Origin of the sequence: Paenibacillus sp. lzh-N1, from assembly GCF_002872435.1 — a bacterium.
GTDB lineage: Bacteria > Bacillota > Bacilli > Paenibacillales > Paenibacillaceae > Paenibacillus > Paenibacillus polymyxa_C.
The window spans coordinates 955,344-1,070,686 of sequence record NZ_CP025696.1; the positions used below are offsets into that span (position 1 = coordinate 955,344).

At 45.5% G+C, this 115,343-nt stretch carries 95 protein-coding genes, 3 rRNA genes and 4 pseudogenes (1 of these 102 only partly in view); 34 read left to right on the plus strand and 68 right to left on the minus strand.

Features of this window, described 5'->3' with window-relative positions:
* Nucleotides 1–258: 258 nt before the first annotated feature.
* Nucleotides 259–1,305, minus strand: coding sequence for a hypothetical protein (locus C0638_RS04330; RefSeq protein ID WP_013369336.1), 1,047 nt, complete (start codon nt 1,303–1,305; stop codon nt 259–261).
* Nucleotides 1,306–1,522: 217 nt separating this feature from the next.
* Between C0638_RS04330 and C0638_RS04335 the strand changes: the two genes are divergently transcribed.
* Nucleotides 1,523–1,921 (plus strand): hypothetical protein, encoded by a 399-nt coding sequence (locus C0638_RS04335; protein WP_058711685.1) that lies wholly within the window; start codon nt 1,523–1,525, stop codon nt 1,919–1,921.
* A 113-nt stretch (nt 1,922–2,034) separates the two neighbouring features.
* Here C0638_RS04335 and C0638_RS04340 read toward each other — a convergent pair whose 3' ends face one another.
* The 6 genes from C0638_RS04340 to C0638_RS04365 all read right to left on the minus strand — a co-directional run bounded on the left by C0638_RS04340 (nt 2,035) and on the right by C0638_RS04365 (nt 10,178).
* Nucleotides 2,035–2,862, minus strand: coding sequence for a carbohydrate ABC transporter permease (locus tag C0638_RS04340; RefSeq protein WP_017425736.1), 828 nt, complete (start codon nt 2,860–2,862; stop codon nt 2,035–2,037).
* A complete protein-coding gene (locus tag C0638_RS04345; RefSeq protein WP_058711686.1) occupies nt 2,859–3,743 on the minus strand; it encodes a carbohydrate ABC transporter permease in 885 nt (294 codons plus the stop codon). The genes C0638_RS04340 and C0638_RS04345 overlap by 4 nt, the downstream gene beginning before the upstream one ends.
* Before the next feature lie 38 nt (nt 3,744–3,781).
* Nucleotides 3,782–5,062, minus strand: coding sequence for an ABC transporter substrate-binding protein (locus C0638_RS04350; protein WP_025678010.1), 1,281 nt, complete (start codon nt 5,060–5,062; stop codon nt 3,782–3,784).
* Nucleotides 5,063–5,171: 109 nt separating this feature from the next.
* Nucleotides 5,172–6,239, minus strand: coding sequence for a response regulator transcription factor (locus C0638_RS04355; RefSeq protein WP_058711687.1), 1,068 nt, complete (start codon nt 6,237–6,239; stop codon nt 5,172–5,174).
* Nucleotides 6,236–8,035 carry a sensor histidine kinase gene (locus tag C0638_RS04360; protein WP_058711688.1) on the minus strand — a complete coding sequence of 600 codons (1,800 nt, stop codon included), beginning with the start codon at nt 8,033–8,035 and terminating at the stop codon, nt 6,236–6,238. Before C0638_RS04360 ends, C0638_RS04355 begins: the two co-directional genes overlap by 4 nt.
* A 136-nt stretch (nt 8,036–8,171) precedes the next feature.
* Nucleotides 8,172–10,178, minus strand: coding sequence for a beta-galactosidase (locus C0638_RS04365; protein WP_058711689.1), 2,007 nt, complete (start codon nt 10,176–10,178; stop codon nt 8,172–8,174).
* Nucleotides 10,179–10,372: 194 nt separating this feature from the next.
* On the opposite strand from C0638_RS04365, the gene C0638_RS04370 reads away from it, so the two are divergent.
* Nucleotides 10,373–11,287, plus strand: a complete 915-nt coding sequence (locus C0638_RS04370; protein WP_058711690.1) for an AraC family transcriptional regulator — start codon at nt 10,373–10,375, stop codon at nt 11,285–11,287.
* 155 nt (nt 11,288–11,442) lie between these two features.
* Here C0638_RS04370 and C0638_RS04375 read toward each other — a convergent pair whose 3' ends face one another.
* Entirely contained in the window at nt 11,443–12,531 is a 1,089-nt protein-coding gene (locus C0638_RS04375; RefSeq protein WP_058711691.1) for a site-2 protease family protein, read from the minus strand.
* A 334-nt stretch (nt 12,532–12,865) separates the two neighbouring features.
* On the opposite strand from C0638_RS04375, the gene C0638_RS04380 reads away from it, so the two are divergent.
* Together C0638_RS04380 and C0638_RS04385 are read left to right on the plus strand one after the other, a co-directional pair.
* Complete coding sequence (locus tag C0638_RS04380; RefSeq protein WP_058711692.1) at nt 12,866–13,816, plus strand: macrolide 2'-phosphotransferase; 951 nt, start codon at nt 12,866–12,868, stop codon at nt 13,814–13,816.
* A gap of 169 nt (nt 13,817–13,985) precedes the next feature.
* On the plus strand, nt 13,986–17,345 hold the full coding sequence (locus C0638_RS04385) for a DEAD/DEAH box helicase (protein WP_058711693.1): 3,360 nt from the start codon (nt 13,986–13,988) through the stop codon (nt 17,343–17,345).
* Between the two features lie 130 nt (nt 17,346–17,475).
* On the opposite strand, the gene C0638_RS04390 is transcribed toward C0638_RS04385, so the two are convergent.
* From C0638_RS04390 to C0638_RS04400, 3 genes are all read right to left on the minus strand, one after another.
* On the minus strand, nt 17,476–18,420 hold the full coding sequence (locus C0638_RS04390) for a ring-cleaving dioxygenase (protein ID WP_058711694.1): 945 nt from the start codon (nt 18,418–18,420) through the stop codon (nt 17,476–17,478).
* Between the two features lie 38 nt (nt 18,421–18,458).
* Nucleotides 18,459–19,085, minus strand: coding sequence for a nitroreductase family protein (locus C0638_RS04395; protein ID WP_058711695.1), 627 nt, complete (start codon nt 19,083–19,085; stop codon nt 18,459–18,461).
* A 120-nt stretch (nt 19,086–19,205) separates the two neighbouring features.
* A complete protein-coding gene (locus C0638_RS04400) occupies nt 19,206–19,577 on the minus strand; it encodes an MmcQ/YjbR family DNA-binding protein (RefSeq protein ID WP_058711696.1) in 372 nt (123 codons plus the stop codon).
* A gap of 404 nt (nt 19,578–19,981) precedes the next feature.
* Here C0638_RS04400 and C0638_RS04405 point away from each other — a divergent pair, with 404 nt between their 5' ends.
* Complete coding sequence (locus C0638_RS04405; RefSeq protein ID WP_058711707.1) at nt 19,982–20,899, plus strand: ketopantoate reductase family protein; 918 nt, start codon at nt 19,982–19,984, stop codon at nt 20,897–20,899.
* A gap of 66 nt (nt 20,900–20,965) precedes the next feature.
* Here C0638_RS04405 and C0638_RS04410 read toward each other — a convergent pair whose 3' ends face one another.
* From C0638_RS04410 to C0638_RS04440, 7 genes are all read right to left on the minus strand, one after another.
* Nucleotides 20,966–21,526: an NADPH-dependent FMN reductase gene (locus C0638_RS04410; RefSeq protein WP_058711697.1), complete on the minus strand. Its 561-nt coding sequence runs from the start codon at nt 21,524–21,526 to the stop codon at nt 20,966–20,968.
* Nucleotides 21,527–21,671: 145 nt separating this feature from the next.
* Nucleotides 21,672–22,679, minus strand: a complete 1,008-nt coding sequence (locus tag C0638_RS04415) for an AI-2E family transporter (protein ID WP_013369319.1) — start codon at nt 22,677–22,679, stop codon at nt 21,672–21,674.
* A gap of 55 nt (nt 22,680–22,734) precedes the next feature.
* Nucleotides 22,735–23,151 carry a phosphate-starvation-inducible protein PsiE gene (gene psiE / locus C0638_RS04420; protein WP_082689658.1) on the minus strand — a complete coding sequence of 139 codons (417 nt, stop codon included), beginning with the start codon at nt 23,149–23,151 and terminating at the stop codon, nt 22,735–22,737.
* A gap of 88 nt (nt 23,152–23,239) precedes the next feature.
* On the minus strand, nt 23,240–23,734 hold the full coding sequence (locus tag C0638_RS04425) for a DedA family protein (RefSeq protein ID WP_058711698.1): 495 nt from the start codon (nt 23,732–23,734) through the stop codon (nt 23,240–23,242).
* Nucleotides 23,735–23,756: 22 nt separating this feature from the next.
* Complete coding sequence (gene pssA / locus C0638_RS04430; RefSeq protein ID WP_025677988.1) at nt 23,757–24,266, minus strand: CDP-diacylglycerol--serine O-phosphatidyltransferase; 510 nt, start codon at nt 24,264–24,266, stop codon at nt 23,757–23,759.
* 23 nt (nt 24,267–24,289) lie between these two features.
* Nucleotides 24,290–26,059, minus strand: a complete 1,770-nt coding sequence (locus C0638_RS04435; RefSeq protein ID WP_090737000.1) for a sensor histidine kinase — start codon at nt 26,057–26,059, stop codon at nt 24,290–24,292.
* Nucleotides 26,056–26,736 carry a response regulator transcription factor gene (locus tag C0638_RS04440; protein WP_040102177.1) on the minus strand — a complete coding sequence of 227 codons (681 nt, stop codon included), beginning with the start codon at nt 26,734–26,736 and terminating at the stop codon, nt 26,056–26,058. The genes C0638_RS04435 and C0638_RS04440 overlap by 4 nt, the downstream gene beginning before the upstream one ends.
* A 213-nt stretch (nt 26,737–26,949) precedes the next feature.
* On the opposite strand from C0638_RS04440, the gene C0638_RS04445 reads away from it, so the two are divergent.
* The 3 genes from C0638_RS04445 to C0638_RS04455 all read left to right on the plus strand — a co-directional run bounded on the left by C0638_RS04445 (nt 26,950) and on the right by C0638_RS04455 (nt 29,569).
* Nucleotides 26,950–28,293, plus strand: a complete 1,344-nt coding sequence (locus C0638_RS04445) for a glycoside hydrolase family 30 protein (RefSeq protein ID WP_102163354.1) — start codon at nt 26,950–26,952, stop codon at nt 28,291–28,293.
* Nucleotides 28,294–28,455: 162 nt separating this feature from the next.
* A complete protein-coding gene (locus C0638_RS04450; RefSeq protein WP_025677980.1) occupies nt 28,456–28,851 on the plus strand; it encodes a winged helix-turn-helix transcriptional regulator in 396 nt (131 codons plus the stop codon).
* A gap of 271 nt (nt 28,852–29,122) precedes the next feature.
* Complete coding sequence (locus C0638_RS04455) at nt 29,123–29,569, plus strand: hypothetical protein (protein ID WP_102163355.1); 447 nt, start codon at nt 29,123–29,125, stop codon at nt 29,567–29,569.
* A 107-nt stretch (nt 29,570–29,676) separates the two neighbouring features.
* On the opposite strand, the gene C0638_RS04460 is transcribed toward C0638_RS04455, so the two are convergent.
* Complete coding sequence (locus C0638_RS04460; protein WP_016819418.1) at nt 29,677–30,168, minus strand: phenolic acid decarboxylase; 492 nt, start codon at nt 30,166–30,168, stop codon at nt 29,677–29,679.
* Between the two features lie 160 nt (nt 30,169–30,328).
* Here C0638_RS04460 and C0638_RS04465 point away from each other — a divergent pair, with 160 nt between their 5' ends.
* Nucleotides 30,329–30,877 carry a PadR family transcriptional regulator gene (locus C0638_RS04465; protein WP_013369310.1) on the plus strand — a complete coding sequence of 183 codons (549 nt, stop codon included), beginning with the start codon at nt 30,329–30,331 and terminating at the stop codon, nt 30,875–30,877.
* Between the two features lie 74 nt (nt 30,878–30,951).
* On the opposite strand, the gene C0638_RS04470 is transcribed toward C0638_RS04465, so the two are convergent.
* From C0638_RS04470 to C0638_RS04480, 3 genes are read right to left on the minus strand one after another with little or no spacing between them, the layout of a single operon-like run.
* Nucleotides 30,952–32,157, minus strand: a complete 1,206-nt coding sequence (locus tag C0638_RS04470; protein WP_102163356.1) for a Ger(x)C family spore germination protein — start codon at nt 32,155–32,157, stop codon at nt 30,952–30,954.
* Nucleotides 32,154–33,248, minus strand: a complete 1,095-nt coding sequence (locus C0638_RS04475) for a GerAB/ArcD/ProY family transporter (RefSeq protein ID WP_102163357.1) — start codon at nt 33,246–33,248, stop codon at nt 32,154–32,156. The genes C0638_RS04470 and C0638_RS04475 overlap by 4 nt, the downstream gene beginning before the upstream one ends.
* Nucleotides 33,249–33,270: 22 nt before the next feature.
* A complete protein-coding gene (locus C0638_RS04480; RefSeq protein WP_102163358.1) occupies nt 33,271–34,971 on the minus strand; it encodes a spore germination protein in 1,701 nt (566 codons plus the stop codon).
* A gap of 245 nt (nt 34,972–35,216) precedes the next feature.
* Here C0638_RS04480 and C0638_RS04485 point away from each other — a divergent pair, with 245 nt between their 5' ends.
* The 3 genes from C0638_RS04485 (at nt 35,217) to C0638_RS04495 (ending at nt 41,357) form a co-directional block, all read left to right on the plus strand.
* Nucleotides 35,217–35,558, plus strand: a complete 342-nt coding sequence (locus C0638_RS04485; protein WP_013369306.1) for a phage tail protein — start codon at nt 35,217–35,219, stop codon at nt 35,556–35,558.
* A gap of 48 nt (nt 35,559–35,606) precedes the next feature.
* Complete coding sequence (locus tag C0638_RS04490; protein ID WP_102163359.1) at nt 35,607–39,497, plus strand: immunoglobulin-like domain-containing protein; 3,891 nt, start codon at nt 35,607–35,609, stop codon at nt 39,495–39,497.
* A 213-nt stretch (nt 39,498–39,710) separates the two neighbouring features.
* Complete coding sequence (locus C0638_RS04495; protein WP_102163360.1) at nt 39,711–41,357, plus strand: exosporium glycoprotein BclB-related protein; 1,647 nt, start codon at nt 39,711–39,713, stop codon at nt 41,355–41,357.
* A 67-nt stretch (nt 41,358–41,424) separates the two neighbouring features.
* Here the strand turns inward: C0638_RS04495 and nirD are convergent, their stop codons facing one another.
* Nucleotides 41,425–41,754, minus strand: a complete 330-nt coding sequence (gene nirD / locus C0638_RS04500; RefSeq protein ID WP_102163361.1) for a nitrite reductase small subunit NirD — start codon at nt 41,752–41,754, stop codon at nt 41,425–41,427.
* A gap of 42 nt (nt 41,755–41,796) precedes the next feature.
* Nucleotides 41,797–44,226, minus strand: a complete 2,430-nt coding sequence (gene nirB, locus C0638_RS04505) for a nitrite reductase large subunit NirB (protein ID WP_040102185.1) — start codon at nt 44,224–44,226, stop codon at nt 41,797–41,799.
* Between the two features lie 317 nt (nt 44,227–44,543).
* On the opposite strand from nirB, the gene C0638_RS04510 reads away from it, so the two are divergent.
* The 3 genes from C0638_RS04510 to C0638_RS04520 are packed head-to-tail and all read left to right on the plus strand — an operon-like array spanning nt 44,544 to nt 48,553.
* Nucleotides 44,544–46,232, plus strand: coding sequence for a spore germination protein (locus tag C0638_RS04510; RefSeq protein WP_102163362.1), 1,689 nt, complete (start codon nt 44,544–44,546; stop codon nt 46,230–46,232).
* A gap of 25 nt (nt 46,233–46,257) precedes the next feature.
* Nucleotides 46,258–47,361 (plus strand): GerAB/ArcD/ProY family transporter, encoded by a 1,104-nt coding sequence (locus tag C0638_RS04515; protein WP_102163363.1) that lies wholly within the window; start codon nt 46,258–46,260, stop codon nt 47,359–47,361.
* The gene (locus C0638_RS04520) at nt 47,354–48,553 is read left to right on the plus strand and encodes a Ger(x)C family spore germination protein (protein WP_102163364.1); all 1,200 of its coding nucleotides are present in this window, start codon (nt 47,354–47,356) and stop codon (nt 48,551–48,553) included. The genes C0638_RS04515 and C0638_RS04520 overlap by 8 nt, the downstream gene beginning before the upstream one ends.
* A gap of 122 nt (nt 48,554–48,675) precedes the next feature.
* Here C0638_RS04520 and treR read toward each other — a convergent pair whose 3' ends face one another.
* The 4 genes from treR to C0638_RS04540 form a co-directional block, all read right to left on the minus strand.
* Entirely contained in the window at nt 48,676–49,425 is a 750-nt protein-coding gene (gene treR / locus C0638_RS04525) for a trehalose operon repressor (RefSeq protein ID WP_102163365.1), read from the minus strand.
* A 75-nt stretch (nt 49,426–49,500) separates the two neighbouring features.
* Nucleotides 49,501–51,465, minus strand: a complete 1,965-nt coding sequence (treP, locus tag C0638_RS04530; RefSeq protein ID WP_102163366.1) for a PTS system trehalose-specific EIIBC component — start codon at nt 51,463–51,465, stop codon at nt 49,501–49,503.
* A 106-nt stretch (nt 51,466–51,571) separates the two neighbouring features.
* Complete coding sequence (treC, locus tag C0638_RS04535) at nt 51,572–53,299, minus strand: alpha,alpha-phosphotrehalase (RefSeq protein ID WP_102163367.1); 1,728 nt, start codon at nt 53,297–53,299, stop codon at nt 51,572–51,574.
* A 277-nt stretch (nt 53,300–53,576) separates the two neighbouring features.
* Nucleotides 53,577–54,158 (minus strand): LysE family transporter, encoded by a 582-nt coding sequence (locus tag C0638_RS04540; protein WP_013369294.1) that lies wholly within the window; start codon nt 54,156–54,158, stop codon nt 53,577–53,579.
* 112 nt (nt 54,159–54,270) lie between these two features.
* Between C0638_RS04540 and C0638_RS04545 the strand changes: the two genes are divergently transcribed.
* Nucleotides 54,271–54,825, plus strand: a complete 555-nt coding sequence (locus C0638_RS04545; protein ID WP_058712299.1) for a helix-turn-helix domain-containing protein — start codon at nt 54,271–54,273, stop codon at nt 54,823–54,825.
* 121 nt (nt 54,826–54,946) lie between these two features.
* Here C0638_RS04545 and C0638_RS04550 read toward each other — a convergent pair whose 3' ends face one another.
* The 11 genes and pseudogenes from C0638_RS04550 to C0638_RS04600 form a co-directional block, all read right to left on the minus strand.
* Entirely contained in the window at nt 54,947–55,516 is a 570-nt protein-coding gene (locus C0638_RS04550; protein WP_058831282.1) for a sugar O-acetyltransferase, read from the minus strand.
* A 13-nt stretch (nt 55,517–55,529) separates the two neighbouring features.
* Nucleotides 55,530–56,566: pseudogene (locus tag C0638_RS04555) on the minus strand (MFS transporter).
* A 468-nt stretch (nt 56,567–57,034) separates the two neighbouring features.
* The gene (locus C0638_RS04560; protein ID WP_324912060.1) at nt 57,035–57,400 is read right to left on the minus strand and encodes a hypothetical protein; all 366 of its coding nucleotides are present in this window, start codon (nt 57,398–57,400) and stop codon (nt 57,035–57,037) included.
* Nucleotides 57,401–57,532: 132 nt separating this feature from the next.
* Nucleotides 57,533–57,649 (minus strand): 5S ribosomal RNA (gene rrf, locus C0638_RS04565).
* Nucleotides 57,650–57,727: 78 nt separating this feature from the next.
* Nucleotides 57,728–60,657: ribosomal RNA gene (locus tag C0638_RS04570) — 23S ribosomal RNA — on the minus strand.
* A 218-nt stretch (nt 60,658–60,875) separates the two neighbouring features.
* Nucleotides 60,876–62,429 (minus strand): 16S ribosomal RNA (locus C0638_RS04575).
* The 16S, 23S and 5S rRNA genes sit together here, the layout of an rRNA operon.
* Before the next feature lie 559 nt (nt 62,430–62,988).
* Nucleotides 62,989–64,272, minus strand: coding sequence for an MFS transporter (locus C0638_RS04580; protein ID WP_040102193.1), 1,284 nt, complete (start codon nt 64,270–64,272; stop codon nt 62,989–62,991).
* A gap of 77 nt (nt 64,273–64,349) precedes the next feature.
* Nucleotides 64,350–65,015 carry an ArsR/SmtB family transcription factor gene (locus tag C0638_RS04585; protein WP_058712394.1) on the minus strand — a complete coding sequence of 222 codons (666 nt, stop codon included), beginning with the start codon at nt 65,013–65,015 and terminating at the stop codon, nt 64,350–64,352.
* A 150-nt stretch (nt 65,016–65,165) separates the two neighbouring features.
* Entirely contained in the window at nt 65,166–67,508 is a 2,343-nt protein-coding gene (locus C0638_RS04590) for a glycoside hydrolase family 2 TIM barrel-domain containing protein (protein WP_058712393.1), read from the minus strand.
* Nucleotides 67,509–67,586: 78 nt separating this feature from the next.
* Entirely contained in the window at nt 67,587–68,381 is a 795-nt protein-coding gene (locus tag C0638_RS04595; protein WP_058712392.1) for a Nif3-like dinuclear metal center hexameric protein, read from the minus strand.
* 127 nt (nt 68,382–68,508) lie between these two features.
* Nucleotides 68,509–69,072 carry a 5' nucleotidase, NT5C type gene (locus C0638_RS04600; RefSeq protein WP_014599451.1) on the minus strand — a complete coding sequence of 188 codons (564 nt, stop codon included), beginning with the start codon at nt 69,070–69,072 and terminating at the stop codon, nt 68,509–68,511.
* Nucleotides 69,073–69,571: 499 nt separating this feature from the next.
* Between C0638_RS04600 and C0638_RS04605 the strand changes: the two genes are divergently transcribed.
* Complete coding sequence (locus C0638_RS04605; protein WP_058712025.1) at nt 69,572–70,555, plus strand: glycoside hydrolase family 5 protein; 984 nt, start codon at nt 69,572–69,574, stop codon at nt 70,553–70,555.
* Nucleotides 70,556–70,666: 111 nt separating this feature from the next.
* On the opposite strand, the pseudogene C0638_RS04610 reads toward C0638_RS04605, so the two are convergent.
* Nucleotides 70,667–73,024: pseudogene (locus C0638_RS04610) on the minus strand (beta-galactosidase).
* Nucleotides 73,025–73,103: 79 nt separating this feature from the next.
* Nucleotides 73,104–74,390: a cellulase-like family protein gene (locus C0638_RS04615; RefSeq protein ID WP_058712026.1), complete on the minus strand. Its 1,287-nt coding sequence runs from the start codon at nt 74,388–74,390 to the stop codon at nt 73,104–73,106.
* Nucleotides 74,391–74,640: 250 nt separating this feature from the next.
* On the opposite strand from C0638_RS04615, the gene C0638_RS04620 reads away from it, so the two are divergent.
* The gene (locus C0638_RS04620; protein WP_058712027.1) at nt 74,641–75,522 is read left to right on the plus strand and encodes an AraC family transcriptional regulator; all 882 of its coding nucleotides are present in this window, start codon (nt 74,641–74,643) and stop codon (nt 75,520–75,522) included.
* Between the two features lie 84 nt (nt 75,523–75,606).
* On the plus strand, nt 75,607–76,581 hold the full coding sequence (locus C0638_RS04625) for a bile acid:sodium symporter family protein (RefSeq protein ID WP_058712028.1): 975 nt from the start codon (nt 75,607–75,609) through the stop codon (nt 76,579–76,581).
* Between the two features lie 288 nt (nt 76,582–76,869).
* Here C0638_RS04625 and C0638_RS04630 read toward each other — a convergent pair.
* The 7 genes and pseudogenes from C0638_RS04630 to C0638_RS04660 all read right to left on the minus strand — a co-directional run.
* Nucleotides 76,870–77,478 (minus strand): annotated as a pseudogene (locus tag C0638_RS04630) (ABC transporter substrate-binding protein); the annotation flags it as partial.
* Nucleotides 77,479–78,171: 693 nt separating this feature from the next.
* On the minus strand, nt 78,172–78,681 hold the full coding sequence (locus C0638_RS04635; RefSeq protein WP_040102204.1) for a hypothetical protein: 510 nt from the start codon (nt 78,679–78,681) through the stop codon (nt 78,172–78,174).
* An 8-nt stretch (nt 78,682–78,689) separates the two neighbouring features.
* Entirely contained in the window at nt 78,690–79,034 is a 345-nt protein-coding gene (locus tag C0638_RS04640) for a hypothetical protein (RefSeq protein ID WP_102163368.1), read from the minus strand.
* 679 nt (nt 79,035–79,713) lie between these two features.
* Nucleotides 79,714–80,139, minus strand: a complete 426-nt coding sequence (locus tag C0638_RS04645; protein WP_013369260.1) for a MaoC family dehydratase — start codon at nt 80,137–80,139, stop codon at nt 79,714–79,716.
* A gap of 74 nt (nt 80,140–80,213) precedes the next feature.
* Nucleotides 80,214–80,561: an MmcQ/YjbR family DNA-binding protein gene (locus C0638_RS04650; RefSeq protein WP_013369259.1), complete on the minus strand. Its 348-nt coding sequence runs from the start codon at nt 80,559–80,561 to the stop codon at nt 80,214–80,216.
* A 47-nt stretch (nt 80,562–80,608) separates the two neighbouring features.
* On the minus strand, nt 80,609–81,937 hold the full coding sequence (locus tag C0638_RS04655; protein WP_058712600.1) for a replication-associated recombination protein A: 1,329 nt from the start codon (nt 81,935–81,937) through the stop codon (nt 80,609–80,611).
* Nucleotides 81,938–82,060: 123 nt separating this feature from the next.
* Nucleotides 82,061–82,954, minus strand: a complete 894-nt coding sequence (locus C0638_RS04660; RefSeq protein WP_058712426.1) for a helix-turn-helix domain-containing protein — start codon at nt 82,952–82,954, stop codon at nt 82,061–82,063.
* Nucleotides 82,955–83,092: 138 nt separating this feature from the next.
* Here C0638_RS04660 and C0638_RS04665 point away from each other — a divergent pair, with 138 nt between their 5' ends.
* The 3 genes and pseudogenes from C0638_RS04665 to C0638_RS25560 all read left to right on the plus strand — a co-directional run.
* Nucleotides 83,093–83,533: a YybH family protein gene (locus tag C0638_RS04665; protein WP_058712425.1), complete on the plus strand. Its 441-nt coding sequence runs from the start codon at nt 83,093–83,095 to the stop codon at nt 83,531–83,533.
* A 120-nt stretch (nt 83,534–83,653) separates the two neighbouring features.
* Nucleotides 83,654–84,505: an SPL family radical SAM protein gene (locus C0638_RS04670; RefSeq protein WP_102163369.1), complete on the plus strand. Its 852-nt coding sequence runs from the start codon at nt 83,654–83,656 to the stop codon at nt 84,503–84,505.
* Nucleotides 84,506–84,656: 151 nt separating this feature from the next.
* Nucleotides 84,657–84,794, plus strand: a pseudogene (locus C0638_RS25560) (Tn3 family transposase); the annotation flags it as partial.
* A gap of 211 nt (nt 84,795–85,005) precedes the next feature.
* Here the strand turns inward: C0638_RS25560 and C0638_RS04680 are convergent.
* Genes C0638_RS04680 through C0638_RS04700 form a run of 5 tightly spaced genes read right to left on the minus strand, consistent with a single transcriptional unit; the run spans nt 85,006 to nt 89,350 of the window.
* Nucleotides 85,006–86,325, minus strand: a complete 1,320-nt coding sequence (locus tag C0638_RS04680; protein WP_058710944.1) for an ABC transporter permease — start codon at nt 86,323–86,325, stop codon at nt 85,006–85,008.
* Entirely contained in the window at nt 86,318–87,220 is a 903-nt protein-coding gene (locus C0638_RS04685) for an ABC transporter ATP-binding protein (protein WP_013369246.1), read from the minus strand. The genes C0638_RS04680 and C0638_RS04685 overlap by 8 nt, the downstream gene beginning before the upstream one ends.
* Nucleotides 87,217–88,182 (minus strand): ABC transporter ATP-binding protein, encoded by a 966-nt coding sequence (locus C0638_RS04690; RefSeq protein ID WP_013369245.1) that lies wholly within the window; start codon nt 88,180–88,182, stop codon nt 87,217–87,219. Before C0638_RS04690 ends, C0638_RS04685 begins: the two co-directional genes overlap by 4 nt.
* Before the next feature lie 5 nt (nt 88,183–88,187).
* Complete coding sequence (locus C0638_RS04695) at nt 88,188–88,589, minus strand: GntR family transcriptional regulator (protein WP_058710945.1); 402 nt, start codon at nt 88,587–88,589, stop codon at nt 88,188–88,190.
* A gap of 41 nt (nt 88,590–88,630) precedes the next feature.
* Nucleotides 88,631–89,350, minus strand: a complete 720-nt coding sequence (locus C0638_RS04700; RefSeq protein ID WP_025675800.1) for a hypothetical protein — start codon at nt 89,348–89,350, stop codon at nt 88,631–88,633.
* A gap of 237 nt (nt 89,351–89,587) precedes the next feature.
* Between C0638_RS04700 and C0638_RS04705 the strand changes: the two genes are divergently transcribed.
* Both C0638_RS04705 and C0638_RS04710 read left to right on the plus strand, forming a co-directional pair.
* The gene (locus tag C0638_RS04705; RefSeq protein WP_058710946.1) at nt 89,588–89,815 is read left to right on the plus strand and encodes a DUF1858 domain-containing protein; all 228 of its coding nucleotides are present in this window, start codon (nt 89,588–89,590) and stop codon (nt 89,813–89,815) included.
* Nucleotides 89,816–89,829: 14 nt separating this feature from the next.
* On the plus strand, nt 89,830–91,089 hold the full coding sequence (locus tag C0638_RS04710) for a DUF438 domain-containing protein (RefSeq protein ID WP_058710947.1): 1,260 nt from the start codon (nt 89,830–89,832) through the stop codon (nt 91,087–91,089).
* Here the strand turns inward: C0638_RS04710 and C0638_RS04715 are convergent.
* The 3 genes from C0638_RS04715 to C0638_RS04725 all read right to left on the minus strand — a co-directional run bounded on the left by C0638_RS04715 (nt 91,078) and on the right by C0638_RS04725 (nt 92,846).
* Nucleotides 91,078–91,590 carry a GNAT family N-acetyltransferase gene (locus C0638_RS04715; RefSeq protein ID WP_058710948.1) on the minus strand — a complete coding sequence of 171 codons (513 nt, stop codon included), beginning with the start codon at nt 91,588–91,590 and terminating at the stop codon, nt 91,078–91,080. The genes C0638_RS04710 and C0638_RS04715 overlap by 12 nt on opposite strands.
* A 183-nt stretch (nt 91,591–91,773) precedes the next feature.
* On the minus strand, nt 91,774–92,556 hold the full coding sequence (map, locus tag C0638_RS04720) for a type I methionyl aminopeptidase (RefSeq protein ID WP_082689630.1): 783 nt from the start codon (nt 92,554–92,556) through the stop codon (nt 91,774–91,776).
* A 101-nt stretch (nt 92,557–92,657) separates the two neighbouring features.
* Entirely contained in the window at nt 92,658–92,846 is a 189-nt protein-coding gene (locus C0638_RS04725; RefSeq protein WP_007428354.1) for a hypothetical protein, read from the minus strand.
* 363 nt (nt 92,847–93,209) lie between these two features.
* Between C0638_RS04725 and C0638_RS04730 the strand changes: the two genes are divergently transcribed.
* From C0638_RS04730 to C0638_RS04750, 5 genes are all read left to right on the plus strand, one after another.
* Nucleotides 93,210–94,247, plus strand: coding sequence for a serine hydrolase domain-containing protein (locus C0638_RS04730; protein WP_058710949.1), 1,038 nt, complete (start codon nt 93,210–93,212; stop codon nt 94,245–94,247).
* Nucleotides 94,248–94,290: 43 nt separating this feature from the next.
* Complete coding sequence (locus C0638_RS04735) at nt 94,291–95,442, plus strand: MGDG synthase family glycosyltransferase (protein ID WP_058710950.1); 1,152 nt, start codon at nt 94,291–94,293, stop codon at nt 95,440–95,442.
* Nucleotides 95,443–95,472: 30 nt separating this feature from the next.
* A complete protein-coding gene (locus C0638_RS04740) occupies nt 95,473–95,754 on the plus strand; it encodes a hypothetical protein (RefSeq protein ID WP_019686045.1) in 282 nt (93 codons plus the stop codon).
* Between the two features lie 458 nt (nt 95,755–96,212).
* On the plus strand, nt 96,213–96,896 hold the full coding sequence (locus tag C0638_RS04745) for an MOSC domain-containing protein (protein WP_102163848.1): 684 nt from the start codon (nt 96,213–96,215) through the stop codon (nt 96,894–96,896).
* A gap of 144 nt (nt 96,897–97,040) precedes the next feature.
* Nucleotides 97,041–97,379 carry a DUF4870 domain-containing protein gene (locus tag C0638_RS04750; RefSeq protein WP_040102217.1) on the plus strand — a complete coding sequence of 113 codons (339 nt, stop codon included), beginning with the start codon at nt 97,041–97,043 and terminating at the stop codon, nt 97,377–97,379.
* Nucleotides 97,380–97,463: 84 nt separating this feature from the next.
* On the opposite strand, the gene C0638_RS04755 is transcribed toward C0638_RS04750, so the two are convergent.
* On the minus strand, nt 97,464–98,393 hold the full coding sequence (locus C0638_RS04755) for a sigma-70 family RNA polymerase sigma factor (protein ID WP_058710951.1): 930 nt from the start codon (nt 98,391–98,393) through the stop codon (nt 97,464–97,466).
* A gap of 18 nt (nt 98,394–98,411) precedes the next feature.
* On the minus strand, nt 98,412–98,855 hold the full coding sequence (locus tag C0638_RS04760; RefSeq protein WP_014599438.1) for a carboxymuconolactone decarboxylase family protein: 444 nt from the start codon (nt 98,853–98,855) through the stop codon (nt 98,412–98,414).
* A 151-nt stretch (nt 98,856–99,006) separates the two neighbouring features.
* Here C0638_RS04760 and mscL point away from each other — a divergent pair, with 151 nt between their 5' ends.
* The gene (mscL, locus tag C0638_RS04765) at nt 99,007–99,501 is read left to right on the plus strand and encodes a large conductance mechanosensitive channel protein MscL (protein WP_013369231.1); all 495 of its coding nucleotides are present in this window, start codon (nt 99,007–99,009) and stop codon (nt 99,499–99,501) included.
* Nucleotides 99,502–99,585: 84 nt separating this feature from the next.
* On the opposite strand, the gene C0638_RS04770 is transcribed toward mscL, so the two are convergent.
* Entirely contained in the window at nt 99,586–100,287 is a 702-nt protein-coding gene (locus C0638_RS04770) for a histidine phosphatase family protein (protein ID WP_058710952.1), read from the minus strand.
* A 72-nt stretch (nt 100,288–100,359) separates the two neighbouring features.
* Nucleotides 100,360–100,653 carry a hypothetical protein gene (locus C0638_RS04775; protein WP_013308601.1) on the minus strand — a complete coding sequence of 98 codons (294 nt, stop codon included), beginning with the start codon at nt 100,651–100,653 and terminating at the stop codon, nt 100,360–100,362.
* 172 nt (nt 100,654–100,825) lie between these two features.
* Between C0638_RS04775 and C0638_RS04780 the strand changes: the two genes are divergently transcribed.
* Nucleotides 100,826–101,458 (plus strand): NUDIX hydrolase, encoded by a 633-nt coding sequence (locus C0638_RS04780; protein WP_058710953.1) that lies wholly within the window; start codon nt 100,826–100,828, stop codon nt 101,456–101,458.
* A gap of 8 nt (nt 101,459–101,466) precedes the next feature.
* Here C0638_RS04780 and C0638_RS04785 read toward each other — a convergent pair whose 3' ends face one another.
* Both C0638_RS04785 and C0638_RS04790 read right to left on the minus strand, forming a co-directional pair.
* A complete protein-coding gene (locus C0638_RS04785) occupies nt 101,467–102,255 on the minus strand; it encodes a TrmB family transcriptional regulator (protein ID WP_058711015.1) in 789 nt (262 codons plus the stop codon).
* Between the two features lie 65 nt (nt 102,256–102,320).
* The gene (locus C0638_RS04790) at nt 102,321–103,166 is read right to left on the minus strand and encodes a zinc ribbon domain-containing protein (protein WP_058710954.1); all 846 of its coding nucleotides are present in this window, start codon (nt 103,164–103,166) and stop codon (nt 102,321–102,323) included.
* A 312-nt stretch (nt 103,167–103,478) separates the two neighbouring features.
* Between C0638_RS04790 and C0638_RS04795 the strand changes: the two genes are divergently transcribed.
* Together C0638_RS04795 and C0638_RS04800 are read left to right on the plus strand one after the other, a co-directional pair.
* The gene (locus tag C0638_RS04795; protein ID WP_058710955.1) at nt 103,479–105,911 is read left to right on the plus strand and encodes a UvrD-helicase domain-containing protein; all 2,433 of its coding nucleotides are present in this window, start codon (nt 103,479–103,481) and stop codon (nt 105,909–105,911) included.
* Between the two features lie 289 nt (nt 105,912–106,200).
* Nucleotides 106,201–106,962, plus strand: coding sequence for an SDR family oxidoreductase (locus tag C0638_RS04800; RefSeq protein WP_025675667.1), 762 nt, complete (start codon nt 106,201–106,203; stop codon nt 106,960–106,962).
* Nucleotides 106,963–107,075: 113 nt separating this feature from the next.
* Here C0638_RS04800 and C0638_RS04805 read toward each other — a convergent pair whose 3' ends face one another.
* From C0638_RS04805 to C0638_RS04815, 3 genes are all read right to left on the minus strand, one after another.
* Nucleotides 107,076–108,410 carry an SMI1/KNR4 family protein gene (locus tag C0638_RS04805; RefSeq protein WP_058710956.1) on the minus strand — a complete coding sequence of 445 codons (1,335 nt, stop codon included), beginning with the start codon at nt 108,408–108,410 and terminating at the stop codon, nt 107,076–107,078.
* A gap of 129 nt (nt 108,411–108,539) precedes the next feature.
* Nucleotides 108,540–108,806, minus strand: a complete 267-nt coding sequence (locus C0638_RS04810; protein ID WP_058710957.1) for a hypothetical protein — start codon at nt 108,804–108,806, stop codon at nt 108,540–108,542.
* Between the two features lie 25 nt (nt 108,807–108,831).
* The gene (locus C0638_RS04815; protein WP_058710958.1) at nt 108,832–109,623 is read right to left on the minus strand and encodes a GNAT family N-acetyltransferase; all 792 of its coding nucleotides are present in this window, start codon (nt 109,621–109,623) and stop codon (nt 108,832–108,834) included.
* A gap of 442 nt (nt 109,624–110,065) precedes the next feature.
* Here C0638_RS04815 and C0638_RS04820 point away from each other — a divergent pair, with 442 nt between their 5' ends.
* Nucleotides 110,066–112,036 carry a glycosyl hydrolase gene (locus C0638_RS04820; protein WP_058710959.1) on the plus strand — a complete coding sequence of 657 codons (1,971 nt, stop codon included), beginning with the start codon at nt 110,066–110,068 and terminating at the stop codon, nt 112,034–112,036.
* A gap of 210 nt (nt 112,037–112,246) precedes the next feature.
* Here C0638_RS04820 and C0638_RS04825 read toward each other — a convergent pair whose 3' ends face one another.
* The 3 genes in view from C0638_RS04825 to C0638_RS04835 are tightly spaced (at most 38 nt apart) and all read right to left on the minus strand, a layout consistent with a single transcriptional unit that may run on beyond the window.
* The gene (locus C0638_RS04825; protein ID WP_058710960.1) at nt 112,247–113,926 is read right to left on the minus strand and encodes an ABC transporter substrate-binding protein; all 1,680 of its coding nucleotides are present in this window, start codon (nt 113,924–113,926) and stop codon (nt 112,247–112,249) included.
* A gap of 38 nt (nt 113,927–113,964) precedes the next feature.
* Nucleotides 113,965–114,903, minus strand: coding sequence for a carbohydrate ABC transporter permease (locus tag C0638_RS04830; RefSeq protein ID WP_040102228.1), 939 nt, complete (start codon nt 114,901–114,903; stop codon nt 113,965–113,967).
* 14 nt (nt 114,904–114,917) lie between these two features.
* Nucleotides 114,918–115,343: the 3' portion of an ABC transporter permease gene (locus C0638_RS04835; RefSeq protein WP_058710961.1), read on the minus strand. Its footprint extends 531 nt past the window's final position; 426 of the gene's 957 nt are visible here — the last part of the coding sequence; its start codon lies off the right edge, out of view; its stop codon occupies nt 114,918–114,920.

The following is a 115,343-nucleotide window of genomic DNA, read 5'->3' on the forward strand; positions in this document are numbered from 1 at the left end:
CATTAACGTTTTAGATTGTGAATAATTGGTATTATGAATGATTTGTACCGTGAAACATTTGCGTCGTAAATGATTGGTAACGTGAATTACTTTTGCTGATGCTTCCCATCGCCTCCGCCCCGGATTTCTTATATTAATTCTGTAATCAGGGGAGAAATCCGGGGAGATGATGCTTCCGAAGCGAGCCTTCCTATGGAACCTCTTAAAGCGACCACTTTACCGAAACAATCAGCGGCAGCTTTTCCATCAGCAGAGGAATTAGCTCCGTCTAATGCGTGTCGTTCTTGGTCTTAAGCGAACAAGTTCCTCACTGGTGAGTTGTCTAGTATAGGAGCGAGGGGAAGATCCTGTATCTACTCTGAGCACCCTGCCTGCCCCGCTGGGGCGGGCTACTCGTGTGTTGAACACCTGCATGAACCACTGTACCGGAAAGGCTATGGATAAGCGACCATCTGCCGTGCCTGCATAGTTGACCGCGGCTGCATAATTATCGGACTGTCTGAGCCATACAGAGCCGGAATCCCCGGGTAGTGATACAGGAGTTGTACCTCTAATAACCGTCTGATCTTCGAAGGTCAGTAAGCCCAACTCTCCCCCATAATTGATTTGCAGGTCCGTATAGACGGACTCTACCGTGCCATTAACCCGCCCGGTTGTACGCCCTACCTTCTTCAATTTTTCTCCTACGCGATAAGCGGTAACATGACCCGGAATGGCTCCCACTGTAGCATAACGCGGATTGAGCAGGTTATTGCGGGTCGGAAGCGAAAGCGCTGCATCAATCAGGTTCGTTCCGGTGGGATTTAAGCGCACGTAACGATACAGTCGTCCTATACGATTCTGGGCAACCGTCCCCCCATCGGCTCCGCCTGGTTGAATTGTAGCTTCCCGATTGTCTGTATTGGAAGGATTGAGGACATGGTTATTGCTAAAAAGATAACGTGTAGCCGGCTCTCCAGTTGGGGAAACGATGAGTCCGGTTGTACCGGAACCTTCAATCGTCCCGACACTGTAGCCGGCGATGACCGGGCGGATGCGCACTCTGTAGTCCGTGGCATTAGCTCTGATCTTTCCAGTCTTTACAATTCGGATAGGAACGTTCGATTTCTTTCCTAAGGCAGTGGCCGACAAGAGTCCAGTAGAAGCCGACGCTAGACGATCCGTGTACACAATGACAGCGGCTCCCCTTTTGGGATGAGCAGGGTCCCTGTATCCTACGCCAATGCCGTGGACACCAGACATTTTCAAGACACGCTTGGCCATCCGCTTTTTTACTTGAAGCGCGGCCGAGAAGGTAGCCAACATAATCATCTCCTTTTACATTCAGATGAAATATTGTATGGCTAAGGCCGCTCCGCGTTCCATTTGATCTTACGATCACTGTTGCTTCACTTGATCCAAATGGACCCCTGCGCTATCGAACTCCGTATTGAAATGTATATGAAGGTATTACAAAATATGGTATAATCACTCCCGAAATTGACATTCGCTCATTCGATTCTGATGTTCAAGGAGGTACTTCATGTTCTTAACGATATTGACCTACAGCATACAAGCAATTGTAATTTTACTGATTATCTTTACATTGGTGAGAAAAAACAGAAAAAAAATAGGCCGTGGATCACTTTCACTGCTGTTATCTCTTCTTGGTATGGCTGTTTCTTTTGAATTTGGCGATTACATATTGGGAGACCAGTTGCTTTGCTTTTTAGGATTGCCCGCCTGGTCTAACAGTGTTGATAATACTAGGTTTCACTACACCATTTATCTATCCAGTATTTTTTTTATTCCCAGTTTAATCATTGGCTATAAAAATCCTGAAGACTTTGGAGCTCTTATCGGAAGACGAGTTTCTAGTATTTATCTATTTTTGATCATCATTTCGCTTTTATTTTTTATAATAAGCTGTTTGTCGAAGTGAAAGTTGGATCTGCGTCGTTCCAAAACAAGAGCCTTCCTTAATTATAGGAAGGCTTTGATATTTATGTCATGGGGATGATGGGAAGTACCATCCGCCTGCCCACCGTCTCCACCTTATCCCTTAACCGCTCCCTCCGCGATGCCTTCCATAATGAATTTCTGAAAGAAGGCATAGATCAGGATAACCGGGATAGAGGTCAGCACGAGCGCGGCCAGAATAAGCGACCAATCCTTGTTGTACTCTCCAAACAGCATATTGGTCGAGAGAATCAGGGTGTAATGGTTCACATCCGTCAACATCAGAAGTGGAAGCAAAAAGTCATTCCAAATCCACAGGAAATCCAAAATAGCAATCGTGACGGTGATCGGCAGCAGCAAAGGAAATATAATGCGAAAGAACGTTTGGAACTCATTGCACCCATCCATTTGCGCAGATTCTTCCAGCTCACGCGGGATGGATTTGACGAATCCGTGATACAAAAAGATTGCCATGTTCACACCCAAGCCGATATAGATCAAAGCCAAGCCGTACGTACTGCCTTGAACAGACAAATCCTTTGCCATTCGTGTAAGCGGTATCATTATAGAGTGGAACGGCACCAGCATGGAGGCAACAAACAGGAAAAAAATTGCACTGCTCAGTTTTCCACTTGTACGAGACAGCTTGTAGCCTGCCAGTGCCGAACAGACCACGATTCCGCCAATGCCGATAAAAGAAATAATCGTGGAATTCAGAGCGCTGTTCAGCAAATGGGTCTGATGAAAAGCCTGACTGTAATTTTCAAAGTGAAGCTTCGTCGGCAACGCCGTAAAGGATGCAAACATCTCGCCCTGTGTTTTAAACGAATTAATGACTGCCATGTAGATCGGGAAGAAGGACACGACTGCGCCCACGCACAGCATCAGCGTGATCAGCAAGGAATTGGCTTTTTTCAGCCTCATGCCTCCACCTCCCTCTTCTTCATGACACGCAGTTGGATCAGAGTAAAGATTAGCACAATGGCGAACAAAATAACGGATTTAGCGCTCGCATAACCATAGCGGAAGTTGTTGGAGAACGCTTCCTCATAAATGTTCATCGTAATCACCTGTGTACTGCGTCCCGGTCCCCCTCCAGTCAGTCCATACACGACCTCATACACCTTGAAAGCACCGTTAAGTGTCAGGAAGAAACAGATCGTAATCGCGTGGGTAATCATCGGCAGCGTCACACTTCTCAATGTCTGAAATGCGTTTGCCCCGTCAATAATAGCAGCCTCCTTCAAACTTTGTGGTACACCCTGAAGCGCAGCCAGATAGATGATCATCATATATCCCACACCATTCCAGAGCGAGACAATAATGATGGAAAAGAACGATACTTTCGGATCGCCCAGCCATGATTGACCTAAAAAGGCGATGGCCGTCTTTTCAGCGATTTGCGGTAGTACGGAGGAAAAAACGAATGTCCACATAAATGCGCTAATAATGGTACTGATCATATTAGGCATAAAAAATATCGTCCGAAAAAATCCTTTGCTGCGTGTGCGTGACTCAATCAACACTGCCAGTACTAGCGCAAGTACATTTTGCAGCATGATCATGACCAATACGTATTTAAGTGTAAACCAAAGAGAATTGAGAAAATCGGGGTCTTCCTTCAAGGATTCCACGAAATTCCCCAAGCCGATAAAGTTGTAATTGGGATTCAATCCATTCCAGTCTGTAAAGCTGTAGTACATACCGCTGATCGTTGGAATAAGCAGAAAGATGGCGTAAAAGATTAGTGCCGGAGCAGTAAACGCCAGCAGCATGACGTATTTTTTGTAGATTTTAAAAGGCATGGAGTCTCTCCCTCCCGATGTCATTCTGTAGGTTAACGCTACTTGTTCACTTTGTTATACGATTTCCATGCCTTATCCAGCGCCTTAATGACGTCATCCTGCGAGAGCTGGCCAGCATAATAGGATTGTAGCGATTTGCCTGCCTCATCCTTGACCGCCTGCGGAATTGATGGATCTTGGTACGACTTGCCTGCTTTCACATATTCGGTAGCATCATTAACCCAAGGATAGCTCTTAAACGTATGCACTTTGGAGATGGGGTTAAATTTCAATGCTTCATAGAACGCGCTGGAATCCTTGTCGTCCAACACATAGTTAACAAAATCGAGCGCAACCTCCTTATTCTTGCTGGTAGAGGATACAGCCAGCGAAGTCGAAGTGGACAGATTGATCAGGGTCGCATTAGGATCGTCATTAATCGGCAGAGGTGCTACTCCAAATTCCATCTTCGGATCAGATTTTAAAATCGTTTCCGCAAACCATGGTCCCTGAATCCACATTGCCGCTTTACCCGAAGCAAATGCCGCCGATCCATCATCCCCGCCAATTTCCAGCGCCTTGTCTGTGCCATTGCTGTTCACCAGATCAATAATATCGAACATGCTCTTCATTTCGGAAAAAGAACCTTTGTCCTGATTCATCCGTTCGATAAAATCTTTATTCTGTGTGTTCATCATCGCACCTGCTGTGAGCGGCACAAACAGCTGTGGAATCCAGGATTCCTTGTAAGACAACAGGAACGGTTTCACATTGTTCGCTTTCAGCTTCTCGACGACAGCCTTCATTTCGGTCAACGTTCCTGGCGGCTTCAAATCCAAATCCTTAAATATCTTTTTGTTGTACAAATAGCCCCAGGAGATCGTTTCCAAAGGAACCGCTACGACTTTGCCGTCTTTCGTCGTCACCGAAGGCTTTACACTATCCATCAATTTACTGACGAATGGCTGACCAGACAAATCCTCCAAGTATCCCGCTTTGTAAAACGGTGGAATTTCATTCACCGCATGCAGTGCGAATACGTCCGGTGCATCGTTGGAAGCGAGTCTTGTCTTCAGAATTTGTGCGGCATTGTCAGCAGGCGGCATCTCTAGCTGAACGGTGACGTCGATATTTTTATCTTTCTTCTCTTTGGCTACAAACGCATTAATGTATTTATCGTAGTGCTCCTTTAAGCGGGGCTGAGCAATAAACATTTTGAGATTTACAGTTTTTCCGTCTCCACTGGAACCGCTGCTGTCACTGCCTGAAGAATTCGCTCCACATCCGGCCAACAACGTGCCAACCAGCATTGTACTCAATACACCTTTCCACATTTTCATGCAAAATGACCTCCCCTAAGTTGAAAATCTCATTTTGTATACGCTTTCATTATAGGATGGGAGGTCACTTCTGCCATTGGACACCCTTAACTTATTGGATTGGATTTTTTTAAACTTCCTTTCTCATTTCACCGGGGGCCATGCCAAAATGCTTTTTAAATACCCGATAAAAATAAGACACATCTTCATACCCAGCCATTTCTGCAACGGCTTTAATTGAAATCTGTTTATTGGACAGCCATTCCCGCGCCTTTTCCATTCTCCGTTCTACAATGTAGTCCGTTACATTCTGACCATACTCCTGCTTGAATACCTTGCTCATATATTCCTTGCTCACAAAAAAGTTTTTCGCCAACTGCTCCAGTGTAATCGGCCCAGCAAAGTGACTGTCGATATACCGCCGTACCTCCTCCAAATTCAGCTTATTTTTGTATTTCCGTTGCCGAATCAGCTGATCCAGTTCCTGAACATAGCATGACGATACGAATTCCAGCGCATGTTCTACAGAGGATAGGGCAGCCTGCGAAAGCGGAAATCGTTCCTTTGCCGTAGAAGTATCCAGCCCGTTATCCGCTGACAGCTCTTTCAGCAGGGAAAGCAACTCCTGTACCAGCCTGCCCAGCATAGGTTGACTTGGTGCTCCATAACTCTCCAGCTCCTGCACAACCTGCCTGCATGTTAAGTTCACCCCGTCACGATTCAGCTCATTAAAATAAAGACGCAGCAGTTGCTTATACCGGGTTAACTTGTGGAAAAACTCATAATCCAGTTCTGTTACTTCTGGCTGCTGTTCGGCCGCCTTGACCTCCAGATCGTTTTTGCATTTGAGCAGCACCGCATTCAGCTCGACAGGATTGACAGGCTTGAGCAAATAATCAACAGCCTTGTAACGGATCGCATGTTTGGCATACGCGAAATCATCATAACCGCTCACGACAATGATTTTCACATCAGGACATTGGTTATTTAGCGCTTGCAGCAGCTCTACTCCGTTCGCACCCGGCATGTGCATGTCCGTAATCACAATGTGGGGAGCTAACTCCCCGACCAGCCTGAATGCCTCGTCTCCATCCTCAGCCTCACCCACTACTACCATTCCAAGCTTTTCCCATGTGCCAAATGTCTTCAAAATATCGCGGTTCCACGGCTCATCGTCAACGATTAATACCCTGATCATATTTTGCCCTCCTCTGCTGAGATAAATGGAATACGAATAGTGACACATGTACCGACTCCCTGCTCACTATCTATAGTCACTCCATAATGCACTCCAAAATTCATTTGTATGCGTGAAGCCACATTGCTTAATCCGATATGACTGCCCTGCGCCCAAATTGGTTCCTCCGATGCGTTTTCCAGCTTAGCCCGAACTTTCTCCAGCTTGTCCGGGGGCATACCGTTACCATTATCGCTGACCGTAATGCACACTTCTTCCTTCATAATTTCCACGCGGATTGCCATTCGCCACGCCCCTGCCTTGCGATCAAGACCATGCTGAAACGCATTTTCCAACAATGGTTGAAGCGATAGCTTGGGCAAACAAATATCCATCGCCTGCTCTTCTGTCTCCACCTGAAATACTAATCTTTGCGGAAAACGGCGCTGCTGGATACGCATATAATGTCCCACATGATCGAGTTCTGCACGCAGAGAGGCCATATCCTGAGGCTCACGTACCACGTAACGGAACATCTCACTCAGCGAACGAATGACTTCATAGGTATCCTCCGGCTTTTGCGAAAACACCATACTTCCGATCATTTGCAGCGTATTTTGCAGAAAATGAGGATGAATCTGCGCCTGGAGCGCTTTCAATTCAGCCGTCTTTTTTTGCAAATTGATACTGTATTCTGTCTGGATATGCTCGCGTATTCGGCCTGCCATCCCATGTAGACTTCTTTCCAGTAACCCAATTTCATCCGGTCGTGTACTTGGCTCTCCAACTGGCCCCTTGATCATATCAAGCTCCTGCACCGAACGCGCCAAATGGACAATCGGGCGTGCAGTCCGCCATGCGATGAAAACGGCAATGCAGATGGAAACCAGGATTGAAATCACGCCTACGGCAATACCATACAGCATGGTTGAAAAGGCACTGTGGTTAATGGAGGAAGTCGGTACGATTTTGACCAGTTTCAGTCCAACTACATCCAGATCATTGTAGAACACATAATGTTCGGCAGTTTGAAGCATCCCGTGGCCCGGCTTAACATCACGAAGAGCGGTCAGTACTCCTGGAGGAGGAGGCGACTGACGAGCCTGCGTTGGATACATGACCCTGCCATCCCCATCTGTAATCAATACCTGGTGCTGATCCCCACGTCCCAACAGACCCAGCGTCTGATCAAATTGTGACCATAGCACCTCCAATGAAATAGCCCCCGTCTGCTTCTGGTCTTCAAAACGCCGAATACTGCGTGTCAGTGTAAAGCGATCAGGATCTGCAGGGCTTGATCGAATCGAATAATCCTTGTTCGCTTGCCACATCTCGGCGTACTGCGAGGGAATACCGCCCACTGTCGTAATTTCATTTTGCATACTATTAAAGGTAAATAGGGTTTGCGATTGCTTCAGATACAGCTGAATACCAATGACATGACTCCCGGCTGAATAATATACATTCGCCAGCGTATTCAACATTTTTCGCTGAGCATTAAATTGGCTTGAAAGATTGTCAGGCTCGCGTTCATTCAAATAATCGCTTAGATCAGGGCTGATCTGAATGCTGTAAATCAGATGATTCAGACGATCTAACTGGTCGCTGATATAAATGCCCGTCCATTTCATATTGGACATGTTCGTCTCGACCACTTCGGTTTCCATAGATGCTCTGCTTTTCTCCACAGCCAGCACCGTGACAGCAATGACAGGCACAACAGACAGAACTATCATCGTCAAAATCAGTTTGAGCTGAATGCTGCTTCGATACGGGGCCGTCAGCGCCCGGAACCAGCGGACTGCTCGGGTTGGCATAGCGATGCACTCCTCTATTCAGCCATATGCGAAAACGCCCCGCAATTCGCAGGGGCGCTTCAATGTGCCGGATCGTTACGGCGGGATACCTATTCTGATATTATTCGTACGTCGATTTCAACTCATTATTCATCATTTACGCTTCTTCGATAATTATAACACTCCAAGGCTTCAATTGGAGCAATTGTCCATGGGTAACCGCCTGCTCTCCGATCAGCTCCTTGCCGTCTCCGTGCGGATACACCACCGAGCCTGCTTGTTCTGAATAGTTAAAATAGTACCGAATCGTTCGTCCCAAATCATTCGTACCGGACTTAACAATGATCGGATAAGAAGCTTCCTGATCCAGTCCCCATACGCCTGCCTTTTTGGCTACAGAGCTGAACAATTCGCGGATGACCGCCGAACTGACGATACAGCCGATGTAGGTCGCCGTTCCCTGACCATAGCGATTTTGCGTAATCGCAGCATATTTGCCCCAATGCGGGTGATCGTAATAGGCTAATACTTCGGCAGTCGTCGGCGTTATCAGCTCCATCCACGTATCTACCTGATTGTCCTCTTCTGCCACTTTAAAAGGATTATCCTTGAGTGTCACATTTTTCGGCTCCACAAACAAGCTGTAATGAATACCACACGCTTCGCTAATCACGCCCGGCTGCTGCGATGTTCTCACCTGCACATGTTCGTCGGTAAATCCGCTGCGGGACGTGTATACCACATGACCACCTTGTTCGACATATCGGTTCAGCTTTTCCAGCAGTGCATCTGGCGCAGAATACAGACTCGGAACGATCAAGAGATCATAGTCATCAAACGATTCTGTACCCGGATGGACGATATCTGTCCCAATATTCAGCTTATACAGCTCGTCATACAGACGGCGTACGATGTCATTGTAATTCAGTGGGCTGTTCATATTAAACTTGAACCAGTTAATGGATGTCAACGCTTCGTTGCTAACCAGGATAGCTGTTTTATTTTTCTTTTTCAGATTGACCAGATGCGTGGACAGTCTTGCAAAGTCCTTCCCTATCGTCTGTGCTTCCTCATACACAGGATTCGGTTCAAAATCATGGCTAAGCAGACCCTTCCAGTAGGTTTCGAAGGAATTATGAATGGAATGCCAGTGCCAGTAAGCTACCATATTGGCCCCGGAAGCCAGATGACTGAACGCTTGCAGACGCAATTGTCCCGGATAAGGAACCCAGTGTGTAAACGCCTGCGCCTCCGTTTCCAACACTAAGTAATTATTATGTTTTGTCGAACGTGCCACATCACCACCGAAAGAGATTTCAATTCCAGTCAAATCATCTTGTGATGGATGGTAAATATCGACACCCGTCACATCAAACGCTTCAGATGCAGCAAAGTGATCCACGTCCGGCTGGATTCCAAAGGAATGACCTCTCCACTCAAAATCAAAATTTTGCGTAACAAATTGGTCTTCCCGCTTATATTCATTGACAATCGCGACCTGCCAGGCCAGGAAGTCCGTCACCAGCTTGCGCTGGAACTGGGAAAAGGCCGCTCCCAAACTTCCATTAATCGTTCCGACCACCGAAGGGAAGTCCTCCCAGCTATTGATGCGATTGCTCCAGTAATCCAAGCCAAATTTGCGGTTCAGCTCCTCCAGTGATTCAAACCGCTCCCGCAAATACTTCACAAACTGTAATTGCACATTGGGACCGCTCGTATTGTAATGCTTCGTCTCGTTATCTGTCTGAAAACCAATAACTGCCGGATGCTGACTTACCCGTCCAATCAGCTTGCGTATGATTCGCTCAGCATGGAACAGATACACTGGGTTCGTAATGTCCATAATCTGACGAGCCCCGTATTTGCCCGGTCCCTGAGGTGTTGTCGCTAAGACATCGGGATGCTCCTTCACCAGCCATGTGGGTACGGCATAGGTCGGCGTGCCCACAATGACCTCAATACCCGCCTTATGCATGGCGTCCAGCACCCGATCCACGGAGGTGAAATCAAACACTCCGTTCTGCGGTTCATGTGTACTCCAAGTAGATTCGGCTATCCGCACTACGTTGATTCCCGCATCCTTCATCATTTGGATATCTTGATCCAAACGGTCATAAGGCATATATTCATCATAATAAGCAACACCGTACAATAGCTTTTTCATCGAGTCGTCCTCCAATAAGTTTAATGCTTCCTGATTACAATATGGTGCCGCTTTCAAAAATACTATATATAAACGATTTTTTATGTAAAAGCATGTATTACAGCACTTGTAAGCGCTCTTTTATTATAGATGAATGTTAGGTACAATGAGATTGTCTAAGCGGTGTAAAATTTGCCCTAATCGAAGGTGATCTGATGATATTAAATCCGGATGTTGATCCAGCTCTATTCCATGATTGCCAATGGCTACCCATTATTGACTGGAATGTGAAATTTTTTGGCGCTCATATTCATCGGGTCAAAGCGGATTGGTGCATGCCCGAGGAATCTCATATCGGTTTTGAAATTGCTCTCATTTTAGAAGGCCGTCAGGAAACGATAATGGAGAATAACGTATACTCGGTGGGAAAGGGCGATATTTTAATGATTCCACCAGGATTCAAGCATGTAACTCAGTGTGTATCCCCGGATGGAATGTATTATTTTAGCACCCATTTTAATGTTGATGATCCGCTGTTCCGTCAAGAAATGATTAAGAACAATCAGCTCTTTTTCCCGGCAGGCACTGAAACCAATACCAAGCTGCAAAAGGTGGTCCATAGCTGGATTAGCATGGTGCGAGAGAACGGAGAATATACGACAGCGGACCGCTTTCGCATGCAGATTGCTTTGTTCGAGCTATTCGGGATATTCTCGCAAATGATTTCTACGGGATTGGAGCCGAGAATTGCACCTTCATCCGTTCAATATGCCAAGGCCATTATGGAAGCAATTCAATCGAGGTTCAAGCCTTATCGGGAGGATGAATCTGGCGAGCAGACATTCCGGCTTGAAGATGTGGCGGCTTCCCTTGGGATCAGTCCAGGCTATGCGCAGGAAGTGTTCCGCAAGGTCTACGGCTATTCACCACGTCACTATCTATCGGAGACCAAGCTGCATGAGGCTAAGGTGCTGATCCAGCAACCCAATCTACCGCTAAACAAGGTAGCTTCCCTACTGGGTTACTCCAGTCTGGCTCATTTCAGCAGACAGTTCAAGCGCTGGACAGGTACTAGCCCGCTAAAATACCGCCAGACGTTAAAACCGATTACGGATGAGCAAAGGAGCTAGACATAAGGAAGGATAACAATGGCTCCACTGCGTTAATCATATGAAAAAGAGCACGACACCGTATATTGCGGCTGTCGCGCTCTTTTTACTTTATTTTCTAATGAGTTTCATTGCCTTAATAATCTATATTGATGGTGAAGTTCCTATCCTGCGAATCATAGCCTGATATCTCCTATGTGCTGATGTACTACATACATCATCCCCATCAGGAATAAGGCCAATCCCAAGTACCCGATTCCGAATTTCCAGCGTGATGCAGCGGGTACTTCGTAATATTTATCATTTTCAAACGGAATGTAGTCAATCCCACACAGCAATCTGAGCTGATACGCATCCGGGGTCGGTATATGTTCTACACCGTTCAGCCATACATGCTGGACAAGACACTGCTGGGGCAGCAGAAGCGTATGCTCCACATCCAGACTTTCCATATATACCGTTACATATTGCTGCCCCTCCAGATCCGAGTAGGTATTAAAGGATAGTCTGCGCGTATGCTCCGGCCCAGGCAGCGGATATCCTTGCTCATACAAATGCTGTACGTCAACCAGCGGCTTCTGTAATAACGATTGAACCTTGACGTCTTTTTTATTGCGTTTGACATATTTTTTGTATAGATCATAGGCAAATAATGCCCAAATAAAGAAAAATAAAATGGATTTCAAATACACAATCACTACAATCCCACCCAGTAGGCCCACCAGCCATAACCAGCGTGTCACTGCTGTAGAAATCCGTCCTCCATCGAGCGGATGAATCGGCAGCAAATTGATCAGGTTCAGGAAAAAACCGATATATGCTAGTGCATACAAAAGTGGACTGTCTGTTGCATACGCTCCTGCGTATACTACCATAGCCCCAACCGTCCCCAATAACGGGCCGCCCATGGCTACGTAAGCCTCTGTCTGGGCATCCAAAGGATGTCGTTTCATGGTGATTAACGCACCGAGAAAAGGAATAAATAACGGTGTCGACACCGGAAGCCCCTTGCGTTTGGCAGCCAATACATGCCCCAGCTCATGCACAAATAACAGCAACACGAACCCAACCGCAAATCCCCACGGGTATATGATCGCATACGTGCCAATCGTAAATGCCATAGAGATCAGCGCACCGCCAAATTTACTGAATTTTAAAAGGGCAAGTAACGATTTGCCTTTCAACAGGAGCAATGCTGCTGCACTACCAAGATACCATTTGGATGAGCCGGATTTGGAATCGGTTTTATTGTCTTCTTTTTGCAAAAGTATCCGTCTCCTTTCTCTAATACTTCCATTGTATCTTGCAATGTGCAGGTTGTAAAAACTTCTCTAACCCACAGATAAGCGAACTTGGGAAGCTATGTACATTATTCCGTATATTGTAGACATCTGCCAATGTCGAATGGTATATTGGTGCTGGGTTAGATACCCTATTTTGTAAAAGGAGGTTTGCTCATTCATGTGTACTCACTACATGCGTCTCAGATAAAAGGATAGACTTCTCCATGAAGCTCAACCTGTTTTTCACATGAAGGGTTGACGCTTGTTTAAGTTGTCTTTTTTTAAGACTAAATCTGAACAATGAGGTGTGTTTCATATGACTGAAAACCGTCCCTTGACTAACTCAAAAGATGTTAGCGATATATTGGCCCTTGCCCAAAGCAACGGGCTTCACATACGACATGAAGGATTGGAGCTCAACGAGTCCGGGCTGGATTTCCGGGCCCTATTCGCCAAAGACGTTCAGGGTACCCCTTGGGTTCTACGTACACCGCGACGAATAGATGTGATCCAATCAGCCGCTTACGAGCACAAAGTGCTTCGGTTGATTCGTGATATGCTTCCTGTAGCGGTACCGGATTGGCAAGTATATAGTCCAGAGTTCATCGCCTATCCTCAGCTGGAGGGCACTCCTGCCGCTACTATTGATATGGAAACAAAAAGCTATGTATGGTTCATCAACCCTGACGCTCTGACAGATAGATTCGTTGCTTCGCTCGCTAAAGCCTTAGCCGCGTTGCACCAGACGGATCACCGACGGGCAACCGATTTCGGTATCCGTGTAAAGCATCACGACGAAGTTCGGCACTTAATGGCTCAGCGAATGGAAGAAACACGGCGCGTCTTTGGTGTATCCGGGGAGCTGTGGCAACGATGGCAGGCCTGGCTGGCAGATGATAGCTACTGGCCGGAATATTCCGTTCTTGTCCACGGCGATCTGCACCCAGGCCATATTCTAGTCTCATCGAATACAGAGGTTACTGGAATGCTGGACTGGACCGAGGCCGAAGTAGCTGATCCAGCGATTGATTTTACGAGTTACTATACTTTGTTCGGAGAAGTAGAGCTTGCTCGTCTATTGAAGTTTTACAAGGCAGCAGGCGGACGTGTATGGCCGCGTATGAGCGAACACATCATTGAACTGACCGCGGCTTACCCTGTGCTTATCGCCGAATTCGCCCTCAAATCCGGACTAGATGAATATATGGAGATGGCACGTAACGCGCTGGGTGTCCATAAGCAAGAAGAAGGACTGCCCGACATATAATATAGCTGTAGCCACCTGGCAGACTTTGGTTCAATGACGGACCAAGGCCTGCTTTTTTTCTGTCCTCTCTCCTTGTTCGTAAAATTACATTCCGTACTCAAGTGTCTTTCCCCCTGTCTGTTCTGTTATCATGTAGAAAACGGAATAACTCAGGAAAGGATTACGAACCATGAGTTTTGAACTTACCCGGCGAGCGATCAGACAACTATGCAGTCAATCTGCTTACGACGACGGGGATGCCTATTACCGGGCCAAAAAGGTGGCCTTTACACAGATAGATCATAATGAAGGTGTGTATGAAGCTACAGTCAAAGGAAGCGGCTTTTATGCTGTTGCTGCGATGATCCGGCCCAACGGCAGTATCCGCGCGGAATGCACCTGTAGCTCATTTCAGACCACCGGACGTTATTGCAAACATATTGCCGCTGTTCTCCTAAATGCCTATGATATGCGACGTGGGAAAAGTGTGTCCGTACGTTCCTATGTCTCCAGACTTCATCCCGGCACTGCCCCAGATCCAGCGGGAAGCATGGGTGCAGACGGGATATCTCCAGATGCCTCAAATGAACACACTACCAGAACAGCACGATCCTCAGGCATCACACAAGGGGATCTCCAGCTGACCGACAGTATGTTAAAACTATTCGGCCGCAAGAGACCGCTTCGCAGCACACCTGCGCTGCTGGATACTCGCGCGATCTTGGATTTCCAATTTGTCATCCGGCCTTTTGCCTACGGTTACCAAAAATATATGTTTGGATTGGAAATGAAGGCTGGACCCAAACGATTATACATCGTTCAGAAAATCCGCCCGTTTCTGGATAGCATTGACCGTGGGGATAGCTACATGTTCACGAAAAGCTTCTCTTACGAGCCGGAGCTGTACCGCTTCCGAGCTGAACATGACGCTATCCTCCAGCAATTATCCCAGGTATGCCACCAGGAGCGCATGATTCGGGAAACCTCTGGTACGTATTCAGCCTCCGGCAGTCATATGAGTGGCGAGCGAATGCTTCTCATCCCGCCCGCAGCCTGGGATAGGCTGCTCCCCTTGCTGACAGCAGCACAGGGCGTCTACTTTGAAATTCACGGAAACATGAGCGAAGGTATCCCCCAGTCCGACCTGATGCTTCCGCTGCAATTTGAATTTGATGAGACCGAAGCCACAAGTGAAGGCTACCAGCTAAGCATTCAAGGATTAGATGACTTGACCATCATGGAGGACTACGGTGTCGTCATTGCCGATGGCAAGCTTGTCAAGCAGAAGGCTGATTCCTTACGGCGTTTGTCCGAGCTTAAACGGATGGTCGAAGTACATCACAGACGAGCAGTCCAGATTGCACCAGAACAGATGGAATCATTTATGGATAAGGTCGTGCCCGGGTTAATGAAGCTTGGACGTGTCCATATGACACGTGCTGTCTCAGATCGGGTCGCCCAGCATCCGTTGAAGGCCAAGCTGTATCTGGACCGGGTAAGAGACAAGCTGCTGGCAGGACTGGAATTCCAATATGGAGACATCATCATCAATCCGTTGGAAACAGATGCACGAACGCCAGGTAACGATCATATTCTGATACGTGATGGGGAACAGGAGCAGCGGATTTTGGAACTGATGGAGCATAGCTCCTTCGCCAGAACAGACAGCGGATATTTTATGGAAGATGAAGATGCAGAGTATGACTTTTTGTACCATACTGTTCCGCAACTGGAAAAGCTACTGGACGTCTATGCCACAGGTGCAGTCAAAGCGAAAATCAATAATACGCTACCTGTCCCAAGAATACGAGCGGAATGGGACGAACGTACAGATTGGCTTGAATTTAAATTTGATATTGAGGGTATACCAGAATCGGAAATTCGCAAGCTGCTCCAATCGCTGGAAGAAAAACAGAGATATCACCGTCTGCCGAATGGCGCCTTGCTACCGCTAGAAACAGAGGAGTACAAGGAGTTAATTCGGTTCATGAACGAAACAGGTATCCGCAAAAGCGATCTGGATGCAGCGCAAATTCGGATCCCAGTCACACAGGGGCTGTACTTGATTGATCCTCACGATCATGTGAAAAATCTGACCTTGGGTAAAACCTTTCGCCAGCTGCTAGAAAATATACGCAATCCTGATCATCTTGACTTTCCCGTACCCGTCACGCTCGCCCCAATCTTAAGAGATTATCAGGTCTACGGTTTTCAATGGCTTAAGACCTTGGCACATTACCGTTTTGGAGGTATTTTGGCAGATGATATGGGGCTGGGCAAAACGCTGCAAAGCATTGCCTTCCTCGTCTCTGTATTGCCGGAGATTCGCAGTCAACAGCTTCCAGCCATGATTGTATCCCCTGCATCACTGGTGTACAATTGGCGGAATGAACTGGAGAAATTCGCCCCGCATATCCGCGTCACTATTGCCGATGGCAGCCCGGAGGAACGAGGCCGGATTATACGGGATGGCGCCAGTTACGACGTCATTATTACATCCTATCCGCTGCTACGGCGCGATGCAGAAGTGTACAGCAAGCCATCGTTTCATACGCTTATTCTGGACGAGGCGCAAGCGTTCAAGAATCATGCCACCCAGACGGCACAGGTAGTTAAGGATGTACAAGCCCGTTACCGCTTTGCCCTGACAGGAACGCCTATCGAGAATACGTTGGAAGAACTATGGTCCATCTTCGACGTTGTATTTCCTGAGCTATTTCCCGGCGGAAAAAGAGCATTTCACAACCTGCCTCGCAATGTGATTGCCAAGCGGGTTCGTCCGTTCCTGCTGCGCCGTCTGAAGAGCGATGTTCTTAAGGAACTGCCGGAAAAAATCGAATCCGTGCAGGTATCACGGCTTCTGCCGGATCAGAAAAAGTTGTACACGGCTTATCTGGCCAAGCTACAGCATGAAACGTTGAAGCATCTCAACGAAGAAGGATTTCAGAAAAACCGGATCAAAATTCTAGCAGGTCTGACCCGGCTTCGTCAGCTCTGCTGTCATCCGGGCTTATTCATAGAAGGATATACGGGAAGCTCGGCCAAATTTGAACAACTGCTGGAGATTATTACGGAATGTCTCGGCTCCGGGAAGCGGATGCTCATTTTTTCACAGTTCACTACGATGCTTCAAATGGTCGGACGCGAGCTTTCCCGTGAAGGGGTTCCCTACTTTTACCTGGATGGACAGACTCCTGCCCCCGAACGAGTCGAGCTGTGCAGTCGCTTCAACGAAGGAGAACGCGAGCTGTTCCTGATTTCCCTCAAGGCAGGAGGTACGGGTCTGAACCTCACCGGCGCAGATACCGTTATTCTATATGACCTGTGGTGGAATCCCGCTGTAGAAGAGCAGGCTACCAACCGTGCACACCGAATGGGCCAGAAAAAAGTTGTGCAGGTTATTCGGCTCGTCGCCCAAGGTACGGTAGAGGACAAAATGTATGAGCTACAGCAAAAAAAGAAAAACCTGATCGACCAGGTCATTCAGCCGGGGCAAGAAAGCCTTTCAGCACTGACCGAGCTGGAGATTCGTGAGCTGCTCATGATCTAACCAGCTCTTCCACGCTTATTTTTACGATACTGACACTTCAGAACCCAAAAGGTCCAATGAGGGTGGAAATCTTCCCGCATTGGACCTTTTAATGTTCCATATGTGATTGTCCTGCTCAAACCGATTCATCCTATTTGAGCACTCTAGGCTCAATGGGAACCAGATTAGATTCAATCTGGGCGCGCTGAGGCTCATACCATTCAGGCAGCATCAGCTTGTGCCCCAACTCATTCAATTCCTCATCCACCGTAAATCCGGGCGGATCGGTTGCGATCTCGAATAATATACCGCCTTGCTCGCGGAAGTATACGGCATTGAAGTATTGGCGATCTACAATGCCACTCGTCCCAAAACCATGCTGACGAACCCATTCGTTCCACGCCTGATGTTCGGTATCATCCTGCGCGCGCCACGCAATATGGTGAACCGTACCGGCGCCGCCGTTCCCCCACGGTACATCCTTGACTGGAATGTCGATCAGGTTGCCCAAATCCCCAGTCGTCTGATAACGGATATAGCCCGCATCTGCGTCTTCACCGATGGAAGTCATGCCCAGAACATTCTCCAGCACGCCTTGGGTGTGCTTGGAATCCGCACTGTAGAGCACTGCTCCTCCAAAGCCCTTGATCGCTTTATCTGTAGGTACGCCTCCAGCTGTCCACGTGTTCACCGGACCTTCCTCGCGCTCCACCAATTCCAGATGCAAGCCCTCATTGTCTCGGAATTGGATGAATGACTCGCCAAAGCGAGTAGCCTTCGTGAAGGATACCTTCAAGCTGTGCAGACGGTTTTCCCAGTAATCTAGCGAGCCCAGCGGCACGACATACGTCGTAATCCCGACTTGCCCGCCTCCAATTTTACCCTTGCGTGTACCCGGAGCCGGAAAAAAGGTAATGATCGTTCCCGGGCTGCCTTCTTCATTCCCAAAATACAAGTGATATACTTCTGGAGCGTCAAAGTTAATTGTCTTTTTGATCAATCTCAAACCAAGCACACCTGCATAAAAGTCAACATTGCCCTGCGGATCGCCTGCAAAGGACGTAATATGGTGAATTCCAGCGGTTTTCAAAGACATCTCAGTCACTCCTTAATGAACATGATGATTTACAAATTTCAAAATCCATTGTAGGTAACAAACTGTCCAACCGGCTTGCGATATCCTCTTGCCCGCTGACCTGATTCGTCCTCTTTTCCCAAGGTGATCATCATCACGGGTACAAATTGCTCTGGGATATTCAGTACTTCCTGCACCTTCGCCGGGTCAAAACCGATCATCGGACAAGTATCCCAGCCTTTGTCCTTGGCAATCAACATAAATTGCATAGCCGACAGGCTGGCATTACGAATTGCTTCTTCTCTCTGGAAGACAGGTCCCCGCTCGCGATAAAACTGAGTTACCGATTCTACTGTGCTATCATATTCCTGCTTGCTCAGAACACCCAAATTCAGGAACCCTTCGTTGAGGTCAGCTACCTTGGTATAAGCCTCTGTATCACCCAGCACTATAATGGTGGCCGAAGCAGTTAATATTTTATACTGCTTACTTGCCTCATCATGCAGCCTTTGTTTGATTTCTGCATCCTGCACTACGATATAACGCGCATGCTGTAAATTAAAAGCCGATGGAGCGAACTTCACCAGCTGAAATATCTCTTCCAGTTCTTTTGCATCTATAGTAACATCAGGAATAAATTTAGAAGCCGATCTTCTCTCTTGAATAACATTCACCAGTTCGCTCATATTCAGGTCCACTCCTTGATATTATTTTCAAATAAGTTATCTTTAAATTAAGAATATATCTTTAGTTGTTTTCTGTCAAGTAAAACTATAAAAGTGTTATGTAAGGGCTTTACCAGCCCTTTACAGATCCGTTGTCCGTATCCTCATCGTAATCGCTTCGCGTTGCGCTTTGGTTAAGCCCTTGAAGACCAGCTCATACGAATGGTCGATCATGCTGTACAAATCCTCCAACGGGAAGCTGTTATCAACCTCTATCGTATTCCAATGCTTTTTGTTCAAATGATAGCCTGGTTTAATGGCCTTGTTCTGCTCGCGCAGGTTTTCTGCAATGACCGGATCACATTTCAAGGATACGTGGGTAATGCCATCTTTTTCAGTCAGGAGAGCAAACATCTTGCCCCCTACCTTTAGTACCAGGGGATCAACACCAAATGGATAATCCTTAACAGCCTCTTTTTGACTCAGACCATACGCTACAATTTGCTCAAACATCAGCCTTCTCTCCTCTGCTCCAAGTTATCGGTCTATAAACCTATTGCGCCCTATTATATCACCTCTAAACGCTCCATATACACTAGGTTCGTGCTTTATGGATACCATCACACACACGCTGTTTCAGATTGGATTTATATGGGACAGGAACCCTATATTCTGGTATACTTCCCTGAGAGGCTGTATCGATATATTCGAACGGTACTCTGGTAAGATGCAATTTAATAAGTATAAGCGTGAGCCTATGGAGGTGAACTCGTTGGATTTTGCTCTGATCCGAAAGGACCGAGACAAAAGAACGGTCGCAAATTGACTCTTTTTTTGCCTTTCGGACCTTTTCAGCAACGTGCTGGAAGGTTTTTTTGTTTTTCAAAAACTAAGTTAGGAAAGGCAGGTACCCTATGATGCGGTTTCTAGTTGTGGGTGCAGGTGCTATTGGAGGCTATTTCGGGGGACGTCTGGTTCAAAAGGGAGAAGATGTAACCTTTCTCGTCCGCCCTTCCAAGAAGCTTCATTTGGCAGAAAACGGTCTTATAATTCAAAGTGTGCACGGAGATTTTCAGACACCGATCCAGGCTATTACCTATGGTGAAGCTACTGAGCCATTTGACTGTATTATTCTCGCGGTCAAAGCGTACCACCTGCCTCCATTGCGGCCCGATCTAGCGCCTTATATCGGCAAAAATACAATGATTCTTCCGTTACTTAACGGTTATGAACATTTTAAATCTTTGCGTGAATATTTCGGAGCTGAAAAAGTGCTGGGTGGGCTTTGTTATATTGAAACGACGTTAAATCACAAAGGCTCTATCGTTCAGACAAGCCCGTTCCACCGCATTGTTTTTGGTGAATGGGATGGAGGAAACTCAGAGCGGGCGCAACTACTATGTAGCCATCTTGATCATGCAGGCTTCACAGTCACACACAGTCATGACATTCAGCGTGAAATTTGGCAGAAGTATATATTTATTGCCAGCATGAGCGGAATCACAACCCTGATGGGTACCTCCGTCGGACCTATACTCGCCACGCCCGAATCGCGTGCAATCTATAAAAGGCTACTGCTTGAGATCGTCACAATCGCACGCAATGCAGATATGCCTATTCATTCAGAAATGGAAGCACATACGCTAAAAACGATGGATTCCTTAAAGCCTGAGATGATGTCTTCCATGCAACGTGATATGCAGAAAAATCTACCGGTTGAAGCAAGCCATCTGCATGGTGCACTTCTGGCATTGGCTTCTAACAGTAATATTTCATATCCGATACTTGAAACGGTGTATGCCCGCTTAAAGGTCTATGAGAGCTTATTGAATTGAATACGAAGTAGGTGGCCATCCGAAAAAGCAGATCCTTCTATAATGAAGGATCTGCTTTGAATTTCCCTATACCTTTCCTCGGCAAACTTGCTCAAGCCCTTGAAGTAATGCTTCCAGCTCCTGTCTAGTTTCAGCATTTGTAATGATGCCTTCTTGATTCAGCTTCAATGTGATATGCGGAATAATGACCTTTCCATTTCCCACAATCTCTGCATTGATCATTTGCAATGTGAGCAGTAGCGAAGCATGAGCCAGATTGCCGCCCATAGGGGACGGTGAAGCGCTAATGACCGCTGTAGGCTTGTTTACAAATTCACCTGAAGATACGAGCCAGTCCAAGGCATTTTTCAAAGCACCCGGCACACCATTCCCATATTCAGGCGTACAGATCAGCACTCCATCGGCTTGTTTCAATTGCTCCCGTAGCTCTCTTACGGAAGCTGGCCCCTCCTCTACATCCAAGTCAGGATTAAAATGGGGCAGATCCCCCAATCCATCATAAACTATGAATGATATATTTTCAGAAGCCAATCCAATAGTAGCCTTCATAAGCGCGGTGTTGGAAGACTTTTGACGAAGGCTCCCCGATATAGCCAATACCTTAATCTTTTGTTCCATCCTTATCATCTCGTTTCTTTTCACTTGATCTAATCTTGATACTCAGTGTACTACAGTCAACGCCAGGAAAATCAAAAAAAATGCCTGCGGCTTCGCAGGCATTCGTGATGAAGAATCCATAGTCACTACTATGTTCGTATCTGTCGTGAATATATTAGGTATCCTTCTCTTGCTTGCGCTGTACCCCAATCAGGTCAAGGAAGAAAACAAACAACGGAATACCTACAATCAAGCCCCACACCCCAATTAGATGCTCAGAGAAGATCAATACAACAAAGGTGAAGAAGATCGGTAAATTGGTTTTGGATGACATCAGCTTCGGGTTCAGGAAATAGGCTTCAATCGCATGAATAACTACGATCAGAATAACCAAGTAAATCACATAATTGATTCCTCCGACGCTAAAAGCAATCAGACCGAGCGGGATCAGGGAAATAAATACACCCGCCACTGGCACCAATCCCAACAAGAATATAATGAGCGCGAGGCCGAGCAGATTGGGAAAACCCATAATCCAAAGAGCTGTCGTCGTCAATATACAGTTGATGAGTGAAATCAATAGTTGAGCTTCCAGCACCTTCCCGAATGTACCCAGAAACATGCGTCCAAAATGCCCCACTTCCTTGAAGAACCAACCCAGCTTACTATCCACAAACGTAGCTGTAAAGCGTGTAATATAGGATTTTTCCATCAGGAAGAACAAACTCAAAATAATCGATACCAGCAGTTGTGTTCCCAGTTGGCTGATTTTCATTACCGCATTCCAGCCAGGCTCAAATAACCGCTGAACATTAAGCGTGTCCATAAATTCAATAATCGTTTCGTTCCATTGGTTACGATCAGGATACATGTAGGCTTGCTGAATCATGAGATACACCTGCTTGACCTGTACGCTGATTAGCGGCACCATTCGGTAAACTCCCCACACGATAATCAGGATCAGCAACCCGTATACCAGTAGCAGCACGATCATAGGCGGCACATTGGCGAACCGCTTGATTAGCTTATTCACACCGTTATATATACTACCAATCAAGATCGTAAGTAACAGTGTTAACAAAATAATATTCATCATGCTTCTTAACATGAAGAGCAGTAAAACGATTATCGCAAGGACAGCTGCCCGCCTGACGCCTGCATGATTCATCCAGTTTCTTACCATTCGTCTTTATTCCCTCTCTCCTACTTGACTGTCACCCTTGCAATCTTCCTCGGCATTAACTTTCTCTCTTTAATAATTTACTGTTAGCAATCAATAGAGAACCTACCATGACTAGGATAGCAATGGACCACCAGAATGTATTTTGAGCATCATCATGGTCCACAATAATGAGCCTGATGACGGCCGTAATCCCAATATAGATGAAATAACGTAATGGAAAATGAAAATTGGTTTTAAAGTACTTAACTATTAATGCAATGAATTCAAAATACAAGAAGAATACAAGCAGCTCTTCCGTAAATTCATAGTAATTTTTGTCGGCTTCTGTATACATGAACACATATGAAAATATGGACCATGTCTCTTTTAGAAGTAAGAAGCTTAAAATCAGCCCGACCAGAAACAGCGAGATATTCAAGATCATTTGCAGAAAACCAGGCAACTTTTCAATATACTTCATTAATGCATTCAATACAGATCCCCTCACTGGTTGTACAGGTTCTTTTATTTATATTATCGGTGCAATACATGAAAAATGCTACATTACTTTTGCGGTCACCTTAATGAAAATTTATATTCGCCCCCGCAATGTAACCAATGGAGATAAAGATCAGTGTCCATACCAGAGAACCGGCGCTGGCCACCAGCATATATTTTCGGACAGGCATCGCGCTAATCCCCGACAAATAGCTTGTTGCATGTCTGACTCCTGGAATAAAATAACCGAACAAAATGGTCCACAACCCAAAGCGTGCAAACCATCCTTTTACCCGTGCAAACCGCTTCGGTGTCAGTCCCACCCACTTGCCGTGCTTATCTACCAGTGGCTGACCCAGCTTTTTGCCTAGCGTGTAACTGACCATCATCCCTGTCATCGCCCCAATGAAACTGACTAATATAGATAGGGAATAATTCAGTACCATGATAGAAGATAGATAGCCGACAAACACCATAATAATTTCATCAGGAACGGGCAGCCCTATAATTCCAAGGGCAAGAAGTGCAAAAATAGCGATATATCCGTATTGTGTAATCATGGTGATGGCCCATTCCATAGGGACGCCACCTCCTGACCGATTATTTTTTGAAGGACGGGAAGGGAATACGGCTAACCATTAGGAATGACAGCACTACCATGAGTGCCAGCAACAACCCCGGCTTCAAATGCTCACTCCATAAAAACATAAAGGACAAAATCACACCTGCGGCCGTAATGGGCATGCCCACAAAGCCTTTGCTAAAAGCCATCAGGTTGAATCTTGCCAACCTCACCGCACCGCATATCACAAACAACACAGCTACAAGCGGTCCTATCCAATGAGTATCTCCCAGCTTGTATAACAAGATCAAGAAAGCAGGGGCAACCCCAAATGAGACCACATCCGCCAGCGAATCAAGCTGTTTGCCAAAATCACTGGAGCAATGCAGCAGCCTTGCCAGCAAACCGTCTAATACATCCCATAAAGCAGCCACCACCACAAGAATAAAAGCGGTCATGTATTGCTCATGAATCGTGAAATACAGGGATAAGACCCCTGCCCCCAGGTTTGCAATCGTGCATAGTGAGGGCAACCAATTCCATTTCATACTCTTAACTCCTTTGCCGTAGCTTAGCCTCCGAATATAACGACAAAACGGACGCCGTCCTTGGTATTCTCCGCCTTATAGCGGAATTCGTGTAAATCGAGAATTCGTTTAACGATCGATAGCCCGAGTCCTGTCCCACCTGTCTGACGGCTACGGGAGAGCTCGGCCCGGTAAAAACGATTCCATATCAGCTCCAACTGATCGTCTGGGATGGTCTCACCCTTATTTTCAATGGAAAACGTATTGACTTCCCCAGAGCCTTCGATACGAATCGTGATGGAGCTTCCTTCCTCGGCATGCCGTATGGCGTTGACAACAAAGTTGATAATCACCTGTTCCATCCATCCTATATCGGCATGAATCGGCAGCTCATTGGCAGGAATAATAACCACTTCCAGCTTCTTCTCCTTCAACAGATGGAATAGCTTATCCACAACCTCCTCCACCAGCTCACTCAAGATAAAGGTCGCCTTGCGAAGCTTGAGGGTTCCAGACTCCAATTTGGCAAGGTCTAGCATATCCTTGACCAATCGCTCCATTTTGTCCGCTTCCTCTACAATGACCTTCATATAATGATCCTGCTTCCCCGCGCTAACCCCATCTTGTAGTCCTTCCGCGAATCCTTTGATGATACTTAATGGGGTTTTCAGCTCATGAGAAGCGTTGGCAAAAAAGTCTTGTTGCACAGCCTCCATCCTCTGCTTCTGTTCCATGTCCTCGACCAATTGCTGATTGGCCTCCTGAAGCTCGCGCAAAGCTGTGTCCAGGTTCTGGGACAGGGTATACATGCTGTAGGACAGGCTGCCCAGCTCATCATTTTGCCGGATTGGCGTATGGGCTGTAAAATCGAGCTTGGCCATCCGCTTGGCGGTATTATTCAAAGTAATGAGCGGACGGGTTACCATTCGGGAATAGAACAGGGACAAAATCAAAATGAGTGCAAAACCGCCGATCCCCAGGTACAGATAAAACCAGCGTAGAGCCTCATTCGTCTCACTGATTTCCTGCAACGATGTCACAGTGAACAAGAGATCGATCTCGCCTGTGCTCTGACGAACAGGATGGACGATAACTGCATTTCGTACCCCTGTCCAAGGTTCTGTCCAATCTTCTTCCAACACTTCAAAATTTTTAAGCCTCTCCAGATGATCCTGGGATAAAGGAAACCATTCCTCCAGCGCACTAAACAGCAGGCCTTGACGCTGGCTCCAGGTTTTCAGATCCGGCAGTACAATCTCTGTCACCGTACCGGACAGCCTTACACTGTCATTTGTGCTTGTCTCTTCCGAGTTTAAACCTATATTTTTGAAACCGAGCTTCTGTATGCCTGTTGGATAAATTAAATTGGCAGAAGAGATGCCGTCAGATCCCAACATCTCACCTTCCACAGTGACCTGATCACCAGGCTGAATCCGGGCAGCTCTCAGCTCATCTCCGTGCTCACTCATAAATAGAGACAGCGATATTTTAACGACTTTACCATCTGCTTTTCTGAGACTGATATGAAACGCATCATCCAGCTTTACTTTGCCGTCCAACGTTACAATCGCCAACTGGTTTTTATTCTGAAGCATGAAGCGGGCCGCCTCACGCGAAACCCTGCCCGATCCCCAAGCCTCCTGGACATAACTTTGACCGAAGCTTTGCAAACGGCTTTCCACACGCCCAATCTTCTGTTTCTGGTAAAAATTTTCAAAAAACAGCAGCTGACTTAAAATCACCATACCGTAAAAACACAGGAAAAACACAACTGTCATAATGAACAACTTAAAGGTAACTCCCCGTTTGTTCATTCTTCCTCCTCGAACCTGTAGCCTGTGCCAAAAACCGTGCGAATATGGCGTGATTCACGGCCCAGCTTACTTCTCAGCTTTTTGATATGCGTATCGACAACTCGTGTATCCCCTTCAAAATCGATACCCCACACCCGGTTCAGTATCGCATCCCGTGAAACAACGATGCCTTTATTATGTATAAGCAGCCGCAGCAACTCATACTCCTTGGGCGTCAGTTCAACTTCCGCCTGATCCACTTCAAGCCGATGAGCCATCGTGTTGAGCATAGCACTGCCGAACCGCAAAATATGCGACTCCGGCTGCACATGTCCCTCCACCCGTTTCATCAGCGCGTTCGCGCGGGCAATCAGCACCTTGGGACTGAAAGGCTTGGTCACGTAGTCATCTGCCCCTAGCTCAAAGCCCAATATTTTATCATCATCACCGGATTTGGCCGTCAGCAAAATAATCGGTACCCCTGAACGGCTGCGTACCTGACGGCATACTTCCCAGCCATCCAGCTCAGGCATCATAATATCGAGTATAATTAGTTCTGGCTGCACCGAATCGAACCAGAGGAGTGCATCTTTTCCATTGCCTGCTTCATAGACTTCCCAATTATTTTGTTTAAAATAATCCGCAATCACTTCACGAATACGTATTTCATCCTCCACGAGAAGAACTCTTTTATTCAAATCGACTTCCCTCTTTCGGTCATTCTAGGACAACAGCATATCAAAGAGATGTGTACTTTATGTGTTCTCACTACTTCTTATCTACAGAAACTTCCCATCCGCAAATTTCACCTTGGATTAGGGCAAATTTCTCTTCGCTCAGACCATCTCTTCCTCTAAGATCCTACCCTATAATATGTAGAGATACAAAAAGCCTGAACAGGAGGGTAACATATGAGCAATCAAACCATTCAGTGGTTTTCCACTTCCAAAGCTAATGCGTGGCAATCTCAAGCTCATCATTTGACCGAAACCCAGGAGAGTGCCAACCTAACCCTTACGGGAGAAACATACCAGCTTGTAGAAGGCTTTGGCGGCTGTTTTAATGAATTGGGTTATGTGGCCCTTAATCATTTGGACAGCGAAGAACGAGCTCAGATGCTTCATGCTCTCTTTCACCCGGAGGGCGAGCACAAATTCACAATCTGCCGACTTCCTATTGGAGCGAGTGATTACGCGCTGGAATGGTACAGCCACAATGAAACGGACGGCGACATGGAGATGAAGCACTTTTCCATTGAGCGCGATCAGCAATATCTCATTCCTTTTATTCGGGAAGCGTTACAACTCAATCCAGACTTGAAGCTGTTCGCCTCACCCTGGAGTCCGCCGACATGGATGAAATCACCCAAAGCTTACAATTACGGCACACTGCGCTGGGAAAAGGATATTTTGAAAGCGTATGCATTGTACTTTATCAAATTTGTTCAGGCATACCGCGAGGCAGGCATTACGATTCACCAAGTTCATGTTCAAAATGAAGTCATTGCTGATCAGAAGTTCCCTTCCTGTGTATGGACCGGAGAACAGCTGCGTGAATTTATTCGCGACTATTTGGGTCCCGCTTTTGAGGAACATGGACTGGATACGGAGATTTGGCTGGGTACCATTAACGCCCCTGATCCGTGGGAGGAATTAATGAAAAAGACGTCGACCGGATTTGATGAGTATGCCCACACCGTGTTGAGTGACCCCGAGGCCTATAAATATATTAAAGGGGTAGGCTATCAATGGGCGGGCAAAAATGCCATTCAGCGCACCGTAGCCAGTTATCCTGAGCTTCGTTACATGCAGACCGAAAATGAATGCGGGAACGGAGAAAACTCATGGGACTACGCTAAATATGTATATAACCTGTATCAGCACTATTTCACCAATGGTGTGAATGCTTATATTTACTGGAATATGGTTTTGGAACCGAAAGGCAAGAGCACATGGGGCTGGGAGCAAAATTCGATGATCACCGTGGATCCAACGGATCGAAAACCTATTCTGAACCCGGAATATTACGTTATGAAGCATTTTTCTCATTTTGTATTACCAGGGGCCAGACGCATTGGAATTCGGGGTTCATGGGCTGGAAATGCGGTTGCTTTTCAAAATACAGACGGACAAAAGGTCCTGGTCATCGCCAACCCGTTTAAGGAATCTCGCGTGCTGAATCTGTCTGTCGGAGAAACAACACACCGTTTGGAGCTGGAGCCGGAGTCCTTTAACACCATCGTTATTCCTTCTTAACCGTCGTAATTTCTGGAAGCTTCCAGCCTGGCGCACATCATCAGATTGTGATTTCAGTCGATCCGTATCCAAACGTATGCTTAGTTTCCAAAATGGATGTATCTCCTTTTGCGTGCTGTAGTTATACATAGTATACTTGGAATAACTACGGACAGGAGGTCGATGAACATCACAACTGTAAAAGACCGGATTGATTTGAAGCTGATTAATTGTGATAAAGAATTGACTCTCGCGGTCATCGGTGGCAAATGGAAGCTGATTATTTTGTGGCACCTTGGTATGGAAGGCACCAAGCGGTTCGGTGAATTGAAGAAGCTGATCCCTCACATCACACAAAAAATGCTGACCAACCAATTGCGCGAGCTGGAAGAAGATAAACTCATTCTGCGTAAAGTCTATCCTGTCGTCCCTCCACATGTGGAATATTCACTGACCGAGCATGGTGAAAGCCTGATTCCGGTACTGCGAGCGATGTACGATTGGGGATCTAACTATCGCGAGAACGTGATCTGGAAAGAAGAAAAAGAAGAAGTGATTCAGGATGTAACACCCGTGTGATTCAGCTAAACAAGCATTTTGTAAAATGCAGAAATATATTTTTCATAAAGACGACCCTGGGATGACCTGGGGTTGTTTTTTTGTAATATAAAGACCATCGTCAAGATAATAAAAGAGACGGATACAAGTATCCGTTTCCATTGCCATTAAAATCCGTTTTCCGCTACATATACTTGTTTTACGCTTGTATTCATGATTTACATTACATCCGCTGTGACGTATGATTCTTTCATCCCTATTACAGTGAATCCAAGAAGGAGGCCGTTCCAGTATGAGCCTGACGCTTGCCCAGACATCAACATTGCAAACGACGCAATTATGCATTGGTTCCATGGTAATTATCCAATATGACCATCGTCAATTTCCTAACCCGGAACAGTATCAACATCATTGCTGCGGCTTGCTTACTATGTCGTGTAACGGCGCTCAGGGCCTGGCGGAATATAAGCTGCCTGAAATTAAAGGCACCTTTGACCTTGTCCGCTGGGCTTCCGTATTTACCTTGCTCAAAGGTCTCTCCTTGACCGAGGCTGAACAATATATTAAGCACCGCGCTGATCACTGGGGACCTATTAAAACAGAGCTGGCACTATCTGCCCTATCCGATCTGACTGCCCATGCGAACTCGTACATTCTCTCCCCAACAGCTACCATCCTCCCCCCTCGGATTAGTCGTTCATATCTTATCGAGCATGGACTGGTCTACTATTCATTCTAGATATCGTCCACCACTCCATTAAGCAATCCACTCTCCAGTTCACGTAAAAAAGCCTGAGACTGCTTACCACAGGCTCAGGCTGTACAACTTCCATTAACCATGTTCGATTATGCTTGCAGCTTCCCTGCGCGAATGTCGTCTGTCATTCCAGCGTAAGGCGCTTGGGAGATTAATTGTTCGTTATTTACACCTGCATTTTCGATGAAGGTAATATCCGCAAATTCAGGAACCACATACTTCGGATAGGTTTCATACTTTTCACGCGATTCTTCCATCAGCGGAATAAAATCGTTTTGGTAGCGCACCGTGATTTCCGGATGCTCATGAACCCATTTAGGGAAGAAAATAATGCCATGCATCCGTTTTTCCTCAGGCATAAAGTTCAGGGAAACGTCTGTGCCTGTCGGTTCGGTCCACGATACTTTATACACATTCTCTACCAGCTTCACCAGATTGACCTTCTGATCACGTACCCAGCGTCCGCCTACCATCCCACTATGAATGCGATAATCAATCGTATCCTCATTTTTAATATATATTTCGTACTCCCAGCCATTCTCATAGGTGTAAATCATGTGACTGCCGATAAACTTGTCCATCTTGCATCCTTCTTTCCTTATTATGAGTTTATGAATTGAACAAGACACCAAAATAATAAACAATCATTCAAACATGTAAATATAAACATGTTTTATGATACATATAAATTGTAGCGCTGTGATATACTATTGTCAAATACCCATTGCGAGGAGAACAACGTTGAAACGCACATTAAAATATGCCATTTTGGGTCTGGTTCACAAAGAGGAAATGAGCGGCTATGATATTACGAGCCAATTCAAGCAGGAAATCGGACAATTTTGGAGCGCCAAGCACAGTCAGATTTACCCCGAGCTTAAAAGGCTGACCGAAGAGGGACTCATTGAATATCGCACATCCATTACAGGAGCCAAGCTGGAAAAGAAGCTGTACTGTATAACCCCCAAAGGGACCCAGGAGCTAACTGAATGGCTGCTAAGCCCCAAAGAGTTACCGGAAACAGAAAAGGATGAGTTTATGCTTATGCTGTATTTCTCAGCAGCCATCCCCAAGGAAGAAAGCAAGCGCTTGTTCGAGGACCAGATTGCCAAACGAGAAGAAAAGCTGGAATACCTGTACGAAAGTAAGAAATCCCTTCAACGGCTGGACGAGAACCTTCAAGTGCCCGGATCTAGTCAATTCGGCCATTATTTAGTGCTGAGTCGTGCCATTAATCGGGAAGAAAGCTATATTACGTGGCTGAAAGAAACACTATCCCTATTTAAATAGACTTAAAAAACCTTCAATGCCACCTAGATTCGTGGAATTGAAGGTTTGTCCATAACAGGTGCAAACGAAATTCCTCAGTCTGCCGTCGTAATCGAAGAGCCATAATCTTCAATATGGATATCTGTGCTAAACCTTACGGGAATGGTGCTAAAGGTGGTATCCCAATCCTTTTTGACCTTACGCCAAACTTTAGGATGTTGAATCCTCAAGGCTACTCCGAAACCTCCAACATCCACCTTCAACTTTTGCATTTTAGCTACCGTTTGTTCAGCCAATGAATTCACTTTCTCCTGAAAAAGACTCTCTTCTTGTCCAAGCACATTGTTGTTGCGCAAATTTTCATTCTTTTTATGCACCTCTGAAACACGTCCTTCGGAGGTCATTTTGACCTGAAAGAAAATGTCATCCCCCTGAACGATGGCCTTGATCTTGCTTTTCACCGCTTTGATCTCATATGCTATGTTTTTACCGGTCTTCGGATCGCTGCTTTTCAGCACGCCTCCCTTCAGATCGCCTTTGATCCACATAAGACCCTCCACCTCTGACTCATTCAGATAACCACCGTATGTTTGCGTCTTTCCCTTAATGATTCCCGCGCCTGCGAGCTTGATTTCATTCTCCGCCGTAATGACATTAGGTAATATAAAGCTTCTTTCGCCCTTCATGGGTCCAATCACTTTAACCAAAGCCATAGGTTTTATCAACCGTGCGTTCCGTTTCCGGTTTTGGAAAATATCCTTTAAAATATAGGCAGGAATCTGACCAGGAATTTTCTCTTGAAGCGCATGACCCGCCTTTTCTGTACTAATCAGTAGCTGTACGCTGGGCCGAATGTCATTATCCCCCAAGAAAAAGTCCAGCAGCTCATACAACGGAATCTTGCGAAGCAGACTGGAGCTGATAATAACGGTTTTCAAATGTTGCCCAATGGGAGGACGATTGGTCCGTAAAGAAATTTCTCTTATCATTTCAAAAACAGAGTCTCCTGTTTCCGTAATATTAAAAAATTTTTTGGCTTGTGGAGAGGAGCTGTTGGAGCCGCCGCTTTCCTCTGGAATGACAAATTGAAAGGTTCCTGTAATTAACTCCTTTTTTGGATAATCTCCTCCTTCCTGATTAATTTGTTTTTCTTGCGAGGATTCTTCCGCTATATCCAAAGCAATACCTGTCTCCAGATTTAGATCCTCCACTGGGGAGCTGCTCCAGCAACCTGAAAGTGTACAGCACATCAGAAGAGCCATCAATCCGAGTAATCCTGACTGGACACGAACACGATTCATGAGCGTGCCCCCCTCCAGTACGAAATAAGCAACAGTGGCAGTGGAAGTAGCGCGAATAAAGCGAACGCTACATTTCCGATGACCGTTCCAAAAGAAAATAGCTCATTCAGGTTTTTCGGAATTTGGGACAAGAGGTAGATGAGCGGAAGCAAAATGAACAACATCTTGGAATAAGAGCTATTCAAAATTTGAGATACTCCGAGCGAAGCACAATAAAAAGCAATACTGAATGTCGCAAAAATCTGCATGATCCAAATGGTCAACAATAAGGACTCGAACCGTTCTAATAACAGATATTCCACTTCAAAGCTGCGGGCCAAATCTAGAAATGGCCAGGTTCTGCTCAAGACTCCTTCCAACGAAAAAGCGCCAATGCAGAGGATCAACGTAGCTGTATAAAAAACGACCGCGATCCCAATCGCCAGTCCGATTGCCTTGGTTGCTTTCTCCGGTTTTTCCATCCGACAAAGAATAATCAGCAAGGACTCTGTCCCCGTTAATGTCAGGGTTGTAGTCTTGAGCGTTCTAAGCACTGGCATTACCCCCTCCGACAAGACAGGACGCAAGTTATTCAATTCAAAAATATTTAAACTCAGCAAGCAGATCAGCAAAAAGATAGCCGCCGAAATCGGAAATATCAGTTGACATATCTTCCCTAATGAACCCACTCCCCCCATGCATAGGTACAGAGAGAGCCACATAAAAGGTGCTGAAATCGCCCACGCCGGAGTGCCTTCAAGCAGAAAGAACGACGTTACTTCCTCCACAGATCGGATTTCAAATGCGGCTATACAAACAAAATAAATAACAATCAGCATGCCAATCCCTTTGCCAATGAATTTGCCTGTTATTTGCTGAACATACTGGTAAAAGGTGCTTTCTGGAAACCGCGAGCTTAGTTTGACTATAACCCATCCGAACAGAAAAGAGGCCACCCCTGCTAAAATGACAGATATCCACGCATCCGGTGTTTTTGCAGCTTCAGTTGCTACTCTGGGAAGGGTAAGCAACCCGGCAGCCAGCATAAAGCAAACCACAATTGCCGTTGTCTGTAACGTTGTAATCTTATCCGCTTTTTTCCCACGGGCCATCTTGCTCCCTCCTGTGTTGAGCTCATCCTTGTCGCTTAGGGTCTTTATGCTTCAAAAGAATGGGTCTGTTTTTCATAAATTGCAACGGTGCTCGTATGAAGTAATCTTTCCAGTCTTTGAACGAACGGGGGGTCGTTAGACTAAGGAAAGGTACGCCGAAACTGTGTAATTTCACCATATGAATACTCAGCATCAAGAAAAACATGATCACGCCGTACAAGCCAAAGATGGACGCCGTGAACATGGCACCGAAACGAAGAACTCGCATGGAAATTCCGGCACTGTATACAGGTGAAGCAAAAGAGGAAATGGCCGTAACCGCCACCACAATGACCAGAATCGGGCTTACAATCCCGGCGTCAACAGCGGCCTGTCCAATAATCAAACCGCCAACGATGCCCATCGCTGGTCCAATGGGTTTGGGGAGCCGAAGTCCTGCCTCGCGTAAAATCTCAATCGAGGTTTCCATAATCAGGGCCTCAATCAGCGTCGAAAATGGAACCCCCTGTCTCGCACTGATAATGGAAATGACCAGCTTGGTTGGAATCAATCCGGGATGAAACGAGATGAAGGAGATATACAGCGCCGGAGCGAATAGTGATATGAAAGTTGCCATAAAACGAAGAAATCGAATCAGCGACCCCGGTAGCCATCGTTCATAGTAATCTTCAGGAGACTGGAGCATCATCCCGTACGTTACAGGCATAAGAAGCGCAAAAGGTGTACCGTCCAGCAGAATCGCTACACGTCCCTCTAGCAATGCAGCCATGACTCGATCTGGTCTCTCCGTATTTTGAATTTGCAGAAATGGGCTGAGAAAATTATCCTCAATAAGCTGCTCTACATAGCCCGACTCCAGTACCTCATCCATATCTATCGTTTGGACCCGCCGCTTCACCTCATCTACAAGCTCCGGGTCGGCAATATCTCTGAAATACACTACCATCAGCTGTTTTTCCACTCTTTTGCCGACTTTGAAGGAAGACATAGCCAGTTCCGTACTTTCTCCATGTCTGCGCAGCATCGCTGTATTGTCGCTGAGTGTCTCTGTAAAGCCGACTCGTGGTCCGCGCAGCACCGATTCCGATATCGGGTCTTCCACCCCTCGTGTACTCCCTTTGGGCGTACCCAGTACAAAAGCACCGGGTATGCCCTGAATCATGAGTATGACTGAACCGAACAGCACCTTTTGCAAGGAAAACTGTACCTCTAACGTATACTCTGTCTCCGATACCAGCATGACCTGGTGAACAATCATATCCCGAAGCTCTTTTCCTCGCGGAAGCTCTTCCCTTTCTTGCCCGGAGCTGCCCCAATCCATCAGAGGCTTTAAAATGTTCTGGTCCATGCCAACCTTGTCCGTTAATCCATCTACAAAAAAAAGTGTGCCTTCAGCGTTCAGATTATCCAGAAAAATTGCTCGTTCGTTCACGTCTGCCATATCCGTGACTGCCTGTCTGATTTTGGCTACATTGGCTTCATAATCTTCAGTAAAGGTCCCCTTTGCCTTCTCTGCCTCACTTATAGACGGGTTGTGGTCTGCCTGCTCCGAACGGTCTTCTTCTTCTAGCAGCTTCAATCGCTCCTTGCGTCTGCTTTCCCGGCCATCCAGCGCTTTAAGTTGTCGTACTGTCAGAAAAATAATCAAAGGGATGATAAATAAAAAGAGGGCTTCCACCCACACATTCCATTTGGGCACATGAGTTCCGATGACCTTCCACACGTTCATTCCTCCTTGAATTCCACCCGATTTGTATATAGATTTACCTGGATTAGAAAAAAGATGCATGAAAGATGGACCAGATGGAATAAATTTCTTTGCTCACAAAAGGAATAAAAAGGTGAATTTGATAGATGAACTGTATTGCAAAAGTGGAAATCCATGATAATATCTATTCATTCTATGACTAATGTCACAAATTTGTTGAATTCGTGGTCCATTATTCGAATCTAAAAGGAGTTGTAGGTATGAAGAATCATTTTTTGAAAAAAACCGCTGTATTGAGTCTGCTGGCGGTCATTTTGTTAGGAGGAACGGCAATCAGTCCCAAACAGGCTCAAGCATCGCCCGAGCCTTATATTGGGGAAATTACGATGTATCCGTATACGTACGCTCCTAAGGGCTGGATAAAATGCGAGGGTCAACTCCTGGATATTTCTCAGAATTCAGTATTATTCAGCCTGCTGGGCACTAATTTTGGCGGTGATGGAGTGCGTACATTTGCATTGCCTGACTTGCGCGGAGCTTCCCCGTTGCCGAATGTAAACTACTACATCGCTACCGAGGGGCCATACCCTTCCCGCCCATAATATGAATACATCAATAAGTGTGCTATTTAATAAAGAAGAGGTGATAGCGTGCTCGAAGGCAATAGCTTCACACGCAATAAGTTAAAACCCTACCGTGTGCTGGTTCCACTCATGCCATTGATCAGTGGTGCGTTCCTGTTCATAGGGACGAATGAAGCCCATGCTGCCGGTTGGGAAAATGTAGTGTTTAACAAACCAACTACATCCAGCGGTTACACCCAGCCCTATGATCCCTCCAGGGCTGTGGATGGGTCAGTCGACCCGACAAGCCGCTGGTATCAGGCAAGCAATGGTGAAAAATGGATCCAGGTAGATCTGAGAGACTGGTATATCGTAGATCGATATGTTGTTACAGGTATGGGTGTCCATTATGGATGGAACGATCAACGTGATCCATACAGTTTCCGATTGCAGACGAGCAGCAACGGATTTAATTGGGCGACTGTGGATACCGTGCAGAATAATGGGAGTTCTAATTTTCAAAAAAGCATTCCCCCTGTAACTGCACGATACCTGCGATTATATATTGATCAAGGAAATGCAAGAAACAATCAATGGGCTTCCATCATGGAATTCGCGGCTTATGGGGAGCGATTACCCGTTCCACAGGCCCCGGGCCATTTTACAGGTATTAAAAATGGAAATACGGTGGAGTTAAGCTGGGATGCCGTTCCTTATGCAACTTCCTACAAAGTCGTGCGTGATGGTATAACGCTCTACACAGGCAGCCTAACCCAATTCATAGACACTTCAGCATTGCCGCCAGGTGAAGCAGTTTACACAGTTCAAGCCGTGAATGCTAAAGGGGAGAGCACTCCCTCAGAAGTCAAAGTGAACATACTTACCGATGCAGAGAGAGTTGCACAGGCAAAAGCTGCACTTGCTCTAAGTCTCGCACCTGGAGATACGGTGGAATCGGTATCCCAAAAGCTGACCCTGCCACTCACTGGGTTGAATGATACGACGGTGAGCTGGAGTTCGGATACTCCTGACGTTATTACGAACGAAGGAGCTGTAATACGCCCGCGGTACGATCTGGGTGATCAAAAGGTAAAACTGACAGCAACGATTACAAAAGGAACCGCCTCGGATACCCAAACTTTTGAAGTTACCGTTTCGAAGATGACTGCTCAAGATACATTGAATCAAGCAGCAGATGCCCTATCGCTGGGTGATTTGTCTGCGGCACTAGAAAATGTATCTCTCCCTTTATCCGGTTATGGTGGAGTGCAGATCGAATGGTCCTCGTCCAAACCTCTTGTCATTGCAGCAGATGGAACACTCACCAGACCTTCCTATAGTAGTGGAGATACCGATGTTACCCTAACGGCCACCCTGCAACTTGCAGGCTTAACGAAAACAAAGGATTTTACTGCACACGTACTGCGTCTGCCGATGAGCGACACTGAAGCCGTGGACGCAGCATACAGAGCACTTGAACTACCGCTAACGACAGTAACCGGAGACGTATATTTGCCAAAAGATGCTCTGAATGGTGTTCAGGTGTCATGGTCGTCGAGCCAACCGGAGTTCCTGGATCATACTGGACATGTCACCTTCCCTACCTACGTACAGGGCGATCAGACCATCACGCTCGAAGCGATTGTGTCAAGAGGTGGGATTGAGCTTCGAAAAACCTTCAGCCTGCTCGTACCCGCATTGCCCGTAAGCGCTGATGAAGCAGTGAATTTGGCGGCAAAAACACTGAATCTAGATTACCCGCAAGGGATTAAGGATTCCATCGCCCTGCCTCGTACAGGGGCATTCGCCACCCAGATCGACTGGTCTTCGGATCGACCGGATATCCTCAGTGACAGTGGTCAGGTGAATCGGCCTAAATATACAGATGGTGATATGAATGTACAGTTAATTGCCATTATTTCTAAAGGTATAGCTTCTGTCCAAAAAACATTCACGATTACCGTGCTGAAAGCATTGCCGAATACACCTTATGTACGACTGAACGGCAGTAATCCAATTGTTCTGGAAACCGGGGATAGCTTCACTGATCCAGGAGCCAGCGTACTGGACAGTGTATACGGCAATATTCTGATTCCCGATCTTTCAGGTATCGGCAATGTCGATACGAATGTACCTGGTGTATACGTATTGAACTATACTTATAGCGACAATGGAAGTTGGACCGCAGAGCCGGCAGAACGCCGTATAAACGTGCTGCCCCGTGCTGTTGCAGCCGCAGTAGGCGATGAGGACATTGCCTCTGTGATCGTCACAGGCGCTTTACCGAACGCACGGCTTGAACTGTATAATGCTCAGCAGGAGCTTATAGCGGAAGGAATCGCTTCGAGTGAGGGAAAATATACATTTACACCAGTACCCGAAGGAGCTAGCTACTATGTGCTACAAAACGTAAATGGCATGAAGAGCGCGCCCTCTGGGCTAGTGTCTCCACAAGGATTAACCGCGCAGCGTGTCGCGGATTCCATCACAAGCATACCTGCCCCTACAACAAGTGATACAATGCTTATTCTGCCTGCTGTACCCGATGGCTTCCGTGTGACCATCAGCAGCAGTAGTCAACCAGACATCGTGCGTACAGACGGAACTATTTTTCAGAGAGACACTCCTTCCGTTGTCACTATAATATTGGATGTCATGAAGGCAAGCGATGGTTCTCATGCTTTGACGCAGGCCATAAAAGTCATCGTCCCTGCTAAAGTGACTGTGGGCACAGGCAAGTCTAACAAAGATAAGAATGAGGATCAGGATCTGTCTGCTGGCGTACAACAGATCGTTTTTTCAGAGCAAGGGAAAGCTGTTTCCCTCTTTGTTCCTTCGCCGGCATTTCTGGATGAACAGATTCAACAAGCACTGCGCGAAGGCAAGGCATACGCTGACATTCGTTTGGAGCAGGAAAAGCAAATGAGCCGTGTTCTCCTGACTCATTCTGTACTGAATAAATGGGAGCAGATTGGAGCTTCGGTGATCTCCCGTTATGGAACACTGATGCTATCCAGTGACACACTAACCAGCATGGCCGCCTCAGGTCAGCAGGACGTTACCATTTCATTTCAGCAGGCAGATCAGCAATTCCGAGATTGGGCTGAGCAACAATCCAACCTGAAGCTGATAGTAGCGGCTGTAGAAATTAAAGCTAACGTGACAGGGACTTCGTCCATCGTTCTGCCGCTGGATAGCGAATCTTCAAGTGAATTGCAGAATGTAGAACCCCAATTCTCTATTCTTGTGATGTATGAAAATGGCGAGCGCGAGATTCTAAAGGGCACTGCTGTGATAAATTCACAAGGGATTTTGTCGGGTGTGAGTCTGAATACACCTCGGTTAGGTACCTTCGCTGTTGCCGTCTCTACGGACGCGTCTCAGGTTGATCAGACCGATGTACAACATGACCCAATCCATTCGTCAGATTCGCAAGAGCCAGCTCAAGTGTGGCCGGACCTACAAGATCACTGGGCAGCGAAGTCCCTACAATCTCTTGCAGCCAAAGGCTGGATGCAGGGCTATAAAGATGGCAACATGCGCCCTGAGCGTGCGGTAAGCCGCGCAGAATTTGTAGCCATATTGATCAGGGGTTTAGGAACTACTGGAGACGAAAGCCTGTCTACCTCATTTACAGATATGAAGGGGCACTGGGCTGGATCAGCCGTGGATGCCGCTCACCGTCAGGGATGGATTCAAGGACTAACCGCTCAGACGTTCGGACCTGATGAAAGTCTTACGCGTGAACAGGCGATGGTGATCCTGTCACACGCGATGCAGAAACAGACATCCGTTTCCAGCCCTACTGGACTGCAATCTTACAAAGATGATCAGCTGATTGCTTCCTGGGCTTCCACAGCATTCGAAAAAGCCATAGGTTCGGGTTGGATTAGCGGGTATCCTGATGGAACACTCAAACCAAAAGCCGCCATCAGCAGAGGCGAGATGGCTGAACTGCTGGTACGAATTTTTAAATAAATCTGTCGAAGACGTATAATCTAATAGACTACACACTAAAGCGCGGTCCCAGGCTATTTGGGGACCGCGCTTTTTGTTATCAATATTTTATTAAGCTTTGCTTGTGTATTCACCCTTTTCGCTTCAATAAATATATTATGATTATCTGTAAAACGGGGCGATTAACCATCTGTCACCTCTACAGTAGGAAGAATGAGGAGGAGATACTTGAGCATGAAACATAAAAGACCGTTCAGGTTCAGTGGTGCTTCAAAAAAAGACGAGGACTGCAAACCACCAAGAGATAATAGAAGTATCGAAGCGCTTCTCAGGCTTATTCATGAATTGACCTCGATCGTCCCACTTGTATTCGCAAACCCTTCTACGGCTAATGTATCTTTATTGCAACAGATTTTAAGACAATTGCTGTCTCTGGCGAAAAGTTTAAGACTTAGAAGCAGGGCTAAGGCAGATTTACTGGCGGCGTTGGAACTTGCTATTGTAGCATTAGAAGCCACACCTTTCTCTCCGATCAGCGTAGGTACTACATTACAGCAACTGCTGGATGCCCTATTGTCTATCGTTCTACAGGAATCCCTCAATTCAACTCTTAAAGACAGTTTAATCCGTGCAATCAGAACTGCGGGTACGACGGTTAGCAACGCACTAAGTGAACCGTATTTGTCAGGGGAGCCCGGCCCACCAGGACCTCCCGGACCTGTGGGGCCTGGTGGTGCGCCTGGTCCAGCAGGTGTGCCGGGCCCACCAGGACCTCCCGGACCTGTGGGGCCTGGTGGTGCGCCTGGTCCAGCAGGTGTGCCGGGCCCACCAGGACCTCCCGGACCTGTGGGGCCTGGCGGTGCGCCTGGTCCAGCAGGTGTACCGGGTCCACCAGGACCTCCCGGGCCTGTAGGGGCCGCTGGACCTATCGGAGCTGAAGGGCCTGCTGGGCCTGCCGGGGGTGTAACAGGCGCCACGGGCGCTACGGGCGCTGATGGTTTGGTCGGACCCGCTGGAGCCACAGGGCCGACTGGCGCTGATGGACTGCCAGGCGCAGTTGGTGCGGTCGGACCCGCTGGAGCCACAGGGCCGACTGGCGCCGATGGACTGCCGGGCGCTGTTGGCGCGACTGGGCCTGCTGGAGCCACTGGACCGACTGGCGCTGATGGGCTGCCAGGTGCGGTTGGTGCGGTCGGGCCCGCTGGAGCCACTGGACCGACTGGCGCTGATGGACTGCCGGGCGCGGTTGGTGCGGCCGGACCCGCTGGAGCCACTGGACCGACTGGCGCTGATGGACTGCCAGGCGCGGTTGGTGCGGCCGGGCCCGCTGGAGCCACTGGGGTTACTGGAGCCACCGGTTCAGGGGCAATTATCCCATTTGCCTCCGGTGGTCCTGCTATACTGACAACCGTTCTTGGCGGATTGGTAGGAACCACTAGTTTGATTGGCTTCGGAAGCTCAGCTACAGGTATTGGCCTTGTAAATGGGGTTATAGACCTCACAGGCACGCTTGTAGGACCACTCATTAACTTTGCTTTTTCCGTTCCACGGGGGGGTGTAATCACATCCATTACCGGATATTTCAGTACAACTGCTGCTCTAACCCTCTTAGGATCATCCGTTAGCATTACTGCCCAGTTGTTTAGTTCCCCGACACCTAATAACACCTTTATAGCCGTTCCCGGAGCTACCGTTACATTGACTCCCCCACTAACTGACATCGTTGCTTTAGGAACGACTTCTAGTGGTATTGCTACTGGATTGGCTATACCTGTAACCGCGCAAACCCGTCTGCTTATGGTTTTCTCTGCCACTGCGACAGGCGTTTCCCTTGTCAACACCGTGGTGGGTTACGCAAGTGCAGGTGTCACTATTACCTGATCCAAAACAAAAAGGGCCCTGCAGGATTGTTCCTGTCGAGCCCTTTTTATGCTTTCCCTCACATGAATTAAACCGTCACAAGCGATATTTTCACTACTTCTCCCTCTTCACAGACGGCGAACGTTTTAATTTGTCCGTGGTCAGGCTCTTGAACGAGGCCTGTTTGCAAATCAATTTTCCAGTCATACAAAGGATCATAAATATAATGACCAGATACTATTGCCTCTGTAAGAGGACCCCCCTTAGGGTGAGGATTACTATTTTCAACAGCATACAGCTTATTCTCCGAAGTGCGGAAAACAGCAATTTCAGCACCTTTGACGTGGATAGTGCGTCCTATTCTGATCGGAAAATCCTTGCTATGACCGACAACAAGCCATTCGGCATTCTTGATCATTTGCTTGCTCGCTTCCTTCCTCAGGCATTTTTAGATGCAATTTTACACAATGGACGGAGTGACAGCCTCAAATAGATTCTTGCGTGTATCCTCATCATGGATGATTTTTTTCCATGGGTCTTCGACCTGTTGTAATGCAAATTCAACGCGTTCTACTAAAGCTTGTCGATTAGCTGTATCGTTAACGACAGCCTTCTGAATCTCTTCCAGACCGATCCGTTCCACCCACTCGGAAGTACGTTCCAGGTATTGCCCTGTTTCCCGGTAGAATTGCATCACGGCTCCTACAATATCAATCAGTTCAGCGTCGGTTTTTACTTTACAGAGTGAATCAGCCAACCGTGCTTTAATACCACCGTTTCCACCAATAAAGATCTCCCAGCCCCCATCGTTGCCTACGATTCCGATATCCTTCGTACATGATTCCGCACAGTTGCGTGGACATCCATTAACCGCTAGTTTGAATTTTGCCGGGAAATCCAATCGTTCGAATTTCCGTTCCAGTACTTCTCCCATTCCCATCGAGTCCTGTGTACCAAAACGACAAAATTGCGATCCAACACAGGTTTTCACCGTACGAAGTGACTTCGCGTACGCATATCCCGAAGGCATATCAAGTTCTTCCCACACTTTAGGCAGATCCTCTTTACGTACACCAATCAAATCCAGCCGTTGTCCCCCGGTTACTTTAACGACCTTAACGTTATATTTAAGCGATACATCAGCTATCTTCTTCAAATCTTCTGGAGTCGTTACCCCGCCGTACATTCTTGGCACCACTGTAAACGTTCCATCCTTTTGAATGTTCGCGTGCAATCGCTCATTTACAAACCGGGAATCTCCCTCATTTTCATAGGTATCAGGGTTAATCATACCCAAGTAATAATTCAGCGCCGGACGGCATTTGGAGCATCCTTCATCATTATGCCAGCCGAGTACATTCATCACTTCACGCGTAGTGGTCAGCCCTTTGGTTTTGATCGCTTCCACAATTTCGTCCCGACTCAATGTTGTACAGCCACATATTCCCTGCTTAGCTGATGTTTTGAAGCTGTCTCCAAGAACATATTGCAAAATTTGCTCAACGACCGGCTTACATCCTCCACAGGAGCGCGTTGCTCCGGTACATGCTTTAATTTCATCGACTGTGGTCAATCCATTTTCATTGATTGCTTCCACAATTGCCTTTTTAGTCACACCGTTACAACCGCAGACAATTTCATCGTCCGCCATCGTTTCAACGGATGACGTCTTCGCCCCGTGATTGCCGCATCCAGTACCCATGATCTGTCCATAGATCTCATCTGTCATTTCCGTTTGCTGACGCACATATTTTTGCAGACTAGCAGATTCACTCACATCGCCAAACAGTACAGTACCAACAATTTTATTATCACGAAGCAGTACCTTTTTGTATGTTCGCTTCCACTCATCCTTCGCTACAATCGCCGTATGTTCAGGTTGGGTTATGAATTCGCCAGCTGAGAAAACATCTACCCCTGAAATTTTAAGCTTGGTGGAAACTACCGATCCTGCATAGCCTTCAGTATCCACGCCTGCCAAATGCTTGGCAATCACACTTCCCTGTTCAAACAGCGGAGCTACCAGACCGTAGCAGATTCCACGGTGCTCAACACATTCCCCTACAGCGTATACATCCGGCATGGAGGTTCTCATGAAATCATCGACCACAATCCCGCGGTTCGTTTCCATACCACTTTCTTTAGCTACCTGGATATTAGGTTTAATCCCGACGGCCATTACAACCAAATCTGCTTCCAGCTCGCTTCCATCCGAGAAGCGCAGTCCTTGTACCCGATCTTGACCGTACACTTCCGCAGTTTGCATTTGCATAGCAAACTTGATTCCCTGACGTTCCAGTTCTGCTTTCAACATCGCAGAGGCTTCCCGGTCTAACTGACGTTCCATCAAATCTTCCATTAGATGAACGACCGTAACATCCATCCCGAGGTTGACCAGGCCTTTAGCTGCCTCCAGCCCCAATAGACCTCCGCCAATGACAGCGGCTTTTTTATAGGTCTTCGCTGCTTCCAGCATTGCCGAGCAATCGGCGATATCTCGGAAACCAATAACTCCCGGTAATTCTTTACCCGGAATAGGCAGAATAAACGATTGTGAACCAGTAGCCACCAAAGCCACATCGTAATCAATTTCCAGTCCGTCTTCGGTGTGAATCTTCTTGTGCTCACCGTCGATGCTTTTAACCATTTTTCCTGTATATAAAGTAATCCCTTGATCCGCATACCATTGCAAATCGTTCAGTATGATATCATCTATTGTTTTACTACCTTCCAACACATAAGAGAGCATGATCCTGTTATAGTTCGGATGCGGCTCACTTCCCAGGACTGTAATTTCATATTTATCTGTTAATTTTAAAATTTGTTCGACCGTATTGATACCAGCCATCCCGTTCCCTATAACCACAAGCTTCTTTTTACTGTTTATCATATACCGGTTCCTCCATTCATTCGACGCTACTTCCTATCCGACGACATCTCTACGTTTCTAATGAATATTGTTTATGCTTCTATTCTAATACAGCAGATAGGTCTATATGTGATTTCGATCACAATGTAGTTAAAATTATGAATATTTAGGGATTTCCCTATTCTATTTCAAGGGATTAAGGTAAGGACCGGAAATCATAGCAGTGTCATCGAAAGAATCTTTCCAATTCATGCGTAAATACAACCGTTATAAGGAATACTTTATGAACAACTTGTATCTTATGGGAAAACGAATTGAATTGTTTGGAGGTAATCAGCATGTGGTCTAAAATCATTTCTTATCTTCCTAGCTGGAGTACACTCTTTCAAGCTGGCCTCGCGTTGATTATTCCTTTAGGAATTTATTATATAAACACCTCGATTTATTCGTTTGTCGGCAGTAAGGGAGCCAAATCCAAACACTCTTCCAGTCATCCGCTCTCTAATAAACATAACGAAGGGCACATGGATCAGCAGCATGAACCGAGCTCTAAAATTACAGGAAATTATGATTCCGACTTACAGGCAATTCGTGAAGCTATTGGCGAAAATAGTGATGTGCATTTTCGTGAGTTTGTGGTGAAGAAATTTCATGTTCGGTCCGTGTTAGTCTTCATAGAAGGTATGCAGGATGAAAAGCTTATGAGCAAGCAGGTATTGGAGGTCTTGATGTTTGAAGGCCAGCAGCAGGGTCAGGATCAGCAGGAACAACCGGAAGGTATAAGTAATTCTTTTATAAAAGAAAGCCTGATGCCACTTACGCAAATTAGTGAAGTTACCCGTATGGAGGAACTGTACGAGTTCATCCTTTTAGGTCATACCGCCCTATTAATTGAAGGAATGAAGGAAGCGCTACTGGTGGGCCCTCCTAATGGCGCTATTCGCTCCGTCAATGAACCAACCTCTGAAGCATTGCTTCGGGGTCCCAGAATCGGTTTTACGGAAGTATTGAGTGAAAACACTTCGATGCTTCGACGCCAGGGTTTAAATAAAAGTCTGGAAATGAAGAAATTCCAAGTGGGCAGCAGAATCAAAAAAGATCTTGTTATCGCGTATATAAAGGATATTGTGAATCCGGACCTTCTTGAAGAAGTAAGCCGCAGAATATCAAAAATAGACATGGATTTTTTACCTGAATCCGGGTATGTGGAACAACTCATCGAAGACAATTATTTAAGTCCGTTCCAACAGGCTCATAATACAGAGCGTCCTGACCGTGTTATTAATGCTTTGTTGGAGGGAAGAATAGCGATCTTACTAGATGGTACTCCCTTTGCACTTATTGTCCCGGTGACCTTCAGTATGCTGCTTCAATCTCCCGAGGACTATTATGAGCGGTGGATTCCAGGAACACTTTTACGTTTGCTGCGGTTTAGCGGGGCGTTTATAGCGCTTATGGGGCCCGCTTTGTACATCTCTTTTATATCGTTTCATCCCGGTTTAATTCCAACCAAGCTGGTCATTAGCATTATCGGAACCCGTCAAGGCGTCCCTTTCCCATCGGTCATAGAGGTCCTGATTTTGGAAACCTCTATCGAAATTTTACGGGAGGCTGGCATTCGCCTGCCCAAACCCATTGGCCCTGCGATGGGCATTGTGGGAGGCTTGGTCATCGGTGATGCTGCTGTCAATGCGGGCATCGTTAGCCCCTTCCTTGTGATTGTAGTTGCAGTTACTGCCATTTCATCGTTTTCGATACCAACATATAGTGCGGGCATTACCCTTCGCCTTTTGCGTTTTGTCGGAATGTTCTTTGCAGCAATGCTGGGCATGTTTGGAACCATATTGTTCTTTCTGCTAATTTGTATCCATCTGACGAAGTTGAACAGCTTTGGTGTACCCTATGTAACTCCCTTCTCTCCCATGCGCCTAAGCGATTGGAAGGATCTGTACATCCGGGCTCCTCTATCTCTAATGAAGCGAAGACCTGTCATGATGAAAACACAGCAACGCAAGCGTAGATCATGATGCCCAATATGAAGGAGGAGCTACTGTGTTTAGACGCTCTGATGATAAAATCACAACTAAGCAGACGGCTGTATTCCTGACCAATACCGTATTGGGCGCAGGAATCTTGACACTGCCGAGAGGTGTAACTGAACAGGTACAGACTCCAGATGCATGGCTTTCTGTCCTCATCGGTGGAGCTATTGTCATACTCGTCATATGGGTCATGGTGAAGTTAAGTCAACAGTTTCCCGGAAACACCATATATCAATACTCCAGAAGAATTGTAGGTACTGTTCCGGGAGGATTCTTAAGCGTGCTGTTAATTATATACTTTATAATCATAGCTGGATTCGAGATCCGTGTGTTGGCTGAAGTAACCATGTTTTTCCTGCTTGAAGGCACACCCATCTGGGCGATTGTGATTCCATTCATCTGGGTAGGGAGTTATTTGGTGTTTGGAGGCATTAATTCCATCGCACGGCTGTACCAGATTATACTTCCGATCAGTCTCTTCTTTCTGCTTCTCTGTTTTGTCTTCAGCTTAAGAATCTTTCAAATTGATCATCTTCGTCCCGTATTGAGTGACGGAATTTTACCCGTCATCAAGGGGCTGAAATCGACTATTCTTGTCTTCTCTGGATGTGAAGTCGTCATGACACTGGTCGCTTTTATGCAACACCCCGAAAAAGCATTCAAGGCCATGGCAGTGGGTATCGGTATCCCTTTAGTTTTGTATTTTTTGACTGTAGTTATGGTGATCGGCGGGCTATCGGTAGATTCTACTGTGACAAGTACTTGGCCTACTATTAATTTGATGCGCAGTTTTGAGATCCCTGGATTTCTTTTTGAACGTCTGGAATTTCCACTGCTGGTGATCTGGGTGATGCAAATGTTTTGTAATTTCTGCAGTTTTTTCTTCAATGCTTCCTTAGGTGTCTCACAGGTGTTTGGTCTTAAATATCGTTATGCGATTTTCGGTTTAATTCCGCTTATCTTTATCTCCACGATGACTCCTGTTCGTATGATGGAAGTATTTAGTCTCGGCGACGCGATCGGATACATGGGGATCATATTATTTCTTCTGATTCCGGTATTTCTCTCCATCGTGTTCATGATCAGGAAGAAGGGAATGAAGCAAAATGTGTAGACGATCTATCCTATCCGTGCTGCTTGCCTTCATTCTGCTGGTTACTCAAGTCGGCTGCTGGAGCAGCAAAGAAATAGAGGAGCTTAGCATATATACAGGACTTTCTCTGGATAAGGGGGAGCTAAGTCCATTGGAACAGGAGCTGGAGAAGAAAGGCAGCCGCTACTTCAAGAAAAATAAAATTACGGCCAGTGTACAAATCGTTCCCAAAAAATCATCTGGAGGTCCAAGCCAGCAAGGCGGAGGAGGGGGACAAGAGCCAAACTATAACAACATAACTGGCACAGGAGATTCTTTGCTTGAAATCTTCCGCCAACTCTCTCTCCGTTTGGATCGCCCCGTTATTGGCCACCATCTAAAGGTCATCGTGGTTTCCACCGAACTGGCAAAACAACAGACGATGCAGCAATTGATGGATTTTGTGCTTCGTGATAATGATATTCGCCCGAGTTGTTTGGTCTTCTTAAGCAAGGGAAGAGCATCTAATACTTTAGTTACCAAATATAAGGAAGAAGTCCCATCCATTCATATTCTGTATATGCTTCGTAACCATTTCAGAACCAGCAAGGTAATGAGGGGGGTCAATTTGTCTGAATTGGATGGGATGATGCACTCCAAAAAAAGCTATATATTGCAAAACATCACTGAATCCGATGGGGAATTAGAATTTTCAGGTGCTGGCATTATTAAAGGAGATACCGGTCACTGGATCGGCAGTTTAGACCAACAAGACGTGGAGAGTATTGGATGGATTACAGGTGATGTTGAGGGCGGAGCTGTCAAAACGTATGACAAGCGGAATGAAGCCATAACTTATGAAATCAAATCGGTAAAAAGCAAAATAACAACTAAAGTGGGCAAGGACAACGACATTTCTTTTCACGTAAAAATTGAATCCAAAGGGCGTTTAATCGAAAACTGGGATGAGAAGGTAGACCCGACTGAGACGCCGAACATAAAAGAAGCAGAGAAAGAGTTTGAAAAACAAGTGGCTAGAAGGATTAAGTCTCTTATGCACAAATTACAATCCGAATATAAAGTCGATGTTGCCGGCTTTGGTGATCACCTGAAAATTGAAAAACCACAGGTGTGGAAAAAAATAAAGGGTGATTGGGATTATAAGTTCAGTAAAATCCCTGTAACCTTCGATATTAAGCTAACCATTACGGATTTAGGTTCCTCTGCCGAATAGTCGAAATCCACTCAAAAATTTACCTTGGAGTTAACAAAAACCCCCTCTTCTTAGAAGAGGGGGTTTCCACCACAGGGAACTATTCCGATTTAATCTCTCGATCTTGGATCAACCCTAATGGGTCAGCTTAAAAAATCAGATCTTCTCTCTTCACCGTGGGAACGTCTGGCAAAATCGACGAATTGGAATTTGTCCAGTCGATGCCTTGATTCGGTATACTGGAACAATGTGGTGTCTTCCAGATAAACATAGTTACGTACTACAACCACATGAGTATAGTTCTGGAGGTCCATCAGCTTACGGTCTTCTTCATCTGCATCTTCTACAGAAACGACTTTTTTAGCATAACTGATTGGAAGATGTAGTTCCCCCTCCAGATATTCGTAGATAGATTCACGACTAATTTCCTCGGTAAGCACAGGGACAATGTCTGATCGAAAGTAGTCTTTATCCAGTATGACACATTCACCTTCAATTTCACGCGCACGAATGACTTCCCAGACCCAATACTTATCTTTGTCAATCTCAAGATGAGTAGCTATGTCATCTGGAACGGGAATCAACTGATTTTTATGAACAATCGTTTGTGATTTACGGCCAATCCGCTCAGACATTTCTTTGAAACTGACCAATCCCCCTATGGGAAAATCCATCCGTCCGATATCCAGAACAAAAGATCCTTTAGCCTTTATTTTATGGATATACCCATTTTGTGCAAGCAAGTGAAGTGCCTTACGCACAGTCTCACGAGAAGTGTTATACTCCCGGGCCAATTCATTTTCAGAGGGCATTTTCGAACCAGAAGCCAATTCGCCTGTCTGGATTCGTCCCGAGTATTCTTGATAGATTTGCAAAAATATATTCTTAGTCAATTTTCATCACCACGTTTATTGTAGCATTCTTTCACTGACCAAGTTACTAAAATAGGCTAGCAGGATGAATCTGACTTAATTCGTTTTGTCTGATGAAGAATTCAAATGAATTCTCATTAAGACATATTGCGAATCGTTCGCCTCACCTGGCAATTCCTCAATCGATTCAATCATACTCTGCCCATCGGGAACAATGACCGGTGTAATCATAGGATACCCTGATTTCTGGATCAGCTCACGGTCAAATTCCATCAGTAGCTGTCCTTGCTCCACGTTTTGACCTGTTTCCACATGCATGGTGAATCCTTCTCCCTTTAATGACACCGTGTTGATTCCTACATGCACCAGAATCTGCACACCTGTTGGATGCTCCAAAATCAAGGCATGCTTGCTTTTCACCATGATGTGAATGACTTTTCCACTGAAAGGGGCAAGAATCCGACCATCCTTCGGTTCCACTGCAATTCCTTGCCCCATCTGCCGTTCGGCAAAAGCCGGATCAGGAACCTGTTCTAATGGCACAACATGTCCTAGTACCGGAGTCTTTACTTCAAGCACATCCAGTGCAGAATTTTGTTGGTCCGAATTTTTCCGTATGGAGTCATTAGCTGGTGTAGCTGGAGTCTGACGGCGCTTATTGAGCAGCTTCCCATACATAAAGGTTAAGGCAAACGGCACAATCAATACGATCGCCATCCCAACGAAGAATACCCCCCAGTTGTTTGGGAAAATAGACAGGAAGCCTGGAATCCCTCCCACACCAATGGAAGAAGCCAACACATGATTTACGGTGAGCAGTATACCTGCGATACCGGAACCGATCATTCCGAATACGAACGGATATTTATACCGAATATTGACCCCGAATATGGCAGGCTCGGTTACACCCAGAAAAGCAGACACGGAAGAGGTAAGAGCCAATCCTTTTCCCTTTTGCTCCTTCAATACCAACATCATTGCCAGTGCCCCGGCCCCCTGAGCGATATTGGACAGGGCCAGCATCGGCCATAGGAACGTTCCACCCTGTGTACCAATTAATTGCACGTCCACCGCCAGGAAAGTATGATGCATTCCCGTGATCACGAGCAAGGCGTAAAAACCTCCATAAATCAGGCCACCCAGCGCAGGAGCCAAATCGAAAACGTATACAAGACCAGTCGTAATCGCATTACCAATCATAAAAGTAACCGGACCGATCACTGTAAAGGCAAGAAATCCCGTGATTAATAATGTAATCGGTGCTACGAGCAACAGCTTAAATGAATCCGCTATCTTTTTATTTAGGAATTTTTCAATTTGTGCGAGCACGTAAGCGGATACTAAAACGGGTAAAACCTGTCCTTGATAACCAATCTTATTCACTTCCCAACCAAACAAATCCCAAACTGGAACAGTTCCTTTGGTAACGGCATCCGCATAACTGTATGCACTTAGCAGATCTGGATGAACTAGAATCAAACCGAGCACAATCCCAAGTAAAGGACTACCGCCAAACCTAACAACGGCCGACCATCCAATCAAGGCAGGTAGGAATGTAAAAGCCGTACTGGCAATGGTGTTAATAATAGACGCAAAGTCAGTCCATTGAGGATAGACCTGTACCAGAGCCATTCCTTCGAAAAAGATTCCCTTTCCAGTCAAAATATTATTGATCCCAAGCAATAAGCCTGCAGTCACAATTGCGGGCAAAATAGGAATAAAGATATCTGCCAGCGTCTTGATGGCACGCTGAATCGGGTTTTGTTTTTTACTAGCGGCGTTCTTAACATCGTCCTTAGAAGCCCGACTGCCTCCTGTAATGGAGATCATTTCGTCATATACCTTATCCACCAGACCTGGGCCAATCACGACCTGATACTGTCCTTGTGAAGAAAATTGGCCTTTGACCAGATCATTTTGTTCGAGTGCATCTTTATCGACCAACTTATCATCATACAGGGCAAATCGCAGACGAGTTACGCAATGCGTAGAGGCCTCTATGTTGTCTTTACCACCAACGGCTTTTATAATGTCTTCCACCTGTGCTCTTTCAATCGCCATCTAGTCCACTCCCTCGACGTTTGCTCATTTTTAAAGCAGCACCCCGGCTTAAAAATAAATGTACTACCGGGGGTGCTACTGGATATTTCCATACTATTCACTAAGGTTAACGAACAATCCACATATAGGAAGCATACGGAGTCAAAGAGACCACCTGGTTTAGCTGTGGAGCATACTGGGTATTACCGATTAAAAGCTCAGCCGCTGCTACTGCTTGATTATCTAATGATAAATAAAATGAATCCGGTATACGGAATTGTACATCCCGCCCACTAAAATTAGAGATGACGACCAAAGTCTCCTGTTCATTGCTGCGTTGATATGCGTAGACCTGAGGATGAGCTTCGTCCAAACGTTGATAATCCCCATCGGTGATGACCTGTACCGTCTTACGCAGACGAATCAGCTTACGGTAATGGCTGTAGATCGAGTTCGGGTCCTCTAACTGGGACTGAACGTTGATCTGTGGATATCGTTCATCTACCTTAATCCAAGGCGTGCCTGTAGTGAAGCCCGCATTGCGAGTGTTATCCCACTGCATCGGTGTCCTCGAATTATCACGAGACCGCTCTCGAATGATATCCAATGCTTCCTCTGCACTTTTACCTTGCTCCTGCAAAATACGATACATATTCAGCGATTCAACATCACGGAATTCTTCAATATCTGACCACTGCGGATTGGGCATTCCGATCTCTTCACCTTGAAATATATAAGGTGTTCCTTGAAGTCCATGTAGCGTGGTTGCCAGTAGCTTGGCGCTCTCCACATGGTATTCATCATCATCCAAAAAGCGAGAGATCGCTCTTGGCTGATCATGATTGTTAAAAAACAATGCACTCCAGCCGCCACCCTGTTGCATGCCAATCTGCCAATCCGAGAATAGCTTTTTCAACATTTCAAAATCATAAGGCATGAGTTCCCACTTTTGCCCATTGGGATAGTCCACCTTCAAATGATGAAAATTAAAGGTCATGGATAATTCTTTTCTGTCTGGATTGGAATAACGGATACAGTGATCCAGTGAGGTGGAGGACATCTCCCCTACAGTGACACTGTTATACAGTGAGAATACTTTCTCATGTAATTCATGAAGGTATTCATGCACATGCGGACCGTCCGTATAATACTTACGCCCGTCCCCAGGAGCCGTGCTTCCATCGTCGTCCGAGAATTGCCGATCTTTGGAGATCAAATTAATGACATCAAGTCGGAAGCCACTAACTCCCTTCTCTGCCCAAAATTCCAGCACATTAACAACTTCCTGACGAACTTTGGGATTTTCCCAGTTTAAATCCGCCTGCGTCTTATCAAACAGTGTCAAGAAATATTGGTTTGTAGCCTCGTCATACTGCCAAGCTGGTCCACCAAACTTGGAAATCCAGTTGTTCGGAGGTCCTCCATCGGGTGCTGGGTCACGCCAGATATAATAGTCCCTGTACTCACTATCCTTAGAAAGCCGCGCCTGCTGAAACCAGACATGCTCTGTGGAAGAATGGTTAACCACGATGTCGATCATCAAGTGCATCCCACGCGCCCGAATTTCCCGGCTCAATTCTTCAAAATCCTGCATTGTTCCATAGTCAGGATTAATCCGGCAATAATCGGCTACATCATATCCGTTATCACGTTGTGGCGAGACATATACAGGCTGCAACCAGATAATATCAACACCCAGTCCTTGCAGATAATTCAGCTTTTGTGTCAGTCCTCTTATATCACCGGTTCCTTTGCCCGTCGTATCGTTAAAACTTTTGGGATAAACCTGATAGACGACCGATTTGCGCCACCAGTCCTTATCTTGAGGAATTAAAGTCTTGTTCATTGCTTCCATTCATGCTCATTCCTTTCTTGCGAAATGAAGTAGCGTAAAAGAATTTAATATAACGCTTTCAACTTCTTGTATATACAAGACTAAATCATGTATATACAAGTTGTCAATATACTTTATGTATTAAGGTAATACCCGTTTTACGACCAAATGATCAGGAAACTCATCCATTCTGTCCGGATTATATTTCATGAATCTTTGAATAAGCTCTGTTCACACGAAAAAGGCTCCTGCTTATAAGTCAGGAACCTCTCTTTTAAATCGTGAATACGGTATTTATTTAAATCCATATGGATAGTGCACTATAAAGGAGCAATAAGGCCATAATGATATTGAAGGAGCGCTCATACTTATTCAAGAAGCGCTGGAACATAGCTCCGAAAATCGCCCAGCACATTACAGCTACAAAACCAATACAGGTCAGGAGCAACGAGATCGTAAACATTGTCATATACGACACATCATACGGCATTACAAACGTTGAAATGACCGTAATACCATACAAAATGATTTTTAAATTGATAAATTGCAGCAGCAGTCCTGATTTGAAGGAATATCCTTCATTGTGGTCATTATCCTCCGAAGTAGATTTGCTCTTTGCTATTTTTACTGCCAGATAAAGCATGTACAGACTACCAAGAACATTCATCCAGATTTTAACCCGAGGCAAGAAATGATATAAAGCAAGATTAAAATAGCAGGCTAACAGCATAATGGCGAAACAGCCTGCTGTTACTCCCAGTAAGAATGGAAAAGCTCTCTTCAAACCTAACCGCCTGGCACTGTCCAATGACATAATATTGTTGGGGCCTGGCGTAAAGCTAGTAACAAGCACATAAGATAAAAATGGAATAAACGGCATGCAACAATCAACTCCAGTGTGTTATAATTGAATAAAATGTGCGTTGAAACGCACATTTGTACTTCATGATTGTACATCATGTTCTTTATATAGCACAATAGGGAGCGAAAAAATGATGGAGAATATTAATTTGATTTTAAGTAAAAATCTAAAGCATCTAAGAAATGAAAGAAAATTGAGTTTAGATAAATTAGCTGACCTGACGGGGATCAGTAAAACGATGCTCGGCCAGATTGAACGCGGAGAATCTAATCCTTCGATTACAACGGTATGGAAAATTGCGAACGGTCTGAAAATATCATTCACTGCCCTGATTAGCGAGCCGCCTGCCGATGCCATAGTCGTTCCTAAAAGCAAAGTACAAGTGCTTGAAGAAAGCAATCACTATCGTTTGTATCCGTTTTTCCCCTATGAAGGAAACAGAAATTTTGAGGTCTACACCGTAGAGATTGAAACAGGCGGGGAACTGAGTTCCGCCCCTCACCGTGAGGGTACTGAAGAATTTATTACCGTATTTGAGGGTGAAATGGTGGTAAAAGTCAGCGAAGAAACGTACACGGTGAAAGCCGGAGATTCGATACGCTTTAAAGCAGACCGTCCGCACATATACTATAATTTAGGAGAAACGCTGGTAAGGATGAATATGATCATTTATTACTCTGTATAATAGTTCAATTCTTGAAGAGCATATATGTAAAAGTCCTTAAATATAAAAGATCCTATTAAAATAAGAGGCTCTTTTAATAGGATCTTTGGTACAAATCATAAATGATTAACCTGTTTGTTGTTTAGGAGATTTCAACTTGCTTGATTATTCGTGCCGGATTCCCAGCTACAATCATATGATCTGGAACATCTTTGGTTACGACTGCTCCTGATGCCACTACGACGTTATTACCTATCGTAACACCGGGATTAATAACCGCCCTGCCGCCAATCCATACATTATTGCCAATCGTTACAGGCTTTCCATACTCTGGACCAGCAATTCGTTCAAATGGATCAATGGGGTGAGTCGCTGTGTAAATATGGACTCCCGGAGCCAGAAAACAATTATCCCCAATACGTACCTCGCATACATCCAAAATGGTACAGTCAAAGTTGGCATAGAAATTTTCCCCAACATGGATGTTGTATCCGTAGTCACAGCGTATGTTGGGTTCCATGCTTATATTTTCACCTGTGGAACCGAAAAGCTCCTTAAGTAACTTTTTACGGTACTCACTATCCGCCTCAGTCGTCTGATTAAAGAGACGTACACATCTTCTCGCATACTCTCTTTCACTCGTTAATTGAGGATCAGCTGCTACATACAGTTCCCCATCCAGCATCTTTTGTTTTTCCGTTTTCATAGACATGCGACAATCCCCTTTATATTTTAATCTCATTCTTTTCTTTCGTCCCCACGGGCCGGGCAGCACCCGATATCAAACCAGCAACAATAACGCCAATGAGCACTACAATTAAAGCATGCAGGAGACCCACATGTTCACCTAAAAGCCCTAATCCCGGAGGTCCCACTAAAAAGGCAATATAACCTATTGTGGCTACGGCTCCTACCCGGACAGCCGCACCACGAGGATCATCTCCGGCAGCAGACAAACCTACAGGAAAACCAAGTGAAGCTCCAAGCCCCCATAGCAAGATACCCAATCCAGCTAAGAGATAATGCTGTCCCCAGATCACTAGAATAATACCCACAGCAGCCAGTCATTCGCAGCCCCTTCTGCAAACGCCATCCCGAGCACGATGATCCCAATCAGTAGGATTCGCCTTTCTTTCCAGACAGCAAGCTGAACCTTCATATTAGATCCAACCTTTTGCGTAGAAACTTCCTTTTCTTTACCTGTATCATGAGGCAAATAACGATACAAGTAGAAAGTTACTGCGGCAATCATGGCAGCCATAGCTCCAAAATGAATCACAACAGGTATTCGTAACGCCGCTGCTCCAGAACCGATGATAGCTCCTAGAAGTGTCCCCATACTAAACGAACCGTGAAAGGCGGGCAAAAGCGTTTTATTCAACTGATTTTCTACCGCAGAACCTTCGACATTAAGAGCTACTTCGGCTGTACCATAGCCACCACCAAAGATGACCAAACCAACAAACACCATGCTCGTGAGCGAAAATGCAGTTCCCAACCCTACAATGACAAAACCAATCACAATCAAAAGCGCACTTCCCAGAATGACCAACCGTCCACCTATACGAGAAATAACATTGCCCGCACTAAGTAGTCCCAATAAGGAACCCGCGGCTAATCCAAAAATAATAATCCCCATTTCGGCAGTCGAGACATGCAAAATATCGCGTATGACAGGCGTGCGGGACACCCAGGATGCAAAAGCTATACCCGGTAAAGCGAATAAAACAAATAAAACATTGCGAACTATCCTAGGATTCATGGAGGGTTCTACTGTCATCGCTTAGCTCCTTAACGATACTTTTTATATATCTTTTAATAAGTAGTATTATAATAAATTATTCTACTCGTATCCAGCACTATTGTCAAAAAAACTGGGCAGTATGATAAAGCTGAGGACAGCCGCCTGCCCGTTTTCAGTGCTTCATCATTACAAGTTTTTTCTCCATCCCCAAGTCGCCCCAATCGCTTCCCGTGTGACGTGTTATGCCGACGAGTGGCTTCATATCCGCATGCGCCAAGTAAAGGCAGCGGTTAGTCTGGTAGGACCAGTTCCTACAATAATGGATCTATACATCTCTCTTCCTCCGTCAATCCTCTTCGTTTTCTCCTCAAAAGCATTATGATGATCGGTTTCGTATATGTACCTTACATGAACATTCAATAATGAAAAAAGGAATACTTCCTTGTCCGTTTACTTAGACTAGAAGCATTCCTTTTATTTTTAATGTTACGCTTGATGAAGCGCTCCAATGCTAAGGCCAAACGCAGCTTCGTGAATCACTTCTCCAGTCGTTGGATGAGCAAAAACCGTTTGCGTGATTTGCTGTTCTGTCAGCTCATTGGCAATCGCCAATGTCAGGCTACTGATTAAAGATGATGCATCTGGACCAATGATCGATCCACCCACAATTTTTTGTGTCACATTATCCTTTATCAATTTAATAAAGCCTTCCGATTCATTCATCGTTAATGCTTTCCCATTGCTGGAAAACGAAACTTTGCTTACACTGAAATCCATTCCCTCTCGCTTGCATTGATCCTCTAATATACCAACACTTGCGATTTCGGGTGAAGTAAAGATGACATTGGGAATGGTGGCATAGCACTAGGATATATTACTGTATATTTAATAAAGAAAGTACGTAAATAAAATCACGTTTCTAAGATCGGCTTGATTCCCCCGAAAAAAAGGCACACCCCTTACTGGGATGTGCCTTTTTATCTTGCTTGGCGGCGTCCTACTCTCCCAGGACCCTGCGGTCCAAGTACCATCGGCGCTGGAGGGCTTAACGGTCGTGTTCGGGATGGGTACGTGTGGAACCCCTCCGCTATCGCCACCAAACATGAATTTGCCTCGCAAATTCTAACTTCAAGGTTACACCTTGAAAACTGGATCCGAAACTTCCTTGCGCTTTATCTTTAGGATAAGCCCTCGACCGATTAGTATTGGTCAGCTCCATGCATTACTGCACTTCCACCCCCAACCTATCTACCTCGTCGTCTTCAAGGGGTCTTACATACTGGGAAATCTCATCTTGAGGGGGGCTTCACGCTTAGATGCTTTCAGCGCTTATCCCTTCCGTACATAGCTACCCAGCGGTGCTCCTGGCGGAACAACTGGTACACCAGCGGTACGTCCATCCCGGTCCTCTCGTACTAAGGACAGCTCCTCTCAAATTTCCTACGCCCACGACAGATAGGGACCGAACTGTCTCACGACGTTCTGAACCCAGCTCGCGTACCGCTTTAATGGGCGAACAGCCCAACCCTTGGGACCTACTTCAGCCCCAGGATGCGATGAGCCGACATCGAGGTGCCAAACCTCCCCGTCGATGTGGACTCTTGGGGGAGATAAGCCTGTTATCCCCAGGGTAGCTTTTATCCGTTGAGCGATGGCCCTTCCATGCGGTACCACCGGATCACTAAGCCCGACTTTCGTCCCTGCTCGACTTGTAGGTCTCGCAGTCAAGCTCCCTTCTGCCTTTGCACTCTTCGAATGATTTCCAACCATTCTGAGGGAACCTTGGGGCGCCTCCGTTACTCTTTAGGAGGCGACCGCCCCAGTCAAACTGCCCACCTGACACTGTCCTCGTACCGGATCACGGTACCAAGTTAGAACCTAGATACGATCAGGGTGGTATCCCAAGGATGCCTCCTCTCAAGCTGGCGCTCAAGATTCAACGGCTCCCACCTATCCTGTACAGATCGTACCCAAATTCAATATCAAGCTGCAGTAAAGCTCCATGGGGTCTTTCCGTCTTGTCGCGGGTAACCTGCATCTTCACAGGTATTAAAATTTCACCGGATCTCTCGTTGAGACAGCGCCCAAGTCGTTACGCCATTCGTGCGGGTCAGAATTTACCTGACAAGGAATTTCGCTACCTTAGGACCGTTATAGTTACGGCCGCCGTTTACTGGGGCTTCGGTTCATAGCTTCGCTCTTGCGAGCTTACCACTCCCCTTAACCTTCCAGCACCGGGCAGGCGTCAGCCCGTATACTTCGCCTTGCGGCTTCGCACAGACCTGTGTTTTTGCTAAACAGTCGCTTGGGCCTTTTCACTGCGGCCCCCTCGGGCTATTCACCCTACCGAGGCACCCCTTCTCCCGAAGTTACGGGGTCATTTTGCCGAGTTCCTTAACGAGAGTTCTTCCGCGCGCCTTAGAATTCTCTTCTCGCCTACCTGTGTCGGTTTGCGGTACGGGCACCTTCTCCTGGCTAGAGGCTTTTCTTGGCAGTCTGAGATCATGACCTTCGCTACTATAATTTTCGCTCCCCATCACAGCCCAGCCTTAACGATGTGCGGATTTGCCTACACATCAGCCTCACTGCTTAGACGGACATCCATCAGTCCGCGTCACTACCCTACTGCGTCACCCCATCGCTCATCACGGATTACGGTGGTACAGGAATTTCCACCTGTTGTCCTTCGACTACGCCTATCGGCCTCGCCTTAGGTCCCGACTTACCCTGAGCGGACGAACCTTCCTCAGGAACCCTTAGGCTTTCGGCGGATCTGATTCTCACAGATCTTTTCGTTACTCATACCGGCATTCTCACTTGAATGCAGTCCAGCGCTCCTTCCGGTACACCTTCAACCCGCATTCAACGCTCCCCTACCCCTGATGCAAAAGCATCAAGCCATAGCTTCGGTGGTGTGTTTAGCCCCGTTACATTTTCGGCGCAGAGTCACTCGACCAGTGAGCTATTACGCACTCTTTCAATGGTGGCTGCTTCTAAGCCAACATCCTGGTTGTCTGTGCAACTCCACATCCTTTCCCACTTAACACACACTTGGGGACCTTAGCTGATGGTCTGGGCTGTTTCCCTTTCGACAATGGATCTTAGCACTCACTGTCTGACTCCCGGAACTAAATCTATGGCATTCGGAGTTTGACTGAGCTTGGTAACCCTTGCGGGCCCCGCACCCAATCAGTGCTCTACCTCCACGATTCTTTTTTCCGAGGCTAGCCCTAAAGCTATTTCGGGGAGAACCAGCTATCTCCGGGTTCGATTGGAATTTCTCCGCTACCCCCACCTCATCCCCGCATTTTTCAACATGCGTGGGTTCGGGCCTCCAGTGCGTGTTACCGCACCTTCACCCTGGACAGGGGTAGATCACCCGGTTTCGGGTCTACGTCCACGTACTCAGTCGCCCTATTCAGACTCGCTTTCGCTGCGGCTTCAGCTCTTCACCTTAACCTTGCACGGGAACGTAACTCGCCGGTTCATTCTACAAAAGGCACGCCATCACCCCTAAATTGGGCTCTGACTTCTTGTAAGCACACGGTTTCAGGATCTATTTCACTCCCCTTCCGGGGTGCTTTTCACCTTTCCCTCACGGTACTGCTTCACTATCGGTCGCCAGGGAGTATTTAGCCTTGGCAGATGGTCCTGCCGGATTCATACGGGGTTTCACGTGCCCCGCACTACTCGGGATCCGTCTCGGAGGGAACAAGTTTTGAACTACAGGGCTTTTACCTTCTCTGGCGGGCCTTTCCAGACCTCTTCATCTAACCGGTTCCTTTGTAACTCCATATGAGACGTCCCACAACCCCAAGGAGCAAGCTCCTTGGTTTGGGCTAATCCGCGTTCGCTCGCCGCTACTGACGGAATCACTATTGTTTTCTCTTCCTCAGGGTACTTAGATGTTTCAGTTCCCCTGGTCTGCCTCTCACTCACCTATGAATTCAGTGAGTAGTGACTGTCGATGAAGACAGCCGGGTTTCCCCATTCGGACATCCCCGGATCAAAGCTTGCTTACAGCTCCCCGAGGCCTTATCGTTGTTCGCCACGTCCTTCGTCGGCTCCTGGCGCCTAGGCATCCTCCGTGTGCTCTTTGTAGCTTAACCTAGTATCTACATTGTAAATACGATTTGCTACCTTTATTTCACTTGTTTACACAAGATCAGCTTAAAGGAATATTCTAAAACGCAATTTCGTTTCGGTATCCAGTTTTCAAGGTGCAATTCGAGAGTTTGAACTCTCAAAACTGAGCAACGAGTGAGTAGTTTTTGAAGCTTATGCTTCATATTTGAATGTTTCCATCGCAGGAAACGATTCTCCATAGAAAGGAGGTGATCCAGCCGCACCTTCCGATACGGCTACCTTGTTACGACTTCACCCCAATCATCTACCCCACCTTCGGCGGCTGGCTCCTTACGGTTACCTCACCGACTTCGGGTGTTGTAAACTCTCGTGGTGTGACGGGCGGTGTGTACAAGACCCGGGAACGTATTCACCGCGGCATGCTGATCCGCGATTACTAGCAATTCCGACTTCATGTAGGCGAGTTGCAGCCTACAATCCGAACTGAGACCGGCTTTTCTAGGATTGGCTCCACCTCGCGGCTTCGCTTCCCGTTGTACCGGCCATTGTAGTACGTGTGTAGCCCAGGTCATAAGGGGCATGATGATTTGACGTCATCCCCACCTTCCTCCGGTTTGTCACCGGCAGTCTGCTTAGAGTGCCCAGCTTGACCTGCTGGCAACTAAGCATAAGGGTTGCGCTCGTTGCGGGACTTAACCCAACATCTCACGACACGAGCTGACGACAACCATGCACCACCTGTCTCCTCTGTCCCGAAGGAAAGGCCTATCTCTAGACCGGTCAGAGGGATGTCAAGACCTGGTAAGGTTCTTCGCGTTGCTTCGAATTAAACCACATACTCCACTGCTTGTGCGGGTCCCCGTCAATTCCTTTGAGTTTCAGTCTTGCGACCGTACTCCCCAGGCGGAATGCTTAATGTGTTAACTTCGGCACCAAGGGTATCGAAACCCCTAACACCTAGCATTCATCGTTTACGGCGTGGACTACCAGGGTATCTAATCCTGTTTGCTCCCCACGCTTTCGCGCCTCAGCGTCAGTTACAGCCCAGAGAGTCGCCTTCGCCACTGGTGTTCCTCCACATCTCTACGCATTTCACCGCTACACGTGGAATTCCACTCTCCTCTTCTGCACTCAAGCTCCCCAGTTTCCAGTGCGACCCGAAGTTGAGCCTCGGGATTAAACACCAGACTTAAAGAGCCGCCTGCGCGCGCTTTACGCCCAATAATTCCGGACAACGCTTGCCCCCTACGTATTACCGCGGCTGCTGGCACGTAGTTAGCCGGGGCTTTCTTCTCAGGTACCGTCACTCTTGTAGCAGTTACTCTACAAGACGTTCTTCCCTGGCAACAGAGCTTTACGATCCGAAAACCTTCATCACTCACGCGGCGTTGCTCCGTCAGGCTTTCGCCCATTGCGGAAGATTCCCTACTGCTGCCTCCCGTAGGAGTCTGGGCCGTGTCTCAGTCCCAGTGTGGCCGATCACCCTCTCAGGTCGGCTACGCATCGTCGCCTTGGTAGGCCATTACCCCACCAACTAGCTAATGCGCCGCAGGCCCATCCACAAGTGACAGATTGCTCCGTCTTTCCTCCTTCTCCCATGCAGGAAAAGGATGTATCGAGTATTAGCTACCGTTTCCGGTAGTTATCCCTGTCTTGTGGGCAGGTTGCCTACGTGTTACTCACCCGTCCGCCGCTAGGTTGTTTAGAAGCAAGCTTCTAAACAACCTCGCTCGACTTGCATGTATTAGGCACGCCGCCAGCGTTCGTCCTGAGCCAGGATCAAACTCTCCATTAAAGACCAACCGAAGTTGGTTATAGAAAGAGCGATTAGCTCATTTTGAAACTGACGAGATAAAATATCTCATTGTTGATTTTGCGAACAAAATCAGTTTACTCACTCGTTGTTCAGTTTTCAAAGATCAAATTCTTTTTCGCTGCGTTTTTCAGCAGCTATAAGATCATACCATGTTCATTTCAAAAATGCAAGGGTTATTTTCTTTTTTTTCTGAAGATCATTTCACCCTGTGGATTCTCTTTTAAAGCGGCTGTTTTGTTGTCAGCTCAAATAATATACCATTTAGCTTTGCTAATTACCACAGGTAAATTATACAATTAATTATATATAACAATAGCATTTCGGTTTATACCTATTGTGTTTTTGGGCATCAAGATAGATCGCCAGACCTGACCTAGTTTTGGTTGATGCTAAGAGCGATGAAATCGTTTAGTTTCAGGATAAGGACCGGTGCAAATTATGAAATTAGGACTTCTCTATTCGTTTTCATGCAAGCTCCTTCCCCCTGACAGTTAGATAAACACACAAAAAAACGACCATAAGGTCGTTTTTTTCTAGTCTATGCTCTCTTTGGACGCATCCATAACATAATAGGAAGTAACGCCAGCGCCAGAATTCCTCCCGCATAAGAAAGTATGGAATAGCTTGAATTTGCTACAATCATCCCAGACAGTGCTCCTCCCGACGCTCCTGCCAAAGCAATAAGTACATCCACCGCCCCCTGTACCTTAGCTTGATTAGATGTTGTCGTCGAATCTACGATCAAAGCGGTTCCGCTAATCAGTCCAAAATTCCACCCTATCCCTAAAAGAGAAAGCGCCACAATAAGCATAACCATGGAATCAGTGGGAGCCAACGCAGCTACTACGCCAGCGAGAAGTAACGTTACAGCCGAAGCCAGCGCCATCGCTATACGACCAATCTTATCGACAAGAATACCTGTAATCAGAGACGGAAGATACATAGCGCCAATATGAAAACCGATGACTAATCCTACTTCGCCAAGTCCATGTCCATGATGCTTCATATGTACGGGAGTCATCGTCATAATCGCAACCATGACAATTTGAGTTATTATCATAATTAAAGCGCCAAGAGTAATTCCTTTTTTGCCATCACGAGTAGCTTCAAGATCAGAAGACGACTGGCTTCCTTGTGCCGCCTGATTCGCAACCGCTTTGGCTACCAATAAAGGATCTGGATGAAGAAGTAGCAATAATATTATGCCTGCTAGTGTATAGGCTACAGCCGCTAAAAGAAAAGGTCCCGCTAAACTGGGAACTCCAATGGATAACGCAAACTCTCCCGTAACGTTAACTAAGTTGGGACCGGCTACCGCTCCGATCGTTGTAAAGACCATAGCCATACTCGCAGCTGTTGCTCTCTGCTTTGAATTCGCGAGATCTGTACCGGCATAACGAGCCTGCAGGTTTGTAGCCGTTCCCGATCCATAAATAAGAAGGGAGACCAAAAGCAGGGTAATACTATTCATAAGAGCTGCAACAACGACACCGATCGCCCCAACTCCCCCTGCAATAAAACCGAGTCCCAACCCCATCCGTCGGCCAAATCTTTGGGAAAACCGACCAACGAGGAGCGCTGCAACCGCTGATCCAAGTGTAAATAGTGCTGTAGGAATCCCCGTGAACTTATCCGTACCCAGCATATCTTGCGCCAATAACGCACCCACGGTTACTCCGGCAGCCAGTCCGGCGCCTCCAAAAATTTGAGAGAAAATAACGGTGATAAGCGTACGACGATACAGTTTTTTTTGCTTATCTGAAGATTCCACATAGGAATTGATAAGCGCTTGCTTCTTCTGCGAAGCATTCGTCAAATTCATTAAGGCTAACATCCTCCCCTGATTCCCTTCAAAACAGTTATCTGTTTTTCATCAAAAAGTGACAAGCATTCCAATCTTCATGAGCCTGTCACTTCGTTAAGAATAAAGTCGTTCCAATCGTGAACACTCTTATCCAAGTGTCTAGCTTCGAAACCATGAGCTTGCAACAATTCAATAGCTCTAACCGCCATTAAGCAATACGGGCCTCTGCAATAAGCCACAATCTTCGAGTCGGCTGGCAACAAGGATAACTGCTCCGCTAATTCTTCAATTGGAACGGAAACAGCTCCCGGTATATGCGCAGTTTCATATTCATCTCGTGGCCGTACATCAAGAAGTGTGACTTCCCCTTTTTCCATCCGCATTGCCAATTCTTCCATTGTGACTCCTTCAACATCTGAGAATTGACCCAAAAATTGCTCCTTAATATGCTGAACTTCAATTAACTGCTTTTCAGACAGGTCATACAGTGAATTTAAAAAGTGCAAAACAGATGAATCAGAAAGTTCATAATACACAAAGTTTCCCTGCTTTTTGGATTGAACCAACTTAGCCTGATATAGGGTTTGTAGATGCTGAGAAACATTGGCAACGGACATCGAAGTCATTTTAGATAGAACTTCAACTGATTTGGGTCCTTGTATGAGAATATCAAGAATTTCCAACCTTTTCGGGCTGGACAAGCATTTTCCAATCCGTGCGTATTCGGTGAAAAGACCATTTTTGAAATCTCGTTCGTTCACTATCAAACACCCCATTAATTAAACTATTCAATTAACTTCTTTAATGATGAAATTATAAATCTTCCTTTTTTTCATGTCAATTCTGAAATATATTCAGTTATCACGCAAAAAAAGCCAGCTGCATGAGCTGGCAAAAATCCATTTCCCCCTTTATTCCACTTTCAGACTGACTTCTCCCTGTAATTCCCCATCCGCCGAGGCTTGAAGCAACAGCTCACCAGCCACATCCCCGGATTGTACAATCACAAGACACCTTCCTCTGTGTGTTCGTCTCTCTTTCCCCTTGTAGGGTTCATCACTGGTGAGATCTCCATTGTCTATTCCAAGGATACGACCATCACCATGCAGTTCAAAGCTCAAATCAACATCCTGGTTGGGTACAACAATCCCATGTTGATCTATAACGGTTACTTCCACATGAGATATTTCATGCCCATCAGCAGGGAGCATCGCCCGATCAGCCTCCAATTTTAGAGCATAAGGAAGCCCGGCGGCGGTCAGTTCATGCTCACAAACCTGCTGATTCCCATTACGGCCTATAGCCCGAATTTTCCCTGGCATATAGGGAAGTTCCCATAGGATTAAATGATTAGGATAATCGGTCAACTTTCTCTCACCGTATGATTCCTCGTTCACGATCAATTCTACGCTCTCACAATTGGTAAAGGTAACCAACCGTATCAGTTTTCCTGCGTATTCAGGAAATGTCCAGTGATCTTCCATAGTCGGCGATTTCCAGTGCATTGTCCATGTGGGATTATATTCCGATTTCATATGATCGTTAAATACGGCTATGTGCACAACTGGCTGATCAGACCATAGACTTTGTTGGAGATAAGATACAGGTTTGCGGAATCCACATGTGTCGATCAGTCCGGAGGACCATCCTTTAGAGGGGTGGCTTGTTTCTCCCAAATAGTCTATTCCACTCCAAACAAATTGACCGATCACATAATCATGATTAGCAACATCAAACCAGGGATTCAGGGACAAATAACCTTTAACCCGGTTATCTTTACCCCGATAATATGGGAATGTCTCTGTTCCAAGGATAAGTGTATCCGGCATGGCTGCTCTATAGTGCTCATACCACTGCTCCTGATAGTTCAGCCCTAGCACATCCACTCGTTGTGCCAGCAGCTTGGTATGCTCCACCTTGGCCTCGATCGGACCATCATGCAAGCTGATTGGTGTATTATGCGGCTCAAGCGCACAGGTAACAGGCCGGGTTGGGTCTTTTTTATGGCAAAAGGCAACGAGTTGCTCCAGCATGTTTAGCATGGACGGTTGACCTTGGTTCTCCACTTCATTACCAACGCTCCACATCAAAACACTAGGATGATTCCTGTCTCTAACAAGCATGGCCTCCAGATCCTTTTCCCACCATTCATCATATAGATGCTCATAGGAAAGAGATTTCCATTTATCAAAAGCCTCATCAACCACCAAAAAACCCATCTGATCACATAAGTCTAATAGTTCGGGCGCCATAGGATTATGAGCAAAACGGATTGAGTTACAGCCCATTTCCTTCAGCTTCTCCAGCCTTCTCTTCATTGCTGTATCATGATAAGCAGCTCCCAGGCAGCCTAAATCATGGTGAATGCACACTCCCTTCAGCTTCAAGCTGCTTCCATTCAACAATAATCCTTTTTGAGAATCGAGGATCACTTTTCTTATACCAAAAGGGGTACGATAACGATCCACCTCAGTATTGTCGCAATAGATCGTCATTTGGGCTTCATAGAGCACTGGATGGTCCGGTGACCATAATTCCGGCTCTAAAACTCGTGTTTTCTGCTCAATTTCCTCTGATTCTAAGCCTGCAAGGGTTATTCGGTTTTCAATTTTCCCTTTTAGTTGGCCCTGTGAATCCAATATTTCAGTCATAATCGTACACTCTACGGCATGCGCATAATGATTACTTACCTGGATTCTGGCACTCACCTTGGCTTCATCTGGTGAAATTTCAGGTGTGGTAATATAAGTGCCCCATTCGGTTATGTGAAGATAATCCGTATAAATCAGCCAGACATTACGATAAATACCGGCCCCTGAATACCATCTGTCAGGTGGAAGAAGCGTATTGTCCACTTTGACGGCAATTACGTTCTCCTCATCCCACCGAATATATGGAGTCAAATCATACTGAAAGCTAACATATCCATAGGGCCGCTTGCCCACAAAATGCCCATTGAGCCAAACCTCACTATTACTGTGAATGCCATCGAATTGTATGTATACGCGCTGTTTTGGAGAGGAGGGCTCCACATTAAAATGCTTTCTGTACCACCCGACGGACCACCTGGGCAAATAGGCTTGATTGCCGCCATACGGCATATGTGGATCAAACGATTTTTCAATACTCCAATCATGAGGGAGATGAAGGTCCCGCCAATGCCCATCGTTATAATCTGTCTTCTCAGCACCTGTGTAGTTGCCCTCTACGAATTTCCAATCTGTTCTGAACGGCATAATCACTCTGCTTCCCATTATCTTGCCTCCATTTCATAAAGTAGATGAACGGATATAAACAACAATGTGGGATGATCATCATAGGTATGGTCTCGCTTACAATATTTCAAACACGGGGCGATCCTCGACAAAGTAGACGGGGAGCGTTGGAAATTGGAGGGAAAGTGTATCAGCAAGATACTTCATACCAGACGCTTCACTCTCAGCATGTCCCAGCATGATAAGTGCTTTATTTTGCCCTTGATAGACAGCGTCTTTCACATATTCCGGTGTTTCCCATTCGGGCCCTTCACCAGCAATGACCAGGTCTACATTTTCATGTAGAAATAATGGTATGGCTAGTTCACCACCTCCCCTATATCCGACTAAGATTCCCACTCGTTCACACGGCATGGATACCTCACCAGCTACTCGTACATAACGAATATGAAGTTTGGCTTTCATATATTCAGCGATCTCCTTAACTTCCATAGCCGGAATAGCCAAAATGGCGGAAGAGGGCTGCTGTTTCACAACGTAAGGGTGCCAATCAAGCACCTGAAGAAGTCCAACCATCACTCCATCTGGCTGATAACGGTGTATGGTGTCATGAAAACGATAAATCCCTACGCCTGAGTCGGCGACCAGGCGAGATTTGTGCAAATAGACAGGATCATGTAGTAAACATTCCTGGATACCGTGATGGCTATAATACATACCTTCATGCGTAATAATAAAATTCGCGCCAAGCGAAATAGCTTGTTCTATTACATATTGCGATGCGCAGAAAGCGGTTACAACTCCTTGAATCTCAGTATCCCTAAGCTCTGGATCAAGCAAATCTACGGTCGTATTGGGTATGTCTATTCCCTTTGTCAGATGAATCACCATCTGCCCCATAGTCATGATCATACATGTATCCCTCCCCATGAAAAATATGTATCAATTGTACCATTTTATTCTATCATGGGGCCTATTATTTCTAGCAAAACAGCCAGCTCCAAGGGAGCTAGCTGTTTTTGCGAATGCATCTATTTTTTTATTTCAGAACTCCCAAAATGGAGTCGATTCGTTCTTTTGCTCCTTGCCAAGATGCCATGACCGGGAATGCATATTGCTCTCTTGCTCTCAAATTCCATGGATGAGGAATACAAAGCACCTTCTTCCCGTCCTCCAGCGCAGGCACTAGATTATGGGGACCATCATCAATCAGGAGATCATAGTTAATCAGATTCTTTCGTTTACATGGGAAAAAGTTCTCCATCGGAATGAATGGCATATGCCTTTGAAGCCAATTCCATTTCTCCACGACGGTTTTTGGTTCTGCCGCTGTCACAATAATAACATCAAAAGCATTGCAAAGCTTCTCCATTTCTTCTACAACATACTCGTCATACAGTTCAAGTTCCTCAAACAAACCCGGTCGTCCATAAAATACATCATGTGTGCTTTTGGGATGACGTAGATGATCGGTGTTCCAATCTAACATGTCTTCATAATGAAGCGGATGAGTGGGAAATTCACTATTGTTATGGTATATAGCCCGTTTGACGAGATGACAGATCGTATCGTCCATATCGACTGCTATGATTGGTTTTCTCATCATCTGCCCCTATCTATTCTGGTAAAAGTATTACGAGAATATCATACAACAATTTAATACCGGGGTGAAGCTTGACATGGGCTATACTGTCGGTTCCTCAGATGACTCCTGATAGCTAACCAAACATATTGTTAGGTTGGTTTATATTAAACAAAGCAATCATAAAAATTAGTTAGGTTTTATTTTAATATTTTTAACTAAATTACCAACGTAAAAAATCAAGAAAACACATTATAATAGAGAGAAAATACATCATAAAACCTTTAAAAATCACACTTTAATAAGAATTCCATACAGACATACTCCAAAACAAAAATAAATTAAAAAAATCAATTGAATAACAAATTCACAAATGATAGAATAACGAAAAATAACTCCTTCAAAAATGGAAGCGCTTTACATTGTGTTTAGCTTACTGCTATTTACATACTTACATACCTACTCCACCTCTATATAGCAGGAAGTTGAATAATATATTTCATTTTAGGGAGGAATAGAAGTGAACGCATTGTTAAGAAAAGCATTATTGTCTGGACTCGCTGGTCTGCTTATCATGATTGGTTTGGGGGGATTCTTCTCCAAGGCGCAAGCTGCTTCAGGATTTTATGTAAGCGGTACCAAACTGTATGACTCTACAGGCAAACCGTTCGTTATGAGAGGCGTCAATCATGCTCACACTTGGTACAAAAACGATCTTTATACTGCTATCCCAGCAATTGCTAAAACAGGTGCTAATACAGTCCGAATTGTCCTTTCTAACGGAAACCAGTACACCAAGGATGACATTAATTCCGTGAAAAATATTATCTCTCTCGTCTCCAACCATAAAATGATTGCTGTACTTGAAGTTCATGATGCTACAGGTAAAGACGACTATGCGTCTTTAGATGCAGCAGTGAATTACTGGATTAGTATAAAAGATGCTCTGATCGGCAAGGAAGATCGGGTTATCGTGAATATTGCGAACGAATGGTATGGCTCTTGGAATGGAGGCGGTTGGGCAGATGGGTATAAGCAAGCGATTCCCAAGCTAAGAAACGCAGGTATCAAAAATACGCTCATCGTCGATTGTGCAGGCTGGGGACAATATCCTCAATCTATCAATGACTTCGGTAAATCTATATTTGCAGCTGATGCTTTGAAGAATACGGTATTCTCCATTCATATGTATGAGTTTGCTGGTAAAGATGTTCAAAAGGTTCGAACCAATATTGATAACGTTCTGAATCAGGGGCTCCCTTTGATTATTGGTGAATTTGGCGGTTACCATCAGGGAGCAGACGTCGACGAGACAGAAATCATGAGATACGGCCAATCTAAAAGCGTAGGCTGGTTAGCCTGGTCCTGGTATGGCAATAGCTCCAACCTTAATTATCTTGATCTTGTGACAGGGCCTAACGGCAATCTGACCGATTGGGGTCGCACCGTGGTAGAGGGAGCGAACGGGATCAAAGAAACATCGAAAAAAGCCGGTATCTTCTAAAAAGACAATAAGAATATAAAAAGGCTCATGGTTGAACGACCATGAGCTATCTATTTTTAATACTTTGTACTAAAGTCTTCGCTGAGCGCTTCTGATCTTGCACTCCCTGATTTACATGGTGATTTTAATTTCATACACAGGTACGATGCTGACCGTGCCAATATCCGCGATTCGTTCCTCCGCAGTCTCTTTCCAGCCAGCCATGGTCGTATTGCTGTTTAGAACCTTGCTCTTTCGAATTGGAGCAACGTATACGTACATCCCTCGCTCGATAAGCCGATGTTCATATGATTTCAAACCTATTTCCCAGGTTGTGTGGTTACAGAAATTATCGTGAATCAGTTCACCGTCAATAAATGCATAACCAATGTCTCCCGTATAATCGATACGCAACAGAGCCTCTTTGATCCCATTGAGGGCATTTATTTCGAAATCAAGAACGAATTTATCATGGTTCACCCTTTTCAGATTAAATTGTATTTCTTTCTTAGGAACCCTTAACAGATACGTTGTAAATAATTCACTTTCTGTTGTTGCAAACAACTCTCCACCAGATATAGATGTGATTGAGTCGTCAAAATCCGGGAATACACTCAGTGCTACAATCTCCTGATCTGTTGATTCCAGTCTTATCTCATCTTCGGATACAAGTAAATTGGCACTCGTCAAGATAACTCTGTCCCGACCTTGCAGGTTAACCTTCCAAAACTCCAAGCTTTGTTCATCAGTCATCGTGTAGATGGCGACTTTTAAGCCACTTTCAAATACCAGGCGGATAAGACTCTCTTCCTCTTCAGCAATCTGAATGATCGTATTCCCATCCAATTGTTCTATCGAACCTTTGTCGATTGTGGCACTGATGATATCTTTTGACTCCAATGCATACGTTCCTTTCATCTCGTCCGGTACAAAGAAAAAATAATATATTTCTCCTTCCTCTTCTATCCTTGTTATCAGCTGTGCTGTTGCATATTTGAGCTTTATTCCATCCAAATTGAGGTTAAATGGCAATATAGCGAAGCTATCACGTCCTAACGTTAGTTCACCTTGACTAGGGATTACAATCGTTTCCTCAGCCAGCTCGATGCTTACATTAAAATCGCACAGGTCATGATTTTCAACATGGTCCTGGAAATTATTTAGAAACAGGTAGCCTGACCCGGCACTGGAGCGCACCGCATATCGTAAGGTATCCACATCATAAGGGTTCATTCGGGACGTGTCCTCTGGCAGTATAGTCTTCGTCAGAGAGAATTGCTTTTGAAATGTTGAAAGAAAATAATGCTGCAGCTTTGTTCTTCGGTATGACTCCCTGATCTGACCAAATTCTCCGATCATGGCATTAAAATCATAGGATATTTTAGGTGTAGCCAGATCGTTTGTGAACGGGTTAACCTTACCTCGAGGATTGGAACCCCCATGATACATATAGTATCCGATCAGGTTACAGCCTTCTGCAACCTTCATGACTGTCATCGCTGGAACACTACGATAAGGAAATGCAAACCGGTATTTATAAAATTGAACCATGCCGCCACCCATTTCGCAGCAAGCGTACGGATAGTCTTCCGGGGCGTATAGGGGCTCAAAATTGTAGCTCTGCGGAATCTTGTTATTATGCTTGTCTCGGAAAATGTATTCCGGTGTCGCAGGATGCTCGTCCTTCCCCTCCAAACGTCCCTCTTCGTAATAGATCCACGGCCAGTAGGCATACCCGCCCCATAATGGCAGCATATCAGGAACAGGCGTTGTCGCTCCTCCCCAGCCTGTGCATGTATAGATCGGGGTATCAATCCCTGCCTCCAAGGCTATTTCTTTAAGCTTTAACATATGTGAATTACCGTCACTCCCAGAGTTTAACCACATATCATTAATTCCTACAGTCAATCCCCACTAAGCAGAGGAATGATGATGCTCGTTTTCGATTTGGGTGCCGATGATCGGCCCCCCCTCCTTATATAACAGCCCTTTAACCTGAATACCAATTTCGTTATACATTCTTCTTGTATAGAACAGATACCCCTCATCATTAGAACGAACCTCAAATGGGCGGCCGAATAGCCAATCCGGTATACCGCCGTTTCGGATTTCGCCATGATTGAAGGGGCCGATCCGGATAATAACATATAGCTGATGTTTGCCACACAACTCAATGAAACGGCGGAGGTTTTTATTCCTGCTCCAATTAAAAATACCTTCAACTTCTTCATGTAGATTCCAAAAAATATAAGTAGCAATGATATTGACGCCACCCATTTTTATTTTAATAATTTCGTCTTCCCAATAGCGTTCATCATAGCGTGTATAATGGAATTCACCACAAATCCCGAAAAAAGGCTCTCCATCCTTCTCCATAAAATAGTTGGTGAATCCGATTTGTTCTCCTTTTGGGTTGGTGCCGCCAAGTTTAAGATGTCCTTTCACAATCTGCTTGTGATCATCTTGGACTGTAATTCGATAGTTTCTCATGAAGTTCACTCCCCTCACCCATTCATATTGAATGACACCAGCTAATCTCGGAGACAACAGGTTGTCTAAGAAAGAAGCTCTAATCCGAATTTAGGATAAATTGGTTCCACTTGCGCTGCCAGGCTATATCATTCCAGAATGGATGATGCGGAGCACAGTTGGAGCAGAGGGTCATTCCCCAGAACCCCAGTGCCATTCCTTTTCGCAATACATATTCGGCTATATATTTACCAACTGGACCTTCTTCAAATTGGGCATACAGCGGCGTATAGCCTACATAACCTTCTCCTATGACAATTGGAATACCGGAATGTCGGGTCCATTCATGAATCTCTTCCAATCGGGAGTCGGCCTTCTGCAACATGGCCATTTTATGATCCCCGTACCGATCGTACAAAAATAAATCCCATTGATCAGGATCTACCCAGTCGTGCAAATAAATAAGCCTCATGCCAACGGGGTTGCCTTCCATCCGCCAATTCTGCTCTGGAGGCAGAATCCATTCTGCAAATGGAGGGGCTTCTTCCCTCAATAGGGATTTGACGAAGGGATTAGGGAACGGAGCCAGCTCATCATCAAGCCCTGCCGCTTCCATAAGCTCATTCAGCACCCCTTTAATATAAAGATGAAAATGGGCCACCTGCATATTGCGTGCCACGTAAGCTTTGGGGTAGGCTTCATTTAACGTATAGCTGGCTGTCATCATCATATCTGGATGGCATTGGCGAAGATATTCAATCGCTTCTTCTACATAAGGCTGCATTGCTTCAACAAGCGCTGGTATGTTCGTTTCCGCTATGCCCTCAGACGTTCCGACAGCGTTTAACTGCCCAAATTCCACTTCGTTATGCAACTCTGTATAGACAATCTGATCCCTATAGCCTTCTGCTGTAACAAAACGAATCAACTGATCCATTGATTTGGCAATGGCCATAAATCTTTCCTTAGGAGGGATCGCAGCTAATTCATCTCTAAGCTCAGTATGAGCCAGGAAGGTCGGACTCTGCTGATATTCCCAAGAGGATAATATAATGTAACAGTTGTGTGCCTTGGCCTGTCTAAACAGCTCGAGCAAATGAGCATGCCCATCCAGCACTGCGCCGCCCCGACAGTTATACCAGCGCGTACGCTGGCCCACTTTCCCAAGGCTCGCAAACTCCAAGGAGCCAGTACGTTTGCCATCCGCCGTAAACAACATGAAGGGCATGGCGCATATTCGGATCGTATTGTAGCCTCTTTCGACTGCTTCCTGAAAACGAGCTTCCAGATCGCTGTAGGGCTCCCCCTCCTGGGTCATGGTGTACCAAGAGAAGTCCCACATCGTAATCGTCAATTTGTGCGGTACATTTCTCATCAGACTACTCATGTGATCTCTCCTCCCAGCCCCAGTCCATAGGGTTCAATGCTCTTTAATTCACTAGCCTTCCGCAGCCCTTCTACAGCCTGTTCAATCTGTACAGTTCTCTTCACGCTCAACTCATCACTCCCTCATAGTCACTCTTATACAAAAGCTTACAAGTAAGCGATATTACAGACAATTGACAATCCACTGTTTATGATGGACTATATACGTATTTCATCATTAGAGCCGCCTACGGCTGGGAGATAAATAAATTATGAATAAGAAATCCGATGAATATGAGCGTAAAAAGGTATATGTCCTTCCACCCTATATGCTGAATAAATTAAAAACAAATCCGCTTACAAAAAATTTATATATTACGGATATAGGCTGCTTCAGCCATGCCCGCCATCATTTTCGCGAAAGAACACACGGCTGTGACTCTCATATATTCATTTACTGTGCGAGCGGAAAAGGCTGGATACGGACCAAGGATAACCTAACCATTGTCCTGAAAGAGCGGAGCTTTGCGTACATTCCCAGGGACATGCCGCATGCTTATGGGGCTGACGATGAAGATCCATGGACAATTTACTGGTTTCATCTTCAAGGGGATCAAATGGATGATTTTATGGCGTTGTTTGAGCCGTTTAAAATGTATATTTCAATGGCCGCCAGTGATGAAATCAAACTGCTGGAGCTATTTCATCAGTGTTACGACCTTTTACTGAACAAATCATACTCCATGATACATTTGGTACAAGTGTCGCAAACTATCCGTTATCTGCTAAGTTTTGTTGTATCTGTTGCATCTCGCAAGGAAGACAGTATATACCAGAGCCATGTCGATAAGGTCACACGTTATATGGGAGAACAATTGGAATCTACCGTTTCACTTGATGAGCTGAGCCGGCATGTTCAGGTATCCAAGCAGCATTTAAACTTGATATTCAAGCAATCAACCGGCTACTCTCCTGTCGATTACTATTTAAGAATGAAAATTCAGAGGGCCAGTCAGCTTTTGGATTTAACGAATGCTTCTATTAAAGAAATTAGCATACAACTTGGTTTTAGGGACCCTTATTACTTCTCCAGGCTATTCAAAAAAATAATGGGCTGCTCTCCTCTGGATTACCGACATAATTTAAAGGGCTAATTCATAGATGATCTTCCCCCTACACGGATCATTTACGGATAAAAGAGCAAGGTCTATACTTAAGTTCAAAAAAGGAAGTTTTGTATGCTCCTAACGTTGAATCGAAGACTAAATGCAGCTATGCCGCTAATTACACCCATCAGCATTCTCATCGGCGTCCTCATCGGTACGCCGTTGTCCCAATATACCGAGCTTTCTCCCTGGCTGTTTGCATTCATGACCTTCGCGGGCAGTATCGGTATGGGGTTCAAGGATTTTATCCATGTGATCAAGCATCCTGGTCCGCTGATTGCCTGTCTGTTTATTCTTCACCTAGCCATGCCGCTTCTCGCCATGATGCTTGGGCATCTGGCTTTCAATGATGATCCTTATACGATTACTGGACTGATTCTTGGCGCGGCTATCCCTACCGGCATTTCCAGCTTTGTGTGGGTCAGTATCTACAAAGGCAATACAGCGCTGACATTGGCGATCATTCTTATTGATACAATTTTGGCCCCGTTCGCCGTACCCGGCATCATGTCTCTGTTGATCGGAGCGAATGTGCAGCTTGATACCTGGGCGATGATGCAGAGCCTGTTCTGGATGATTGTCGTTCCTTCACTAGTTGGCATGGTGTTGAACGAATGGACCAAAGGGAAGATTAAGCAGGTGTGGGGACCTCGGCTGGGCCCGTTCTCCAAGCTCGCCATGGCTCTTGTCGTCATGATTAACGGATCTGTCATCGCACCTTACCTGGTCGATTTTAATCTCAAGCTTGTTGGAGTATGCCTCTCCATCATTATCCTTGCCTCTACTGGATATGCAATTGGTTATCTCATCTCAGGGCTGATGCGCTGGAATAATGCAGACCGTACGGCGCTTGTCTTTAACGGCGGCATGCGCAATATTAGCGCGGGGGCTGTGCTTGCCATTACCTACTTCCCGGCTCCGGTAGCGCTGCCCGTTGTACTCGGGATGATTTTCCAGCAGTCCACGGCATCTCTGGTCGGATTTCTGCTGAGTCGCCGCGACCGCGTCAACGCTAAGAATAAGCGCAGTACGGTCTCTGCTTCTTAAAATCGAAGCGGTTCTAATTATCAATAAAAATGCCGCCAATATGGCGGCTTCTTTATGATTACCTGTATCAATCCTCACTCATTACCTTATTTAGTTTTTCATAAACAGACAATAAGGACTCTCTTTCTTCTTCGGTTAGGTTTTCAAATAGTTTCTTCTAAGCTTTCGTCCTTCTTCCTGCGCTTTATTTAGCATTTCGTCACCAGCGTCAGTTATTTGCAGGTACACAATCCGCCGGTGCTCCCGCTATAATTCTAAGACATTTGCCAACTCACGGCTCTGCGCTGATCACTTAATTTTCTTATTAAAAATATACGGCAGCACCTCTAGCAACTGTCCGCGTGTAATGGGATCATCAAAATTCCATATACTATCCACAAAATGAGTCTTACTGCTACTTAGATCGGCTAAAGCCGCGATATGTGGACAGTGAGCAACGGTTTGCAATTCCTGGCGAGAAGCCAAGACGAAATTACGGTCTCCCGCATAGTGATTCATTTGATGCTGCTGAATTTCTATCCATGCTTGCCCTTGCTCGATTAGGTGCATCACATTGGCAGAAGGACGAAAGCCAAGAGATTCATACAAGGTGGCAGCCAATCCGCTCTGGCCCATAATATAAAGTTTTGCACCAAACTTGAGATAAACAGTAGCTGTCTCCCCAGCAACATAAGCATCTGCTAATTGCCCGCGTACCCATCTTACTTTGTTCTCATATCTGGTAATCCACTTCTCCGCCGCTTTACTACGTTCAACTAGTTTAGCAATATACCGTAACCGCTCAAATAGTCTAAACTTACTGTTCAATATAACAGTAGGAGCAATCGCATCTAGTTTCTGCAAATCTTGTTCAGGATGAACATAGCTAAGCAATAATAACTCCGGCTGCAGTTGTGCAAATAACAAGAGGAAACTCCCTAACCAGAGTATAATTTGCTTTCCACGTTGTTTCTTCACACTTGTTACCCCTTTCCTTCTCTCTATTAATTGAAAATGATTATCATTTACGGCATTATTATAGGTAGTATGAAAAGGGGAAACAATGAAAAAAACACAAAGGTTTATTTGGATAAATGTCAATGATCGTATTATTATCTCAACCCAACTACTAGCAGCCATCCCCGCCTTTGGACATAAACTCTGCAGACGAGCCAAGCGATAGTTCGTAAGTTCGTAATGATAAGGTCGCCTTGTAACCCTCCCCTCAGAACATTGAGAAGCTGTTCAACTGTTCTGCCCGTTAGTTCAATAAAAAGGTCATTCCCTCGCCTTCGCTTAGGCTACGTACTCTGAAAATCACCGACTAATTCATTGAACCTCTTAAGAATCATCTGAGTTTTTGGTGGTAGTTGCAATTGTTCCCCAAACGAAAAATCTTATTTTTAATTGAAGATAATTTCTATTCAGCAATTCCACTTCTCAAAGCATCACCATTTATTATTCATCATCATATAAAGTAGAAAAGCCTTGTTCGTACAAGCAAATAAAGAGTTATATGCATTATTACTTGAATGATGAAATCATTAGGTATATCCAACATATATTCCACTGAAGGGAGCAATACATTAAAATAAAAAGTATTTTTTTCGGTTAGAAGTTTATTTTCTTCCAGTCAGTCTCACATTTTTTTTCGTATGTTATAAAACCTTCAGTCGAAAACCTTTTTTCAAGCGCCTTACTAGCCTCATATTTACTACAATCTTTTTCTACATAAATTTCATCTTGTAAAAATAATATAAATATAGAACTAGACGCATCGTTATTAGCCAAATACAAACCCAATAATTCGTTGTATTGAGTACTAAAAAACAAATCTATATACTCTATTCTGAGTTTAATATTTTCCTTAGATTCAACCAATCCTTCATAGCTTGCAAATAGATTAAAATCATCCAAATCATAAATTCTATTCACTGAGATTAACGGATTCATGCCTCTTATATACAGGCCTATAACATTGCCATCCTCTTTCTCAAGGAAAAGGACATGGTCTAATCTCTCATTATCCTCCTCATCATGTAAATAAATAATATTTGAGATTTCTTTTTGCTCGAAAAAATAATCAAACTTTTTTGTAAAAGATATTATGTAGTTATTCATAGTCGTCCTCACTCTCCAATTAAATCTAATTCAGATTTTAACTTACTTGATAAACGATCTCCTTTTTTATTTAAGAAAGTCAATATTTCATTTGTTTGTCGGTTCACTAAAACAACTGCATCCCTCTTAACAAAAGTGCCTACAGACTCGGTTGTATTCCATTCAAAAGGTTTCGAACCACCATTACCTGTACCCTCAGAAGAATGGTCCTCCTTCTTAGGTGGTGATCCTCCTGGTGAAGTACGGTCATCTTTAGAATGCTTCTTTCCTTTCCTTCCAACGGCAAATAGAAATGTTGTTTCTACTAACAGACGGGCATTTTTTTGTTTGGAGCTGTTTATCGTTGTTTTCATATACAGCATCTGGATCCGTTATGACGTTAACAATTTTGTCTGCTACGTCTTGTTTTCCTTAGAAGTTATCGACCACTATTTGACGAATATCTATATCATGGAAGTTACGTATTCGTTTCCATGTCGCTTCTACACTCTCATAAGCAGAGTTTTTTGATTTCATTGAACACAATCCGCTCAGTCTCATCTAATTCTTTCATAAAATTTATAGTATTAATAATATTATTAAAGTACTTATTTTAATTTCATTTTATATTAATATGTGCGTCAGTTTTTATATTTTCTAATATCTCTTTAGAATACAATTTTTCTAATAGAAGTTCCAAAACTAGATCTTCGTACTTTTTAAGCTCTTTTTCTATCCAGTAAAAGGTAGTACCAAAATTTCTTTCAAGTCATCAAAGGATATATCTTCTCATAAAGGAGTTCCCTAAATTTTGCTTCCCACAACAGAAGATCACTGGATTTTCCCGGTGCTGGTCAGTGTCAATGATGCAGCCAACTGAATGTTTAGTGCAGGCAAAAACAGCTCCTGCATCTGCAGGAGCCATTCTCTGAACGGACACAATTATCTTTTGTGCATTCCTTTGCGCTGACGATAGGAGCTACTATGTTTTCTCCCCGCTTTGGAATACGTGAATGAGGGATATCCCGTCAATTTCATTTATTTAAAGATACGTTATTTTTTTATTATTACAGAAAGATCCCCTTCAAAAATTTTTTGAGTCGTATGATTAAAAGTGGATAAATTCACAGTTACAATTCCTGTATTCTTTCGGTTATCTTCTAGATTAATGACTTCAACAACTACATGTAACTCATCATCAGGGTATACAGGTTTCATAAATCGGATATTATCCATAGCAGTACCAGCCACTACATCCTCACCGTATAAACCACACTCTACCCATAGTTTAAATGTTAGAGCTAATGTTTGGATTCCTGAAGCAATAATTCCTCCAAATATGCCTTCCTGAGTTTTCTTCTCATCCAAATGCATGTACTGAGGGTCAAATTCAGATGCGAATTCTATAATTTTTTCTTTGGTTACTTTTATAGAATCAGTCTCGAACCGCTGCCCTACAAAGAATTCATTAAACTTCATATTACACCTCTCGAAACGGATACTTTTACATAATGACTTCCGCAAAATTTAATTATCAATAAGAAATTTATTCTCTAGCTAGTATGTTTTTTGGAGCTTTTTGGCTTGGTCAATTTGAAGCTATGATGCACCATATCGTGAATTTCATCTTCTGGTAGATCACCATCTAATATTACTGTATTCCAATGTTCCTTGTTCATGTGATAACCAGGCTTTACCTCTTCAAACGCTTTTCGCAAAAAATCAGCATGATCAGGGTTGCATTTTAGGTTGACGCAAAGATGCTCATCATGATTGTATATCAAGGCAAAAATTTTTTTGTTCCCTTGATGTCTCATCGCAGTCCATCCGTCTCCAAAAGGGTGATCTTCATATGAACTTGGATATGATAAGCAATGCTCAATAATTTCTTCTATTGTCATGACGAATTACCTCGATTTCTATTGGATCTTCTATGCATTAAACGCAATTAGGTTTCTTTGTGGCTTGCATACCATGCTGAAATCTCTTCCATCCGTTGTTTAAATTTCATTTCAGATCCTTGTATAGTGGGGTGGTAATATTCCCGTCCGATGAGAGAATCTGGCATGGTCTGCATCATTGTTAATTTTTCTTGTGTATCATGGGCATATTTATAACCTTTCCCGTAATTCAGTTCTTTCATCAACTTAGTCGGAGCATTTCGTAAATGCAAGGGAACAGGTTCATTTACGGAATGCAGGGCGTCTTTTTTGGCAGCTCTATAGGCCAAATAAGCTGCGTTGGACTTCGGGGCCAAGGTGAGATAAATGACAGCTTGGGTTAGATGTACATCGCACTCTGGCATACCAATAAACTGACAAGCCTGGAAGACAGCTACTGATATCTCCAAAGCTCGGTTATCTGCTAAACCAATGTCTTCACTTGCAAATCTGACCAATCTTCGGGCAATAAATAATGGATCTTCTCCGGACTCCAACATGCGCGATAACCAGTAAATTGCAGCATTAACATCACTATTTCTCATCGCCTTATGCAAAGCAGATATGATGTTATAATGTTCCTCACCATTTTTGTCATATAATAATGACTTGCGATTTAACATTTGTACTAAATCATTTTTATTCACTACAATGGCTCCATCTGATTTTTTCCTGTGTAATACAGCCATTTCTAGTGTGTTTAAAGCTATTCTGGCATCTCCATCGCAATATTCAGCAATCGCTGATAGAACGCCTTCTTCGATCTCGATTGATTGATTATTAAACCCTTTTGGGTTCGCTAATGCTTTCTGTAATAGCTCTAAAATATCTGCATGATTGAGCGGATGAAGCACAAACACTTTACTACGAGAAAGCAAGGCTGAATTCACTTCAAACGATGGATTTTCGGTTGTTGCTCCAATCAATATAATGCTTCCTTTTTCCACATAAGGCAGAAAGGCATCCTGCTGTGCTTTGTTAAAACGATGAATTTCATCAATAAATAAAAGTGTTTTCTCACCTAATTGCCTGTTTCCTTCAGCTTCTTTCATGACACTACGAATATCTTTGATACCGCTAGTCACAGCGCTAAAATCAATAAATTTAGATTGGGTTTGATTGGCGATTATTTTAGCTAACGTTGTCTTTCCCACTCCTGGTGGCCCCCAAAAAATCATAGATGAAACTTGATCATTCTCAATCATTTCACGTAATACTTTTCCGGGTTCAAGCAAATGTTTTTGACCTACAAATTCTTCCAAATTTTGTGGACGTACCCGATTTGCTAAAGGCCGTCCCTGATCATACTCGTCATCAAATAAAGATCCTTGGACCATAAAATCACTTCCTTAAACAATGCATTTTAAAAGATTTCATAAGATAACATTAATATATAACTACAATTAGTGTTTTATTCAATTATGAAATATAGTAGTAGACACTCGAGTAAGTTAATAATTTCAAAGATGCTGCTGTCGAAATTCTGCAGGCGTACAACCTGTTTCACGTTTGAAAAATTTACTGAAGTGGGTTGCTTCCTTGAAGTTAAGTTTTTCCGCAATGTCACTAATAGAATAGTCCGTATGCATTAACAGACGTTTTGCTTCAAGATTAATCCGGGCCGAAATGAAAGCCTTTGCACTTATTCCAACTGCTGCCATAGTTGCTCGAGTTAGAGTTTTTTCCGTGCAGTTTAGACGAGTAGCGTATTCACTGACATGGCTCAACTTAGCGAAGTATTTTTCAACGAGTTTCTGGAAGCTTATAAAACGCAGCGATGTTTGAGAATCTATTGTTTCATTCATCCGTTTGCATTTATGAAGAATACTGAGCCAAGTTACAAATGCGTAGAGTTGGTAACGCAACAACATATGAATATCTTCTTCTGTCCCTTCAATCGACAAGTCTTCGATCATTTGTTCGATAGAAGCGATGCTACGACGCAACTCATTATGATTTAAATTTAGAATGCTTGGTAGCCTTCCAAAATCAAAAGCTAGTTTAAGCTCATTTAATGTTGATGTGTTAGGTATAAGAAACTCCGAACGAAACAAAATAATCCAACCATCCCAATTCTCATCATGTCCGAAATTATGAACTTGACCTGGGGATATGGCAAGAAAGGTTCCTGTGCTACAGGAAATCGGCTCAAAATCGACCCATTGTATACACTCACCTTGAGTAACACATATAAGCATATAGAATTCATATCTATAAGTTACACTCATCCTTTCTTTGGGTGTCCGTTGTTTAAGATCAGAGACTCGAAAAATTTCTACATCGTATGGATAAGGTAGTACAGGTTGATATTTAAGACGTTCTATATTTATTTTCTGTTTTGATATGCGAACCACTACATAAACCTCCTATACTAAAAATGCAGAATGTCCGAAAAGTATCATTTATTTTCCCGGTTTTGCCTTTATCGTTTGTGTTGAATGACCTAAAATGATCATATCATTTCCAACATCTAAAAAAAAGGAGTAAAAAAAATGAGTGTAAATATCAAAGAAGTAGCTGAAACTGTATTGAATATAGAACGCGCTAATAATGAACGGTGGAATCAAGGAGACTGCTATGGGTACCTGGATAGTTACAGTGATGATATTTCATACTTCGATCCTGTGACTGAAAAACTTATTGTAGGTAATTCAGCGGTGAGAGAACATATTTTGTCACGCTATAAAAATCCTAATATTATTCGGAGTGAATATCTCAATCCCGATGTCGCTGTCACTCAAGCTGGTGATTTGGCTGTGTTGAGTTATAATTTATACAATTACGTAGCAGGAGAAGATGGACAAGAAAAACTTCAAAAAAGTTGGAATACTACTGAAGTTTTTCGTTTAATTAATGGCGAATGGCGCACAGTACATTCCCATTGGTCTTTTGTCCGCCATCCTGGGATTATATCGGGTCTTGATACGTTCTAAATAAACACACCTTTTACTATAATTAATTAAAACTCCCTTTATCAGTTGAACTGATGGAGGGAGTTTCTGTTCATTCGGAATTTCATTTATGTAAATATTTAAAATGAAGGGGTATCTAACATGCAGATTGATAATACGATGGCAAAAAAAATTTTGAGCGAAACCAAAGGAGCATCTACCGTTGGATTTACTCACTCTTTGAATCCTTACAGTGGTTGTGCTTTTGGATGTAGTTATTGCTATGTTAGAGAAATGCCCATTCAAAAATATAAAGATATTCCTTGGGGAGAATGGATTGATATTAAACTTAACGCTGTTGAAAACTATAGTAAAGAAATTAATAGTCTTCGCCGAAGAAATAAACCTATCAATATATTCATGTCTACTGCTACAGATCCATACCAACCCATCGAGCGTAAGGTTGAGATCACAAGAAAAATATTAACGGAGATGATTGAATCTCCACCGGATTTCCTTCAAATCCAAACAAGAAGTCCTCTGGTGGTTAGAGACCTCGATATACTATTAGAATTGCAACAACGTTGTGAATTATTAGTTTCTATGACTATTGAAACAGACCGAGAAGATGTAAAGCGACTTTTTGCACCTTTAGCTCCTGGGATCAACCAGCGCTTAAAGGCTCTTAGAAATGTCCATGCAGCAGGAATTGCTACACAGGCATCCATTTCTCCTCTTTTGCCCTTCACGCCAGATTTCCCCAAAAGATTACAGGGGATTGTTGATCGAATATATATTGATTCGCTGAACATTGGAGATGGTTTAAAGGGGAAGCGATCCGTGCAATTGGGTATGCCTTTGTTGTTTCAGCGAAATGGGTTTTCTAAATGGTATCAGCCTGATATTCATTTAAAAACGAACAACTATTTTAATAAATATTTTGACGAAAAGATTATATTCTTATCTTCTAGTAGAGAGTATCCTCTAAAGGGGAAAATATGTACAATTGATTAATCTACAAAAAAATGGGACAGTCATATTCTCTATTAGGAGATTCAATTGATGAAAACTCAATATGTTTTACATACACAAAGAGCTACTAAACAGGCTACTCTTTTTTTGTATGTAAAATAATTTAAATTATAGAATTACCGTCCAGATTGGAGTTTCGAACGGTTTGCTCCACCATGAAACGGACTTGGCCATCGAGGTGCATTATACGGATACAGCCGGTTACACCGATCAAGTCTTTGGTTTAACGCATTTGCTCGGATTTCCCCAACAGGAAAAGATTCAAAAGATTTTGACTTGTTATGCAATTTATATTCGCTCTGATTGAAACCTAAGCAGTCACCCTCTGAATTTAATAAAAAGCCCGATGATAAGTGCTCATCGGGCTTTTTATTAAATACTTATTATGAAGAGATATTCTTGTTATCCGTCATTAATAATTAGTATACAACTTTATTGTCTGTACACAACCTTCTTATATTCGGACACGTTTTCTTAATTTTTTAAATCTTATAAGCCTTCATTGCTTTTCTTAGCTCTTTGAATGAAGGTCGTTTCCCGTACATTAAGACACCCGTACGATAGATCTTTGCGGCCAACCAACCGAACAACAAAATGGAAACAACCAGAATGGCAAGTGACAGCCAGATTTCCAGCAAGCTCGCCCGTTCCAGACCAATCCGCAACAGCATAACGGTAGGAGAAAAGAACGGAATGTACCCAGCCACCTTAACGAAAATCGTATCAGGTGCGGCGATATTGAAGATACCGATATAAAAGGCTGCCAGTGACAGCACGGTAATTGGCATAATGGCCTGCCCCAACTCCTCGGTACGGCTAACAATGGAGCCCACCGCAGCGAACAGTACTGCATATAGAAAGTAGCCAAGGATGTAAAATATGAGACCATATCCTAGCACCGCGATATTCAGTTGCGACAGATCCAGCCCGGCAGAGCTAAGGATCACATTATTATGCGGCAGCATAAGATTGGCACACACAACGGCTGCAAAAACAGCAATTTGCAGCAGACCAACCAGGAAGATGCCGATAATTTTCCCAAACATTTGGGTCAACGGCGAAACACTTGTGATGAGAATCTCCATGATCCGTGAGCTTTTTTCCGATGTTACTTCTGCAGCAATCATATTCCCTGTCATCATGGAAGAGGTGAAGAATAATATCATCAATACATAGACCAAACCATAGTTAATCATTGAGGTTTCTTTTTCCTCTGTCCCTACAGCTCCCCCTGGTTCAGATGGACTGTCTACTTCTTTGCTATCCACCATTACAGGTGTACTGATTTCACGAATTTGATCGCTGGTCAACGATTTATTGCCCATAATAGCCTTGACCTTTGCTTCCTGAAGTCCCGTTTGCACCAATGTGATTACAGCCGGAGATGGCTCTTTTTCTACAGAGACGTACTCCACTTTGGGAAATGTGTCTCCCTTGGCGGCAGGCTCCGTAAACCGCACGTAACCTTGCAGCTTCCCATTTTTCAAGGCTTGCTGCATTGCTGGCGCTTGTACGCTGTCATAACGTACCCAGATGGCTGCCGGGTTGGACTGCTCCTTGGTAAACTGCTCCAGCTGATTCGCCACTTCTGTCTGGCTCCCGGCAATCAGCCCCAAGCGTTGATGCTCAGCTGCCGTTGTACCGGAACCTCCGGCCCCTTCTCCTTTAAACAAAGAAATCAAATATGGCAGATTCATGCCAACCGTAATAAGCAAGGCCAGTACCAGTGTCGTAATGATAAAAGATTTGGTCCTCGCCTTCTGACGAAACGTAAAACCGATCACCGTACCTAGTCTATTCATGGGAATCCCCCACCTCTCTTATGAAAATTTCGTTGAGCGTAGGTTCCTTGATCTCAAAATGCTCCACATCCGTTTGCCCCAACGCTGTTTGCAAAATTAACTTCGCCGCAGCCGGCTGCTCAATATGCAGCATCCAGCCACGATCCATATTCTCTATGCTGCGTACGCCTGGCAGCTGTTCCAGCCCGCTCACTTCACCCGTAGTGATGAGACGAACTTTTTCACGTGGATAGCGGCCTTTAATCTCTTGCACACTTCCTTGCACCACAGTATTTGAGCGATGCAAAATCGTAATATGTCGGCACAGTTCCTCCACATGCTCCATACGGTGGGTTGAGAATAAAATCGCAGCCCCATCATCCCGTAATTCCTTCACCGTATCCTTAAGCAATTCGACGTTCACCGGGTCTAGTCCACTGAAGGCCTCATCCAAAATGAGCAGCGTTGGGCGATGCACAACCGCGGCAATAAAACCCATTTTTTGCTGATTTCCCTTGGATAGCTCCTCAATCCGCTTGTCATAATATTCCGGCACTCCAAAGCGCTCCAGCCAGTAGCGTAGACTTTTGTCTGCCTCCTTGGCCGACATTCCGCGCAGCCTGCCCAAATAGTTAATTTGCTCGCTCACCTTCACCTTGGGGTACAACCCACGCTCTTCGGGCAAATAGCCCATTGTCCGCTGAAGCTCCTTGCTGTAGGGCTTGCCCTCATATTGGATGCTTCCCCCGTCAGGGTAAATCAGACCGAGCACCATGCGCATCGTTGTCGTTTTGCCTGCTCCATTGCCTCCCAGCAGTCCGTAAATCTCGCCGCCGTTCACATTCAGCGATATTCCATTTACCGCCGTATGGTTCCCATATTGCTTCACGACCTTTTCCAATTGCAGCATACTCATGATTGTTTTACCCCTTCCTTCTCCATAAATGTCTCTGCATTCGCAGATATTTGTCCTGCAGACCAATATACTAAAATATCATCCAGTTCCAGACGCCGCACACGGATGGGGCGAATCCCCGCTTGTTCCAATATAGCACTGGCCTCCCCGGCTGCCAGCGTTATAATTCGCTGTAAATTCCCATCACTCTCCGTCTCTACAACTCCCGGAAGCTCCGATGCCTCCTCTGGTGTACCTTCAAACCACATTTCCTTGCCATTTTCGAGCAGATGGTCTTTTTCCAGTTTGCCAAGCAGCCTGCCATCGTGCATCAAGACAATATAATCCGCCAAACGCTTGATCTCGTCCATGATATGGGTAGCAATAATGATCGTCGTTTTGCCGTTCTTCATACAATCCCGCAGTTCATCTAGCATGATTTTCCAAGCAAAAGGATCTAAACCTGATGAAGGCTCATCCAGCAGCAACACACGAGGGTGTGGCGCTAAGGCAGCAGCCAGTTCGAATTTCCGACGCTGTCCCTTGGACATACGCGATAATTTCGTATGTGATGGAACCTGAAAGCGGTCCATTAAACGCTGAAAACGTGTTTCATCCCAGCCGGGATACCACAATGCTCGAAAAGCCGCTGCTGCTTCTGCCGTTAATCGATCCTCCTCACGAACCGGCTGCTCCGGTATATACCCAACCCATTGTCGTGTATCTGCCGGCATGCCGTCGGGGTATGCTTGACCGAACCAACGAATCTCACCGGAATCCGGATGAACAAGCTGAGTCAGCAAATGAATCAATGTGCTTTTCCCTGATCCGTTATGTCCAGCCAAAGCGACCACATATCCTGGTTCAACCGTTAAATTAATCGGCCCAATATTCCGGTTACCCCGGGTTTTATAGACCTGGCTCATCTCAATAATTGGTGCTTTCCTCTGTATTTGCGTAGGAACTTCCACATGATTGTTCACAGCTGTCACTCCTTCACCTGGACTTCATACCTTCTTTTCACCATTTCTTCAAAAAGCTCCAATAATTCCTGCTCTGTCATCTGTACAGCGATGCCTGTGGCAATCGCCGTTTCCAATGCCTCGGTCACCGCTTTAAGGCGGTAACCTGAGCGCATATCATCCTCGACCAGAGCGACAAAGGTGCCCGTTCCCTGCCGGGTACGTAGCAAGCCTTCGTTCTCCAAATCCTGATAGACCCGCCGGACGGTGATTACACTACAACGAAGCGTCCCCGCAAACTCACGAATGGAGGGAAGCAGCGTTCCCGCTGCAATTTGTCCGGTTACAATGAGTGAACGAAGCTGCTTTTCAATCTGCGCATACAGCGGTTCCGCGCTATTCTCATCAATTTGCACTGGAATATTCACCTGCTTTCCCCCCCTTTTTTGTTATTTTTGTACACATACTACTAAGTTAAGTTCCGTTTCATGAGTTTACGCTGTGTCACCCGATAGGACACTGACATAGCCAGAACTCCTGCTAACAATGCTCCCCACATCACCGGTGACAACAGCAACCATTCCTTACTGTAAGAAGCCGTTATCGATACCAGATTAGCCCCACATACTCGAGCTATAATCGTAACCATCCCGCACATTAGCATGATCACAATAGATAGCCAGAAGTACTCTTTTCCTCTTTTCAAAAATTCCAAGTGAATATAAATGGCTTGAATGAGCATTCCGTAGCCTATCCAGGTCAGAGCAAACGATACAAAGAAACCTGTGCTGGCATATACCCGAAGCGTACCTGACAACGTAAACAAAAGAGCAAAAAATATCACACTATTCGCAACAAACGCCAACACCGCCTGTTGAATTCGACTCATAATTACTGCTTTCATCGGTATAGGCAAGGTGCGGAAAAAGGCTAGCATGTGCGTATAAGAATCTTCCTGCAAATATTTGAACGCTCGACGGTTATAAATGAACCCTAAAAACGGAATCAACGTCAGCATGATGAAATCAGCTACTGGACTCAAGGCTGCATGCTCACCCCATTGCACACTTACCGCAAAACTCATGGTAAATCCCAAATACGCAATAAACAGCAGCGTCCATAGTGCTGCATATGGATTCTTGCGAAAATCCTGACGGGTAATCATCCATGCTTGCTTCATGATCGTCATTTTCTTATCCTGATCCCTTCTGCACTGCCTGTGAATAACGACCTCGTTCGCTCTTCATTTCGAAGGTGTTACGACAGTATTCAGTGTTATTACTGTATATATCCTTATACACAGTATATAAACCAAGATTTACAGTTGTCAACCACCTGAACAATATTGTGCGTACAATCACAATAGCTCGTTTGGACCTATGCTACTCTGTAAATGAAAAACGTTCTCAATCGAGGGGATGAACAAATGGATAAAATACTGCATTGGGATGAGTCCATATTTAACCTTGTTAATCGTCATCCTGAAGTGAAGGACATTATGGTAGAACTAGGTTTTGACGATATTGCCAAGCCCGGTATGCTCCAAACCGCAGGACGTTTTATGACACTGTCCAAGGGAATTGCATTGAAGAAAATAGGTATGGAAACTGTGCAGCAGACGTTTATGCAACATGGTTTTACCATTCAAAAATAAAGGGGTTAACGATCATGAGCGAGCTAATTAACAACCGTGAACATACAGCACAGGAATTAACGGAGCGTCAGCGAACACTGAAGGAAATTATTAAAGAACTACATGCTGGGAAAAGCGTGGAGGAAGTCAAAGCTCGTTTTGCAGAGGCTGTTGGTGGAGTGAGCGTGGCAGAAATTTCAGCGATGGAGCATGCCTTAATGACTGAGGAAGGAATTCCGGTGTCGGAAGTCCAGCGCCTCTGTTCCGTTCATACGTCGATATTCAAGGGCTCTATTGAGGATATTCACCGTCCTGCAGGACCTGAGGAACAACCGGGACATCCTGTTCACACCTTTAAGCTGGAAAATCGTGAGATCGAACGGCTAGTCAACTTTAAGCTGGCATTGCATGCAGAGCAATTTCAAAAAGAAGACAGTCCCAAGGTTATTTACAAGCTGCTTGAGGATTTAAGTCTGCTAATGGATGTAGACAAACACTATAGCCGCAAAGAAAATCTAGTATTTCCTTATCTAGAACGTTATGGAATCTTTGGTCCAACCAAAGTAATGTGGGGAGTGGACGACGGCATTCGTGCCGCAATCAAGGATGCGAAGAAGTTGCTCACCGAATATAACGGAGATCGTGAGCAGATCGGGAAGGCGCTTGCCCATATCATGAGCGAAGTGAATGAAATGGTATTCAAGGAAGAAAATATTTTGCTGCCGATGGCACTCAGTAAGCTGACCGAGGATGAATGGCTAAAAATAGCCCGGGAAAGCGAGGAAATCGGTTTCTGCCTGACCGCTCCTGAGCGTGAATGGATACCTGAACGGGCAGAGGACCCTGTAGAAGCCCTTGAGCAAAAAGAAGACACTTCTGGCACTCCGCAAGGGTTCGTGCGATTTGAGACAGGGATTGTATCTGTACAACAATTGGAACTGCTGTTGAATCATCTGCCTGTGGACCTGACCTTTATCGATGAAAATGATGTTGTTCGCTATTTCTCTCACGGTAAAGAACGGATCTTTGCCCGCACAAAGGCCGTCATTGGTCGTACCGTGCAAAATTGCCATCCGCCGCAAAGCGTGCATGTCGTTGAGAAACTGCTGGAGGATTTTAAGGCCGGCCGCAAGGATGTTGAGGATTTTTGGATTCCAATCAAGGACAAATTTGTCTACATCCGTTATTTTGCCGTTCGGGATAACGAAGGACGCTATCTGGGAACGCTGGAATTCACGCAAAATATCGCTCCTATTCGCGCCTTGGAAGGACAAAAACGTATTCTATCGGAATAGCAGCCAGCCGTAAGCCACCATGTTCAGGTTTTTGCCACCCATATTTATAATATGCTGTTCTACTATAGGCTTGGCCCCCAGTCTTTCATAAAAAGTACACGCTGGATTATCTGCCAGCACCCACACCATGACAGAGTGAATATCCATACTATTAAAATGTTGAAGCAAGCGTAGAAAAAGTCTCTTGCCGAGCCCTAAACTATGGTATTCACTCAAAACATAAATAGCCGTGATCTCTCCCCCATACGGGGGATATTCCCCTGACTTTTCCGGACCTCCACTCACAAATCCGATAATTTCCCCCTTTTCATTTTCAGCAACATATACGAGGTGACCGTCTTCAGTAGATAGATTCGCATTCCATAATTCTATTCTTTGTTCATAGGAAAGACGTTCCAGAACCTCGTCAGGCATGATATCTTTGTATGTCGTTCTCCAGCAGTTTACGTGCACTTTGGCGATGTCTTCGGCATCTGATATCATCGCTTCCCTAATCATCATGTGGGTTCCACTCCTAGTTTCCAATATTATGCCTCCTATTATACCGACGATCCGAATCTCGATCTATGATCTATAACAAGAAGCTCATTGTTTGGTGAAGTGGATAGACCATGCTAAAAAACTTACCAAGAGAGTCTTATGCACACGATCAGCACATTGGACTCCCTATGGCACAATACTCTTTTACGAGGTCAAAATATAAGGACCGTTCTTTGTAATCGCAATGGTGTGCTCATATTGAGCGCCCCAACTGCCGTCTGCTGTGCTGATGGTCCAACCATCATCCCCCCAGAGCACCGCGCCTTCGGGTCCGAGGGTAAATACCGGCTCAATGGTAATCACCATCCCTTCGCGCAGTGGCAATCCTGTTCTAGCACGACCGTAGTGGAGAACGTCCGGCGGTTCATGCATTTGGCGGCCGATCCCATGCCCGATCAGAGATTTGACGTTACCGTACCGCCGCCAGCCTGCCGCTTTTCCCACCGCATGCCCGATATCCCCTAATGTCCTGCCGGGGCGGGCAACGTCGATGCCTCGCATTAGCGCCTTATGGGTCTGCCGCAACAGCTTTGCTACCGGCCGGCTGATGTTACCCACTGCGTAGGTCCATCCCCGGTCAGCCAGCCACCCGTCCTTGTTAACCACAATGTCGATGGTCACAATATCCCCGTCATGAAGCACCCGCTCCGAGGGAAAGCCGTGACATACCACCTCATTGATCGAAGCGCAGGTAGCATAAGGGAACCCTTTGTAGCCCTTTTGTTCAGGCGTAGCTCCACGCTTGCTTAGAAATTGCTCCACCCAAGCATCGATTTCAAGCGTTGTGATTCCCGGAAGAATACGACTTTCCAGCGTACGGTGGCAATCTGCCAAAATACGTCCGGCCTCCCTCATGTAGCCGATTTCCTCCGGTGTTCGTATCGCTATTTCTATTGGAATCCGCCTCCTTTGAGCATACAAATTCACTAAACCTATCCCATTGTATGCAGGACGGACACAAAAAAACCGTCTCCTCTGTGGATGACGGTTTATAAAAGTCGTGTTTCTAGTTGTTCGTAAGCGAACCCTTAAGATACTGAAGAATTTATGCGGCCGAGTTCGTTTTCCACCACCATGGTCAACTCTTCCTCATACCCTCCTGTTATCCGGTATTTTCGCACATATTCCTTTACAAATTTTTTGGGATCCTTAGGCCGGAAAATTCGAGTCATTTCCCGCAGACTTTCCTTAACTTCATTATGACCTTTCGTTGCCATGTAACTCCCTCCCAAAACGTTGAAAATAAGTGCTCCGTTGAAGAGAATGCCGAAAAGTATTGATGTCCTTATGCAGTGAAGTAGTATGTCTAGTGCAGCTTAGGTCGGGAATGCCTTATGCGAGGCATGTACCTGACACTATTATTAACCGATTTTCTTTTGGCTGAATCACTACCCCATTATACCATATTCAGATACAGCTTTCAGCTTTCCAGTAAATTTACATTGATTTTACCTATCTTTTACGCTTCATATCATTTGGAGTTCTCAATTAGCTGCTGCATAGAGGTATACCTTATTTATCGGCTTTTGGAGCGTATGTGTTTGGGGTAAAATAAATAAACATAACAAGGGGGGAAAAGGATGAGCCGTTATGCTCCACTGTTCACTGCACCTGTTGCCCGTCTGTCTGCGCTGAACCTCGGAACTTGTGAAGAGGAAGACATCGATGCCTCCCTACTTGATCAGGCAGACCACGAAATCCGAGCCAAATTTCCGAAAATGCATAGCTTTCTGCTGCTTCGCCACGGCAAGCTGATCTGGGAACGCTATTACAACGGTCATGAAGCAAGCTCCCTGAACGATTTGCGTTCCGCAACCAAAAGCTTCACTTCCACGCTCGTCGGCATTGCTATGGCACGTGGGGATATGCCCGGACCAGAGACCGCTGTGCATAAGTTGTTGCCTGAGTATTTACCCAAGCGGAAGGAAACACTGCTAGAACGGATTACAATTCGTCATCTGTTGACTATGACGTCAGGCTTGTATTGGCAGACGGGCAAAAAGCTCGGTGAAGCCTTTATCCACCGTTTTCATCGCAGCAAAAGCTGGCCGTCCTTTGCCCTACGCTTACCTGTACAGGAGGATCAAATCGGCGTATTCCAATATCGCAGTGTGGATTCACATCTGTTGTCCGTTCTGCTCACCCGTTGCTGTGGGATTGACGCCTATACGTATGCTCTCCAGCATTTATTCGAACCGTTAGAGTTCGGGAGAAGTGGTTGGGCACAAGATCCAGAGGGCTACACCATGGGCCACATCGGACTGTATCTGACATCGCGAGACATGGCTAAATTCGGCGATTGCTGCCTTCATCAAGGCATCTGGAATGGCAGAGAATTGATTCCAGCCGATTGGCTGCATGAGGCGACGCAGCGACAGATTGAAGGCTATCCGGAATTCGGAGATTACGGATTCCAATGGTGGACTGGACGACTCCACGGCATTGATTATGCCTGTGCACACGGACATGGAGGACAGCAAATTTATCTGATACCTGAAGCGAATGCAGTCGTGGTATTTACAGCAGACAGTAAGGTGAGCCGTTGGAAAAACCCACGAACACTGCTAGAACGTTTCGTTTTGCCAGCCGTATCCTCCCTCAACTTAGAACGTTCCTAAAATGAGCTACATGTGCTTATTGAATATAGGGGGCTAAACAATCATGGAAGTCTCAGCACCGAAAATTCTAATATTATACGCCAGCTACGGGGAAGGCCATGTGCAGGCCGCCCGGGCAATCATGGATAGTCTGCGAAGACTCGGACACTGCGAGGTACAACTACTCGACCTGATGGCTGAATCACATCCATGGTTGAATGGGCTGACCAAATTTGTATATATGCAAAGCTTCAAAACCATTCCACAGCTTTACGGCTGGGTCTATAACATCACGCGCGGTATGCAGGCTAAATCGGCCTTTGGCCATGTGTTGCATTCATTCGGAATGCGTCAACTTGCTCTCACACTGAAAAAGGAGTTGCCGGATCTCGTAATCCATACGTTCCCGCAGCTCGCTCTCCCGGCGTTACGCCGCAAAATGGGAATGAATTTGCCTATTGTCAACGTGGTTACAGACTTTGACCTGCATGGGCGCTGGCTGCATCCCGATATTGATCGCTACTATGTAGCCACTGAGGATCTTCAGCAGGAAGCCGCACAGCGAGGAATACCTATCGAACGTATTGCCGCGACTGGGATTCCGATTCACGCTTCTTTTTATAACCTATCTGTCAACGAAGTCCCTGATCAGCAACAGGTAATCCCACCGTTACAAACTGAGACGACCACGTTGCTCATTATGGCAGGTGCATATGGTGTGTTATCCGGCATACTGGATATCTGTCGTCATTTAAGCCAGCTTCCGCAGCTACGACTGCTGATCGTCTGCGGACGCAACCAGCAGCTAAAAGCAGAATTGGATGCGCTGTATGCGGACCACCCCGACATCTACACCTACGGATTCGTGGACTACGTCCCGGCACTTATGCGAGCAAGCAATCTGGTGATTACAAAGCCTGGTGGTATCACACTCTCGGAAAGCATCGCATCGGGTTTACCTATCCTGGTGTTCAAACCCGTACCCGGGCAGGAGCTAAATAATGCTCTGTATCTGCAGCAAAAAGGAGCTGCCCGCATTGCTCGCACAACAGAGGAACTGATTCAACATTGTATGGATCTGATCTCCACCCCCTCTCTTGCTAAGGAAATGAAGCAGGCGATTGAGTTACTTCGCAAACCTCATCCCGCAGACCAAATTGCCGAGGATATTTTACTGCAGCTTGTGGATAAAAGAACCTCTGTCCGGACAAATTAACGAAGAATAAGCCAGACGGAGGGGATACCAATGGAACACAAAGGAAAGGATTTACTCCCACTAACGGGTGAAAAGGTAGAAGTGGATGGTATTTATGTGGATGAGGATGGACATGAGCAACATTTGCACAGAGGCCAGCACTTTCCCGCTGATGTTGTTTTGGGTACTTCCGAGTGGAAAATGACCGAATATGCCTTTGATAACCATCACGAAGGACGTACCGATGAACGACTTATCCCCAAAGAGGATGACAAGAATAAAATGGGTAAAATCACGCACCCACGCCGCCATTTAAAAACTGGTGATCGATAATTACGGAAGTATATCCACAGTTACACCCAATATGTTGATAGTTTGTGGACAAACTGTGTGCAAAGTATGAATTATCGTAATATTATCTACAGATTGTGCACAATTTGTGTATAATCATGTTATTTCTGTGGATAAACATTAATATGTGGTGGATAAAGTGTATACAACATGTGCAAAACATGTGCATAACCATTTAAAAGGCTGAACGAATTCTTTTCGTTCAGCCTTTTTCGTATTTTTATACACATTCTCTAATTCATTTTTTTACCGAGATCGGGTATGTTCGAACGAGAACATCGCTTCCGGAACGATGAGTTGTCCAAAAAGGACTCTATTCCATTAACGAAGACTAATCAAAAATTCGCAAATAGCGCATAGAGGAGTGTAAAATGGAAACGGGGACGAACAGAGTCAAAAGAAGGAATTACCGAAATGTAAAAAGAGTAGGGGTGATCCGAATGTCATCTATTAAAATCCTTTCACTTAATGTCGGCATGCCCAAGCAGATCCAGTTTAATCAGAAGGACGTTTCTACGGGGATATTCAAGTCGGCCACAGATGAATATTTGTATTTATCTTATCTAAACTTCGAAGGGGATGGGCAGGGCGATCTAGTTCATCACGGGGGTAAAGAGAAAGCTGTATGCGTCTATCCCTACGAGCACTATCCGTTCTGGGAAAATGAATTGCGGAGACCGCTCGATTACGGCGCGTTCGGGGAAAATTTAACGATAAAGGGTTTGCTAGAATCCGACGTTTGCATTGGAGACGTCTTTAAGCTTGGCAAAGCTATCGTTCAAGTTAGCCAGCCGAGACAGCCTTGCTACAAGTTGTCCATCAAGTACGGCGTACCGGACATGCCCTTGAAGGTACAGCAAACAGGCTACACGGGATTCTACTTCCGCGTTCTGGAAGAGGGAGTTGCCTCTAAAGCCGACGGACTATCCCTCCTTCATCGCCATCCGAAAGCAATTACGGTTTCATTTGCCAATCGAATTATGCATCAAGAGAAGGATCATATCGAGGGTATTAAACAAATTCTCGAAGTGGAAGAATTGTCCGTAAACTGGAGAAATACGTTTCTAAAACGTTTGGCGGGAACCGAAACGGATTCTCGGGAAAGACTATCAGGCAATTCGTAAGGTGGAAGTGGTTCAATGAGTTAGTATGTTTTGTGTAGAGACAACTTTTTTACCGAGATCGGGCATATCCTTCAATCCTATCCTCATAGCTTGTATAGTACGGAGACTTAGCTTGAATCTTTTATAAAGGAGGATATGCCTGACATGTCAGTCTATAAGTCTTCCACAGGATTGGATGAAAATATAGCAGCTGTCCTGTGCTATTTGTTCGCCTTTATTGGCGCGCTGGCCTTTGTCATGCTGGAAAAGAAAAGCCGATTCGTATTATTTCACGCACTGCAATCCATACTTCTTTTTGTAGCCCTCATGATCGGACATGTGCTGGTCGGATTCATTCCGCTACTCGGTCCTTTCCTCGCTTCCCTGCTAACGCTGGCAAGCCTTGCCTTGTGGATTATCTTGTTAATTCGTGCGGGACAAGGAAAGTGGCTCAAGCTTCCCTGGATAGGCGATCTGGCTCTTCATCAAGCTCGGCAGTTATGAAAACAGCAAAAAACCTTGATCCTAAGCAAGGAATCAAGGTTTTTTATGTTTGGGCAGTTCATTTTTTTACGCTAGCTTCTTCTGTCATATATGGATGTGTCCCAGCTTATCTGGATTAACCATTAAATAAAAATTCTGAATATGCTCCCCGTCCGGTGTCAGTATGAGGCATAAGGTTTCTCTCACTTCACCGTCTTTCAGAAATGCCAGCTGAACCTCACCATTAATGACGGTGTGGACCACATCTCTTTCTCGTAAAACGGTTAATACCCGACGAGAGGTCAACAGGGCGAGAACGCCTTTGCGTACAACCATCGGCCTCATCACTGTATGCACATTACCTCCACCATCTGACACGAATATAGGTTGTTCAGCCAGTAGTTCCAGCATAGCAGTCACATCGTAGGCGAGAAAAGCGGTTGTAAAACGCTCCAGCAGTTTTACCCGGGAAGAGTTATTTATATTAGGACTGATTGGAGCTTCAGGAGCAGATTCTCCGGAAGATAGAATACGACGGGAACGACTGAACAACTGCCGACAGTTGCTCTCGGTCTTGCCCAGTAATTCTGCAATTTCTTTATAATCATATTGAAAAGCTTCTCTCAGCACAAAAACAGCTCGCTCTATCGGTTTTAGCTGCTCCAGCAGAACCAGAAATGCGTAAGAAATCATATCTTTACGTTCCAGCCAATCGGCAGGGAGATCTGCACTCTCACCCAGCGGCTCCGGCAACCATTCTCCTACATATGTCTCTCTTTGCTTACGCGCAGAATTCAGTAGATTCAGACACCGATTCATCGTCATTTTGGCTACATAGGCTCTGGGATTCTGTATATCATTCAGGGGCTTATTCTCCAGCTCGACAAAACAGTCTTGAACGACATCCTCGGCATCCGTAACCGTTCCAAGCATGCGATAAGCAATGGCAAAAGAATATTTGCGATATTTCTGATACAGCTCTTCCAGACTTACATCCACCGATTCTTGTTCAATCCCTTGTTCTTTGCCAGTCAAAGTGTAGCCCCCTGTTCATTAAAGACTGCCTGGATACATCCCGGTCGCTATGGCAATCCGGTTCCAGCTGTTGATCACATTAATTGCGGTAATCAAATCTACATACTCTTCCTCTGTAAAATGTTCTCTGACCCGATTATACAAGTCTGTGGGTACCCCTTGCTCTGAAATATGAGTGACCGCTTCAGCTAATTCAAGCATAGCACGTTCTTTTTCCGAGAACAAAGGAACCTCCCGCCATAAAGCAAGCTGCAAAATATGGTCAGCATAATCCCCTAGTTTTAGCAAATCCTTTGCATGCATATCAAGACAATAGGAACAGCCATTGATTTGGGATACTCTAATTTTCAGCAGTTCGTACAATACTTTGTCTGTAAAACGACCGGAAATATATTTTTCCATCTCCATCATTGCCTTGAATGTACTAGGACTCACTGCTCTGTGGTTAAATCTTAAACTCACGATACATCGCCTCCATTATTGGTTTACATACAGAAGACAAATGAACATGTGATTTTGTGACAAAGTGCAATACATCAATTTGGAATTGCCCTCAATTGACATAGCATGTATTATAGATAAATGATTTTATGCAAAGAAGGTGTGCACTCACATGAGCGGAAAAGGTTTTATTAAAGAATTTAAAGAATTCGCTGTACGGGGTAACGTGATTGACCTCGCGGTCGGCGTTATCATTGGTGGAGCGTTTGGCAAGATTGTTACTTCTGTGGTAAACGATATTATTATGCCTCCGATTGGTAAACTTCTGGGCGGTATGAATTTTCCAGACTTATATGTAGCTTTACAAGCTGCCGACCCTCTAAATGCTGACGGTACACGCAAGACTTTGGCACAAGCCAAGGAAGCAGGGATTGCGGTCCTTGCCTATGGTCAGTTTATTAATGTCCTGCTAGATTTCCTCATCGTGGCCTTCTGTGTGTTCATGCTGGTCAAAGGGATTAACATGCTGAAGCGCAAAGAGGAAGAAAAACCTCCTCAGGAAAAAACAATCAAGGAATGTCCACATTGCCTGTCCGAAATCCCTATAGCTGCTACCCGCTGTGCACATTGCACTTCCAAGCTAGAGGGATTCGTTGAAGCACGCTGACTCGAACTACATTCCTATGAATAAAACAAACGGCTTAAGACAGTGTATCGTCTTAAGCCGTTTTTAGCATGGCTCTAAAAATCATTAATTGAAGTTGGTGATAATACCCCGAGGTCTGACTGGCAAACCTTCTGCGTACAGATGGGAGACATCACCGAAGCCAATGCAACGGGGAACTGCCCATTCCTTGGAGCGTTCATCAAACAAGATGGTGGTTACGGAGCTAGGCGGCATCCAAAAACCGGACCAGACCAAAGCCAACGGTAGTTCCAACAGATGTGCAAGCCAGGTTAGCCCGAAGCCGCCATGACAAAATACGGCTACCCTGTCTTCCGTGTGCTTCAGAATTCGGTACCTGCCCTCCACCCGCTCAAAGCCTTGCCGCTTCAAAAATTCATCAGAATGAACTTTCAGTCGCTCGAAGGTTTCAGGACTTTGCGTCCCTTGATAATAGGAAATGTCCTTCCAAGAATCATGAGTCGGCAGAGGCGACCCGGAACGAATCACTTCACCAGGCAAATCCCAATGGGAAAGACGACCGTATGGAGTATCCTCCAGCTTTAGAGCCAGCTCCTGCGTCCAGTCCTCCACTTCATAAGTCATACTGAGAGAGTCGGCGGTGTACCGCATCGTATCCAAGGCCCGCCCCAAAGGAGAGACGTAAATACGGTCCAGTCCGTGACTGGACAGCCGTTTGGCCAATGCCTTGGCTTCCAAATGACCCTCTGGCGTGATGGTGTTGTTAGGATAATCGGGGTCTGCATGTCGGATAATATACAATCTCATTATTTGTTCTCCGTTCCTATGAATGGCGACAGGATCGCTTTATCTCATTCCAACAGTGAGTTTTCCTAATTTTTAATGCTTATTCAGCAAGGTTTCCAAAATCGCGCGCAAATCCCTGTCTTCCTGATAAACTTCCTCACCCGTATCCAGCTCAATTACCCGGATATATGTATAGTTCGCTCTGGCATCGACGGGTTTAAAAATCAATTCCTCCGGATTGTCTGGACGCACATCATAGCCCATATTCTTGAACATATCTGTTATTTGATCAATCCCCGGCTTGCCTCCGCTTTCCAGCATAATCAGCCCACGCAGTTCCTTGGGCTCCTCTGGATGCATAACTCGGAAATGTACAATACATTCCATGTAAAATCGCTCCTTTCAATCATAAAGCTATGTTATGGCGCAAATCCCCATGTTCCCAGCATACCCCAAAAGCTACTCCGCATTCCACATCGTCCATCATATCGTCAGAACGGAAAACACGTTATACTGTAAAGTAGACTTTGATTTTCTGCATATTATAGGAGGAATCACGATGACTAGCGAGCTTCTGGATATCTACGACGATGAAGACACCCCCCTCGGCACAGCCTCCCGACAGGAAGCACATGCCAAGGGCTACTGGCATCATACCTTTCACTGCTGGCTGGCACGAGACACCTCGACAGGCCGCCGCTTGCTATTCCAACAGCGTCAGGATACAAAGGACACCTTTCCCGGATGCTACGATATTACAGCCGCCGGGCATTTGACTTCAGGCGAAGATATGTCCCAGGCGGCTCGCGAGCTGGAGGAAGAACTAGGCATTTATGTTCCTTTTACCTCCTTAACACCACTGATGACCGTTCGGTATGAAAGTAAAGGTACCGCACAGGGCACCTCTTTTTGGGATCGGGAGGTCAGCTCGGTGTTTGGACTGCTGTCCAACCAGCCCCTGCAAGCCTATTGTCTCCAGCAGGAAGAAGTAGCCGGACTGTACGAAGCAGACCTTGACCAAGCACTAGCCCTGTTTGAAGGCCATATTCCATTTATCGAAGCCCAAGGTATTACGTCAGGGCCGAACCCGGAAAAAACTCGCCGCCTGATTACACCGGATCAATTCGTGCCTCATCAAGCGGGCTATATTACATCTGTATGCCGGGCCCTGATGGAACTTCCCTCCCAGTAATCCTTATACTATTCTCCGGCTGACATATATTTGCCGATAATGCTTTCATACCGCCAGCCATATCGGGTCGACAGCTCGCTGCCCATATCATGCTCCAGCTCATACAGAATAAGATCCTGGGCAAAATGATCAAGCAGCAAACCTGTCATCACCGGATGCTCGGTAATAAGCGCCTGTGTCGGGCAATTCTCTCCCCGCATACCCAGCATGCACCAACGCCGATCAATAACAAAGGAAAACTTACGCCCTGACGTTTCCTGTCCGTCTGTACCAGACGCACGCGGTAGCCACGGTCCCAACATACTTTCTCCGTTGTCGCAGGACCATAGCAGACGCACACCCCGACTCTCGGCTTTTTTCAACGCTTCCCGCAGCAGTTCGGCTTCCTCGCGCCACAAATCCAGCACAATCTCATGCTCTGCCCGTTCCAGCTCGCGTGTCAGACTTTCCAGCACCTTCCGGTCACCTTCCACGTTGTAGAAGGTCGGCTTGGCTGGTTCTGTTCGTGGCATCTCCTTCTCCACCGCCAGCAGGGACTCCCGCATCTGCCCTTCGATCATTCGGGTCAGCTCACCCGGCGGCAGCATGCTGTAGCGTACAGGCTCTCCCGCACTCGCTCTGAGATATCCCTGCCCGGCCAAACGCTGCAAAGCTGCGTACACGTTGGAGCGCGATGCCCCCAAACGCTTAGCAACTTCATAGCCGGAAGCCACATTTTGTCTCGAAAGTTCGACCATTACCTTGGCTTCCATCTCCGTGAAACCCAGATTCCGCAGATGTTGCAGCAAACGCTCCATATGTTCTGTTCCCCCTATGCTGCCCGGCGTTATGTCTGTGTCCTGCGGCAGCCTGTTCGGCTGCGTCAAATCTGTTCAGCTCCACAGCGCGGGCACCATTTGGAGCCTTTGGGTAATTCCGCTGTGCAGATTTGGCATTTTACATTTTCGCGTATTTGCGTTGACGGTGTTGCCGGCTTCTCTGCCCCCGAATTGTTGGCCTTCCAATATCGAATGCGCTCGTCCAGCTCCTCCTGACGCTCCCGTTCACGTTCCAGTTCTTCAAGACGATGGTGTTCTTTCTCCAGTTCTTCCTGACGACGGCGCTCCCACTCTTCATCGAATGCCGCTTTTTCTTCCGGAGTAAAATCAGACACCGTGTAATTGCGGTCTGATTCCGTTGGATCGTGCGTTTCATGCCGCTCATCCTGTTCATGCCGATCGATTACTTCATCTTCTGCATACTCCATGTAGGCAGGCACAGCATCCTTCGCTGCCTCAGGCTTGCGCAGATCAAAAGAATAAGCGTCTGTTGGCACCTCTTCCCGCACAGCCGCTACTTGCTTGGAGGCAGCCTGCCCTCCATTTAACTTGCGTCCGCATTTGGGACAAAAGTTCGCATCCAGCGGCACAACTGCACCACAGGTGCATAAATGGGCGTTTTTCAATTCTGCAATTCTACTGCGCAGCTCATCAATTTCATCCTGAAGCTCATCACAAGCAGTAGACAACTGTGTCATCTCGGTTTCAGCCACTGACATATCGGATGCCCGGTAGCCTTCGTAAAAGATTTGACCCATTCGTAAGAAATGAACATCCATTTCCTGCTGAATCGTTGTAATTTGCGAATTAATCTTACTAATCTCGACAGCATGCTGCGCCTTTTCTGTTGCGCGATTAGCGCCTTCCTTTATACGTTGAATCAGCTTCATCGTCATTTCCTCCCCATATCCAGCCGGATTTCACTGTACCGTCCGTATATCCCAAAGTTTTTTTCTGTTGGCAAGCCTCGAACTCCTGTATAATGGAATGCGGTCATATCGCCTGTTTGAGGCTATAGGCATTGGCGTCAACCTATTAACGTTCTGACGCTCCTGCTCTAGATCCGCATGAATTCAGCATCATTTTTAGTCCATTCGCCTTGTTCTTATCATCAACTAAAGCTGACTAGAACTCTATCATACCAAAAACTACCCCCATTTGTGAAAATGGAAGATTTTAAGAACGAAAGGGGTTTCAGGATCATGAACCCAAATCCTGCATTTTACCCCCGACCCATCGGGGTTCCTTATTCAACGACGAGCCCTCAGGCACGTCGAGCTTCTATGGATACCAGTATAACGCTGGTACCCGACACCGACCAAGACGCGGCTTATTTTCGTGCTATAGAGAACGCGGGCATTCATCTGAACCGCCCGCAGATTCAGGCTGTACGCCATGGTAAAGGCCCCCTTCTAACCCTGGCAGGGGCTGGCTGCGGTAAAACTACGGTGCTGGCTGCCCGTGCTGGCTACCTCATGGCGATGCGGGATGTCCCTGCATCGTCCATCCTGCTTGTGACCTTCACCAGCAAAGCAGCTGCCGAAATGAAGCTGCGCATCGCGGGACTACCCGGTGTGCGACCTGCCGCTGCACGCGCAGTACAGGCGCGTACCTTCCACTCATTCGCTTTGGCGATGCTGCGACATCGCGGTGTGCAAGATGAAGTGTTCGGTGAAACACAGGCCCAGCATACCGTTATGAAAATGATGCTGCGCCAGCTTGGACTGAGTGAGGCTTTCCAGCCGGAAAGCCTGCTGTCCGCCCTCTCCGCCTGGAAAGCGGAAGGCCGTAGCGCAGATGAGCTGCCGGAAACCATACGCGAGGAAGCGGATGCCAAGCGTGCTATGCTCGCCTATGAAGCGTGGAAACAGGAACGGAGCAAAATGGATTTTGACGATATTCTGCTGCGTGCCTCCGTTCTCCTGCGTGATCCGGATGTGCTTCAGCCGCTTCAACGACGTTTTTCCTATATCATGGTCGATGAATTTCAGGATACGAATGCCCTGCAATACGAAATGGTGCAACGATTGGCTGCGAGGCATCGCAATCTGATGGTCGTCGGAGATGATGACCAGACGATCTATACCTTTAATGGAGCCCGCCAGGAATCCATTCTGGAGTTTGATAAGGTCTATAAAGATGCAAAGGTCATTACTCTTGATATTAATTATCGCAGTGATGCACGCATTTTGGGGCTGGGCTCCAACATCGTCGCCAAAAATGTTCATCGACGCTCCAAACGTCTTGCGGCTGCCGGGCGCGAGGGCTTGCCGCCACAGTTTGCCACCCCATCTGGGCCTGAGGAAGAGGCGGGACATATTGTTACTCATCTGCTCGGGCAGGTAGAAGAAGGTCGTCTTCGCTATCGGGATATCGCTATTTTACATCGGACAGCCAGCGGAAGCCGATCTATTTTTGAGCAATTAATTATGCGGGATGTCCCATTTATTCAGTACGGAGCAGGAGCCGTATTTTACGATCAGTCTCTGATTCGTCCCTTAATGGATCACTTGCGCTTGTCGCTGAATCCCCGCCGAATGGAATCCATTCCAAGTACCCTTGGACCGCTGTATGTCTCCCGTGAGGCTGGGATGGAATGGATTATGCGCGAAGAGAAACAGCAGGCTAAAAAATACCCGCTAATCCACCTCAGCCGCTGGGATCGACTACGTGATTTTCAGCGTGAACAGGTGAAAGAACGCATTCGGTTAATTCGCAGTCTCACTACCATGAAGCCTGCCTATGCCATTCAAGAAATGCGGCGCGTCTTTTATGACAAGTATTTGGAAAGCGGAGATACGGGCGCGTGGACACATTATAAGGAAACGATGCAAGAAAGTCTGGAGGAGCTTGAAACGGCAGCCAAGCGCTTTGACACGGTAGAGGCATTCGTCAACTTTGCGGACGAGCTTTCAGAGCGCCACCGCCAGATGGAATCTCTGCGCAGAGAGGAAGACAGCGATGCTGTTCGGCTCATGACGATCCACCGTGCCAAGGGACTGGAGTTCCCTTGCGTATATTGGATCGGAGCAAGTGAAGGCATCCTTCCGCATAGCTCGGCTCTACACAGCGAGCTGCCAGAGGATCGTCGGGCAGGCGCCGCCCCCGCAACGGCTGTGGATAACGATGCTGCGCTGGAGGAAGAGCGCCGCCTCGCTTACGTGGCCGTCACCCGGGCGAAGGAGCTGCTGTACATCACCTCCCCCGCCTCCAATCACGGCAAGCCTGCCGCCGTGTCTCGCTTCTTGCTGGAAGCCTATGGGGTCACTCCCCCCGAGACTTCCAAGCCGGACACGCGTCGCAGCAGCTTTGGCCAACCGAAGGGTACTTCGGGTTATGGCAGCCGGGCCGGGGGTGGTTCGCCAGCGTCTGGCACGGCAACCCGCGTGAGCAGCAGACCGGGGTCAACCCCAGCCGCCACTACAGCACGGGCCTCAGCGGCGGCTAGGTCACAGACAGAGCCACGCGTCGATGTGCCTGTGTGGAAATGCACGGACGCCGCCTGCAAGGCGTGGATGCGGCGCGACACAGTAGGTGGACGCCGCACCACGGGGGCCAGTGCAGGCACGCCACCGGTGTGTCCGCTTTGCTCCTCCCCGATGACGGAGGGAACGCGCAACATCCCGGCCAGATAAGTGCGAGGCGTGTATAGCCGCTATGGAGCTGTACTCCCACTGCATTCGTCATTTCCAGTCCGGCTTGTGCAGACCTGTAATGAATCCTAAAAAGCACTAATGTACATTTTCCCGGCACCCTGCAAAAATAAGTTTTAGACAGACTAAATCAAATAAAAAACGGTAGACTAGGATGTGAGAATAAAATCCTAGCCTGCCGTTTTTTATATATCATTTTATCTAAGTTAACCCTCATTTATTCTAGATAAATTTCGTTAAAAATTGAATCCTAAAAGGAGAGAACATTATAATGAAACTTTCAGGAAATACAATACTAATTACGGGTGGAAGTGCTGGAATAGGATTAGCTTTTGCAGAACGATTTTTAAAAGCTGGAAATAAAGTCATTGTTTCTGGACGACGTGAACATGTACTTCAAAAAGCGAAAGAGAAATTGCCTAGCCTTATTACTCATGTAAGTGATTTGAATATTGAATCCGAGCGTATAGCATTATCGGATTGGGTAACAACCAACTATCCAGAAGTAAATGTGTTAGTTAACAACGCCGGTATCCAACAACGCTTTAACGTTCTAAAAACGGATGCAAAAAACAATTGGGATTATTTCAGTAAAGAAATCACAACTAACATTGAAGCACCTTTCCATCTATCCATGCTGCTGGCTCCATATTTTGCAACAAAAGAAGAGGCGACTATCATTAATGTCACTTCTGGGTTAGCTTTTACGCCGTTTGTGATTGCTCCGATTTATTCAGCAACGAAAGCGGCACTTCATTCATTTACAATTAGCCTAAGACACCAACTTTCTGATACGTCTGTAGAGGTAATTGAAGTTGTCCCTCCGGCAGTGAATACAGATTTAGGTGGAGCAGGATTGCACACGCAAGGAGAACCATTAGATGACTTCGCAGATGGAATTTTCAAAGGATTAGAAGAAGGTAAAATAGAAATCGGATATGGTACTTCTGTGGCTCGCTTACGCATGTCACGAAATGAAGTCGACGAACACGTAGAAAATATGTACAAGGCAACGAAAAACTCAATTGAATAACTTGCTTAATGAGCCATCCTTTTGCGGGATGGCCCTTTCCTCTATTTCGCTTTTTATTGATTTACCTTGTAGAATTTGCTGGCACGTTATATATAATTCCCAAATCTCATTTCTCACGATTCGTCTTTATCGAAATAATCATCTGGCAAATGTAGTTCTCGCAAACAACCGATAAATTTTTCTTTGAAATTCGGATTTTTTTTATATTCCGGCCATACCGCCTTATAGTAAGGCAGCAACTTCTCATGTGGAATAATGCCCCAGTATAAAATCATGTTTTTCAGAACCTGCGGGTCGCCCCCTATCAACATCTGTTCAATGATCTGCCAGCTTCCCTGCTTGTTTTCGCAACTACTCGCGGCATAGATGGCAGTGGTCTGCATTTTCGGATCGGCGTGACACAAGAAAGGCGCAAAATTTCGGAGCGTAATCTCACCGTAATCCTCTAAAATATATCCTGCATAACGCAACGTTTCCGGGTCATGAATCCTGTCAAGACTTTGCAAAATCACTGGAATAAACTCCGTTAAATTTGCTGTTTTACTGGAAGCGTGCAGAATCGTTAAAGCTTGCAGAAAATCCCCATGTTCATCCGATTGCAACAATTCCAGAAGATATTTTCTGCCCGTGTCAAAAGAAGTTTTGCAGATTAGCCAAACAGCTGTGGTCCGATTTTTTGGGCTTTGCTCCGCAATGTTTTTCAAAAAACCAAGGGTTGGCTGGGCAACTTCCTTAAACTTGAACATTCCATCAAGCGCCTTTGCTTGGATTTCTTCGTTTGGAGCGCTCTGGTACATCTGGATCAGTGCATTCTCATCACCCGGCATTCGACTGCCAAACCACCCGATATCATAATCCAAAATAATTTCATCCAGCCAGCGCTCGTACCAGTCCAGAAAGCTGTCTTCATAGACAAAGAAAAAGGGATGATCGGGATGAAAATCGGAGGTGTACACAATTCTCCCCCTGTATTTCCCTTCAAGTACGAGATACATGTCGTATTCGCAGCCTTGGGTACCTATGCACAACATGCCGCCCAGCACCTTATTACGGGCGTCATCGTATTCCTCATCAGGGATGTCCTCATCCTTGGTCAAGGGCTCAATCAGATGGTTCCATTCCTCTTTGGCCATCCCGGGATGCAGAACGGATTTTGCAAGGAGTGCCTGGTGCTCGGTATAGGAAGTTGCCTTTTCAATCGGATAAATTCCATAATAGGGTCCGGCGCCTCCGTTGCCGATGTTTGTTAAAAACAGCGCGTAAGGCTCGGGTAGGGTGACTTGATTGTGAGCTTGCCAGTCCGCCAGCTCTTTTGCTGTAAGCTTCTCTTTAACCCTGTACTGATGTGAGGATGCTCCAAACACCGAGAAATCCTTGTCTTTGCGCATGGCCTGATTCAGTTTGTCTTTTATTCGATCCAGTTGCGTTTCTTTCTTCCCAAACCACATATTTGCACCCTCCAGTAGACTTACCAGTTTCCTTTACTTGCTTATCCAGCAATTTCATTCTTTATGGGTCTTACCTCTTTACATTGATATGTATCTTTAAGTAAGTTTTTATAATACGGTGGATACTGTTTAATTGAAGTATGGAAAGTGATCATGCATAAAGCCAGTTAACGTATCTTCTAAATTTTGATGCTGTTTCATATATTGAAACAACATGTCCGACGTGAGCACGATTTCAGAATCCTCGATACTAATAGTCCATGAAGTTGGCTCCTCAGGATTATAACTAAATTCAGTTACGATGCCGTATGCTATACCTAGTTTATCAACTCTCTTGTGCAAAATTTGATAGATCTCATCAGTCAGTTGATGAATATTAATATCATTCTGTTCCAAAACCTTCTCCCTCCTCTTTCGTCAATCAATAGATTAGTTTAAAATCAACAATCGTCTGTTCAGCCGTAACCTCATAGCCTAAACCCTTGTAAAGTTGTACAGCAACTTGGTTCTCCTCCATTACTCCCAGATAGACATCTGATGATAGCGTTCTGCCCAGTTTTGTAAGTTGGCTCGTCAAGTGCTTTGCTAGCCCTTTCCCTCTGTAAGCAGGGCTTGTATATATGCTTCCGAGCTCCACGAGCTTAGAATCATAAAAGTGAAAGCCACCTACGGCAATAAAATGACCACATTCCTTGATCCCAAGGAAAGGATATTGTTCGAGTTCGCTCCTCGTAAAAAATTTCATGCCCCCATTTCGTAATACATCTACTATATCTGAAATATCATTTTCCTTAACTAACTCTGCCAAGTTAGAATCAAGCAGTTTCGATTGATCCATATGTTTCATCGTTAAGAAACGTTGTGGGTTACCCGTTATGAGCCCATGAGACTGAAAAAGCTGTAGGTCACGATCACACAGGATTGTACCACAAACGGCATTTTTCTTAAGTTGAATGATTTCCTTCGTAGAAGCAATAAGAGCTGTAAAGTTAAGTTCCTCTCGGTTTATGCAGTGGAAAGAAAACGCAGGGAAGGAGAGCCCGCAAAAGTATGCTAAGACCCCTGTCAGCTTGTCATCTACATATTGACCAACAAATTTAGCCTGCTCCTTACGTTGACTTAAATAGCTATAGAATAACAAGTGTTGGTCTCTATGAATCTGGTCCGTTAATTGATAAATAGTTTCGTCGCTAAGCAGTCGATGAGAAATCATGTATTAGTCCCTTTCATTCCCATGTGGGTAATATTCTTATTGGCATGATACCACAAATGGAAACGATCCTTCCCGCTTATCCCATGTAGCCTTAACAATCTTGAGTTATACGTTTCAAAAAATATAAAGATTGTTTGCTATCGAAGTATAAAAATCCATAATTTAAGGATGATTTTCTCCGAAATTCATTGTATGGTTCCTGCCTCGCCTCTAATTTATGATGAAATTAAAGAGAGGTGAGGTCCTAAAAAATTAATGACAAATATTGAAAACGCATACAAACGAAGAAAGAATGCTTAAAAATGCAAGCTGGTCCTTAATCACCTGTCATCGATTACTTCAAAGTGTACTTAATATGCACACACTAATGAAAGCGTTTTCTGTAATATGCGTTGCAGGTCAATCGAGGCGGTAACATCTACTAATTCAAGGAGTGAATAATATGCCAGATCCATGGAAAAGAAGGTCTTTCGGTATTCTCAGTTTTGTTCTCTTATCCTTTTTGTTGGTATCTCTCAGTTTAATTTCAAGCTTAGCAAAAGCAGAATCAGCTCCCTTGGTCACCGATGTTGAAGACCGAACGGTGATGAATGCAAGTCAAGATTTATCCACTAACGGCAATTCCTCTCCTATAGTCGTCAGCTCCAAAGATGCAATTCTTCAAGGTTACGGTGTAGAAAAACGGGATACACCCTATACCGGCGATACGCTTTATAAAGGCGATGGCTATGTATCCTTCTTTTATGACTATGACCCTAATTCAGGCAAGTCTGACGGGACGGCTACGTTTAAAGTGAACGTGCCTACAGCAGGTCTTTATAGGCTGAGCCTCGGCTACTACATTCCGGTGGACACCGGCTCCAAGGATACCAGCATCAAGGTCAATGGCACCATGGCTGAAAACATAACGCTGGCTGCTCCTCCGAAAGGTGCGGCGGTGAACGAGAAAATGGTAACTAAGATCATGCTGAATGCTGGCACAAACGAGCTGACTTTTTCAAGAGGCTGGGGATATTACGGGATCGAGTATGTGAAGGTTGAATTCGCCAATCTGCCAGCTGCAATAAGCAAAATGGAAGCCGAAGACGGAGCCATTACTGGTGAGGTCAGCATCGAAGCTGCTGATACGGGTTATTCCGGTACCGGTTACGCAGCCTTTAAAGGCACAGGGTCGTTAACCTTTGCCTATAACGCAGCCTCAAGCGGGCTTTACAATCTTGCAATCGGTTACAGTAATCCCAATGGAGACAAAAAGACCCAATTGGTGGTCAATGGCCAGACCAGCGAAACATCACTCCCGACAACAGCAAGCTACACAGAGGTATCTGGCGGTAAACTGATGCTGAGTGCGGGAAACAATACCATACAGTTCAATGTCGATTCGGACCAATATCATATCGACTACGTCAAGCTGTCAGCAGTGTCCCCCCCGAAACTGTATCAGATTGAGAAAAAGCCAGTAAACCCGAATGCGACTGCGGAAACCAAGGCACTTATGGGTTATCTCGTCGATAGTTACGGCAGCAACATTCTTTCCGGTCAGCACACTCTTGAGGATGCCCAGTGGATTAAAGACCAAACTGGAAAGTATCCTGCCATATTATCAACGGACATGATGGATTATTCCCCCTCTCGCATCGAACATGGCGCCACCTCAACTGAAGTGGAAAAGGCGATTCAATGGGCCAAAGAAGGTGGAATTGTCACATTCGCATGGCACTGGAATGCTCCTAAGGGACTGCATGATATTCCCGGCAAAGAATGGTGGCGCGGGTTTTACACGGACGCTACTACATTCGACGTTCAATATGCGCTTACTCATCCCGAGTCGGAAGAGTATCAGCTTATCCTACGGGATATCGATGCTATTGCTGCTCAGTTGAAACGCCTCCAAGACGCTCACGTTCCGGTGCTGTGGAGACCGCTGCACGAGGCGGAGGGCAAATGGTTCTGGTGGGGCGCCCAAGGGCCAGACTCCGCCAAGCAACTGTACCATATCATGTACGACCGCCTAACAAACTACCATCACCTGAACAACCTGATCTGGGTATGGAACTCCGAGAGCCCCGAGTGGTATCCGGGAGACGATGTCGTCGATATTGTAAGTGTGGATATCTACAACCAGGCGACTAATTATAGCCCAAGTATCGGCAAGTATGACAGCTTGGTGAATCTCGTGCAAGGCAAGAAGCTGGTTGGTCTGTCCGAAAACGGCCCGATTGGCGATCCTGAATTACTTCAAACATATTCAGCGCATTGGCTCTTTTTCACCACATGGACAGGCGACTTCATCCGCAACGGACAATATAACTCCCTGGATCATCTCATAAAAGTGTTCAACAGCGATTACGTGATCACGAGGGATGAGCTTCCTCAAGACCTATTTACTTCGTCCAACAATGAAGCGGAGTAAGGCGCTCTTAACGTATCCGTAACTGTACCGTCCCATCCCAGCGTAGAAGCCTGTCTCTAAAGAACAGCAGCCACCTCAGAAAGTAACCGAGGTGGCCGCTTTTGATTTATAACCTGAACGAATGCAGTCTATCGCAAACCTTAATGAAAAAGGACCGTCTCCTCTCCAATTGGAAAGTGGAAACGGCCCCGTTCTTTTATGCGAAACGAGTTAGTTAGTGGACCACAGCTTAATTCGGTCTTGGATATGCTTGGTAAAGGATTGTTCCATTTCTTGTACTCCGGCTTTCTCCAGTTCTGCCATATAGGCATCCCAAACCTTGTCGAAGTTTTCCGGCTTGGTCATGACAGCTTCCGGAATCCGTTTCCATGTAATATCCTTCATCTTGGCTCCGAGAATAACAGCCGGATCGTCATTGGGAAGAGGCATCGTATACGCTGCTCCATATGCTCTCGGTTGGAATTCATCTTCCTTCGGGAACAGATCCTTCCAGTGCTCAATCTTATAGGCCTTAAGCACTTCCTTCTCCGACTTGTTATAAGTCGCTGTCAGCAGTTCCGGATAACTACGAGTAAAATAGTTGCCAGTTGAGTCCTTGATGCCATCACCATAATGGACCATCAAGTTCCAATATAGACCGATTCCGGACTCTTTTTGGAAAGCCGCATTGTCATTGTTCATCCGTTCAAGTACGGCCGGAATAATCGTCCGTTTGCCGTCTTTAACTGTGTAATGCTTGCCTTCAATCCCCCAATTATTCAGGACTTGACCCTCTTCCGATGCCAGAAAGTCGAGGAACTGGATAGCACGTACCGGGTCCTTACACTTGCTAGAGATCGAGATTCCGTATCCCCCATCAAAACCAGGCAGCCAGAAGTTGGTATCCTTGTACTCCTTGCTCATGGTAACTGGATAATGACCGTAAGTCTGATCGAATTTGCCCTCCGCCTTCAGCGCATTTTGTCCGTCGCCATAGTCCCATTCCGGATCGGCCAGACCCAGTACGCGGCCAGATGCCACTTTTGCCTTAAACTGATCGGTCTTCTGCACAAAGCTTTCCGAATCAAGCAATCCAATGGCATTCATGTGATTCAACCAGCGGAAATATTCTTTTTCTTCCGGCCGGCGGAAATGATAAGTCGCTTGGTGTGTTTTTTGATCGATGAAGTATTCGCCGTCGTCTGGTCCCCCGGTCGTTTGAAATCCTGAATTCGTGACCTGGTACATATGCCAATCGTCGGCATTTAGGGACAGTCCGATATTTTTGTTGCCATTTTCGTCCGTCGGATGCTTGGTGATATAGTCCTTAATGACTTTTTCAAAATCCTGTACCGTACGAATGTCCGGGTATCCCGCTTCCTTGACGACACGGTGTTGGAGTTTAAATCCTACGTCGGGTTTGATTTTTTCCTCTTCGACAGCAGACCAGGTCGGAATAACATAGATGGATTGATCATCCAAACTGTACTTCGTCCGAACAAGCTTGTCTCCCAGCATTTTTTTGATATTCGGTGCATGCTTGTCGATCAAATCCGTCAGATCAATAATTGCACCAGCATCGACAAGTTTGCCGACATCCGCCTTAGCAGCGATTAAATCAGGATAGTTTCCTGTGGCTGCAATCAATGAAATCTTTTGCACCGGGTCTCCGACAGCGAATTCAGCATCTAGGGTTACTCCGGTTTTTTCAGCGATGACCTTACCGACTTCATCCTTCATGTTATTCCAATTTGTACTGGAGTCTTCCGAAAAATAAGTAAGCGTGATGTCGCCTGTTGTTACGGCCTTGGTAGCCTCAGACGGATTATTACCACTACACCCTGCAAGGGTCGCCACTAAAGTTAGTGACATTACGAAAGGTACGATCATTCTATTTTTTCTTGACTTCATGGAGCTAAACCTCCCCTTATAATGAATGTTGCCTCGTTTTAGCTTTTTACCGCTCCAAGCGTCATACCTTTAACAAAATATTTTTGCAGAAAAGGATAGACGATTAGAATCGGTACGGTAACAATGATGGTGATTGCCATTTTGACGGATTCCGGCGAAACCTGTGCCATACGCTCCGCCATATTGGCAGCGTCCTGGGAATTGGTTGCGCTTGTTGTCGTACTTTGCAAAATTTTCATCAATTCATATTGCAGGGTCGTCAACGATTCGTTGGACCCATTAAACAGATAAGTATCGAACCAAGAGTTCCATTGTCCAACCGCCAAGAAGAGCGCTACGGTCGCTAATGCTGGTTTGCAAAGAGGAAGAATAACGCGCCAGTAGATCGTGAAATCGTTGGCACCATCCAGCTTAGCTGATTCCTGTAACGCATAAGGCAGACCATCAATGAAGGAACGAATAATAAAGACGTTAAACGCACTTACAAGGCCCGGTAAAATATAGACGGCAAATGTATCAATTAAATGCAATTCCTTCATCAGGATAAAACCTGGAATTAACCCTCCGGAAACATACATGGTAACAGCAAGAAAAATTGAGATGAACCTTCTGGCTTGAAAATCACTTCGTGCAAGCGTATAGGCAAGCATCGAGCCGCTGACCAAGCCCGCTACGGTGCCAATGACGGTCCGCAGAAAGGAGATCTTGAATCCAGTGATTAACCCCTCATAGGTGAAAATCAAATCGTAATTTTTCAAAGTAAATTGCCTTGGCCAGATGGTGATTCCACCTCTAATGGTGTCCACCGAATCGTTAAAAGAGATAGCCAGCACATTTAAGAACGGGTAGATCGTCAGAACGGTTACCACAATCATGAAAACATAAACAACTACCTCTAGGATTCGGTCTTGTGGTGATTTAGACTTAAGCTTGTTGTTTAATCCACCGACCGGCGTAGTGCTTTTGACAGCCTCCATGTCTATTCTCCTCCTTACATAATGCTCTCGTTGGTATAGCGCTTAAAGATTCCGTTAGCCGCAAACAATAGGACCAGGCTTATCACCGAATTGAAGATATTAATGGCCGTCCCGAAAGAGTAGCGTCCCATCGCCAGACCATAATTAAGCGCATACAAATCAAGTACTTCAGAGTAATCGATGACCAGGTGATTGCCGAGCAGAAATTGTTTCTCGAATCCCGTACCGAGCAGATGGCCAATAGACATAATCAGGAGAATGATAATGGTCGGCCGGATCCCCGGCAGCGTAATATGCCACATTTGCTGGAATCGACTAGCGCCGTCCACCCGTGCAGCCTCGTATAATTCAGGACCAATACCGGCGATGGCAGCCAGATAAATAATAGCGTTCCAACCGGTTTCCTTCCAGATGTCTCCGAAAGTTACAACCCACCAAAA

Excerpts from the sequence above, each read along its gene's own strand:
- C0638_RS04330 (WP_013369336.1), bottom strand. The coding sequence starts at position 1,305 with ATGTTGGCTACCTTCTCGGCCGCGCTTCAAGTAAAAAAGCGGATGGCC.
- C0638_RS04335 (WP_058711685.1), top strand. The coding sequence starts at position 1,523 with ATGTTCTTAACGATATTGACCTACAGCATACAAGCAATTGTAATTTTA.
- C0638_RS04340 (WP_017425736.1), bottom strand. The coding sequence starts at position 2,862 with ATGAGGCTGAAAAAAGCCAATTCCTTGCTGATCACGCTGATGCTGTGC.
- C0638_RS04345 (WP_058711686.1), bottom strand. The coding sequence starts at position 3,743 with ATGCCTTTTAAAATCTACAAAAAATACGTCATGCTGCTGGCGTTTACT.
- C0638_RS04350 (WP_025678010.1), bottom strand. The coding sequence starts at position 5,062 with ATGAAAATGTGGAAAGGTGTATTGAGTACAATGCTGGTTGGCACGTTG.
- C0638_RS04355 (WP_058711687.1), bottom strand. The coding sequence starts at position 6,239 with ATGATCAGGGTATTAATCGTTGACGATGAGCCGTGGAACCGCGATATT.
- C0638_RS04360 (WP_058711688.1), bottom strand. The coding sequence starts at position 8,035 with ATGCCAACCCGAGCAGTCCGCTGGTTCCGGGCGCTGACGGCCCCGTAT.
- C0638_RS04365 (WP_058711689.1), bottom strand. The coding sequence starts at position 10,178 with ATGAAAAAGCTATTGTACGGTGTTGCTTATTATGATGAATATATGCCT.
- C0638_RS04370 (WP_058711690.1), top strand. The coding sequence starts at position 10,373 with ATGATATTAAATCCGGATGTTGATCCAGCTCTATTCCATGATTGCCAA.
- C0638_RS04380 (WP_058711692.1), top strand. The coding sequence starts at position 12,866 with ATGACTGAAAACCGTCCCTTGACTAACTCAAAAGATGTTAGCGATATA.
- C0638_RS04385 (WP_058711693.1), top strand. The coding sequence starts at position 13,986 with ATGAGTTTTGAACTTACCCGGCGAGCGATCAGACAACTATGCAGTCAA.
- C0638_RS04390 (WP_058711694.1), bottom strand. The coding sequence starts at position 18,420 with ATGTCTTTGAAAACCGCTGGAATTCACCATATTACGTCCTTTGCAGGC.
- C0638_RS04395 (WP_058711695.1), bottom strand. The coding sequence starts at position 19,085 with ATGAGCGAACTGGTGAATGTTATTCAAGAGAGAAGATCGGCTTCTAAA.
- C0638_RS04400 (WP_058711696.1), bottom strand. The coding sequence starts at position 19,577 with ATGTTTGAGCAAATTGTAGCGTATGGTCTGAGTCAAAAAGAGGCTGTT.
- C0638_RS04405 (WP_058711707.1), top strand. The coding sequence starts at position 19,982 with ATGCGGTTTCTAGTTGTGGGTGCAGGTGCTATTGGAGGCTATTTCGGG.
- C0638_RS04410 (WP_058711697.1), bottom strand. The coding sequence starts at position 21,526 with ATGATAAGGATGGAACAAAAGATTAAGGTATTGGCTATATCGGGGAGC.
- C0638_RS04415 (WP_013369319.1), bottom strand. The coding sequence starts at position 22,679 with ATGGTAAGAAACTGGATGAATCATGCAGGCGTCAGGCGGGCAGCTGTC.
- C0638_RS04425 (WP_058711698.1), bottom strand. The coding sequence starts at position 23,734 with ATGGAATGGGCCATCACCATGATTACACAATACGGATATATCGCTATT.
- pssA (WP_025677988.1), bottom strand. The coding sequence starts at position 24,266 with ATGAAATGGAATTGGTTGCCCTCACTATGCACGATTGCAAACCTGGGG.
- C0638_RS04435 (WP_090737000.1), bottom strand. The coding sequence starts at position 26,059 with ATGAACAAACGGGGAGTTACCTTTAAGTTGTTCATTATGACAGTTGTG.
- C0638_RS04445 (WP_102163354.1), top strand. The coding sequence starts at position 26,950 with ATGAGCAATCAAACCATTCAGTGGTTTTCCACTTCCAAAGCTAATGCG.
- C0638_RS04450 (WP_025677980.1), top strand. The coding sequence starts at position 28,456 with ATGAACATCACAACTGTAAAAGACCGGATTGATTTGAAGCTGATTAAT.
- C0638_RS04455 (WP_102163355.1), top strand. The coding sequence starts at position 29,123 with ATGAGCCTGACGCTTGCCCAGACATCAACATTGCAAACGACGCAATTA.
- C0638_RS04460 (WP_016819418.1), bottom strand. The coding sequence starts at position 30,168 with ATGGACAAGTTTATCGGCAGTCACATGATTTACACCTATGAGAATGGC.
- C0638_RS04470 (WP_102163356.1), bottom strand. The coding sequence starts at position 32,157 with ATGAATCGTGTTCGTGTCCAGTCAGGATTACTCGGATTGATGGCTCTT.
- C0638_RS04475 (WP_102163357.1), bottom strand. The coding sequence starts at position 33,248 with ATGGCCCGTGGGAAAAAAGCGGATAAGATTACAACGTTACAGACAACG.
- C0638_RS04485 (WP_013369306.1), top strand. The coding sequence starts at position 35,217 with ATGAAGAATCATTTTTTGAAAAAAACCGCTGTATTGAGTCTGCTGGCG.
- C0638_RS04495 (WP_102163360.1), top strand. The coding sequence starts at position 39,711 with ATGAAACATAAAAGACCGTTCAGGTTCAGTGGTGCTTCAAAAAAAGAC.
- nirD (WP_102163361.1), bottom strand. The coding sequence starts at position 41,754 with ATGATCAAGAATGCCGAATGGCTTGTTGTCGGTCATAGCAAGGATTTT.
- nirB (WP_040102185.1), bottom strand. The coding sequence starts at position 44,226 with ATGATAAACAGTAAAAAGAAGCTTGTGGTTATAGGGAACGGGATGGCT.
- C0638_RS04510 (WP_102163362.1), top strand. The coding sequence starts at position 44,544 with ATGTGGTCTAAAATCATTTCTTATCTTCCTAGCTGGAGTACACTCTTT.
- C0638_RS04520 (WP_102163364.1), top strand. The coding sequence starts at position 47,354 with ATGTGTAGACGATCTATCCTATCCGTGCTGCTTGCCTTCATTCTGCTG.
- treP (WP_102163366.1), bottom strand. The coding sequence starts at position 51,465 with ATGGCGATTGAAAGAGCACAGGTGGAAGACATTATAAAAGCCGTTGGT.
- treC (WP_102163367.1), bottom strand. The coding sequence starts at position 53,299 with ATGGAAGCAATGAACAAGACTTTAATTCCTCAAGATAAGGACTGGTGG.
- C0638_RS04540 (WP_013369294.1), bottom strand. The coding sequence starts at position 54,158 with ATGCCGTTTATTCCATTTTTATCTTATGTGCTTGTTACTAGCTTTACG.
- C0638_RS04545 (WP_058712299.1), top strand. The coding sequence starts at position 54,271 with ATGATGGAGAATATTAATTTGATTTTAAGTAAAAATCTAAAGCATCTA.
- C0638_RS04550 (WP_058831282.1), bottom strand. The coding sequence starts at position 55,516 with ATGTCTATGAAAACGGAAAAACAAAAGATGCTGGATGGGGAACTGTAT.
- C0638_RS04580 (WP_040102193.1), bottom strand. The coding sequence starts at position 64,272 with ATGAATTTGACGAATGCTTCGCAGAAGAAGCAAGCGCTTATCAATTCC.
- C0638_RS04590 (WP_058712393.1), bottom strand. The coding sequence starts at position 67,508 with ATGGGAAGCAGAGTGATTATGCCGTTCAGAACAGATTGGAAATTCGTA.
- C0638_RS04595 (WP_058712392.1), bottom strand. The coding sequence starts at position 68,381 with ATGATCATGACTATGGGGCAGATGGTGATTCATCTGACAAAGGGAATA.
- C0638_RS04600 (WP_014599451.1), bottom strand. The coding sequence starts at position 69,072 with ATGAGAAAACCAATCATAGCAGTCGATATGGACGATACGATCTGTCAT.
- C0638_RS04615 (WP_058712026.1), bottom strand. The coding sequence starts at position 74,390 with ATGAGTAGTCTGATGAGAAATGTACCGCACAAATTGACGATTACGATG.
- C0638_RS04620 (WP_058712027.1), top strand. The coding sequence starts at position 74,641 with ATGAATAAGAAATCCGATGAATATGAGCGTAAAAAGGTATATGTCCTT.
- C0638_RS04625 (WP_058712028.1), top strand. The coding sequence starts at position 75,607 with ATGCTCCTAACGTTGAATCGAAGACTAAATGCAGCTATGCCGCTAATT.
- C0638_RS04635 (WP_040102204.1), bottom strand. The coding sequence starts at position 78,681 with ATGAATAACTACATAATATCTTTTACAAAAAAGTTTGATTATTTTTTC.
- C0638_RS04640 (WP_102163368.1), bottom strand. The coding sequence starts at position 79,034 with ATGAAAACAACGATAAACAGCTCCAAACAAAAAAATGCCCGTCTGTTA.
- C0638_RS04645 (WP_013369260.1), bottom strand. The coding sequence starts at position 80,139 with ATGAAGTTTAATGAATTCTTTGTAGGGCAGCGGTTCGAGACTGATTCT.
- C0638_RS04650 (WP_013369259.1), bottom strand. The coding sequence starts at position 80,561 with ATGACAATAGAAGAAATTATTGAGCATTGCTTATCATATCCAAGTTCA.
- C0638_RS04655 (WP_058712600.1), bottom strand. The coding sequence starts at position 81,937 with ATGGTCCAAGGATCTTTATTTGATGACGAGTATGATCAGGGACGGCCT.
- C0638_RS04665 (WP_058712425.1), top strand. The coding sequence starts at position 83,093 with ATGAGTGTAAATATCAAAGAAGTAGCTGAAACTGTATTGAATATAGAA.
- C0638_RS04670 (WP_102163369.1), top strand. The coding sequence starts at position 83,654 with ATGCAGATTGATAATACGATGGCAAAAAAAATTTTGAGCGAAACCAAA.
- C0638_RS04680 (WP_058710944.1), bottom strand. The coding sequence starts at position 86,325 with ATGAATAGACTAGGTACGGTGATCGGTTTTACGTTTCGTCAGAAGGCG.
- C0638_RS04685 (WP_013369246.1), bottom strand. The coding sequence starts at position 87,220 with ATGAGTATGCTGCAATTGGAAAAGGTCGTGAAGCAATATGGGAACCAT.
- C0638_RS04700 (WP_025675800.1), bottom strand. The coding sequence starts at position 89,350 with ATGACGATCATGAAGCAAGCATGGATGATTACCCGTCAGGATTTTCGC.
- C0638_RS04705 (WP_058710946.1), top strand. The coding sequence starts at position 89,588 with ATGGATAAAATACTGCATTGGGATGAGTCCATATTTAACCTTGTTAAT.
- C0638_RS04710 (WP_058710947.1), top strand. The coding sequence starts at position 89,830 with ATGAGCGAGCTAATTAACAACCGTGAACATACAGCACAGGAATTAACG.
- C0638_RS04715 (WP_058710948.1), bottom strand. The coding sequence starts at position 91,590 with ATGATGATTAGGGAAGCGATGATATCAGATGCCGAAGACATCGCCAAA.
- C0638_RS04725 (WP_007428354.1), bottom strand. The coding sequence starts at position 92,846 with ATGGCAACGAAAGGTCATAATGAAGTTAAGGAAAGTCTGCGGGAAATG.
- C0638_RS04730 (WP_058710949.1), top strand. The coding sequence starts at position 93,210 with ATGAGCCGTTATGCTCCACTGTTCACTGCACCTGTTGCCCGTCTGTCT.
- C0638_RS04735 (WP_058710950.1), top strand. The coding sequence starts at position 94,291 with ATGGAAGTCTCAGCACCGAAAATTCTAATATTATACGCCAGCTACGGG.
- C0638_RS04740 (WP_019686045.1), top strand. The coding sequence starts at position 95,473 with ATGGAACACAAAGGAAAGGATTTACTCCCACTAACGGGTGAAAAGGTA.
- C0638_RS04745 (WP_102163848.1), top strand. The coding sequence starts at position 96,213 with ATGTCATCTATTAAAATCCTTTCACTTAATGTCGGCATGCCCAAGCAG.
- C0638_RS04750 (WP_040102217.1), top strand. The coding sequence starts at position 97,041 with ATGTCAGTCTATAAGTCTTCCACAGGATTGGATGAAAATATAGCAGCT.
- mscL (WP_013369231.1), top strand. The coding sequence starts at position 99,007 with ATGAGCGGAAAAGGTTTTATTAAAGAATTTAAAGAATTCGCTGTACGG.
- C0638_RS04770 (WP_058710952.1), bottom strand. The coding sequence starts at position 100,287 with ATGAGATTGTATATTATCCGACATGCAGACCCCGATTATCCTAACAAC.
- C0638_RS04775 (WP_013308601.1), bottom strand. The coding sequence starts at position 100,653 with ATGGAATGTATTGTACATTTCCGAGTTATGCATCCAGAGGAGCCCAAG.
- C0638_RS04780 (WP_058710953.1), top strand. The coding sequence starts at position 100,826 with ATGACTAGCGAGCTTCTGGATATCTACGACGATGAAGACACCCCCCTC.
- C0638_RS04785 (WP_058711015.1), bottom strand. The coding sequence starts at position 102,255 with ATGGAGCGTTTGCTGCAACATCTGCGGAATCTGGGTTTCACGGAGATG.
- C0638_RS04790 (WP_058710954.1), bottom strand. The coding sequence starts at position 103,166 with ATGAAGCTGATTCAACGTATAAAGGAAGGCGCTAATCGCGCAACAGAA.
- C0638_RS04795 (WP_058710955.1), top strand. The coding sequence starts at position 103,479 with ATGAACCCAAATCCTGCATTTTACCCCCGACCCATCGGGGTTCCTTAT.
- C0638_RS04800 (WP_025675667.1), top strand. The coding sequence starts at position 106,201 with ATGAAACTTTCAGGAAATACAATACTAATTACGGGTGGAAGTGCTGGA.
- C0638_RS04805 (WP_058710956.1), bottom strand. The coding sequence starts at position 108,410 with ATGTGGTTTGGGAAGAAAGAAACGCAACTGGATCGAATAAAAGACAAA.
- C0638_RS04815 (WP_058710958.1), bottom strand. The coding sequence starts at position 109,623 with ATGATTTCTCATCGACTGCTTAGCGACGAAACTATTTATCAATTAACG.
- C0638_RS04820 (WP_058710959.1), top strand. The coding sequence starts at position 110,066 with ATGCCAGATCCATGGAAAAGAAGGTCTTTCGGTATTCTCAGTTTTGTT.
- C0638_RS04825 (WP_058710960.1), bottom strand. The coding sequence starts at position 113,926 with ATGAAGTCAAGAAAAAATAGAATGATCGTACCTTTCGTAATGTCACTA.
- C0638_RS04830 (WP_040102228.1), bottom strand. The coding sequence starts at position 114,903 with ATGGAGGCTGTCAAAAGCACTACGCCGGTCGGTGGATTAAACAACAAG.